Genomic DNA, 109,959 nt, shown 5'->3' on the forward strand with positions numbered 1-109,959 from the left:
GAAGGTGGCGTGAAACAGATTGCCGACTCCCTCTTCCGTCGCGTCCTGGCCTCCGGTGTCCCCGGCGCGGCCATCGCCGCCGCCCTGTGCGCGGCGAGCCCGGCGGCGGCGGAAGTGTCGATCCAGTTCCAGGACCGTGACGTGGCCCGGATGGTCTCGCTGGGCGGCTCCTGCAACCGCTGTGAGCTGTCGGGCCGCGACCTTACCGGCGCCAGCTTCACCGGCGCCAGCTTCACCAACGCCACTCTCGTGGGCGCCAATATGCGCGGCGCCGAGTTGGTCGGCTCCAACTTCGCCGGCAGCGACTTCACCCGCGCCGATCTGGCGGGCGCCGAGCTGGTCGCCGCCAACTTCACCGGCGCCAACTTCACCAGCGCCGACATGAGCGGCGTCTCGGCCATGGGGGCGACCATGGTCCGCACCCGTCTGGCCAACGCCAATGCGACCGGGGCCGAGCTGAACGGCGCCAATATGAACGGCGCCGTTCTGACGGGCTCCAACTTCACGGGCGCCGAGATCAACGGCGCGACCCTGGCCAATGTCAGCGCGCGCGGCGCCAACTTCACCGCCGCCGAGATCGGCATGTCGAACCTGACCAACGGCGACTTCCGCAGCGCCAACTTCAGCCATAGCGAGCTGAACGGCGCGCGGCTGACCGGCGGCCAGTTCGCCGGGGCCAATTTCAACGAAGCCGAGATGAACCGGGCCGATATCCGCGGCGCGGACCTGTCCGAGGCCCGCGGGCTGACGCAGGAACAGGTCGGCCGGGCCTGCGGCGACGCCAACACCCGCCTGCCGGGGCGTCTGACCGCCCGCGTCTGTCGGGGCATCTCGGGGATCCGGGTCGCGCCCGCGCCCCCTGCCCCGCCGGCGCCCCCGGCGGCTCCGACCCCGCCGCGGGTCCGCAACTTCGTCGTCGCCGGTGGCGGTCGCTGAAGCCATCCGGCTCAAATGAAAAAGGCCTCCGTCACCGGAGGCCTTCCTCGTTTCTGATCCCTCAGACCTTGATCGGCAGGGCCGTGCGGATGTGCACGTCCTTCAACTGGCGCTCCTGCGCCTCGGTCGGGGCGTTCATCAGCAGATCCTCGCCCTGCTGGTTCAGCGGGAAGGCGATGACCTCGCGGATGGCGGTTTCGCCGGCCAGCAGCATGACGATGCGGTCGATGCCCGGGGCCAGACCGCCGTGCGGCGGGGCGCCGTAGCGGAAGGCATTGAGCATGCCGCCGAACTGATCCTCCACGACCGAGCTGTCGTAGCCGGCGATGTTGAAGGCCTTGAGCATGATCTCGGCCTTGTGGTTCCGGATCGCGCCCGAGCACAGCTCATAGCCGTTGCAGACGATGTCGTACTGGTAGGCGCGGATGGTCAGCGGGTCCTGGGTCTCCAGAGCCTCCAGACCGCCCTGAGGCATCGAGAACGGGTTGTGGCTGAAGTCGACCTTCTTCTCTTCTTCCGACCACTCGAACATCGGGAAGTCGACGATCCAGCAGAATTTGAACTGGTTCTCGTCGATCAGCTTCAGTTCCGTGCCGACGCGGGTGCGGGCCAGACCGGCGAACTTGACGAAGGCCGACGGCAGACCGGCGACGAAGAAGGCGGCGTCGCCCTGGCCGAGGCCCAGCGAGGTCATCAGGGCCTCGGTCGGCTCCTGACCGAGGTTCTTGGCGATCGGGCCGCCCCAGGCGTTCTGATCGTCCGACCAGAAGATGTAGCCGAGGCCCGGCTGGCCCTCGCCCTGGGCCCAGGAGTTCATGCGGTCGCAGAAGGCGCGCGAGCCGCCGGTCGGGGCCGGGATGGCCCACACGGCGTTCTTCTCGTCGGCCGCAAGGATCTTGTTGAACAGACCGAAGCCGCCGTCGCGGAAGTGCTCCGAGACGACCTGCATCTTGATCGGGTTGCGGGTGTCCGGCTTGTCGGTGCCGTACCAGGCCATCGACTGGGCGTAGGTCAGGCGCTCGAAGCCGCCATGCTCGAACTGCTCGCCGAAGTCGTTGGTGAAGGTGTGGGTCCCGTTGATCGGCGAAACCGGCTTGCCGTCGGCGAACTCCTCGAACACGCCGTGCATGACGGGCTCGATGGCCGCGAAGACGTCTTCCTGGGTGACGAAGCTCATCTCGACGTCGAGCTGGTAGAACTCCAGCGACCGGTCGGCGCGCAGGTCCTCATCGCGGAAGCAGGGCGCGATCTGGAAATAGCGGTCGAAACCCGAGACCATGAGCAGCTGCTTGAACTGCTGCGGGGCTTGCGGGAGGGCGTAGAACTTGCCCGGGTGCATGCGGGACGGGACCAGGAAGTCGCGCGCGCCCTCCGGCGACGAGGCGGTCAGGATCGGGGTCTGGTACTCCAGGAAGCCCTGACCGACCATGCGCTGGCGGATCGAGGAGATCACCTTGGAGCGCAGGACGATGTTCTTGTGCAGACGTTCGCGACGCAGGTCGAGGAAGCGGTTGGCGAGGCGGATTTCCTCCGGATACTCCTGATCGCCGAAGACCGGCATCGGCAGTTCGGCGGCTTCGGACAGGACCTCGAGGGCCTGGACGCGCACCTCGACCTCGCCTGTCGGCAGCAGGGGGTTCACGGTGGAGGCGTCGCGCATGACCGCCTCGCCGTCGATGCGGATGACGCTTTCGGCGCGCAGGCGCTCCACGATCTCGAAACCCGGGGTCGACGGATGCAGCACCAGCTGGGTGATGCCGTAGTGGTCGCGCAGGTCGACGAACAGCAGGCCGCCGAGGTCGCGCTTGCGGTGCACCCAGCCCGACAGGCGGACATTGGCGCCGGCGTCCGAGGAACGGAGGGCGCCGCAGGTGTGGGAGCGATAGGCGTGCATGGTCGGTTCGTTCTGGATTCGGGCCCGCGAAGGGCGGAATTCGGGAGGGGCGGAAGGGCGCATTATCGCCCCCGAAAGTCAAGGTGGGAGGCGGTTCGCGGGGCCTCAAACACGAGGCTCCTCTCCCATGGCGAGAGGGTGGGGCCCGCCGACGCGGTCGGTGGGAGGGTGTGGGGCTTGGAGTGTGGGGATTGAAGCGGAGTCCGGTACGGGCGGCCGTGTAACCCCACTCCCTCCCACGCCTGACGGCGCGGGCCCCTCCCTCTCCCGACGGGAGAGGGACTGAACCCCACGATCCACAGCCCCCGCCGTTCCGTCCACGGACGAACGCCTCCGCACAGTCGCCGACGCCCGGCTTCTGCTATGGTGAAGACGATGACCGCCCGCCCCGCCCCGTCTGACCAGATGCGCCTGCCGCTTCAGAGCGACCAGCCGGAGGGGCCGTTCGTCGTGTCCGACTGCAACCGGGCGGCGGTCGAGGCGCTGGCGGACTGGCCCAGCCTGATCGGCGGCGTCATGGCCATCTGCGGCCCGGCGGGCAGCGGCAAGAGCCGGCTGGGTCAGATGTGGGCGGAGCGGGTCGGCGCCATCGCCTTCCATGGCGAGGAAGCCGCCTTTATCGATCCGATGGAGATCGAGGGCCGCCCCGTCCTGCTGGACCGGGCCGTGGACGCCGACGACGAGACCTTGTTCCACCTGATCAACCTGGCCCAGCTTCCGGGCGGCGCGATGCTGATGATCTCACGCCCCGCCCCCTCGGCCTGGGAGGTCGCCCTGCCCGACCTGCGCTCACGGCTGGACGCGGTCATCAGCGTGCCGGTCGAAGCGCCCGACGACGCCGTCCTGGCCGCCATGCTGGAGGCCCGCTTCGCCGAACGCGGCATCCGCCCGGCGAAGGACGTCATCCCCTATCTGCTGCGCCGCATCGACCGGTCCGCGGCGGCGGCGGAAGCCGTGGTGGAGCGGCTGGATGCGCTGCACAGAACGGTGACGCGGGCGCTGGCGCGGGAGGCGCTGGAGCGGGATGAGGACAGCGAAGAGTTGTTGGGCTGATACGCCTTTTGCGTGTTGACCGAAGTCGATTCCCACAGATACATCGCCCCTAGTAGTGAGGGGGCGTGATCTTGAAGCTGATCCGTGTGAGTGCGGCGGTGATCTGCGGGATCGCCGTCTCACTGGTGACCGGGTGCGCCAAGCCGTTTCCGGAACGGCTGAACTGGTACGGCAGCCATCCGGCCCTTTACACTCGGGCGTTTGACGCCGCTGCGACAGATGCGGTGGCCAAGGCGCTTACGGGCCAGAACTACTACGAACTTCTAGGCGACGCCGCTTACCAACTGCAGGCCACCGACCTGCCCTGCGACCAAGCTGGACTGGAAGCTTATTTCTTCGCAAAGACGCGCGCCTGCTTCCTCACTGGAGCCGGGCCATGGTTTCCGGATTGTCAGAACGAAGACGGCTGTGTCGGCCTGCGTTACGATCCGCAGTTGTTCAGCGATCCGCGCATCCGAGCGGCGGTGGAAGCCGCCCTGCGCGACCCCTGTAGCCATCTGACGCCACCGGATCAGGTCAAATATCCGACCGGCATGACGCGCTTCTTCCTGACTGCGCGCGATAGCTGGCGGATCATGCTGTGCGAACGGGAGACCGTCCGGGGGACCGACATCGTTTTCAATGATGAGGTCGGAGAAATTCGGATGAAGTTCGTCAGGGCAACTGACGCACGCTCCTCAACCCTCTTAACCCTGACACCGCCGTTCAGGCAGGGTTCATGGCGCGAGTCCCAGTCTGCGAACCTCAGTCGGGTCCTGCAGAAGGAGACGCAAGATGAAGATGAACGCCCCCCTGATCGCCGGTCTGGCCGGTTTGATGGCCCTGTCGGCGCCGATGGCCGCCTCCGCCCAATCGTGGCGCGGCGACCGCGACCGTGACGGGCGTTATGAGCGCTGGGAACGTCGGGAAGACCGTCGCGACTATCGCGAGGACCGCCGGGACTATCGCCGCTATGAGCGTGATCGTCGCGCGGACCAACGCCGTTGGGAACGCGACCAGCGCCGTGAGTACCGCCGCTGGCAGCGTGGCTCGGTCGTGCCGCGCGAGTATCGCCGCAGCTGGTATGTGAACGACTACCGCCGCTACGGCTACGCCCCGCCCCCGCGCGGCTACGGCTACTACCGCACGGACAGCGGCGACGTGGTTCTGGCGGCGATCGCCACCGGCGTGGTGATCTCGCTGCTGAGCCGCTAAGGCCGGCGTGAAATGAAAGAGCCCGCCCGGGTCTCCCCGGGCGGGCTTTCTTTTTGTCCTCCACGTTGCGGAGCAATGGCGAGGTGGCGCGGCGCAGATATGCGCCGTGACGGAGGGGGCGGCTCTGATGGACAGAGGGTAGCAGCGAACCGGCAAAGGTCGGCGGCGCCCCCTCCACCACCCGGGCTGAGTCGCCCGGGCGGTCCCCCCTCCCCATCGCGGACCGCAACGGGGAGGTTAAAGCCCCAGCTTGGCCTTCAGGATGTCGTTGACCGCCGCCGGATTGGCCTTGCCGCCGGTGGCCTTCATGACCTGGCCGACGAACCAGCCGATGGCTTGCGGCTTCTCGGCGACGGCGGCGGCCTTGTCCGGGTTGGCGGCGATGATCTCGTCGACGGCCTTCTCGATGGCGCCGGTGTCGGTGACCTGCTTCAGGCCGTGCTTCTCGACGACCTCGACAGGGCTGCCTTCGCCGTTCCAGACGTGGTCGAAGACTTCCTTGGCGATTTTGGACGAGATGACGTTCGTCTCGATCAGCTCAACCAACTGGGCCACGTGGGCGGCGGGCAGCGGGTTCTCGCTGAACTCCTTGCCGTCGGCGGCCAGACGGGCCGAGACCTCGTTGGTCACCCAGTTGGACACCAGCTTGGCGTCACGCCCCTTGGCGGCGGCCTCGAAATAGTCGGCCTTGGCCTGATCCGAGATCAGGACCACGGCGTCGTATTGCGACAGGCCGTACTGACTCATCAGACGGCGGCGCTTCTCGTCCGGCAGTTCGGGCAGGTTGGCGCGGATGTCGTCGATCCAGGCCTGTTCCAGCTCGAGGGGCAGCAGGTCGGGGTCCGGGAAGTAGCGATAGTCCATCGCCTCTTCCTTGGAGCGCATCGAGCGGGTCTCGCCGGCGTTCGGATCGTAGAGACGGGTCTCCTGATCGATCTTGCCGCCGTCCTCGATGATCTCGATCTGGCGGCGCGCCTCGTAGTTGATGGCCTGCGAGATGAAGCGGAACGAGTTGACGTTCTTGATCTCGCAACGGGTGCCCAGGAAGCTGAAGTCGCCGGTCTCCTTGAACTTGTCGTAGTTCCCCGCGCGGCAGACCGAGACGTTCACGTCGGCGCGCAGATTGCCCTTCTCCATGTCCCCGTCGCAGGTGCCCAGGTACATCAGGATGGTGCGGATCTTCTTGACGTAGGCGACCGCCTCTTCCGGCGAGCGGATGTCCGGACGCGAGACGATCTCCATCAGGGCGGTGCCCGCGCGATTCAGGTCGACGAAGGATTCGGTCGGCGACAGGTCGTGGATCAGCTTGCCCGCGTCCTGTTCCAAGTGGAGGCGCTCGATGCCGACGTTGAAGAAGGAGCCGTCCTCGGCCTCGACCTCGACCACGCCCTCGCCGACGATCGGGTAGAAGAGCTGGCTGATCTGATAGCCGGTGGGCAGGTCGGGGTAGAAGTAGTTCTTGCGGTCGAACTGGCTGCGCAGATTGATCTTCGCCTTCAGGCCCAGACCCGACTTCACCGCCTGTTCAACGCAGTGCTTGTTCAGCGTCGGCAGCATGCCGGGGAAGCCGGCGTCGACCAGCGACACCTGCTCGTTCGGGCCCGCGCCGAAGCCGACGGCGGCGCCGGAGAAGAGCTTGGCCTTCGAGGCCACCTGGGCATGGATTTCCAGCCCCATGACGATTTCCCAATCGCCGGTGCGGCCCTTGATGAGCTTGGTGTTCGAAACGGTGTCGGTCATGGGGTCCAGATGGCCTACAGGCCCGGCGCGGTCAAGAAATCGGCGGGCTGAAATCGCCCTGTGACGCAGCTTTCGACGGATCGACCGCCCTGCCCCGTTCATTGTCTATCGCGAACCGACCCGAGGCCGAGATGACCCGCACCGGACCGCCCTCCCGATCACTGGACGCCGCCGTGGCGCTGACGCGCTTCGGGATGGGGGCGAAGCCGGGCGAGATCGCCGCCGTGTCGGCCGACCCGCGAGGCTGGCTGGAGGCGCAGGCCGGCCCGCAGGGCGCGCCGCAGCCGCAGGGCGAGTTCGAGACCTCCGAGGCTCGGCTGGAGCAGTACCGGGACTACCAGCGCGAGACGGCGCAGGCGCGTATGGCGCGCCGCGAGGCGGAGCCGACGCCAGCCATGACGGGCGAGGCGGCGCCGCCTTCGCAGGCGGAGATGGCGCTCGACGCCCGCCGGGCCAGCCGCCGCGATCTGGTTCAGGACACGGCGCGGGAGTTCCTGGCGCGGGCGCAGCTGGGCGCGACCACCCATGCCGGCTTCGCCGAGCGCTGGACCCTGTTCTGGGCCAATGTCTTTACGGCCTCGGCGACCAAATTCCAGGCGGCCGTCTTCATGGGCCAGTATGAGCGGGAGGCGATCCGCCCGAACGTCTTCGGCCGTTTCGAGGATCTGGCGCTGGCGGCCGAAAGCCATCCGGCCATGCTGCTGTATCTGGACCAGGCCCAGTCGGTCGGGCCGAACAGCCCGGCGGGCGAGCGGCGACAGGCGGGGCTGAACGAGAACCTCGCGCGGGAAATCCTGGAACTGCACACGGTTGGCGCCGACGGCGGCTACACCCAGGCGGATGTGACCGAGTTCGCCCGCGCCCTGACCGGCTGGAGCACGGCGGGCCAAGGGCGCGGCCGGGGCGCCGGTCAGGGCGGCGGCGGGCGTGAACGTCGGGCGGCGATGCGGGCCGGTGAGCCGGGCGAGAACGGCTTCGCCTTCCGCGCGGTTGTGCACGAGCCCGGCGAACGGACAGTGCTGGGCCGCCGCTATCCCGCCGGCGGGGTCGATCAGGGTCGCGCCATACTGAAGGACCTGGCCAACCGCCGCGAGACGGCGCGGCGACTGGCGCGAAAACTTGCGGTGCATTTCGTGGCGGACGCGCCGTCGCCGGAGCTGATCAGCGCGCTGGAGCGGGCGTGGACCGGCTCGCGCGGCGATCTGGCCGTCGTGGCCAAGGCGCTGGCGACCCATCCGGACAGCTGGATGCCCGAGGCCCGCAAGGTGAAGACGCCCTATGAGTTCATCGTCTCGGCACACCGGGCCATGGGCACGTCGCCGCGCCGTGTTCCGCAGCTTCAGCAGGCGCTGGTGCAGATGGGCCAGCCGGCCTGGGCCGCGCCCTCGCCGGAGGGCTGGCCGGACACCGCCGCCGACTGGGCCGGACCCGATGCCCTGGTGAAGCGGCTGAACTGGGCCAAGACCGTGGGCGATGCGGCCCCCGCCGCTGACGCCGTCGCCATGGCCGAGGGCGCGCTGGGCGAGCGGCTCGGTGACCGCAGCCGCCAGTTCGTGGCCCGCGCCGAAAGCCGCGCCGAGGCCGTCACCCTGTTCCTGATGTCGCCGGAGTTCCAGCGCCGATGACCGATCTGATGATGAACCGCCGCCTGCTGCTGGGCGGCTCCGTGGCCGGGATCGGTCTGGCCTTCGCGGGACGGACGCGGGCGCAGACACGCGGGCCCAAGCCCAAGCTGGTCGTCATCGTGGCGCGCGGCGCCATGGACGGGCTGTCGGTCACCGTTCCAACGAGCGATCCGAACTATCGCGCCCTGCGTGGCGGACTGGCGATCAACAACGCGCTGGCGATGCGGGACGGCTTCGGCCTGCATCCGGCCCTGCCCGGCCTGAAGGCGATGTACGACGCGGGCCAGTTGAGGTTCGCCCCGGCGGCGGCGATCCCGGTGCGGGTGCGCTCCCACTTCGATGCGCAGGACGTGCTGGAGAATGGCGGCGAGGGCCTGAGGGCCCAGGACGACGGCTGGCTGAACCGGGCGCTCGCGGCAGCGGGCGGCGGATCGTTCAGGGGGCTGTCGGTCGGCGCGCAGACGCCGCTGATCCTGCGCGGCGCGGCCGAAACCTCCAGCTGGGCGCCGGGCGGCCAGGTGAAGGGCGAGGACCGGATCGCCTCGCTGCTGCAGGACCTCTACGTCGACGACCCGCTGCTGCAGGGCAATCTGGCGCGCGGGCTGGAGACGGAAGCCATGGCCATGGCGGCGGGCGACACCTCCCTGCGCCGGAACGACGTCAACGGCCTGGGACAGGCGGTGGCGCGGCTGATGACGGGCGACAACGGCGCGGACGTGGTGGCCTTGAGCATCGACGGCTGGGACACCCACGCGCGCCAGAACGGCCAGATGCAGACGCGGCTGACCGGGCTGGATCAGGTCATCGGCGGCATCCACGACGGGCTGGGCGCGCAATGGGCGAACACCATGGTCGTCGTCGCCACCGAATTCGGCCGCACCGCCCGGGCGAACGGGACGCAGGGGACCGATCACGGCACCGGCTCGTCCCTGCTGGTGGCGGGCGGCGCGCTGAAGCCCGGCGGCCTGATCGGCGACTGGCCGACGCTGGCCGACAACCGGTTGTTCGAGGGCCGCGACCTGTCCCCGACCATCGACGTGCGCTCGGTCTTCAAGGGCGTGCTGCGCGACCATCTGGGCGTGGACCGCGCCGCGCTGGACAGCCGGGTCTTCCCCGGCAGCGCGGCGGAGGCGCCGACCTTGGACGGGCTGGTCTAGCCTACCACCAACGGTCCGGACGCGCGGTGAAGCCCGCAGACTGCTCCAGCACGTCGGCGACCTGGAAGACGGTGGCTTCGTCCAGCGCCTTGCCGATGACCTGCAGGCCGAGCGGCAGGCCGCCGGAATCGACACCGGCCGGAACCGAAATGCCCGGCAGGCCGGCGAGGTTGGCGGTCACCGTGAAGACGTCGTTCAGATACATCGTCACCGGATCGATCTGCTTGTCGCCCAGGGCGAAGGCGGCCGACGGGGTAGACGGGGTCAGGATGGCGTCGACGCGGTCCCAGACATTGTCGAAGTCCTGGGCGATGCGGCGACGCACCTTCAGGGCCTTGACGTAGTAGGCGTCATAGAAACCTGCCGACAGGACGTAGGCGCCGATGGTCAGGCGGCGCTGGACTTCCTTGCCGAAGCCCTCGGCGCGCGAGGTCTCGTAGAGATCGGTCAGCGACTTCGCCTCGCCGGCGCGGTGGCCGAAGCGCATGCCGTCATAGCGCGCCAGGTTCGAGGAGGCCTCGGCCGGGGCGACGATATAGTAGGTCGGCAGGGCGTATTTGGTGTGCGGCAGGCTGATCTCGACGATCTCGGCGCCGGCGGCCTTGAGCCACTGGACGCCCTGATCCCACAGGGCCTGGATCTCGGCGGGCATGCCGTCGACGACGTATTCCCTGGGCACGCCGATGCGCAGGCCCTTCACGCCCTTGCCCAGCGACCGGGTCCAGTCCGGCGTCTCGACATCGAGGCTGGTCGAGTCCTTCGGGTCAAAGGAGCACATGGAGCGCAGCAGGATGGCGGCGTCTTCCACGGTCTTGGTGATCGGCCCGGCCTGATCCAGCGACGAGGCGAAGGCGACCATGCCGAAGCGGCTGGCGCGGCCATAGGTGGGCTTGATGCCGACGGTGCCGGTGAAGGCGGCGGGCTGGCGGATCGAGCCGCCGGTGTCCGACGCGGTGGCGGCCAGGCAGAGGTCGCCTGCGACGGCCGAGGCCGAACCGCCCGAAGACCCGCCGGGGGTCAGGTCGGCGTTGGAGCTGGATGACTTCCACGGATTGACGACCGAGCCATAGGCCGAGGTCTCGTTCGACGAGCCCATGGCGAACTCGTCCATGTTCAGCTTGCCGAGCATGACCGCGCCGTCCGCCCACAGATTGGCGGTGACGGTCGACTCATACGGGGGGACGAAGCCCTTGAGCATGTTGGAGCCGGCGGTCGTCTGGACGCCGTCGGTGCAGAACAGGTCCTTGATGCCCAGCGGCGCGCCTTCCAGCGCCCCGCCCTCGCCTTTCGCCAGACGGGCGTCCGAGGCGCGAGCCATGTCCAGCGCCTTATCGGTCGTCTGGACCACGTAGGCGTTCAGCTTGGGATTGGCGGCGTCGATGTTGGCGACGAAGGCCTTGGTGATCTCTTCCGAGGAGAAGTCGCGGGCCTTGAGGCCGTCGAGGGCGGCCTTGAGGGTCAGTTTGGTCAGGTCGGTCATGTTCTTACTCGACCACCTTGGGCACGACGAAGAAGCCGTCCGCCGACTTCGGAGCGTTGGACAGGACCGCGTCCACCTTGGCGCCGTCGGTGACGACGTCGTCACGCAGGCGCAGAGGCTGCGCCACGTTCGAGGTCATGGGCTCGACGCCGTCCACGTCGACCTCATTCAGTTGTTCGATCCACGCCAGAATGCCGTTCAGCTCCTGGGCCAGCGGCTCCAGCCGCTCTTCGGGGGTCTTGATGCGAGCGAGGTGCGCCACCTTGCGCACGGTCGCGACGTCGACGGCCATGCGGCCCTCCAAATGCGAAACCTGAGCCGGCGGGATTAGCGGTCCCGGCCCGGATTCACAAGGATTCCGACGCGGCGTGCGGCCTATTGCGCGGGAGTGACCGTGATCGCAGCGGGCGGGGCCTCGTTCGCGCCGGGCGTCCAGGCGATGATCAGACGGCGTTCGCGGCGGCCGATCTGGCCGGTCGCCTCGTCCATCACGCTTTCCTCGACCTTCAGATCGACCCGCCCCGGCGCCTCGGACAGGACGGCGTAGTCGAGGAAATCACCGACCCGGAACACAGCCCAGCCCTCGGCCGACGACCGGAAGAAGGCGATGTCGGTGTAGAGACCGTTCATGGCCGGATCGCCGCCCGCGGCGGCGAAGAGCTTGACCGTCGGCCCGCCCTGCTTGGTCAGCTGATCCAGCTTCACGACGGAGGCGGCGTACTGGATGTTCAGATCGTCGGAAGGCTGGACGGTGACCGCGGGGCCGGCGGCGACGAGAGGCGCGGTCTGCGGCGTGGCCTGCGAGGCGGGCAAGGCCGGCGTCGGCGCCTGCGCCTCAGGCACGGCGTCCTTGCGGGTCTCGGTTCCGGGATCGCAGGCGGCGAGGCCCAGGATGGCGGCGACGAACAGGAGTGGATGCTTCATCGAACTCTCCCCAATCGGCGATATGGCGGACATTGCACTTTGACTCCCCGCCCCGCCAGTCCTACCGCGACACCGTGACCGTCCTGACCCTCGAAGAACTCGCCGCCCAGACACCGCCCGGGACCCCGTGGCTGGGGCTGGACCTGGGTGAGAAGACCATCGGCGTGGCCGCCTCCGACGCTACCCGCATCATCGCCAGCCCGCTGCAGCTGATCCGCAAGACCAAGTTCACGGACGACGCCAATGCCGTGCTGAAGCTGATGGACGGACGCCGGGCTTCGGGGCTGGTGATCGGCCTGCCGCTGAACATGGACGGGACCGAGGGGCCGCGCGCCCAGTCGTGCCGCGCCTTCGCCCGCAATCTGCAGCGGCTGCGCGAGGTGCCGGTGACATTCCAGGACGAGCGGCTGTCGACCACGGCGGTCGAGCGCTTCCTGATCGACGAGCTGGACCTGACCCGCAAGCGGCGCTCGGACGTGGTGGACCGCACGGCCGCCGCCTGGATCCTGCAGGGTGCGCTGGATCGCCTGAACGGATGATCGCCCTCATCGCCGGGATCGTCCCGGTCTTCTCCCTGATCGCCATCGGCTACGGCCTGAGGAAGTCGGACTTCCTGCCCGACGCCACCTGGCGGCCGATCGAGAAGCTGTCGATCAACCTGCTCTATCCCGGCTTCCTGATCCCCGCGATCTGGGGCGCGGACCTGTCGGGCGGCGGGGCCGGAGCGGCGGCGGGCGCGGCGGTGACGGCGGTGATCATCGTCGGCGCCTTTGCGCTTCTGGCCAAGCCGTTCCTGAAGATCGAGGGCCCGGCCTACACCAGCGTCTTCCAGGGCGTGATCCGCTGGAACAGTTTCGTCTTCCTTCCGGTCATCCAGGCCACCTTCGGCGCCGAAGGGCTGGCGCTGGCGGCGGTGATGATCGCCAGCATCATTCCGGTGACCAACATCGCCTGCGTCGCCGTGCTGGCCCGCTGGGGCGCGGACCAGAGGGGCGTGTCGCCGCTGGCCCTGACCAAGGCCATGCTGGCCAATCCGATCCTGGTGGCCTGCCTGACCGGACTGGCGCTGAACGTCCTCAAGGTCCCGCCGATCCCGGGCGTGTCCGACACGCTGGAGCTGCTCGGCGCGGCGGCCCTGCCGCTGGGCCTGATCGTGGCGGGCGCGGGGCTGAGCTTCGCCGAGGTGGCCCGGCGCAAGGGGACCATCGCCGCGGTCACCTTCGTCAAGCTGGGAATCATGCCGCCGCTGATGTGGGGCCTGTGCTTCCTCTATGGCGGGGACCAGACGGCGCAGGGCGCGGCCCTGCTGTGCGGCGCGGCGCCCGGCGCGGCGGCGGCCTATCTGCTGGCCCGCCAGATGGGCGGCGACGCCCCGCTGATGGCCGGAATCGTGGCCTCGACCACGGTCGGCAGCGCCTTGACCATTCCGATCCTTCTGGCGCTGTTCCATTTGATGTGATCACCGCTTATAGCCGCGTCTCGATGACCCAGCCCGATGTCACCGACCTGATTCACGAACGGCTGGCGCCGTTTCCCCGCGATCATTTCCTGTCCGCAGGCGATCTGAACGCCGCGACCGTCCCGGTCCTGCTGGACCTCGCCGACGCCTTCGTCGACTTCAACCGTCAATCGGCCAAGTCGCTCGACATCATGCGCGGCCGCACGGTGATGAACCTGTTCTTCGAGAACTCGACGCGGACCAGCGCCTCGTTCGAGATCGCGGCCAAGCGGCTGGGGGCGGATGTGACCGCCCTGTCGCCCAAGACCTCGTCAGTGGCCAAGGGCGAGACCCTGATCGACACCGCCGCCACCTTGAACGCGATGAAGCCGGATGTGCTGGTGGTGCGCCACTCGGCCTCGGGCGCGGCGGCCCTGCTCTCGCAGAAGGTCGGCTGCGCGGTCGTGAACGCCGGCGACGGACGCCATGAGCACCCGACCCAGGCCCTGCTGGACCTGCTGAGCCTGCGCCGCGCCTTTGGCGACGTCGGCGGGCTGACGGTGGCCATTTGCGGCGACATCGCCCACAGCCGGGTGGCCCGCTCAAACGTGGCCCTGCTGTCGATGATGGGCGCCCGCGTCCGCCTGATCGGCCCGCCGACCTTGGTGCCTGGCGACGCCGACCGCTGGGGCTGCGAGGTCTTCCACGACATGAAGGACGGGCTGCAGGGCGTTGATGTCGCGATGATGCTGCGCCTGCAGCTGGAGCGGATGGAGGGCGCGCTGGTGCCCTCGACCCGCGAGTATTTCCGCTTCTGGGGTCTGGACCGCGAGAAGCTGGCCTGGGCCAAGCCGGGCGCCAAGGTCATGCACCCCGGCCCGATGAACCGGGGCGTGGAGATCGACTCGGACGTGGCCGACGACCTTTCGGTGTCGCTGATCCAGGATCAGGTCGAAATGGGGGTCGCCGCGCGCATGGCCGTGCTGGCCGCCCTGTCCGTGCGCCGCGAAGGAGGCCTCGCATGAGCGCCCTCGCCATTCTGAACGCCCGCCTTCTCGACCCGGCGAGCGACTATGACGGCCCCGGCGCCCTGCTGATCGTCGACGGGGTGATCACCGAGGTGATCCACGGCTCCCACGCCAGCGCCCCCGCCGATGTCGAGGTGATCGACGCGGGCGGCCTGTGCCTGGCGCCCGGCCTGATCGACATCCGGGTCAAGACCGGCGAGCCGGGCGACGAGCCCAAGGAAACGCTGAAGTCGGCCAGTCTGGCGGCTGCGGCGGGCGGGGTGACCACCATCGTGGTCCAGCCCGACACCGATCCTGCCATCGACGATCCGGCGATGATCGACCACATCCAGCGACGCGGCGCCGCGCTGGACCTTGTCAACGTCCGGGCTGCGGGCGCGGCGACCAAGGCGCGCGACGGCCAGCGCATGGCCGAGATTGGGCTGATGGACGAGGCCGGCGCCCTGTATTTCACCGACGGCGACAAGGTGATCGCCAACACGCGCACCCTGCAGCGGGTGATGAGCTACGCCGCCGCCTTCAACGCCCTGATCGCCTGCCGTCCGGCCGATCCGTGGCTGAGCGAGGGCGCGGTGGCGACCTCGGGCGAGTTGGCCACCCGTCTGGGCCTGTCCGGCGTGCCCGCCATCGCCGAACGCATCCAGCTGGAGCGCGACCTGGCGCTGGTCGAGCAGACCGGCGCGCGGTTCCTGGTCGACCAGATTTCGACCGAGGGCGCGCTGGAGACGCTGGCGCGGGCGCGCGGCAAGGGGCTGGAGGTCGCCGCCTCGGTGTCGATCAACCACCTCTGCTTCAACGAGCTGGACATCGGCGACTACCGCACCTTCTACCGGCTGGACCCGCCGCTGCGCGCCGAGAGCGACCGACAGGCGCTGGTCGAGGCGGTGCGCGCGGGGCTGATCGACGCCATCACCAGCGCCCACGCCCCGGCCCCGGCCGAGGACAAGCGCCGTCCGTTCGGCGAGGCCGCGCCTGGCGCCGTGGGTCTGGAGACCCTGCTGCCCGCCGCCCTGACCCTGCACCACGAGGACGGGCTGGACCTGCTGGACGTGCTGCGCCCCCTGACCTCGGGCCCGGCGGGCCTGCTGGGTCTGGAGGCGGGCGTGCTGAAGGCGGGCGCTCCGGCGGACCTGGTGCTGTTCGACCCAGGCGCGCCGGTGGTCATCGACGCGGATACGCTGAAGTCCAAGTCGAAGAACTCGCCGTTCGACGGCCGTCGTCTGCAGGGCAAGGTCATCGGGACCTTCGTCGGCGGACGTCGGGTTTACGAGACCCGCTGACGGGACGACCCCGAATCAGCGGAAACTGCGCTTCAACGCGCGCGAAGTCGTGATACACACGCATTGGCTGTATGGGGGTTGAAGTGCAGGATCTGGTCGGACCCGTTCTCGGGACGCTCGCCCTCGTGGCGGTCGGCGGCTACCTGCTGGGCTCCATCCCGTTTGGTGTGATCATCACCCGGGCCGCGGGCGCCGGTGACGTGCGTCAGATCGGTTCGGGCAATATCGGCGCGACCAATGTCCTGCGTACGGGCCGCAAGGATCTGGCCCTGGCCACCCTGCTGCTGGACGCGGGCAAGGGCGCGGCGGCGCTGCTGATCGCGCGCTACCTCTTCCCAAACGACCTCGTGCCCGCCATCGCCGGCGGCGCGGCCTTCCTGGGCCACCTCTTCCCCGTCTGGCTGAAGTTCAAGGGCGGCAAGGGGGTGGCCACCTTCTTCGGCCTGCTGCTGGCCGCCGCCTGGCCGCTGGGCCTGCTGGCGGCGGCGACCTGGATCCTGGTCGCGGTCCTGTTCCGCATCTCGTCCCTGTCGGCCCTGGTGGCCTCGGCGGCGGCGCCGCTCTTCGCCCTGTCGCCGCTGGCGGCGCTGGGCCTGCCCGCCCCGGCCGCGATCACGGCGCTGGCGGCCTTCACCGCCGTGCTGATCTGGATCCGCCACGCCGAGAACATCGGCCGCCTGCTCAAGGGGGCCGAACCCCGGATCGGCGCGAAGAAGGCGTGAGCCTGACGCGGGCCGAACGTTTCGCCCGCCTGCGGCTCGCCCGCACCGACCGCATCGGCCCCGTCGCCTTCCGCCAGTTGCTGGACCGCTTCCGCAGCGCCGAGCGCGCGGTCGAGGCCCTGCCCGACCTGATCCGCAAGGGCGGCAGCGGCCATGCCCTGCCCTCTCCCAACCGCATTGAGGACGAGATCGCCGCCGGAGACCGGATCGGCGCGCGGCTGATCGTGCTGGGCGAGGCCGACTATCCGGAGATGCTGGCCGCCGTCGATCCGCCGCCGCCGGTGCTGTGGACCCGGGGCGACGCCGCCCTGTTGACCCAGCCCTGCATCGCCATTGTCGGGGCGCGGATCGCCTCGGCGGGCGGGCAGCGGATCGCGCGGGGACTGGCGCAGCAACTGGGACAGGCCGGGCATGTGGTGGTCTCCGGGCTGGCGCGCGGCATCGACGGCGCGGCTCATACCGGCGCCCTGCCCACGGGCACGGTGGCGGTGCTGGGCGGCGGGGTCGACGACGTCTACCCGCCCGACAACGCCGCGCTCTATGAGCAGATCGTCGAACAGGGCTGCATCGTCTCCGAAAGCCCGGTCGGTCACAGGGCGCAGGCGAAAGACTTCCCCCGCCGCAACCGCATCATCTCCGGCCTGTCGCGTGGGGTGGTCGTGGTGGAGGCCGAGATCAAGTCGGGCTCGCTGATCACCGCTCGGCTGGCCGCCGAACAGGGCCGCGACGTCTTCGCCGTGCCGGGTTCTCCGCTGGACCCGCGCGCCAAAGGGCCGAACGAATTGCTGCGTCAGGGCGCCATCCTGTGCGAGGGGCTGGACGATATCGAGCGGGAATTCGGACGGGCGCGGTCGGTGCGCGAACCGGGACCGGACAATCCGTTCGAAGGCGCGCCGGATGGGGTGGACGAGGCCCTGATCGAGCGGGTGGCCGCCCTGCTCTCGCCCACCCCGACGCCACGCGACGAACTGGCGCGCGCGGCGGATGCGCCGATCAGCGCGGTCGCCGCGGCCCTGCTGGAGCTCGCCCTGTCCGGCCGCGCGACGCTTCTGCCGGGCGGAATGGCCTCTCTTTGACCCCGTTTACTCGCCTACCGATTGACAGCGAGGCTTAGGCCAACCACGTTCCCGCCCCTTCGAAAGGCGCCTCCCCTAATGAATCTCGTCGTCGTCGAAAGCCCCGCGAAGGCCAAGACCATCAATAAGTACCTCGGCTCGGACTACACGGTCCTGGCCTCCTACGGTCACGTCCGCGACCTCCCGTCCAAGGACGGATCGGTCCTGCCCGACGACGATTTCGCCATGACCTGGGAGGTCGACGCCAAGGCGTCCAAGCGGCTGAGCGAGATCGCCGAGATCGCCAAGAAGTCCGACCGCGTCATCCTCGCGACCGACCCGGATCGCGAAGGGGAAGCGATCAGCTGGCACCTGCTCGAGGTGCTGCAGAAGAAGAAGGCGCTGAAGGACACGACCGTCCAGCGCGTCACCTTCAACGCCATCACCAAGTCCGCCGTTCTGGAAGCCATGGCCGCGCCGCGCGACGTGGATATGGAGCTGGTCGAGGCCTATCTGGCCCGCCGCGCGCTGGATTATCTGGTGGGCTTCACCCTGTCGCCTGTGCTGTGGCGCAAGCTGCCGGGCGCGCGCTCGGCCGGTCGGGTGCAATCGGTCGCCCTGCGCATCGTCGTCGATCGCGAGATGGAGATCGAGAAGTTCAAGGCGCAGGAATACTGGTCCGTCGAGGCCGATCTGGCCGCCGACAGCCCGCCCTTCACCGCCCGTCTGGTCAAGCACGCCGGCAAGCGGGTGCAGCGTCTGGACATCATCTCCGAAGCCATGGCGACCGCCGCGCGCGACGCCATCAACGCCGGGGTGTTCACGATCAACTCGGTCGAGAAGAAGCCGGTGCGGCGCTCGCCCAGCCCGCCCTTCATGACCTCGACCCTGCAGCAGGAGGCCAGCCGCAAGCTGGGCTTCACCGCCCAGCGCACCATGCAGGCGGCGCAGAAACTGTATGAGGGCGTGGACGATCAGGGCGGTCTGATCACCTATATGCGGACCGACGGCCTGTACGTCAGCCCGGAGGGGATCGCCCAGGCGCGCGAGGTCATCACCCAGCGTTACGGCCCGGCCTACGTTCCGGAACAACCCAAATATTACAAGACGAAGGCCAAGAACGCTCAGGAAGCGCACGAAGCCATCCGTCCGACCAACATGGCCCGCGCGCCCGAGACCCTGCGTCTCGAGAGCGACCTGCAGCGCCTGTACGAACTGATCTGGAAGCGCACCATCGCCAGCCAGATGGAGTCCGCCAAGCTGGACCGCACCACGGTCGAGATCGAGGAACCGAGCGGCCAGACCGCCCTGCGCGCCACCGGTCAGGTGGTGACCTTCGACGGCTTCATGGCCGTCTATGAAGAGGGCCGCGACGAGAAGCAGAAGACCGGCGAGGACGACGAGGACGACACCACCCGCCTGCCCGCGCTGAAGGAAGGTTCGACCGCCAAGGTCGAGGCCATCCGCACCGAGCAGCATTTCACCGAGCCGCCCCCGCGCTATTCGGAAGCGACCCTGGTCAAGAAACTGGAAGAGCTGGGCATCGGCCGTCCCTCGACCTACGCCTCGATCCTGACGACCTTGCGCGACCGCGAATACGTCCGCGTCGATAAGAACCGCTTCTATCCCGAGGACAAGGGGCGGCTGGTCACGGCCTTCCTCGAGCAGTTCTTCCGCAAGTGGGTGGAGTACGACTTCACCGCCGCGCTGGAGACGCGTCTCGATGAGGTGTCGGCGGGCGAGCTGAACTGGAAGGTGCTGCTGCGCGACTTCTGGACCGACTTCCACGCCGCCACGAGCGCCGCGGGCGAGCTGCGCACCACGGCGATCCTGGACGCGCTGAACGAGTCGCTGGGGCCGCACATCTTCCCGATGAAGGAAGACGGATCGGATCCGCGCGAATGCCCGCTGTGCCATCAGGGCCAGCTGAGCCTGAAGACCAGCCGCTTCGGCGCCTTTGTCGGCTGCTCGCGCTACCCCGACTGCAAATACACCCGCCCGGTCGCGGCCCCTGACGCCGACGGCGGCGGAGCGGACGGCGGCGACCGCACGCTGGGCAATGACCCGGCCACAGGCCAGCCGGTCGAGCTGAAGATCGGCCGCTTCGGTCCCTATGTGGAGACCATGCCGCTGGACGCGGACAAGCCGAAGCGCTCATCCCTGCCCAAGGGCTGGAGCCCCGCGTCGCTGCAACTGGAACAGGCCCTGCGCCTGCTGGCCCTGCCGCGCGAGGTGGGCGTCCACCCCGAGGACGGCAAGATGATCACGGCGGGTCTGGGCCGCTACGGTCCCTTCGTGCTTCACGCGGGGACTTACGCGAATGTCTCTGACATCGAAGAAGTTTTCGAGGTCGGCCTGAACCGCGCCGTCGCCCTGCTGGCCGAGAAGCGCGCCGGGCGTCCGGGCCGGGGCGCGGCCACCGCGCCGCTGAAGGAACTGGGCGAACACCCCGAGGACAAGGGCCCCGTCCAGGTCATGGCCGGCCGCTTCGGCCCCTATGTGAAATGGGGCAAGGTCAACGCCACCATCCCGAAGGGCACGGCGCCGGAAGACATGACGCTGGAAGCGGCCCTGCCGCTGCTGGCCGAACGCGCGGCCAAGGCCCCGGCGGCGAAGAAGAAGGCGGCTCCCAAGAAGGCCGCCACGCCGAAGAAGGCGGCCGCGAAGAAACCCGCCGCCAAGAAGGCTCCGGCCAAGAAGAAGGCTGCGGCGGAGGAGTAATCCTCCGCCCTCTCCTACCGCTTCAGCAGGTGGTCCCGCGCGGCGTTGACCCGCGCGGCCAGACCTTCGGTGCCGCCGGTGTCCGGGTGGGCGCGGGCCATCACCTTCTTCCAGGCGGTGTTGATCTGCGCTCTGGAGGCGTCGGCCGAAACGCCGAGGATGGCCCGGGCCTCGCTGTCGGTCATGCCCTCGGCGCGGGGGGCCACGGTCCGTTGGCGCGAGGACACGATCAGCCAGAGCCCAGCCCCGATCAGCCCGCCGCCGAACAGCCACGCGCCCTTGCTGAGCGCCAGCACCCCGCCGGCGACCATGACGGCCGCGAACACGGTGGCGGTGATGCGCCAGTGGCCCCGGCCGGCCCGCTCACCCTGACGGCCCAGACGGATCAGGGTCCAAACGGCGATAGCCGCCAAGACCAGCCAGAGCGGGCTCAAGCGGCGGCGTCGAGCGGATTGTCGAGCGACCCGCCCTCAAGGCCCAGCGCCTGCATCAGATTGCGCAGCTCCTGCCGGGCGGCGACATGGGCCAGCGACACGGCCACGGGGCGCACCTCGTTGGACAGGTCGGCGACGGTCAGGCCGAAGGGGAACAGCTCGCGATAGATGACCCGGTCGCGCAGGCCCGGCCCCATGCGGAAGCCGACGCGCTTGGCCAGCTTCTGCATCCGCTCTTCCAGACGGCGGCGGTTACGGGCCTCGGCGACGGCCAGGCGGTTGGTGACCACGATCCAGTCGATGGTGGCGTTGCGCCCCTGGGTGATCGCCCGATGCTTGCGGGCCTCCCAGACGCTCTCCGAATAGATGGAGGGCTTGATCAGCTCCAGCGTCACCGGATCGACCTGCCCCAGCAGGTCGAAATCGACGAAGCTGTCGTTCATCGGGGTGACGATCTGGTCCGCCAACCCGTGGGCCATCCGCGACAGGACGGTGTCGCCGCCCGGGGTGTCGATCAGGATGACGTCGGCGGTATTCCGGGCCTCGGCGAAGGCGGCCTCGAAACGAGTCAGTTGTTCGGCCTCGTCAGCCTTGGCCAGCGCCTTGCCGTCGCCCATGTCGGGCTCGGTCGGCATCAGCAGACTGTGGCCGTTGGCCTGCATCCAGGCGGCGCGGTTGGCGAAGAAGCGGGCCATCGAGCGCTGGCGCAGGTCCAGATCGATAATGGCCACGCGCTTACCGGCGTGGAGCAGACCGGCGACGATGTGGATGGCGAGCGTGGACTTGCCCGCCCCGCCCTTTTCGTTGCCGACGACGATGACCGTGGGGTCAGTCATGGAGTTCAATCCCGAAGCGGCCGCCGACTCAGGCGGGCCCGTAGGTAGGCAGAATTGGCCTACCCGCACCGCCCGTCAACGAACGGGAAGATCAGGACTGTGGATGCGCCGGTCAGGCCGAGCGGCGGCACCAGGGATCATCCACCCCGGCGGCGGCGCACAGGGCGGCGGCTCCGGCGGCGGGGGCGCGCACCTTGAGCCGGACCAGGTCGCGGCCGTTGACCGAGACGGCCTCGAAGGTCGGGGACAGGCCTTCCAGCGCCCAGCCAGCGGCGCCGGACTTCAGCCGGGTCCAGGCGGCGCGGGCCGATTGCTCGCTGGAGAAGGCGCCCAGTTGCACGAGGCCGCGCGAAGGCTGGGCGGCGCGAGGCGCGGTAGCAGCCACAGCGATCGGGCGTTCCGGGGTGATGGCGGAGCGCAGTTCCCCGCGAGCGACGGCCTGCTGAACGCGGGTCCTGGTCTCGGTGGCGGCGGCCTCGACCACGGCGGGCGCCACGGCCTCGGCGACATCACCCATGGCGCCGTAGCGGGCGTCCCACAGCGCCATGTCCTCCATGACCTCGACCTTCAACGCCGGACGCAGGCCCGCTTCGGCGGCGCGGATCGGCTTCTCGGCGCGACCCTCAGGGCGCGGCGCGGGCTCGGAGCCGTCCAGCGGCACGGAGGCGATGCGGTTGGCGAGGGACTCGAAACGATGCGGGTCGCTGTCGACCATGCCGCAGGCGCTGAGCCCCGCGGTCAGGAACAAGGCCAGCACTGGACGGATCAGGAGGCTCGGCGTCATAAGCCACACCTACCCCGGCAGGTTTTGCCGCACGGTTCACAGACACGCCTAACGCGGAAGGTTAATACGTTCACCATGGCCGATGCCCTTCCCCTGCCCGCCGCCCGCACCATCGCCGACCTGCGCGAGATCGTAAGCGGTTGGCGGCGCCAAGGGTTCACCGTCGGCTTCGTTCCGACCATGGGGGCGTTGCACGAAGGTCACCTGTCCCTGGTGCGCGAGGCGAAGCGGCGGGCGGACAAGGTGGTGACCAGCGTCTTCGTCAACCCGACCCAGTTCGCCCCGACCGAGGATCTGGACGCCTATCCGCGTCAGGAAGGCCGCGACGCCGAACTGCTGGCCGGCGCGGGCTGCGACCTGCTGTACGCCCCGGCGGTGGTGGAGATGTATCCGGGCGGGGTGACCACAACGATCAGCGTCGGCGCCCCCGCCGAGGGGCTGGAGGGCGCCTTCCGCCCGCAGATGTTCGGCGGGGTGGCGCTGGTGGTGTCCAAGCTGCTGCATCAGGTCCAGCCCGATCTGGCCGTCTTCGGTGAGAAAGACTGGCAGCAGCTGATGGTCGTTCGTCGCATGGTGCGGGACCTGGACATGCCGGTCGAGATCGTCGGCCTTCCGACCGCCCGCGATGGCCACGGCCTGGCCCTGTCCTCGCGCAACGCCTACCTGTCCGAGGCCGAGCTGGAGACCGCCCGCAAGCTGAATGGCGTGCTGGCGGAGGCCGGGATCAGGGCACGTGACGGCTCCGTCGCCGAGGCCGAGCAATGGGCCGAAGGCGCGCTGAAGGCCGCGGGCTTCGACAGCGTGGACTACGTCGCCATCCGTAGGGCGGAAGACCTGTCGGTGTTCGACGGCGGGCTGGACGCCCCCGCCCGCATCCTCGCGGCGGCGAAGATCGGGCGGACGCGACTGATCGATAATATGGCGGTCTAGCCGACCGCGCCCACGCAGCCTTCCGCGCCGCCGACGCTCAGCTTCGCGTCGGTCAGGGACAGGGTCCAGCCGTGATGGGTGGCGAGGCCTTGGCGGCGGATCCCGCCGCCGTCGCCCGCATCACCGCCGACGTCGACGATGACGCGACGGCCGTTCGGCAGGGCGGCGGGATCGATCTTGCCGACGGCCAGGGCGGTCGGGATGTCGCCGCCGAAGCCGTCGAAGACGCTCAGGCCCGTCCACTCGCGACGCAGGCCTGTCCACCAGGCGTCCTCGGTGTTGATGGCCAGAACCGCGACGCCGTTGCCCTCGGCGGCCCATTTGAGCGCAGCCTGCGGATCACGGACGGCGCGCATGTCGGCGGCGGCGCCGAAGCGCAGGCGGGCGCCGTCGAAGGCGCGGGTCGGCTCGATGGGCGACCAGACCTGCACCTGCATCCGTCCCTGACGGGCCAGACCCCAGCCGACGATCTGGCGCCACAGGCTTTCGACCGCCTCGCGGTTGTCGGGATCAGCGTTGGCGATGAGGCGATCCAGCACCGCCTTCTCGCGGTCCGGGCGCAGCTTGACGTGCGGACCGGCCGGGGCGTCCTTGGCCTTGCCGACGCGGGCGGCGATGGCGAGGCGGCGCTCGAACAGGGCCAGCAGTTCGTCGTCCAGCAGGTCGATCTCATGACGCAGGGCGGCCAGGGCCATGTGTTCAGGCGACAGGTCCGCCGGGTTGGTCATCGGATGCGGCCAGACCTGCTGAAGGGTATTCGATTGGGACACGGGAAAGAGACTTTCGATTTCGATACGGCATGAAGCTTTTGCGAGCCGCCGCCCCTAACGGGGCGGTCGCCGGCGAGGCCGTCAGGACGCGGCGCCTGACGCCTCAGCCGGCGTATCGAAAGCCGTAGAAATACAGGTCCGCGGCCGCGGTGAAGCGGGCGAAAGAAGTCGCAGCGGTGGCTTGCGAACGGACCATGAGCCTCAAAAGCCGCAACAATCGTGCGCGGTCAAGCGATTCCGCCGCTGAGCAGGACGAAACGCGTGCGGTTGTCGCTAGAATCCTGGATGTCGTTGCGCAGAATCGACAGGTCATAGACCTCGGCCGCGCGGGCCGGAGCGACGGCCGCACGGGTCAGGTCGTCGGCCTCAGCGACGGCCCGGGCGGCGCCCGCCGTGTCGAAGGCCTCGACGGCGGCGACCCCCAGGGCGGCCAGCGATTGCGGGCACTGGCGCAGGGCGACGGGATGGCTCTCAGCGGTCTTCACCGTGCGAAGGCTGGCGCCGTGCGGGGCCATCAGGGCCAGACGGATCGGACGCCAGACCTCGGACACAACGGTCAGGCCAGACTGCTCGATCAGGGTGGCGGCGGGCTCGACCCGACCGATGGTCGAGTTCTCGACCGGGATCAGGGCCGCGCCGATCTGGCCCGCCTTCAGGGCGTCGATGACCTCGGCGAACGTCTCATAGGCCACGGCCTCGTCCCACGGACGCAGGTCGACGCAGGCCTCATGGCTGAAGGCGCCGGGCGCGCCCTGATAGCCGCAGCGACCGGGGGCGGCAGCGTTCTCGGGGCGACCGACGCCTTCCATCGGATCAGGCCGCCTTGGACCGCGACTGACGCCCGGACTTGAGGCGTTCGGCGACGAGGAAGGCCAGCTCCAGCGCCTGATCGGCGTTGAGACGCGGGTCGCAGTGAGTGTGGTAGCGGCTGGACAGGTCGTCCTCGGTCAAGGCCTGCGCCCCGCCCAGGCATTCCGTGACGTTCTGGCCGGTCATCTCGAGGTGCACGCCGCCGGGGTGGACGCCCTCGGCCTCGGCCACGTCAATGAAGGTGCGGACCTCGGTCATGATCCGGTCGAAGGGCCGGGTCTTGTAGCCGTTGTCGGCCTTTAGCGTGTTGCCGTGCATCGGGTCGATCGACCAGATGACGCGCTTGCCCGCGTCCTTGACCGCCTTCATCAGGCCCGGCAGGCGCTTGCCGACCTTGTCGTGGCCGAAGCGGCCGATCAGGGTCAGGCGGCCCGGCGTGTTGTCCGGGTTCAGGGCGTCGATCAGCGGCAGCAGGTCGTCCGGCTCCATGGTCGGGCCACACTTCACCCCGATGGGATTCTTGATCCCCTTCATGAACTCGACGTGGGCGCCGTCCAGCTGACGGGTGCGCTCGCCGATCCACAGCATGTGGGCCGAGGTGTCGAACCATTCGCCGGAGCCGCCGTCCAAGCGCGTCAGCGCGCTTTCGACGTTCAGCAGCAGGGCCTCGTGCGAGGTGAAGACCTCGACGCGGCTGAGGTCCGGATGGGTCTCGGGCGTTACGCCGACGGCCTCCATGAAAGCCAGGGCCTCGGTGATCTTGTCGGCCAGCTCGCGGTACTGGTGACCGGCGGGATTGTCGCCCGCGAAGCCCAGGGTCCAGCGGTGGATGTTGTAGAGGTCGGCGTAGCCGCCGCCGGCGAAGGCGCGCAGCAGATTCAGCGTCGAGGCCGACTGGTTGTAGGCCTTCAGCAGGCGCTGGGGATCGGGCACCCGCTCTTCCGGCGTGAAGCCCATGCCGTTGATGATGTCGCCGCGGTAGCTGGGCAGCTCGACGCCGTCGATGTTTTCGACGCCCGAGGAGCGGGGCTTGGCGAACTGGCCGGCGATGCGGCCGACCTTCACCACGGGCTTGCGGCCGGCGAAGGTCAGGACCACGGCCATCTGCAGGATCAGCCGGAAGGTGTCGCGGATATTGTCGGTCGAGAACTCCTTGAAGCTCTCGGCGCAGTCGCCGCCCTGCAGCAGGAAGGCGTTGCCCGCCTCGACCTCGGCCAGCTTGGACGTCAGACGCCGCGCCTCGCCCGCGAAAACGAGCGGGGGCATGGCCCGCAGTTCATCTTCGACACGGTGCAATGCAGCCATGTCGGGATAGTCCGTCGGCATCTGCACGACGGGTTTCTGTCTCCAGCTTTCTGGCGTCCAACGAGTACTCATGCCGCCAAGATAGGCCGATGGATCGGGCGGGACAACGCGGCGTGTTGGCTGAAATGCTCCTTGTGAACCGGAAAGCACCGGTACAAGGAGTGGCTAGTGGCGAGTGGCGAGTGGCTGGCCAACGCCCTGCGACGTTACGGTCCGCGCCGCCCTTCCGCCATCGACCGTGCGGCGGCGCTCAACTCGCCACTAGTCACTTCCTTCTAGCCCGCCGACATGTTGCCCGGGTGCTGCTTCTCGCGCAGCGTCACCAGTTCCTCGGCCATGGTCGGGTGGACGGCGCAGGTGGCGTCCCACTGGGCCTTGGTCAGGCCGGCCTTCACGGCGATGGCGGCCAACTGGATCATCTCCGGCGCCTCCGGACCGACGATGTGGACGCCGACCACCTTCTGGCTGGTGGCGTCAACGACCAGCTTCATCAGCACTCTCTCGTCCGAGCCAGTGAAGGCGTATTTCATCGGGCGGAAGCGGGTCAGGTAGACATCGACCTCGCCGGGGCAGGAGTGGCGGGCCTCGTTCTCAGTCAGCCCAACCACGCCGACCGGCGGCTGGCTGAACACGGCGGTGGCGACGGCCTCGTAGTCGAAGGCCTGCGGATTGTCCTTGAACACCGTCTGGTGGAAGGCGACCGCCTCGCGGATGGCGACCGGGGTCAGGTTCATCCGGTCGGTGACGTCGCCGATGGCCCAGATGTTGTCGATGTTGGTCCTGGAGAAGCCGTCGACCTTGATGGCCCCCTGCTCCGTCAGCTCGACGCCTGCCTTCTCGAGACCCAGCCCCTTCACATAGGGAATGCGACCGGTGGCGAACATGATGACATCGGTCTCGATGACCATGCCGTTCTCAAGACGGTTCACCAGACCGGTGTCGGTCTTCTCGATGGCTTCGTGCTGGCAGCCGAGGATGACCTTGATGCCCCGCTTCTCGATCTCCCCCGCCAGGTGGGCGCGGACGTCGTCGTCGAAACCGCGCAGGATGTTGGGGCCGCGATAGATCAGGGTCGTCTCGACGCCCAGCCCGGCGAAGATGCCGGCAAACTCCACCGCGATATAGCCGCCGCCCGCGATCAGGATGCGCTTGGGCAGTTCCGGCAGGTGGAAGGCCTGCTCCGAGGTGATGGCGTGCTCGATGCCCGGCATGTCCTCCGGCACCCACGGACGGCCGCCGGTGGCGATCAGGATCTTGTCGGCGGTGATCTCGCGATCCACCGATCCATCCTTCTTCAGGATCTGGACGGTGTGGGCGTCCTTGAACACGGCTCGACCGTGAACCAGATCGACGCCCGCCTTGCCGAGGTTGGCGGCATAGATGCCGGACAGGCGCGCGATCTCGACATCCTTGGCCTCAAGGAAGGTCGGCCAGTCGAATTCAGCGTTGTCGAAGGACCAGCCATAGCCCTCGGCGATATGCAGGCCGTGGCTGACCTCGGACGCCATGACCATGAATTTCTTGGGCACGCAGCCCTGGATCACGCAGGTGCCGCCGACGCGATACTCCTCCGCGATGGCCACCCGCTTGCCGCCCAGCGAGGTCAGCCGCGCCGCCCGCACCCCGCCCGATCCGGCGCCGATGACGAAGAGGTCGTAGTCGTAAGTGGTCATGATCGATCCGAAAGCGGCGCGGTTGAGGGTCTGGATGTAGACCGCCCTGACGGAAATCCAACCCACGGCGTGACGCCGCGCCGAGCACGCGCCACGCGTTGACCGTGCAGAACATTGGTTGGTAGCGTCCCCAGGCTGTTCATTGAAAAGGGGTTCATGATGTTCGTCGCCGCCCTCGCCGCCGCCCTTCTGACGGTCTCTCCGCAGGCCGCGCCGCAGCAGGTTCCGCCTGCTCAGGACCCCACGATCGAAGCGCCGGTCGCGCTGGAGGACGTCACGGTCACCGGTCGATCACTGGAAACACTCATCGACGACTTCGTGACCGAGGTCGCCGAGCCCAATCCGAACCGGGGCCTGGCGCGCTGGCGCGGGAATTTCTGCGTCGGCGTGGCCAATCTGAAGGGCGAGGCCGCCCAGTATCTGGTCGATCGCATCTCGACAGTCGCCGAGGATCTGGGCCTGCGCAAGGGCGCGCCGGGCTGCCGCCCGAACCTGCTGATCGTGGCGACCGACGAGGCCTCGGCTGTGGCCCAAGCCATGGTGCGAGAGCGGCGCAGCCGTTTCCGTCTGGGCGCCGGCGGGACGGACAGGGGTCTGACCGCGCTGCGCGATTTCCAGGAAACAGAGCGCCCGGTCCGCTGGTGGCAGCAAACCATGCTGATCGACAGCCAGACCGGCCAACGCGCCCAGCGCATCCCCGGCGAGTGCCGCCCCCCGTGCCAGACCATCGATCACGAGGTGCCGAGCGTGTCGATCTTCTCCGCGTCCCGCCTGAGCACTCAGTTGGTCAACGACATCCAACGCATGGTGGTGATTATCGACGCCACCAAGGTTTCGGATCTCTCGATCCTTCAGTTGGCCGACTATATCGCCATGGTGTCGCTGGCCCAGATCGATCCGGACGCCGACACTAGCCGTTACGCCTCGATCCTGAACGTCGTGGAAGACCCGGAGGCGGCTGACAGCCTGACCAACTGGGACCTGACCTATCTGCGAGGCCTCTATGAAGCCGAGCGCAATCGGGTGCGTGTGGCCTCGGATCGTCGCGCCATCGTGCGCTCCATCCGCGCTGAACACGCCCGGATGCGAGCGGACGGCGACCAGACCGACGCCAACTAGCGCCTGCCCTGGAGGTGAGATCATCAGATGATGGAATTCCTGGCCGCCGCCCTGCTGGCTACCGCCCAGGTTCCGCCATCCGCGCAAGATCCGGCCCCGACCCAGCTGGAGGACGTGGTCGTCAGCGGTCGCGAACTGGATCAGTTGATCTCCCGCTTCGTGGATCAGGTCGCCGCGCCCAACCGGGGCCGGGGCCTGGCGCGCTGGAACCAGCGCATCTGCGTCGGGGTGGCCAATCTGCGACCGGAAGTCGCCCAATATCTGGTGGATCGTATCTCCACCGTGGCTGAGGACGTGGGGCTGGAGCCGGGCGCGCCAGGCTGTCGCCCCAATATCCTGGTGGTCGCCACCGCCGATGATGAGGCCGCGGCGCGCGAGATGGTTGAGGACAGCACCCGAGTTTTCCGGATGGGCGGGACCGGCATGGACAGGGGCCGGCTCGCGCTCGCCGGCTTCCAGCAGACGAACCGGCCGGTCCGCTGGTGGCAGGTTAGCATGCCGGTCGATTCCCAGACCGGCGCCCGCGCCGTACGCCTGCCCGGCGACTGCGAAATGCCCGCCTGCGCCCAGGCCGAATTCAACTTCGCTGCTTACGCGCCGGTGATCAGCATCTCGTCCGCCTCGCGTCTGAATACCGAGATCGTCGACAACCTCATCCACACCATCGTGATCGTGGACGTCGATGAGGTCAGCGGTCTGTCAGCGCTGCAACTGGCCGACTACATCGCCATGGTGTCGCTGGCCCAGATCGACCCGGACGCGGACACCGGGACCTACGCCTCCATCCTGAATGTGTTCGAGGAGCCGGAGACCGTCGACACCCTGACCGGATGGGACCGGGCCTATCTGCAGGGACTCTATCAGTCCGAGCAGGACGACCGCATTCGTTCCTCGGCCCGCCGCCAGCTCGAGCTTTCGATCCGGCGCGCCCATGCGCGGGCGGGTCAGGCGACTGAGGAGTAGGCCCTCAGGGGTGGAGGACTTCCACCCCATCGTCCGTGCCGATGATGGCTTCGTCGGCGAGGTCCAGGAACAGGCCATGCTCGACCACGCCGGTGATCAGCTTCAGATCGTCGGCGAGACGGACGGGATCGTGGATGGCGGCGCACTTCGCGTCGTAGATCAGATTGCCGCCGTCGGTGCGCACCAGACCGCGCTCGGCGGTGCGGGCGCGGGCGGGCATTTCGATCTCGTGGTCGATCAGCACGTCGGCGATGCGGTTTCCGGTCGTCTTGTGACCGAAGGCGACGACCTCGATCGGCAGGGGGAACTGGCCCAGCACCGTCACCACCTTGGCCGTGTCGGCGATGCAAATGCAGCGGGCCGAGGCCTCCCACACCAGCTTCTCGCGCAGCAGGGCCGCGCCGCCACCCTTGATCAGGGCCAGACCGGGACCGACCTCATCGGCGCCGTCGACGGTCAGGTCGATGCGCGGCGTGTCCTCGAGCGTCGACAGGGTCAGGCCCAGCTCGCGCGCCAGTTCGGCGGTGGCTTCCGACGTCGGCACGCAACGCAGGCCTTCCAGCTTGCGCGCCGCCAGCGCCTTGACGAACCAGGCCGCCGTCGAGCCGGTGCCGAGGCCCACGACCATGCCCGGCTCCACCCGCAGGGCGGCGGCCTCGCCGGCGTTCTTCTTCTGGAGATCGGACATGGGCGGCTCGCTGGCTGGGGATTCGCGCGGACAGCGCGGGCTTTATCGGTCCGGGACCGTGCGGGAAAGCCTTGCCCCTACCCTCGCGCCTTCTTCGCGCGCATCATCTCCATGAATTTCGCCGCCCAGCCGGTCTTGGCGGTCTGCGGGGCGCGGGCGAGGCCGAGGTCGCCGGGAGCCACGTCGCTCGTGATCACCGAGCCGGAGCCCACCATGGCGCCCGCCCCGATGGTGACGGGCGCAACCAGCGCGCTGTTCGAGCCGACGAAGGCGCCCTCGCCCACCACGGTGCGGTGTTTGAAGAAGCCGTCGTAGTTACAGAAAATCGTCCCGGCGCCGATGTTGGCCTTGGCTCCCACCTCGCCGTCGCCGAGATAGGCCAGATGGTTGGCCTTGGCGCCCGCGGCCATCGAGACGTTCTTCACCTCGACGAAGTTTCCGATCTTCACACCCTCAGCCAGCCTGGCGCCCGGACGCAGGCGGGCATAGGGGCCGACCTCGGCGCCGCCGGCGACCGCCGCGCCCTCGACATGGCTGAAGCTGCGGATGCGTGCGCCGCCGGCGATTTTCGCGCCGGGGCCGAAGACGACATAGGGCTCGATCGTCGCGCCGCCGCCGACCTCGGTGTCCCACGAGAAGTGGACGGTCTCGGGGGCGGGCATGGTGACCCCGGCGGCCATGAAGGTCTCGCGCTGGACCTTCTGGAACAGGGCTTCGGCGACCGCCAGTTCGGACTGAGCGTTGACGCCCATGACCGAGTCTTCCGACGCCATGACGGCGCGGGTCGGAGCGCCGCGCCTGCGGGCCAGTTCGACGACGTCGGTCAGATAGTATTCGCCCTTGGCGTTGTCGTTCTTCACCTCGCCCAGCAGTTCGAACAACAGGCCGACCGGCGCGGCCATGACGCCGGAGTTGCAGGTGGTGATGGCCAGCACCTCGGCCGACGCCTCCTTGGCCTCGGTGATGGCGGTCAGGGTCTCGCCGTCCATGACCAGTCGGCCGTAGGCGCCGGGATCGCGTGCCTCGAAGCCGATGACCCGGACGCCTTCGCTTTCACCGAAGACCGGGTCGATGTCCGAGGCGCGCAGCAGGGGCACGTCGCCGTAGGTGATGACTACCTGGCCCTTGAAATCGCCCAGCACGGTCTCGGCGGCGCGGACAGCGTGGCCGGTGCCCAGCGGCGGGTCCTGAACGGCGATGGCGTCCTCGCCCAGCCGCTTGACCACATGCGCACGCACGTCCGGCGAGTGGGCGCCGACGACCACCACGATGCGCTCGCAGCCCAAGGCTTCCGCGGCATCGATGGCGTGGTCCAGCATGGCGCGGCCGCCGACCGGGTGCAGCACCTTGGGCAGCGGCGATTTCATCCGCGTCCCCTGCCCGGCGGCGAGGATAATGGCGGCCCTGGATTCAGGGGCTGTCGATTCGGTCTGGGTGGTCATGAATCGGTCCGGTCGATAGTCAGACCCAAGGTTTAGACCATCCGAACCGGCGACGGGAGACAGACCCATGACGACGCGCGACCTCGAGGGCTGGACCGTCGCCTTTGACCTGGACGGGACGCTGGTCGAAACCCATCGCGATCTGGTCGGGACGCTGAACCGGATGCTGGTGAAGCACGGCCTCCCCGAGGCGCCGATGGACAGTGCGGCGGCCCTGATCGGCGGCGGAGCGCGACCGATGCTGCAGCATGGTTTCGAGCGCGCGGGCGCGACCTGGGAAGAGGCGCACGCCCCGGCCGTGTTCGAGGAATTCCTGGCCGACTACGTCGCGCACATCGCTGACCATTCGCGCCCGTTCGACGGCGTGGTGGAGACGCTTGAACGGCTGGCGGTGCGCGGCGCCATCCTGTGTGTGGCGACAAACAAGCGGACGGACTTGTCTGAAATCCTTCTGGAAAAGCTGGACCTGACCCGGCATTTCGCGGCCATTGTCGGGCCGGACAAGGTCAGCGCCCGCAAACCCTCAGGCGCGCATCTGATCGAGGCAGTACGGCTGGCGGGCGGCGATCCGGCGAGGGCCGTGATGGTCGGGGACGCGGCTCCTGACACGGGCGCGGCGCGCGACCCGGGCATGCCCTGCATCGTCTGCACCTTCGGCTACAGTCCGGTCCCGCCCGCAGAACTGGGCGGCACGGTTCTGATCGACCGGTTCAGCGAAATCGAGAGTCTGGTTGCGGCGTTCGCCGCTCAGCCCGCCGCCTTGGCCGCATCGAACGCCTGACGCGCCTTGCCGATGCGGTCGAAATTGGCCTCGGCCCACATCCAGACGCCGCAGAAGGCCTCCGACAGGGTGAAGCCCATCTCCGTCAGCCGGTATTCGACGCGCGGCGGGATGACTGGATGGACCGTGCGGATGACCAGCCCGTCGCGCTCCATCTGACGCAGGGTCTGGGTCAGCATCTTCTGGCTGATGCCATTGCTCAGTTCGGCGATCCGGCTGAAGCGCTGCTCGCCGTGCTCGATCAGCACCTCCAGCACGATCATCGTCCATTTGTCCGCCACGCGGCCGATCACCTCGATGACCAGCGCCTCCACCTCGGGCGAGAGCGGCGGATGGTTCGGATGCGGATGGGCGTGAACGGCAGGCGCGGCCATGACTTTCCTGGCGGTAAGTACAGCACGTTTCGGTGCCTACTTTCTGATGGAGAGTATCAGCTATAGATGATCGCCCATCGGACTTCCAGATCACGGAGCACTCCCATGGACACCCGTAACGACACCATCCTGATCACCGGCGGCGGCTCGGGCATCGGCAAGGCCATGGCCGAGGCGATGCACGCGCGCGGCGCCAAGGTCATCATCGCCGGTCGCCGTCGTAATGCGCTGGAAGCGGTCGCCGCCGCCAACCCCGGCATGGCCGTCGAGACGCTGGACGTCGCCGACGCCGCCGATGTGAAGGCCTTCGCCGCCCGTGTCATCGCCGCCCACCCGGACCTGAACGTGGTCATCAACAACGCCGGGATCATGCAGGCCGAAGATCTGACCGCCGAACCGGTCGGGCTGGACATCGTCGAGCAGACCATCGCCATCAATCTGCTGGGTCCCATCCGCCTGACCGCCGCCCTGCTGCCGCACCTGAAATCAAAGGCGAAGGCGACCGTGGTGACGGTGTCGTCGGGTCTGGCCTTCGTGCCGCTGGCCGCCACTCCGACCTATTCGGCGACGAAGGCGGCCATTCATTCGTGGAGCCAGTCGCTGCGGACCCAGCTGAAGAACACCTCGGTCAAGGTGCTGGAATGGGCGCCGCCGGCCGTGGCCACCGACCTGATGCCGGGCCATGCGGAGAACCCCAACTCCATGCCGCTGGCCGACTTCACCGCCGAGAGCCTGTCGCTGTTCGAAGCGGGCGGTCTGGACGAAATCCTTGTCGAGCGGGTCAAATTTCTGCGCGGCGCCGAAGCCCGGGGCGACTACGCCAAGGTCTATTCCATCCTCAACGATGGAACCCACTGATCATCGACACCGCCGGATCGCAGCCGAAACGGTTGCGGTTCGGCTTCGGCGTTAACATGTAGAACGGCCCTGCCCTCCCCAAGGCCGCTCGCATGCTCCGTCGCCTCTTCTCGACCCCGCTCTGGATCCGCACCTTCGCGGGCATGGTCCTGGGCGTCATCGCCGGCCTGCTGCTGGGCCAGAATGCCGAGACCTGGCTGGGGCCGATCGGCGACGTCTATCTGAACCTGATCCGCATGGTGGTTGCGCCGCTGGTGCTGTTCACCATCGCCAGCTCCATCGCCAAGCTGGGCGAAGGCGTCGGCGCGGTGCGGCTGGCGGTGCGGACCATCGTCTGGTTCGCCATTACCTCCCTGCTGGCCGTGCTGGTCGGCTTCGCGGTGGCGCACATCATCAACCCCGGCATGGGCCTGTCCGACCTGCCGCTGGGCACGGTGCGCGAGCGGGAGATTCCCACGCCGCTGGAGGTGCTGATCGGCATCGTCCCGACCAATCCCTTCGCCGCCCTGAGCGAAGGCAAGGTGCTGCAGATCATCTTCTTCTCGGCCCTGGTCGGCGCGGCGCTGGTGGCGCTGGGCGACCGGGCGCAGGGCGTACGGCGGCTGGTCGACGAAGGCGCCGCCGTCGTCTTCCGCATTACCCGCTGGGTGATCCAGCTGACGCCCTTCGGCGTGTTCGGCCTGATCGCCTCGGTCGTCGGCGGCTACGGCTGGGAGGCGCTGCTGCCGCTCGGCAAGTTCATCATCGCCATCTATGTGGCCTGCCTGTTCCACATTCTGATCGTCTATTCCGGCCTGCTGAAGCTGCACGGGCTGAAGGTGATCAGCTTCTTCCGCGGCGCGTTCGCGGCGATGCAGACGGCCTTCGCCACCTCGTCCTCGCTGGGCACCCTGCCGGTGACCCTGCGCCAGACGGTCGAGCGCCTGGGCGTGCCGCAGGCCTATGCGGCCTTCGCCGTGCCGCTGGGCGCCAGCGTCAAGATGGACGGCTGCGGCGCCATCTATCCGGCCATCGCGGCCATTTTCATCGCCCAGTATTTCAAGATCGACCTCAGCCTGACCCAGTACGTCCTGATCGGCCTGACCGCTGTTCTGGGCTCGCTCGGCACGGCGGGAGTGCCGGGCACCAGCATCGTCATGCTGACCCTGACCCTGGCCACCGCCGGTCTGCCGCTGGAAGGAATCGGCTACATCGTCGCCATCGACCGGATCATCGACATGATGCGGACCATGACCAATGTGACCGGCCAGATGCTGGTGCCGGTGCTGGTGGCCAAGGAGGAGAAGATCCTCAACGAGGACATCTACGACGGGCGCGTGGCCTGGCTGCCGGGCGATCCGGAGGCCGAAACGCCGGATGCGGTGAAAGCTTCCGGCATCTAGGCTTGCACCATCCGGGAGGTCAGGCTATGTCCGCGCCTCCCCGGACGGCGAACGGCCTTCGGGGCCCGAAAGATGGATGTGTAGCTCAGCGGGAGAGCACCTCGTTCACACCGAGGGGGTCACAGGTTCAATCCCTGTCACATCCACCATTTCCCGATAGAGACGTATTCAGAACGCCCGAAGTTTGCCGTTGGTAAGTTCGATCGCGCCCTTCAAAGCGTCGGCTTTGAAATTCTCAAACCACAAGTTCGGGGCGCAATCGGTCACAAAGACGGGCAACTCCGCTTGAGCCTCAACGTCACCCCAAGGCGTAACGAAACTCCCGAAGATGGCCAGTTTTCCGTCATACAGGGACGTATAGAGCGGCACTGCTTCGCCAGAACCAAAAGCCAATCGCCTGTTGTGCATTTTTTCAATCGTAAAAACGCCTAGCAATCCTTCCAAGGCTACCACATCATCAAATTTATTCTCTGAGATCAGGCCATTTCGCATGAGAACGACTGCAAACTCCTTCGCAAGCCGTTTATCGGAAAATAGATAGTCAGGCACATCTTGCACAAGAGTCCGAATAACTAGCAGCTCTCGCGGCCGTAAAGATTCAGAAACCTGAAACGTCCCATTCACGAGACCAACTAATTTTTTGAGTGCCGCATTCAAAGTCTTCTGAGCGCGAACCTTGGGCATCTGAAACCGCGCCCGGCACCATTCATCGGTCTTGATCTCAAGCCCAGCAACAGTCGCCCGGCGGACATCCCCAGCCGACGCAGATGGTGCAGCCATATGACCGAGCCGCCAGAACGTCCAAGGCAAGGTCATAAGGGCATCGGACATCAGACGAGCGCCTTCGACGGTTTTTCCCTGATCACGGTCGGTAAAATGGAATGCAAAGTCGCCGACATCACGCACTAGCCTGTGCCCATGCGTTCGGAACCGAAGCCAGCTGAAAATTCGATCCAAATTCCGCGTGTCCAGCGTACCGTCCAGCAAGGCCTCCACTCGGCGCTGCATTTCTTCCTGGTTCAGATCGTCGGCCATTATTCGCTGGCCGGGAGCAGTTGCTTCTTGAAAATCCACATCACCCGCCTGACGCCTCCACCGGCAACCGAACGATCACGTCGTCGACCTGAACGCCGCCGCGGTCGATGACCAGGTTCTGGTAGTTGCGCTGGCCGTCCTGGGTTTCCGATTCGACGTCCTCGACCTCGGTGCGGAACTGGCGGCGCAGGTAGGTGGACAGTTCGCCCGCCGTGACCAGGCGGTCGCCGTCCAGGTCCGCCTCGCCCGACAGGCCCTCGCGCAGGAAGTGGGACAGATAGCCTCCGGCGCGGAACTTGTCGGCCACGGCGCTGGTCAGGTCCTCTTCGGAACTGAACAGACCCATGACGCCTGGGCGGTCGACGACGTTGCGCGCGAAGCCGCCCGAGAAGCAGGAATCGATCACCAGTAGGGCCAGCCGGGTGTCGAGGCCCGCGAAGAGTTCGCCCATCTCGACATCGCTGATCTCGCCGTCGCGCAGGACGATGGCTTCGCTCTTGCCGTCCGGCTCGACGCCGCTGACCGGGACCTCGGTCTGGTTGCCGTGACCCGAGAAGAAGAACAGGAAGACGTCATCCGGCCGGGCCTGGGCGGCGACGCGGGCGAAGGCCGAGCGGACGCCCTCCACGGTGGCCTCGGCGTTGGTCAGGACAACGCTGGCCTCATTCAGCGAGCCCTCGCGCTGCAGGGTCTCGGCCAGTTTGCGGGCGTCCTCATCGGTGAAGGACAGGTTGTTGGCCGTTCCGGCGTAGTCGGAGACCCCGACCATGACCGCATGGATGCGCGGTCCGCCCGGGGCGGTGGCCTGACGCGCCGACTCGCGGCCCGGCTCGACGGTGAAGCGGTAGGAGCCGGTCTCGCCGGGGCGGAAGGAGGTGACCTGCACCTGGTACTCGCCGTCTTCCGGCAGGATGATCTGCTGCCGGCTGTCGGTGCCGTCCTCGCCGTCGTCATTGTCGAACTGCTCGCCCGAGGGCGTGCGGACGATGGTGTAGGCGTCGAAGGCCGAGGAGGTCAGTTGGACCGCCACCCGATCCCCACGCCGACCAGTGAAGGTGTAGAGGTCGAAATATTCGCCGCTGTCGAGGGTGTCGTCGCCCGGGGTCAGGGCGCCGCCGACGGTCTGGCCGATCTGGATCGCGCCGCCGGGCGAGGCTTGTTCAGCCGGAGCGACGGCCATGGACGGCGGCTTGCCCGCCCCGGCCCCGTCCTCGACGGACAGGCGATAGGCTCCCCGCTCGCCCGACGCATAGCTGGTGGCCGAGATGACGTAGTCGCCGTCCGCCGGTAGGGTGACCAGCAGGCGGCTGTCGCGCGAGCCCTCGGCGGTCGCGTCATCGTCATTGTATTCCGAGAAGCCGTTCGGCCCGGTGACCGCGGCATAGGGATCGAAGGCGCTGGAGCTGAGACGGATGTCCAGTTGCTGTCCGCGCCGACCGGCGAAGCTGTAAGCGTCGATGAACTCGCCGCTGGCCAGGGTGTCGTCGCCCGATTCCAGCGCGCTCGATACCGACTGGCCCAGCCGGATCGAACCGGCCGGCGCCGCCGTCGCCTGGGAGGCGGCCGGAGCCGCGCCGCCGGTGGTCAGGCGCAGGGTGTAGGCGCCCGTCTCACCCGACTGATAGCTGGTCGCCGCGACCGTGGCCTCGCCGTCCGCCGGGGCGGTGAAATGGATGCGGCTGTCGCGCGAGCCGCGCGCCGCCGGATCGTCGTCGTTGTCCTCGCTCAGCCCGCCCGGGCCGCGCACGATCAGATAGGGGTCGAAGCCCGTGCCCGACAGGGTCAGTTCGTAGGTCTCGCCGCGACGCAGGGCGAAGCTGTAGTTGTCGGCGTACTCGCCCGTGCTGAGGGTCGCATCCCCGGGCTCCAGCCGTCCACGCACCGACTGGCCGGGGCGCAGAACCTCAAGCGCTTGTCTGCCCGCCTGGCCGCTGCTCTGCGCGGGAACCGTCTGCACCGGCGGGGTCGAGGCCGGGCCTCGCGCGGTCTGGCCGCCGACGGCCGGGGTGTCCGGGCGCATGGTCTGGGCCAAGACCGGCGCGGTCAGCACGGTCAGGGCGGTGGTGGCGACGAGAATGGTGCGAAGCATGGTGATCCCTCAATCGGTCCAGCTTGGCCTGCCCCGCCCCGCTTGTCAGCGACCTAGACACGTCATGTCAGGAATCAGCAGAACCGTGGTACAGGGTCGCGCTTCCGCCTTTATTGCAGCGCACATGCCCCGCCCTTCGCCCGCCGAATGGTTGGCGCGCGCCGCGTTGGCGCCCTACGGACCTGCCCATGCCCTTCCCCGCCAGCCATCCCGCGCTCGACCGAGCGCTTTCCGAACGCGGCTATGCCGAGCCCACCGCCGTCCAGGCCGCCGTGCTGGAGGCCGAAGCCGGCCGTGACCTGCTGGTCTCCGCCCAGACCGGCTCGGGCAAAACGGTCGCCTTCGGTCTCGCGCTGGCTCACACCCTGCTGGGCGACGCCGAGCGGTTCGCCGACAACGCCGCCCCGGTCGCCCTGGTCATCGCCCCGACCCGCGAACTGGCCCTGCAGGTGTCCAAGGAATTGGAGTGGCTCTACGCCAACACCGGCGCCCGCATCGCCACCTGCGTCGGCGGCATGGACCCGCGCGCAGAGCGCCGGGTGCTGGACCGCGGCGCCGCCATCGTGGTCGGCACGCCTGGCCGCCTGAAGGACCATATCGAGCGCGACGCGCTGGACCTGTCCGAGCTGAAGGCCGTCGTCCTCGATGAGGCCGACGAAATGCTGGACATGGGCTTCCAGGAAGACCTGACCTTCATCCTCGACCAGGCACCGGCCGAGCGTCGGACTCTGCTGTTCTCGGCCACCATCGCGCGCGACATCGCCGAACTGGCCAAGACCTATCAGCGCGACGCCTTCCGCATCGACACCGTGGTCAAGAACGCCTCGCACGGCGACATTGAATACAAGGCGATCCGCATCGCCCCGCACGAGATCGAGCACGGCGTCGTCAACGTCCTGCGCTATTTCGAAAGCCCGGGCGCCCTGGTGTTCGCCAACACCCGTGAGCGGGTGAAGCATCTGACCGCCAGCCTGCGTGAGCGCGGCTTCTCGGTGGTCGGCCTTTCGGGCGAGCTGACCCAGTCGCTGCGTTCGGAAGCCCTGCAGGCCCTGCGCGACGGCCACGCCCGCGTCTGCGTGGCCACAGACGTCGCCGCGCGCGGTCTGGATTTGCCGGACCTGGGCCTGGTCATCCACGCCGAGATCCCGGTCAACAAGGCCACCCTGCTGCACCGTTCGGGCCGCACCGGCCGCGCGGGCAAGAAGGGCGTCTCGGTCCTGATGGTCAGCCATACGCGCCGTCGCAAGGTCGAGATGATGTTGAACTCGGCCTCCATCAAGGCCGAGTGGTCGGGCGCCCCGTCCGCTGACGAGATCCGCGCCAAGGATCACGAGCGGATGCTGACCGATCCGATCCTGATGGCCGAGGCCGACGAAGAGTCGATCGCCATGGGCAAGGAACTGCTGGAGCGGACCTCGCCCGAGCACGTGGCAGCCGCCCTGATCCGGCTGTACCGCGAGAAGCTGCCGCCGCCCGAGGACGTGCAGGACGACGAGCGCATGAAGCGCGCCCAAGAAACCGGCCGCAACGAGCGCGGCCAGAAGGACGGCCCGCTGGTCGACTTCGCCCGCGGCGGCGACATGACCTGGTTCCGCGTCAACATCGGCCGCGAGAAGAACGCCGATCCCAAGTGGCTGCTGCCGCTGATCTGCCGTCTGGGCCACGTCACCAAGCGCGACGTCGGCTCGATCAAGATCTTCGACCGCGAGACCAAGTTCGAGATCACCGCCGACGCCGAGGCCAAGTTCCGCGCCGCCATGGCCCAGTCGAACGACGAGGGCGTGACCATCCAGGACGCCGTGGCTCCGGCCGCGGGCGAGAAGAGCCTGCGCAAGTGGGACAAGCCGCAAGGTGATCGTCCGGACCGTGGCGACAAGCCCTTCCGCAAGCCGCGCTTCGAGGGCGAAGGCTCGAAGAAGCCATGGGCCCCGCGTGAGGATCGTCAGGACGGCGACGCCCCGCGCAAGCCGTGGAAGGCCCGCGAGGACCGCGCCGAGGGCGATGCGCCGAAGAAGCCCTGGGCGCCGCGCACCGATCGCGAGGCCGCGCCGTCCGAGGACGCGGGCGCCAAGCCGAAGTGGGTGAAGCGCACCAAGGACGGCCCGACGCCGGAAGGCAAGAAGGCGTGGGTGGACAAGCCCAAGGGCGACAAGAAGCCGTGGCAACCCCGCGCTGAAGGCGGCGCCAGCGGTGACCGTCCGTGGACCGGCAAGCCCAAGCCCGGGTTCAAGAAGCCCGGCGGCAAGCCCCCTTTCAAGGGCAAGCCGCGCGGCTGATCTCAGTCGACGGTCGCGACGATCGGGGCCTTCAGCACCGCATGGAGGCCCGGGTCGCCGTCCCGATAGTCGAGATGGCCGCCAAGCTGGGTGACCAGACTGCCGATCATCATCGAGCCGAACCCCTGGCCGGCCTGATGCCCGCCCTTGCCCGCGTCCTCGACCGCGAGGCGCAGCGACTGACCATCCTCCGACAGGCGGATGCGGATCGGGCCGGGCCGACCGTCATAGGCGTATTTCTGGGCGTTGATGATCAGCTCGGTCAGGATCAGGCCGAGGGTCACCGCCCTGCCCGCCTCGACCTGGACCGGGGTCAGGTCATGCTCCAGCTGGGCGCTCCAGTCGGCGCCGACCGAAGCCCCGAGATCCTCGATCAGTTCGACGAAATAGCGCGCCAGATCAACCGTTGAGCTGGCCTCGGCCCGATAGAGGCGGCTGTGCACCATCGACACCGCGCGGACGCGGCGACGGGCCTCGAGCAGTTGTGCCTGAGATTCCGGATCGGCCTGACGGGCCTGCAGGCCGAGGAAGGACGAGACCAGGGTCAGGCTGTTCTGGACGCGGTGATTGACCTCGCGGATCAGGAATTCCTGTTGCTCCAGCCGCAGGTCGCGCTCGCTGAGCGAGGCCTGAAGCGAGCGGTTCAGATTGCGCAGCTGGCTGACGGCGGCGAAGTCGGTCAGGGCGTCACGCAGGCGAATGACGGATTCGACCTGCGCCGGGGTCCAGCGGCGCGAACGGCCGCGCACGGTCTCGGACCAGGCCTCGAAAGAGTTGCGCGGCGTCAACACGCCGTTGTCGCCGACCTTCTTCGCGGTTGAAGGATCGCCCGCCCAGCGGACGGTCTCGACGATCTCGGCGCGGAACCACAGGATCGTCAGCGGCCGCTCGCCCTGCAGATGGACGCCCAGCAGGCCGCTGCCCTGTTCGGTCCAGTTCGCCGCCTCGGGACGGCGTTGGGACAGGGCGTGGGTCGCCAGCGGGCGCAGGCCCGGCTGGTCCGCCACCCACTGGGCCAGGGCCGTGATCGCGGCCTCGGGCGGGGTGACGCCGAAACGGTATTGGCCGCCCGCCCCGATGACCGCCACGCCGTCGGCGTCGGTCAGATCAGCCAGATCGCGTCCATTGGCGGCCAGGGACTCCTCCAGCGCCCGATCCGTCGGCAGATGGCCGATCAGTTCGTCCTCCAGCTGACGCAGGCGGGTGCGCTCGCGATACAGCTCGGCGTCGCCCTTGGCCTTGATCTGACGGGCCAGGCCGCGCGCCAATGTCGTGGCCGCCATGCGCAGCTCGAACGGCAGCAGTTGCGGCCGGGCGCTGTGGCAGGCCACCAGCCCCCACAGCTCGCCGTCAATGATGATGGAGACCGAGGCCGAGGCCCGGACGCCCATATTGCTTAGGTATTGCAGATGGACCGGAGAGACGCTGCGCAGACCGCAGTCGCTCATGTCCAGCGGCTTGCCGGGCGCGGCGGGACGCAGGGGCTCGGGCTGGTAGCGGGAGTCCGGAATCACCCGCACCGGATTGCGGACATAGAGGGCGCGGGCCTGACGTGGGATGTCGGTGGCCGGGAAGTGGTGGTTCTGGAAGGATTCGACCTCGGACGAGCGCGCCTCGGCCACGACCTGCCCGGCCTCGTCCTCGAGGAAGCGGTAGATCATGACCCGGTCGAAGCCGGTCAGGGCGCGGAAGGCCTCGGCGGCCCGCTCGCAGACCGCCCGAACGCTTGTGGCCCGCTCCAGCGCCGCGCCGGCGCCGTCGAGACGACTGATCAGTTCGATGCCCGGCTGGGCGCCCTGGGAGCTTTGCTCGACCTCGATGATCAGTCCGGTGTCATGGGTTCGGGCGATGACGTCGTAGTCCAGCCCGTCGACGCCGCGCCACCGTCCGGCGAACCCGTCCTGACCGATTCCGGCGGCGCCGCGCAGTCGGGTGGTGACCCGATCGCCCAGCAGGTCCTCGACCGACCGGCCGATCCAGCTCTCCGTGCCGGTGAGGCGGGTCATGCGGCCCGCTTCGCGGCGGACCCTCAGGTCCTGCGGATCAAGAACGAGCAGCAGACCGTGGGGCTGGATCGCTTCCGGAATGTGGATCGGCTCACGGTCGCAGCCGTTCAGGTCCAGTCGCTCTTCGGTCGCCACGGCGTCTGTCATGCACACGAACTTCACCGGGCGGGTGGAACCAGCAGTCGGAAGGCCAGATCGAACGCGTCACGCCCGCCCTTCAAAACGTCCTCCGGCGTCGCCCGCCCCGAGGCGCACGCAGAGTGCATCACGCGCATGAACGCATGCCAACGCGATCCGGTTTCATCGCCCCACGGATCAAGAAACTCAAGGCCCGTCAGAGGGATGCCGTCGCGGACCATCGCCTTCTGCATGACGCGGCCGCCCAGCATCGAGCCCTCCGCGACGTAGACCCAGCCGATGGCTTCACCATAGGTCGGCAGGCCGACAACCGGCTCGCCCGGCGGCGTCGGGACGCCCAAGGCCTCCAGCCCGGCGAGGATCAGCAGGGAGCGGCGGTCGGGATCATAGCCGCCGGCCTCGAAATGCTTTCGCCACGGCGCCACCGCCGCCTCGACGGCGCTGTGCAGCACATGAAAGCGGGCCACCAGGGCGGGCCGTTCGTCCAGATCGCGCAGGCGACGTTCAACGTCAGCCTCGGTCTCGATGGCGGTGTGGATTTCGGCCGTGGCCGTACGAAGGGTCTGAAGCACGGGTGAGACTGACATTCATTATCTGTAACAGCATCCGCGACAGTGTCACCCTGCCTGCGACCATTGATCCGGCGCTGTAACCGTTTACGCTGTCCGGCGAAGAGCTCAGACGGCGGGCAACGCCGCGAGCGGATCAACTCGTTGTGGGCAGGAAATATGGCGGACGTCCGGCTGACCGGCGTGACCAAGCGGTTCGGGACGACCGAGGTGCTGAAGGGAATCGATCTGGAGATCCAGGACGGCGAATTCGTCGTCTTCGTCGGGCCTTCAGGCTGCGGAAAATCGACCCTGCTGCGCACCATCGCGGGTCTGGAGGAGGCCTCCGGTGGCGAGATCGCCATCGGCGGACGCAAGGTCAACGACCTGTCGCCGTCGGACCGGGGCATCGCCATGGTGTTCCAGTCCTATGCGCTCTATCCGCATATGAGCGTCTATGAAAACATGGCCTTCGGGCTGGAACTTGCGAAGGCGGACAAGGCGGAGATCGACCGCCGGGTGCGCGCCGCCGCCGAGACGCTGAACATCACCGACTATCTGGACCGCAAGCCCAAGGCTCTGTCTGGCGGCCAGCGCCAGCGCGTCGCCATCGGCCGGGCCATCGTGCGCGAACCCGAGGTCTTCCTGTTCGACGAGCCCCTATCGAACCTGGACGCCGCCCTACGCGTGCGCATGCGCTACGAGTTCGCCAGCCTGCATGAGCGGCTGAAGACGACGATGATCTATGTCACCCACGACCAGGTCGAAGCGATGACGCTGGCGGACCGGATCGTGGTGCTGAACGGCGGGGTGATCGAGCAGGTCGGCGCGCCGATGGAGTTGTACGAACATCCGCGCAACCTGTTCGTGGCCGAATTCATCGGAAGCCCGAAGATGAACCTGATCCCCGGCGAGATCGTCACGGCAACGGAAAAGGGCGCGACCGTGAAGACGGCGCAGGGCGACACGCTGAAGGTCGCGGTGGACGCGTCCAGCGCCCGGGCCGGAGACGCTGTCACGCTGGGCATCCGGCCTGAACATCTGGCGACTGGCGGCAAGACCGGCACGATCAGGGCCGTCGTCACCTTCGCTGAGACCCTGGGCCACGCCACCTTCGCCTATGCCGCCTATGGCGACGCGGCGCTGACGATCCAACTTCCCGGCGAAGTGCGGCCCAAGGCCGGCGAGAGCCTGAGCCTGACCGTCCCGGCGGATCAGGCGCATCTGTTCGACGCCGAAGGCCTCGCTTTCGATCGTCTCTGAGCGGAACGCTTGTTGCGTCGCACAAGGCGGCGCCCCTAGATGGCGGCCATGCCCTCCCCGGCCACGCTGACCATCGACCTGAACGCGCTCGCCGCGAACTTCCACACCCTCCAGGCCGTGGGCGGCGCGCCCGTGCATCCGGTGGTGAAGGCCGACAGCTATGGTCTCGGCGCAGCCGCCTGCGGGACGCGGCTGATGGCGGAGGGCGCGCGCACCTTCTTCGTGGCCCGCACTGCCGAGGGCGAGGCCCTGCGTCAGGCCTTGGGCGCCGAGCCAGCCATCTATGTGCTGGACGGCTGCCTGACCGGCCACGCCGGGCGGCTGAAGGCGGCGAGCCTGCGGCCCGTGCTGAACACGCCCGCCCAACTGGCCGAGTGGCGCGAGGCGAACGGCGGCGGGGCGGGCCTGCAGATCGACACCGGCATGAACCGGCTGGGCTTCCGCCTCGAGGACGCGCCCGAGCCGTTCGACGGGCTGGAACTGGTGCTGAGCCACCTCGCCTGCTCGGACGATCCCGGCGAAGCCATGAACGCCCGCCAGCGCGACGCCTTCGCGGCGGCGGCGGCGCGCTATCCGGGGGCCGTGCGGTCGTTCGCCAACTCGGGCGGGGTCTTCCTGGGTCCCGACTACGCCTTCGACGCCCTGCGCCCCGGCATCTGCCTGTACGGCGGCGGGCCGGAGGGGCGTCCCGATCCCCGCATCAGGGCGGTCGCGACGCTGGAGGCCGAGGTGCTGCAGGTGCGCGAGGTGCCAGCGGGTGAAACGGTCGGCTATTCGCGCGGCTTCCTGGCTGAAGGCCCCACCCGGATCGCCACCTGCGCGGCGGGCTATGCCGACGGCCTGCTGCGCGCCTACAGCCCCAATGGGGCGGTCTTCGTGGCCGGAGAAATCCGGCCCATTCGCGGGCGGGTGTCCATGGACGTCTGCGCGGTGGAGGTGACCGGGCTGGACGTGTCCGTCGGCGACAGGGTCGAGCTGTACGGCGCCCACCGGATGATCGATGACGCGGCGGCGGCGGCGGGCACGATCAGCTATGAGCTGCTGACATCGATCACTGCCCGGGTTCCGAGGCTCTACGTCGGCTGAACCGCATGCGTCATTTTTGGACGTACGCCCTTCCCGCCCCTCTGCCCGAACGGCTCCGCCTGCGCTAAGCCAGCGTCATGGCCAGAGATAATGCAATCTACGTCTGTCAGTCCTGCGGGGCGGTGCACGGCAAATGGTCCGGGCAGTGCAGCGCCTGCGGGCAGTGGAACTCCATCGTCGAGGAAAGCCGCTCGGCCCCGCCGGGCGCGCTGAAGCCTGCCGCGACCAGCCGAACGCGCGGCCTGCAGTTCGAGACCCTGCAGTCCGACACGCCCGAGCCGCCGCGCATCATCACCGGCGTGGCCGAATTCGACCGGGTCTGCGGCGGCGGCGTGGTTCCGGGCTCGGCCCTGCTGCTGAGCGGCGATCCCGGCGTCGGCAAGTCGACCCTGCTTCTGGAGGTCGCCGCCAAGGCCGCCCTCGCCGGTCGCCGCGTCGCCTATATCTCGGGCGAAGAGGCGGTGGAGCAGATCCGCTCGCGGGCCCGCCGGATGGGGTTCGAGAAGGCGCCCGTCGAGCTGGCCTCGGCCACGGCCCTGCGGGAGATCCTCGGCACGCTGAAGCGCGAGAAGTTCGACATCGTCATCGTCGACTCGATCCAGACCCTGTGGTCCGACGCCCATGAGGCCGGGCCGGGCTCGGTGACCCAGGTCCGCGCCTGCGCCAGCGAGATGGTGCGGCTGGCCAAGTCGGGCGGCCCGGCGGTCGTGCTGGTGGGCCACGTCACCAAGGATGGTCAGGTCGCCGGACCGCGCGTGGTCGAGCATATGGTCGATGCCGTGCTGAGCTTCGAGGGCGAGCGCGGCTATCCATTCCGCATCCTGCGCGCGGGCAAGAACCGCTTCGGCGCGACCGACGAGATCGGCGTGTTCGAGATGGGCGACAGCGGCCTGCGCGAGGTCAGCAATCCCTCGGCCCTGTTCCTCGGCGAGGGCAAGGATCGGGCGCCCGGCGCGGCGGTGTTCGCGGGCATTGAGGGCTCGCGCCCCGTGCTGGTCGAGATGCAGGCTCTGGTGTCCAAGTCGGCCTATGGCACGCCCCGCCGCGCGGTCGTGGGTTGGGACACGGGACGGCTGGCCATGGTGCTGGCGGTGCTGGAGGCGCGCTGCGGCATCGGCTTCGGCGATCAGGACGTCTATCTGAACGTGGCGGGCGGGCTGAGGATCAATGAGCCCGCGGCAGACCTCGCGGCGGCGGCGGCCCTGATCAGCTCGGCGATGGACATGCCCCTGCCGCAGGGCTGCGTGGTCTTCGGCGAGATCAGCCTGTCCGGCGAACTGCGCGCCGTGGGCCGGGCCGAGGCGCGGCTGCGCGAGGCCCAGAAACTGGGCTTCGACCAGGCCCTGTCCCCGGTCCTGACGGTCAAGGACAAGGGGGTGAAGATCACCGGCATCAGCCGGCTCAGCGAAGCCGTCGAACGAATCTCGCAAAACCGCTATTGAGGACCGAACGTCCGGGTCTTGAGCGCGCATGAACGGTTTTGACGTCGTCGCCATTCTGGTTCTGTTGGCCTCCGGCGCCGCCGGCTGGGTGCGCGGCGGCACGCGCGAGATCATCACCCTGCTCAGCTTCGTGCTGGCGGCTTTCATCGCCCTGATCGCCCTGCCGGTGACGGCCCCCATCGGGCGGATGCTGGTCGACGTCGATTGGATCGGCACCATCTTCGCTGCCATCCTGTCCTTCCTGATCATCTATTTCGGCATCCGGATCTTCGGCTCGATCCTGTCGAAGCGCGCGCAGGCGCATCCGCAGCTGGGCGGCGTGGACCGGGTCGTCGGCGTCTTCGTGGGCGCGGCGCGCGGCCTTGTGCTGCTGGGCGCAATCCATCTGGTCATCGTCGCGGCCCTGCCGGGCGAAAAGACCCCGCGCTGGCTGAGCGAGGCCGCCGTCCGGCCGCTCACCGCGGGCGCCGCCCGGGCCATCCAGATCATCCTGCCTGGCATCGGCAAGGGCGCGGACGCCCTGACCCCGATCGTCTCTTCGTCCGTGAGCAAAGGATTTTCGGACGAAGAAGCCTTGCCCTCGCCCCAAACAGACAATACTTCGCCGCCGTCCACCCGACGCTAGAGTCCTTACCGCTTCATCGGAGCCCCACGATGAGCCGCCTCGACCATTCCATCGCCGCCCCGGTCGTTCACCGGGAGCATCACCGTGACGCCGACGACGACCGTCCGCGCCTGGAATGCGGGGTCTGCGGCGTCTGGGGCGCGGACGAGGACGAAGCCTCCTCCATCGTCGCTCTGGGTCTGCACGCCCTGCAGCACCGCGGTCAGGAAGCCTGCGGCATTGCCAGCGTCCACGACGCCCGCTTCTACACCGAGCGCCACATGGGTCTGGTCGGCGAAGCCTTTGGCGGCGCCAATCTGGCCGAGCGCATGCCGGGTTCAGCGGCCGTGGGCCACACCCGCTACTCCACCGCCGGCGGGAGCTTCCTGCGCAACATCCAGCCGATGTTCGCCGATCTGGACCAGGGCGGCATCGCCATCGCCCACAACGGCAACCTGACCAACTTCAAATACCTGCATAGCCAGCTGGTCTCGGAAGGCGCCATCTTCCAGTCGACCTCGGACTCCGAGGTGATCCTCCACCTGATCGCCCGCAGCCGGAAGGCCAAGATCGTCGATCGCTTCATCGACGCCATCGGCCGCATCGAGGGCGGCTACGCCCTGGTCTGCCAGACCCGTTCGAAGATGATCGGCGCCCGCGACCCGCTGGGCATCCGTCCGCTGGTGCTGGGCCGTCTGGGCGACGCCTGGGTGCTGGCGTCCGAGACCTGTGCGCTGGACACCATCGGCGCCACCTTCGTGCGAGACGTCGAGAACGGCGAGGTCATCGTGATCGACCACGACGGCCTGCGCTCGGTGAAGCCCTTCCCCGAGAAGGCCGCCCGCCCCTGCCTGTTCGAGTATGTCTACTTCGCCCGTCCCGACAGCGTCGTGAACGGCAAGTCGGTCTATGAGGTCCGCAAGCGCATGGGCCGCGGCCTGGCCCGCGAGTATCCGATCGAGGCCGATGTGGTCGTGCCGGTACCGGACTCCGGCGTGCCCGCCGCCCTCGGCTATGCGCAGGAAAGCGGCATCCCCTACGAGATGGGGATCATCCGCAGCCACTATCTGGGCCGCACCTTCATCCAGCCCAGCCAGGGCGCCCGCCAGAAGGGCGTGCGAATGAAGCACAGCCCGAACCGCGAGGTTCTGGCCGGCAAGCGTGTGGTGCTGATCGACGACTCCATCGTGCGCGGCACCACCTCGGTGAAGCTGGTGCGCGCCGTCCGCGCGGCGGGGGCCAAGGAGGTCCACCTGCGCTCGGCCTCGCCGCCGATCCTGTACCCGGACTTCTACGGCATCGACATGCCGGAGCGGGACCAGCTGATCGCCGCCAACAAGACGCTGGAAGAGATGCGCGCCTATCTGGAAGTCGACTCGCTGGGCTTCCTGTCGGTCGACGGCCTGTACGGCGCCATGGAGGCCGGCCCGCGTGACCCGCGCGCTCCCCAGTTCACGGACCACTATTTCACGGGAGACTATCCGACCCGTCTGCTGGACCGTGAAATCGAGGAAGGCGGTCGCGAGGACAACACCCGGCAACTTTCCCTGCTGGTGAGCGCTTAGGACCGCATGGTCCAGCTCGGCTACTTCACCGTCGACACCCTCGATATCGGGAAGGCCAAGGTCTTCTACGGCGCCCTGTTCGGCTGGCGGTTCGATGAGGCCGCCTCCGGCCCGACCTATGCCCATGTGGCGGACAGCGATCCGGCCTTCGGCTTCACCAAGGTCGAGCGGGCCAAGGACTTCAGCCACCTTTACTTTCGCGTCGAGGACGTGGACGCCCTGTGCGCCCGCGTGGTCGAGCTGGGCGGCAAGGCGGCCATCCCGTCCGACAGCCCCTCGGGCCGTTCGGTCGTGGTCTGCGACGATCAGGGTATCAGCTTCAGCCTGTGGTCGCCCGCCGCGGGGTACTGATCGCCGGTTTCGCTTCCGGTCCTGCCGACGCCGCGCTATCAGCGCGGCATGACTTCCGACCTTCCCCTGAAAGACCGTATCGCTCTCGTCGTCGGGGCTTCACGCGGCATCGGTTATGAAAGCGCCCTCGCCCTGGCCAAGGCGGGCGCCCATGTGATCGCCACCGGCCGCACCCAGGGCGGTCTGGAAGAGCTTGACGACGCCGTCTTCGCCGCCACCGGCCAGCACGCCACCCTGATCCCGTTCGATCTGGTCGACGGCGGCGCCATCGATCGGATGGGCGGCGCCCTGTACGAACGCTTCGGCAAGCTGGACATCTGGGTCCACGCCGCCGCCACCATGGGCGCCGAGGGCCTGACGCCGGTGTCGAACGCTGACCCGCGCGGCTTCGCCAAGATCGAGAAGACCAATTTCACCGCCGTCTATCGCCTGATCCGCTCGCTGGAGCCGCTGCTGAAGTCGTCGGACGCCGCTCGCGTGATCCACCTGACCACCAGCGTGGCCACGGTCCCGCGAGCCTTCTGGGGCGCCTATGCGGCGACCAAGGCGGGCGCCGAGGCCCTGATGAAATGCTGGGCCGACGAGATCGAATCCATGCCGATCCGCGTCGCCATCCTCGATCCGGGCCGGATGCGCACCCAGATGCGCGCCCAAGCCTATCCGGGCGAGGATCCGCAGCAGAACATCCATCCTTCGGCCATCGGCCCGCTGATCGTCGAACTGGCCCGCCCGGACCTGGAGCCGCCGCTGACGGTCAGCTTCAAGGAATGGAACGCGGGCCCGCAGCCGTCGGCGCTGGTCTGACATTCGTCCCGCAGGGCCGCATCCCGTCCCGGCGACGTTGAATGAGGACGGGCTGGCAGCCGTGATGACGGCATGTCCATCTATCCCACCGTCCTCGCCCTTCACATCGCCACCGGCCTCGGCGCCGTCCTGATCGGGATCGCCCCGGTCCTGACCCGCAAGGGCGGGCGCGCCCATCGCCTGACCGGGCGGATCTTCGCCGCCTGCATGGCGATGCTGCTGGCCTGCGCCTGGGTGATGACGGCGTTGAAGATGAATACCTATCTGCTGGCGCTGTCGGCCTCGGCGAGCCTGACCCTGTTCTCGGGCCTGCGGGTACTGGGGCGCAAGCGGCCGGACCTGAGACGCGCGGATCGGGCCAAGGCGCTGGACTGGCTGGTCACGCTCGGGATCGCGGCGGTCGGCCTGCTGGTGCTGTGGCAGGTGCTGACAGGGCGCAGCGTCGGTCCGGCGGCGGTGTCGATGGCGCTGGTCTATGGGCTGATGAGCATGAGCCTGTGGGACATCTGGCGCTTCCTGCGCCCGACCGACTGGCCCTTTAGTCCCGAGTTGTGGCGGTATGAGCATCTGTGGAAGATGATCGGCGCCTACTCAGCGGTGCTGAGCGCCTTCTCCGGCAACTTCCTTCGTTTCGTCCCCGCCCCATGGAGCGCCCTCTGGCCGACGCTGCTGTTCCAGACCCTGACCGTGATCTGGATCGCCGTGCTGGTGATCCGGAACCGGCGGGGCCTCCGCCCGGTCGCGGCCTGATGCGGAGCGTTCCGTTCAGTCTCGGGCTGGGTCTGTTCGCGGCCTACAGCTATGGAGCCACCACCCTGTCGGCGGCGTGGTTCCTGCGCCGGGACCATGACTCCGCCTTCGGGACCTCCCTGCTGTGGGCCGCCCTGCTCTATTCGCCGACCGTGGTCAGCGGGCTGCTGGTCTGGGGTGTATTGCGCCGGTTCGGGGCGGAGTGGCGGGGGATCGGGGTGCTGACCGCGCTGGCCCCGCTCGCCATCGGCCTGTCCGCCTGGGCCGCGACCGCCGTGGACGGCGCCTTCAGGGGTGCGTACTGGACCTGGGTCGAGATCGCGGCCCGTGTCATCGACCGCCTGCCGGTGGCCCTGTTGCTCTACACCGCCCTGTGCGCGGCGGGGCTGGCGGCGGCCCACTGGCGCCGCGTCCTCCGCCAGAAAGCCGAGATGGACGCGCTCTCCGCCGCCCTCGCCGAGACCCGCCGGACGCAGCCCCCGTCTAGCGAGCGGCTGATGGTCACCTTGGGCCAGGGCCGGGTCCCGGTCGATGTCGCCGATGTCGAGTGGATCGCGTCGGCGGCCAATTACGTCGTCATCCACTGGCGCGACCGCGAGGGTTTGTTGCGCGAGACGTTGCAGACGCTGGAGACCCGCCTGGCGCCTCACGGCTTCGCGCGCAGCCACCGCTCGACACTGGTGAACCTCGCCCGGGTCCGGGAGCTAAAGCCGCTCTCGGACGGCGCGTGGCGCCTGACGCTGGACAGTGGCGCCGAGTTGGTGGTCAGCCGGTCGTATCGGGACGAGTTGCTGGCGCGGCTGAAGCGGGGTTGACGCCCCTACTTCTTCGCCCCGCCCTTTTGCCCGGTGCGGATACGGCCCGAGCGCGACACCTGACGGGCCCCGCCCCGCGCGCCCTTCTGGACGGCGATGGAGGAGCCGGCCTTCTTGGACGAACTGGCCTTCACGCCCGAGACGATCTTGGGCTGGTGCTTGCGGGTCTTCTTCTGCTCCAGCGCCTTGCCGGGCAGGTTGGACAGCCGCTCCTCGGCCTCCTTGGCCTTCTTCACGCGGCGCGGCGCGGTCTTGGCGTCGCCCTTGTAGCGTTCCGGTCCCGACTTGGCGCCGCCCTCGGCATAGGGGTTCACGCCGCTCGACTTGACCGTCAGGCGGATGGGGGTGCCCGGCAGGTCGAAGCTCTCGCGGATGGAATTGACCAGATAGCGCTTGTAGTGGTCCGGCATCGCCTCGGCGCGGTTGGCCATGAGCACGAAGGTCGGCGGACGGGCCTTGGTCTGGGCGATGTATTTGGGCTTGATACGCTTGCCGTCGACGGCGGGCGGCGGATGTCGCTGGGTCGCCATGGACAGCCAGGTGTTCAGGTCCTTGGTCTTCACCTTGACCGACCAGGTGTCATAGGCCTTCAGCACGGCGGGCATCAGGCGCTCGACGCCCCGGCCCGAATGCGACGACAGGGCCACGAAGGGCGTGCCCTTCAGCTGGGGCAGCTTGTCCTCAGCCATGGTCTTGAGTTTGGCCATGCGGGACTGGGGCTCTTCCTCCAGGTCCCACTTGGACGCGACATAGATCAGCGCGCGCCCTTCCCGCTCGACCAGATCGGCCAGTTGCAGGTCCTGGATGTCGAAGGCGTTGTCCTTGTCCATCATCAGGATGACCACCTCGGCGAAGGTGATCGCGCGGATGGTGTCGGCGACGGACAGCTTTTCCAGCTTCTCCTGAACCCGCGCCTTGCGGCGCATGCCGGCGGTGTCGACGAAGCGGATCGGACGGCCTTCGTATTCCCAGTCGACCGAGATGGAGTCGCGGGTGATCCCGGCTTCCGGCCCCACCAGCAGGCGGTCCTCGCCCAGCAGATAGTTGACAAGCGTCGACTTACCCGCATTCGGACGGCCGATGACGGCGATGCGGATCGGCTTGTCGGCCTCCTCGACCTCTTCGATGAAGATGTCGGCCGAGGCCGCGAGGATGGCCTGGTACAGGTCCGCCATGCCCTCGCCGTGCTCGGCGGAGATGGCCACCGGCTCGCCGAAGCCCAGCGCGTGGGCCTCGCCGACGCCGCCGCCGCTCTCGCGGCTCTCGGACTTGTTGGCCAGCAGGATGATCGGCTTGTGCACCTTGCGCAGCCGGTCGGCGAAGATGCGGTCCAGCGCGGTCACACCCTCGCGCGCGTCCATCATGAACATGATGACTTCGGCGTCCTCGATGGCCGCCTCGGTCTGCTCACGCATCCGGGCCTCGAGACTCTCGTCGGTGACGTCCTCGTAACCCGCCGTGTCGATCAGCGTCAGATCCATGTCGCCGATGTTGCCGTCGGCGTAGCGCCGGTCGCGGGTCACGCCGGGCCGATCATCGACCAGCGCGAGGCGCTTGCCGACGAGGCGGTTGAATAGTGTCGACTTGCCCACATTGGGGCGGCCGACGATGGCGACTTTGAGAGCCATGTCGGCCTTCTAACGCAGTTCGAGGGATTCCGTCAGCGAATGCTGATCAGATCGCCCTTGTCGGTGAGCACATAGACCGAGCCGTTGTAGGCGGCCGGAGCGATGAAGGACGCAGCGCCCAGTTTCAGGGTTGCGGTCTGGGCGCCGGTCTTCGGATCCAGGGCGACCAGTTCGCCCATGGAGTTGACCAGCAGCAGTCGGTTCGAGGCCAGCAGCGGACCCGACCATTCCGGAACCACGGTGCGATCCCAGAAGCCGAGGAATCCACCTTCCTGGTGCACGCGGCCTTCGTTCAGGTCGCGGGTCCAGTAGACCTGACCGCTCTCGCGGTTGATGACGGTCAGTTCGCCATCCTTGGACACGACATAGACCACGTCGCCGACCGGCAGGGGCGCGTTCACGCCGGCGATCGGCAGTTGCCACTTGGGCTGGCCCGAGCGGATGTCCATGGCCGACAGAACGCCCGAGTGGGCGACGGCGTAGACGATGCCGCGGCTGACCACGGGGCGACCGGCGATGTCACGGATTTCCGACAGGGCGCTGGTGCGGCTGGTGCGCGACAGGGTCTGGGTCCACAGCGACTGGCCGGTCGAGGCGCGCAGCGCGGTCACTTCACCCGACGAGAACGGCGCGATGACCGTGTCGCCGACAACCGCCGGGCTGGACGCGCGCATGATGCGGGCGGGCTCGGGGATGCCGCGATACGACCAGGTCTGGGCGCCGGTCGCCACGTCGAAGGCGAATATCTGGTTTTCAACATCGACCACGAAGACGCGGCCGCCCGCCACCGTCGGGGCGCCGTGGATCGGCACGTCCACCGGGGTGGTCCACAGGACGGCGCCGGTGTTCTGGTCCAGGGCGGTCACGGTGCGATAGCCCGAGGACACGAAGACCTTGCCGCCGCCCACGGCGACGCCGCCGCCGAAACCGCCGCCGGTCGAGGAGCCGCCGATGCCGAAGAAACCGCGACGGCCTTCGCGCTCGTCAGGCTTGATGTTGGTCTTCCAACTGATTGACCCGCTGGAGGCGTCGACCGCCGAGACGGTGGCTTCGCCGTCCAGGACGAAGACGCGGCCGCTGTCGGCCACGATGGGCGCCATCACCTGGCGCGTGCGCGACGAGCCGGCGCCGATGCTCCGACGCCAGCCGATCTGGAAGTCCACCGCGCCGATCACGTGCTCGATGGCGTTGTCGGCGTTGCCGCCCGGCTGGGTCCAGGCCACGGCGGCCTGCGGACCCGGGACGAAGAAGTCACGACCGGAAAGGGCGGCCGACGGGGCCAGTTGCTGTTCGAACTCCAGCACCGAGATACGCTGGCCTTCGGTGGCGGTGGCGCCCGGGGCGTCCCGACCGCCGAGGCCGAACGGCAGCGAGCGACGCACGGTGCCGCACGAGGCGACGGTCAGGGCGAGCCCGCACAGCAGGGCGACTTTAAGCACACGGTTCATGGCGAACGTCCTGGGAGCCGGAATCACGGGCGGGCCGGAGCGGCGGGCTGTTGGGGTGCGGCTTGCGGCGCGGACGGAGCTTGCGCCTGACCTTGGGCCGGGGCGGGAGCCGCGGCGGCGGCGGCCGCGGCGGTCGCCATCTGGCGGGTGATCGCCTGGATATTGGCGGCGCCGCCCGAATCGATGGCGTCGATCGCCAGCTCGGCGCGACGGCTGACGGCCTGCGGGGTGTCCAGGTCGTTCTTCAGGATCGCCAGCATGTCCTTGGCCTCGGCCACCTTGCCGTGTTGTAGCAGGGCCAGAGCCTCTGCTTCACGGGCGAAGGCCGCGAACGGACGCTTGTCGCCGGTCAGGGCCTTGGCGCGGGCCTGAACCTGCTCCAGCGACTCCATGTCCATGGCCAGCAGCAGAGCCTTGAAGGCGGCGGCGTCGGCGATCAGCGGATCACGCGAAGCCTTGGCGGCCTCGTCGTGGAAGGCCAGGGCCTCGGCGTCGCGACCGGCGTCCAGGGCGATGCCCGCGCGTTGCTGCAGGGCCATGGCCTTGTAGGCGCCGTTGCCTTCCTTGACGGCCTGGGCGAAGGCGGCGTCCGCACCGACCGGGTTGTTCGACTGCAGGGCTTCCAGACCACGCTCATAGGCGATCGAAGCCTTGTCGGCCTTCGAGGTTTCCATCGACTGCCAGCCCCACCACGCCAGGGCGGCGATCAGGGCGACCAGCAGAACACCGCCCACGACGGGCAGCCAGGTGCGGGCCAGACGCTTGTAGCGCTCGGAGCGAAGCTCCTCCTCGACCTGCTCGAAGACATCAGACACGGACAATCGCCCCCAGAGAACGGCGACTAGAGCCGTTGAATTTCAATCCGGCGGGACCCTAATCGGTCAGCCACGCCCCCGCAACGCAGGCTTTACTGCGCGACCGGCTTTTTCGAGAAGTAGGTCTCGACTTCGGCAGGAAAACGGCGGCTCCGGACGTCCGCGGCATAGCCGGCGACGGCCTTGTCGATCTCGCCGCGCAGATCCGCGTAGCGGCGCACGAATTTCGGGGTCCAGTCGAACAGGCCCAGCATGTCCGACACCACCAGAATCTGCCCGTCGCAGGCCGCCGAGGCGCCGATGCCGACGGTGGGTTTGTCGATGGCCTCGGTGATGTCGCGGGCCAGCCCCTCGGCCACACCCTCGATGACCACACAGAAGGCGCCGGCGTCCGCGGTGGCCTCGGCCTCTGCGATGACGCGCAGCCGCTCTTCCTCGGTGCGGCCCTTGGCCTTGAAGGCGCCGTCGGTCAGCACCGCCTGCGGACGCAGGCCGACATGGCCCATGACCGGAATGCCTCGCTGGACCAGATAGGCGATGGTCTCGGCGACGGTCGGGCCGCTTTCCAGCTTCACCGCCTGGGCGCCGGTTTCCTTCATCACCCGCGCGCAGTTCTCGTAGGCGACTTCCTTGGCGCCTTCGTAGCTGCCGAACGGCATGTCGATGACCACCATGGCCCGCTTCGAGCCGCGCATGACGGCCTGACCGTGGAGAATCATCATCTCGAGGGTGACGCCGACGGTGTTGGGCATGCCGTGCACCGCCATGCCGACGCTGTCCCCGACCAGCAACAGGTCGCAATGGGCATCGAGGATTTCAGCGGTGGGCGCGTCGTAGGCGGTCAGGCAGACGAGAGGCTCCCCGCCCTTGCGGGCCCGGATGTCCGGCGCGGCGAGGCGGCGGACGGTTTCCTGCTTCTGGCTGGACATCGGTGAGGCTCCGGTTCGGGGAAGACCCTAGATAGGCCCCCGGCGCCTCACCGTCACGTCACACTTCCTGGGACAGCCGCACAACCCCCGCGGCGGCCACGGCGATCAGCGCCCCTGCGGCGATCCAGAACATCTGCATCCCGTTCATGGAGCCGAAGGCGATGTTGCCCAGGCCGACCTGATCAAGACCCGACTGGATGGCGGCCTGGGCGTTGAAGGACACCGCCTCCAGCCCCTGCCCCATCGCCGCCGTCGGCACGGACCCGCCTTCGGTGCTGAAGTTGATGGTCAGCATCTCGCGCGCCGCGACCACGCCGCCGACCACGCCCGCCACGCCGAGCACGAAGACCCGGACGCGCGAGCCCTTCTGCAGCCGCCGCTCCACCGTGGCGGTGAACAGGGCCGCGTCCGGCAAGGCGGGAGAACGGGCGAACAGCCGCTCGATGGCGGGATCGAACTCATCAGCCGACATGCTGTGTTCTCCCCAGGGTTTGAGCGGGTTGGAGCCGCGCGCGGAGTTTATCCAGACCACGTTTGACATGAGACTTCACCGTACCGAGTGGCAAATTCAGGGCCGTCGCGATCTCCGGATGGGCCATCCCGGCGCCGTGGCACAGGGAGACGCACAGCCGCTCCGGCTCGCTCAAGGTTTTCAGGGCTTCGTCGAGATCCATCAGCCCGCCCGGATCGGGGGCGGAGACGGTCTCTTCCGTTTCGACTTCCGCGACATAGCGGGCTTCCTTGGCGGCCCGCTTGATGTACAGCCGCGCCGCGATCCGCTTCACCCAGGCGGCGAAGGTGCCTTCGCCCCGGAACTCCGCGCAGCGCTCAAAGGCCTGAATAAAGGCGTCCTGCGCGATATCGTCCGCCAGCGAGGGCTGGGCCCCCATCCGGCGCAGCAGGCCGCGGACGGCGGAGCCGTGCCGACGAACCAGTTCGCCGAACTCCCGACGTCCGCCCGCCGCCGCCTGGGCGGCGAGCTCGACATCGTGCCGGTCAACCAGGGCCTGGGCCATGTGTTTCCCCCTGTCCCGAGCCGACTCAGTCCTTGTTCGGGTTGAAGAAGCTCAGGGCGATGAAGGCCAGACCGATGGTGGTCGGGATCGCCGAAATGCCCAGCAGGCCGGCGTCAATGTGGTTGCCGTCCCAGTCATTGCCGAAGCTGCTGCCGGTGATCAGGCCGAAGGCGGCGAGACCGATGCCGACCGCCAGCCAGATGATGCCGGTGCGGATGTCCTTGGTGCGCGACGGCAGCCGACGCGAGACGTCCTTGGTCAGGGCGTCGATGACTTCCGCCGGCAGTTCCTGACCCTTGTCGATGGCGTGGCGCAGGGTTTCCTGCATTTCCCGCTTCTCGCGGAATTTCAGGTAGATGGGGCCAAAGACAATGGCCGTGAGCGTGCCGAAGATGATCCCGACGATGAGGATGGGCGTCATATCCATGAGGAGTCCCCTTTGATCCTGGTGACCGAAGCGTGACGTTTCGGCCTTCTGACGACAAGAGGCGGTCACACGGCGCTATGGATGCGGGCTATCGCGTGAAACTTTCGTAAGGCGGGCGAAGCGGGCTAAAGCGTCGGGAAACCGGGAGGGATCGCCATGCTGGACCGCCGTAGCCTGATCGCCGGCCTCGCCTCCGGATTGGCCGTCGCGCCCTTGGCCGGATGCGCCACCCTGCCGACCGGCGGCGCCCGCCAACTGAAGCTGGCCACCTTCAACATCTGGCACAACATGGGCGACTGGGCCGCCCGGCAGTCGCTGCTGATCGAGGCCGTGCGCGCCGCCGACGCCGACGTCATCGCCCTGCAGGAGGTGCTGGAGGACGCCAATGTCGGCCTGCCCAATCAGGCCCGCACGCTGGCCGACGCGCTCGGCGGCTATCAGATGCGGTTCGTCTCGACCGACGCGGAAGGCGCGCCGCGCCGGTATGGCAATGCGATCCTGACCCGCTTGCCGATTCTGGCCGATGGATCACGCAAGCTGGAGCCGCTGGAGGACTACCGCACGGCCCTGCGCCTGCGGGTCGATGTAGCCGGAACGCCGGTGGATGTCGTGAACACCCATCTGGCCTGGCAGGAGGACGCCCAGACCGTGCGGGCGCGGCAGATCGCGGATTTGATGGGCTGGCTGCCGAACGACGGAACGCCGCTGGTGGTCATGGGCGACTTCAATGCGGTGCAGGCGGACGCCGGGCTGAACACCCTGACCGGCGAGCGATTCTTCAGCGCCCTGCCCCGCGACGCGGTCCCGACCACGCTCAATCCCGCCAAGGGCCATCCGAACCGGGTGATCGACCATGTCTTCGTCGAAGCGGCGCATTTCGCGCCGGGCTCATGGTCGCTGCTGGGCAATACGCCAGTGAACGGGGAGTACCCGTCCGATCACTTCGGCGTTGCGGCGACCGTCACGCTGCGCTGAAGCGCGCTGGTCAGCCACAGGCCCACGCCCGCCGCGACCACGGCTCCGCCCAGAACGAACGCCACCGGCTGGATCATCGGCGCCAGCTCGCCCGACATCCGCTCCAGCACCGGGTGCAGGGCCCACAGGACTATGCCCGAGACCACCAGCCACGGCAGCAGGGCCGCGACGGTCAGCCAGGCGCGGCGCTTTGCGATCCGCTCGGCCACGGCGATCTGGAACGCATAATCGCGCCGGGGCGGAGCCTCGGCGGCGAACAGGGCGGCCAGTTTCTGTTCAGGCGTCATCGGAACCTCCGAGCGCTTTCAGCAGTCGCGCCCGACCCCGGGCAACATGGGACTTCACCGTGCCCAGAGGCAAGCCCAGCGTCTCCGAGGCCTCGCCGTGCGACCAGCCGTCGCCCAGGCACAGGGCCACGCAGGCCCGCACATCCGTCGGCAGTTCGGCCATGGCCGCCTGCAGGGCCAGCTTCTCCTCCGGCGAGACGCCCGCCGGGACCTCGATTGTCTCCAGCCAGCCTGAATCCCGCGCCGCGCCGCGCCGGGCGCCGCGAACTCGATCCTGCGCCTTGCGCCAGGCGATGCCGCACAGCCACGAGCGGACGCCAGCCGGGTCCTTCAGCGTACGCAGCGACGACCAGGCGGCGACGAAGGCGTCCTGCGCCACATCGTCCGCCTCGGCCCAGCCGCTGCCCAGAAAGCGGCGCACGAAGGCGCGCACCGCCGCCTGATGCCGCTCGACCAGCCGCGAGAAGGCCGCGTCCGAACCGGCAAGCGCGCGGCGCACCAGCTCGGCGTCGGTCGGCGCCCCCTGCACGATTCAGCCTCCCCCCGGCCCTCGCGCTCACCGATCCCGGCGGCAGGTCAGGGCGCTGATCAGGGCCCAGATGGCCACCGCGCCCATGACGAAGGCCACCACCATGAAGGCGTCCGTATCGCCGTCCATGCTCGTCAGTTGACTGGCGCCGAGGAAGCCAAGGCTCAGCGCGGTGAACAGGCCGAACAGGGACCAGTAGTTGGTCGGCTGGCGTTTGCCTGGCGACTTGCCATCCCAGCCGTCCTCATCCAGGGGGCGCTGGAGGACTTCCAGCAGGGCCGCCGGCGGCTCCTGTCCCTTTTCCGCATAGGTCTTCAGCAGGTTCAAGGCGTCGCGCTGGCGGCGATAGCCCAGGAAACTGTTGTAGGCGCCCAGCAGGCCGAAGCCAATCGGGAAGATCAACCACCAGAACTGAAAGAACAGGGTTTCCATCGTCGTCGTCCAAAGGGCGGGGCCGAACCCCGCGTTTTCAATCCATAGTCGGCGCCGGTCCGCGATCTGGATGCGACCGCTCAAAAATTACTTCACCGGAGCCCGAGAGGCTCGACAGTTCCGCCCGGACGGTCAAGCTAGGCGCCTCACGCGCGGTGACGTACGGTCCCGCAACCGCATCGGGATGGCCGCGTTGGCTGTCGCGACGCCCCATCCCTCCCAAACCCCGGAGCCCCCATGGTCCAGATCACCTATCGCATCGTCGAACACGACGGAGGCTGGGCCTACAAGCTCGGGGAGACCTATTCCGAGACCTTCCCCAACCATGACGCCGCCCGCGCCGCCGCCGTGGCCGCCTCGCGTGAGCAGAAGGTGTCGGACGAGGACGCCTTCATCGAGTGGGAAGACACCAACGGCCAGTGGATCACCGAGCGCGCCGACGGCCACGACCGCCCCGAGACGAGCGTCGAGGGCTGATCGGTCGCAACCGCTTGTGATCTTTTCGGGGTAGGCGCGGCCCGGCATGGCCGTTAGTCCTGCCGCGAAAGTTCATGGAACCGGTTACATGCATCACCGACTCGGCTCAGCACCGTCCCGTCGATGGCTTCTCGCCGGAGGCGCAATAATGGCTGGAATGATGATGGCTCCTCGTATCGCTGCCGCTAAGGCGCAGGAAAACCTTACCCGCGTCGACGCCCTGATCGCTCGCATGACGATCGAGGAGAAGGCCGGCCAGCTGAACCTGATGAACGATCCGTTCCGCTGGCGGCCCGAGGGCGTGAACCCCGGCGACGCCCTGGACACGGACCAGACCCAGACCGCCGCCGACATCAAGGCGGGCCGGATCGGCGCCCTGTTTAACGGCGTCGGCGCCGCCACGACCCGCTTCGTGCAGGACATGGCCGTGCGTGAAAGCCGTCTGGGCATTCCGCTGCTGTTCGCCGCCGACATCGTACACGGCCTGAAGACAACCTTCCCCGTCCCACTCGGCGAAGCCGCCAGCTGGGATCTGGACCTGGCCGAGCGCACCGCGCGCGCCGCCGCTGTCGAAGGCGGCGCCGCGGGCGTGCACCAGACATACGCCCCCATGGTCGACGTCGCGCGCGACCAGCGCTGGGGCCGCGTGGTCGAGGGCGCCGGCGAGGACGTCCTGCTGAACAATCTGTTCGCCGTGGCCCGCACCAAGGGCTTTCAGGGCGACGACCTGACCCACTGGTCATCTCTGGTGGCCACGCCCAAGCATTTCGCGGCCTACGGCGCCGCCGAGTCGGGCATGGACTACAACTCCACCGACATGAGCGAGCTGGCGCTGCGCTCGATCTATCTGCCGCCCTTCAAGGCCGCGCTGGACGCGGGCGCCCTGTCGGTGATGAGCGCCTTCAATGACCTGAACGGCGTCCCGACCAGCGGGAACAGATGGCTGCTGACCGACGTCCTGCACGGCGAGTGGGGCTTCGCCGGCTTCGTGGTCTCGGACTACACCTCCGAGCAGGAACTGGTCGCCCACGGCTATGCCGCCGACGGTCGCGACGCGGCCCGTCTGGCCCTGATGGCCGGCGTCGACATGTCGATGAAGAGCGGCCTTTATCTGAAACACATCCCCGAGCTGGTGCAGTCGGGCGACGTGCCGATCGAGCGCGTGGACCAGGCCGTGCGCCGGGTGCTGATGACCAAGGCCGCCCTGGGCCTGTTCGACAATCCGTACCGGGGCGCCGATGTGCGCACCGAGCGCCGCGTCACCGGCAGCCGCGAACATCTGGATCTGGCCCGCGAGGCCGGCCGCAAGTCCATCGTGATGCTGAAGAACGAGGGTGGCCTGCTGCCCCTGCCCAAGACCGGCAAGCGCATCGCCCTGATCGGCCCGTTCGGCGCCGACAAGGCCGACGTCTTCGGCCCCTGGTCGGTGTTCAAGGACACCGCGCTGGCGGTGTCGCTGGAGGACGGCCTGCGCAACGCCCTGGGCGAGGACGCGCACCTGACCGTGGTCAAGGGCTCCGAGGTCGAGGCCGTCATCCCGGGCGGCGTCGAGGCGGCGGTCCTGGCCGCTGCGGACGCCGATGTGGTCCTGCTGGCCATCGGCGAATCCAGCGAGATGTCGGCGGAATCCAAATCCCGCACCGAAATCACCATCCCGGACCCGCAGCTGGCCTTGGCCGAGGCGGTCGCCGCCACCGGCAAGCCGGTCGTCGTCCTGCTGCGCAACGGTCGCGGCATGGAGCTGGCCGATCCGGTCAACGCCGCCGACGCCATTCTGGTCACCTGGTTCCTGGGCTCGGAGAGCGGCAACGCCATCGCCGACATCCTGTTCGGCGACCACGCCCCTTCGGGCCGTCTGCCGGTCAGCTTCCCCTACCGCTCGGGCCAGTCGCCCTTCTACTACGCGCACAAATCGACGGGTCGCCCGTCGCGCCCGACCGATCGCGAGTTCACCACCAAATTCCGCGGCGTGCCGAACGAGGCCCTCTATCCGTTCGGCCACGGCCTGACCTACGGGACCATCGCTTATTCGCCGGTCAGCCTGTCGGCGACCACGGTGGCGCGGGATGCATCGGTCACCGCTTCGGTCACCCTGACCAACAGCGGCGAGCACGAAGCCAGTGAAGTGGTGCAGCTCTACATCCGCGACCGCGTCGCCTCGATCACCCAGCCGGTGCGCCTGCTCAAGGCCTTCCGCCGCGTGACGGTCCCGGCGGGCGGCAGCGTCGAGGTGTCGATCCCCCTGCCCGCCTCGGACCTGTCCTTCCTCGGCCAGACCCTGCAGCCGACGCTGGAGGCCGGTCTGTTCGACATCTGGCTGGCGCCGAACGCCCAGTCGGGCGAACCGGCCCAACTCACCTTGGTCTGATCAGGCGAAGACGGCCGCATAGATCTCGGGCTTGAACCCCACGGTCGTGCGGCCGTCAACGTCCAGCACCGGACGTTTGATCATCGAAGGATTGGCCAGCATCAGGCCGATGGCCTTGTCCGCCGTCAGGTCCGCCTTGTCCTCGGGCGCCAGGGCCTTGAATGTCGTGCCGGCGCGGTTCAGCACGATCTCCCAGCCGTGCGTCGTCACCCAGCCCGCCAGCGTCTCGCGATCAATCCCGCCCTTCTTGTAGTCGTGGAAGGCGCAGGCCTGTCCGTTCTGCTCCAGCCAGACGCGCGCCTTCTTGACGGTGTCGCAGTTGGGAATGCCGTAGAGGGTGATGGTCATGCTCAAGGCCTCGATAGGTTTCGCGCCCGTCTGCCGCAGCCCGCCACGCCCCGCAAGGAACCACTCGGCCCGGACCTTCATTTAACCCACGAGTTTAATATCCCGACACCAAAATAGGAGAACCGCCATGGCCGTCCCGCGTCAGAAGATCATCCCCTGCCTCTGGTTCGATAAACAGGCCGAGGAGGCAGCGAACTTCTACGTTTCCCTGCTGCCGGACTCGCGCATCGACGATGTGCAGACCGCGCCCGGCGACTATCCCAGCGGCAAGGCAGGGGATGTCCTGCTGGTCGAGTTCACCCTGGCGGGCAGCCGCTATACCGCGCTGAACGGCGGACCGTACTTCACCTTCAACGAGGCGATCTCGCTGCAGATCGAGTGCGAGGACCAGGCGGAGGTGGATCGCCTGTGGGACGCCCTGTCGGCGGTCCCGGAGTCCGAGCAGTGCGGCTGGGTGAAGGATCGCTATGGCCTGTCCTGGCAGATCGTCCCACGCGTCCTGACCGAACTGCTGGCCGACGGCGCGCCCGAGGTGAAGCTGCGCGTCTTCAACGCCATGATGCAGATGAAGAAGCTGGACGTGGCGGCGCTTGAGGCCGCGGCGAAGGGCTAGGCTGCCATCTCGTCCGCCTGCAGGGCGGCGGCGACGGCGCGGATCAGGGCTTCGGCCCCGACCGGCTTGGACACCGCGCCGCAGAAGCCCTCGCGGATCAGGTCGTCCTCAAGACCTTCGCCCGCGTCGGCGGTATAGGCCAGGATCGGCGTCTGTCGGTTCGGCCCCTGCCCTTCGCGGATCGTGCGCAGGGCCTCACGGCCGTCCATGCCCGGCATCCGCATGTCCATCAGGATGACGTCGTAGCGCTTGCGCCCGGCGGCCTCGACGGCGGACGTCCCATCCACCGCGTCCTCGACCTCGACCCCCATGCCCGACAGGAAGGCGCGGGCCAGTTCGCGGTTGGCCGGGTGGTCATCGGCGACCAGCACGCACAAGCCGCCGACCTCAACCGCCGCCATCGGCGTGGTCGCCGGCTGGGCGGCCTGCTCGGCTATCGGCGCCGGGATTTCGAACCAGAAGACGCTGCCCTGTCCCTCGACGCTGTCGGCGTCGATGATCCCGTTCATGGCCTCGACCAGCCCCTTGCAGATCGCCAGACCCAGACCGGTGCCGCCGACCGAGCGGTTCTGCGCCCCATCGACCTGCGAGAAGCGACGGAACAGCCGTCCCAGCTTATCCGCCGGAATGCCGCCGCCCGTGTCGTGGACGGCGACGCGCAGCTGTTCGTCGGTCGGGCTCCAGACGATCTCCAGACGCACCTCGCCCTCGGCAGTGAACTTCACCGCATTGCTGACGAGGTTCAGCATGACCTGACGCAGGCGGTCAGGGTCGGCCACAATCACGGCCTGACCGGTCTTCGCCTCCAGGGTCAGATGCAGGTCCTTGGCTCCCGCCTGCGGGGTGAACAGCTCCAGCGTCGCCTCGGCCAGGGCGTCGATATCCACCGGCAGCGGGCGAATGGCGACCTGACCGGCCTCCAGCTTGGAGAAGTCGAGGATGTCGTTAACGGTGCACAACAGGGCGCGCCCGGCATTGTCCACCCGTCCGATGAAGTCGCGCGCGATATCCGGCAGGTCCTGCCCCATGGCCAGGCCGGTGAAGCCGATGATGCTGGTCAGCGGGGTCCGCAACTCATGGCTCATATTGGCGAGGAAGTCGGCCTTCACCGATGCGGCGGCCTCGGCCTGGGCGCGGGCCTGCTCCAGCTGGACCTCCAGCGCCTTGCGGCGGGAGATGTCGCGGATGACCACCACGGCCTCGGTCGGGCGGCCCGTCCCGTCCCGCACGAGCCGCATCCGGGTCTCCCCCCAGATCACCTGCCCGTCGCGATGCAGCAGGCGGTGCTCCAGCGTCGCCGAATCCCGTCCACGCGCCATCTCCATGAAAGTCGCCAGCAGACGCTCGCGATCTTCCGGATGGACGAAAGAGTCGGCGGACTTCCCGGCCATCTCGACCGGGGTCCAGCCCAGCAGGCGCTCGATGGCGGGCGAAATATAGTTGGACGAGCCGTCCAGTTGGACCCGCGCGATGACGTCGGCGGCGTTGTCGGCCAGCAGCTTGTAGCGGCTGCGCCCGCGCTCCAGCACGGCCATGGCCTCGCGCTGGTCGGTGACGTCCTGGAAGACGCCGAACAGGGCCGGCGGATCGCCGTCGAACGACAGCTCGGCGGCGCCCTTGGCCACCACCCGGCGCTTCACGCCGTCGGCGCGATTGATGCACAGCTCGACCGAGAACGGCCCCTCGCCCGCGATGGTGCGGCCCCAGTGCGCCGCCAGGAGTTCGCGATCTTCCTCCGGATAGAAATTGACGGCGTCATCGAAGGTCGGGGTGAAAGTCTCCGGCGTAACGCCGTGGATTTCATAGACCTTGTCGGACCAGACGACCTTGTCATCGACCATGTCGACGCGCCAGTGGCCGACGCCGGACAGGCCCTCGACCATGGACAACATATGCTGGTTCTCGCGGCGCAGGCGGTCGGCGCGGGCGCGCTCCAGTTCACCCACCACCAGCCGGGCCAGATCACGCAACCGGTCCAGTAGCGCGTCGTCCGGGCGCGGACGCGGCTGGGTGTCGATCACGCACAGGGTGCCCAGATTGGCGCCGTCCGAAGCGGTCAGCAGGGCGCCCGCGTAGAAGCGGACGTTCATCCCGCCTGTGACATTGGGATTTTCGACGAAGCGCGGGTCGAGGGTGGCGTCCTCGACCACCATCACCCCGTGGGCGGGCAGGCCCAGCGCATGGGTGCAAAAGGATTCTTCGCGGGTGGTCGAACAGGCGTCCACGCCGATGGTGGCGTTGAACCACTGGACCTCGTCCTCGATCAGGGTGACCAAAGCCATCGGCGTGTCGAACAGATGCGCCGCCAGCCGGACCGCGCCCGCGACCGCCGGAGACGGCGGCGCGCCGATCGCGCGCAACGATCGCACGGCGGCAAGGCGTTCAGCTTCGTCCATCGGGTAATCTCTCAGGCACTCCGACTTTCTTAGCCTCCTAATGTTGAGGGTTTGGTTATCGTGCGGGCGCCTCCGAAGGTGCTTCCGGCGTGGCGGGCGCCAGAGGCGGCTCGGCGGTCAGTTCCGCGGCGGGCGTGACCCAGGCCTGTCCGGCCGCGGCGCGGGCACGGCCAATCTCAAAGGTCCGCGTCATCGCCTCCTTGTCGAAGTCCAGCGCCGAGGCCTCGATATCCGTAGGGATGGAGGCGACACGGAAAGCAATGCCGTTGCGCGCCGCGAAGGCCGCGTTCGCCGCCAGGAAGGTCCGGGTGGTCGACTTGCTCATGCTCTCATAGGTGCGGGTCAGAATGGCCGGCAGGCTGCCGCGCACGACCTGCGGCGTCCGCCCGGTCTGGCCGTTGATCAGCACATACAGCGACGCCCGGTTTGATCCCGGGACGCGCTCCGACTGCGCCAGCATGTTCTCCGGCACCGCCAGGAAGGGCATGTTGATGCCGCCGTCGGCGTGCATCTCCTCGACGATCTGGTCCCCCTGCAGCCCGGCGATCATGACCGGCGGGAAGACGCCGGGGATGCTGGCCGAGGCGATCAGCACCTCGCGGAACAGCACCAGCGCCTGCTCATCGCCCTGGGTCGCCAGCTGTCCCATGTCCCAGATGATGGATTCCTGGGTGTCCAGATTGGTGGTGACGACCAGCAGCCGCCGCCCCTTGGCATGTTCGGCGGCGATGGCGCGCAGCAGTTCCGGGGTGACGTTCTGGTCCACCAGCCGCCGCAGGGGCGCCGCGCTGAACAGGCTGGGGCCCATCAGCCCCGCCAGGGCGCGCGGGCTCAGCAGCCCCGCGGCTCCACCGCCCGTATAGGCCTCGCGCAGTTCGTCGTCCCAGTCCTTGCCGAGGAAGGCGAAGGGCGCCGACAGGGCGCCGGTGCTGATGCCGGTGACGATATCGAATTCGGGCCGGGTCCCCGTCTCGCTCCAGCCGACCAGCACGCCCGCGCCGAAGGCCCCGTTAGCCCCGCCGCCGGACAGGGCCAGAACCGCCCCGCTCGCCTGCGGCGAGGCCAGCCGGTGCGCCAGCAGAGCCACGGCCTCATTTGCCCGCACCTGATCGCCGGGGCGAATCCGGGGATCGGTCGTGCGCAGCACCTCCGCGTCCACCGCCCGAAGCGGCAGGGGCTCGTAGCGCGAGATTGTCCCGCAGCCCGACACCAGAAGACCCAGAACCACCGCCGCCGCGCCGACCACACGGGACCAGCGGGGTTTCACACGATCGCGGCTCATGGCCTTCTCCAGCTTGACCGGCTTCTTCGGCGTCGCCGAAGAAAATCCGCAACCGCTGCAGTTGTTGCGTGACCCGGCCAAAGAGTCACCTTGGGACTTCCGGACCGACGCGGTCGTCCGACGGCCTCAGCGCAGGTTGGGCCGCAGCCAGCGCTCAACCTCGGCCTCCGGCAGGGCCCGGCGGCGGGCGTAGTCTGTCACCTGCTCGGGCGAGATCTGGGCGACGCCGAAATACTCGCACTCCGGATGGCCGAAGTAGAAGCCCGACACCGCCGCCGTCGGCAGCATGGCCATGCTCTCGGTCAGGGTGATGCCCGCGACGTCCCCGGCCTCATCCCCCAGCATGGCGAACAGCTGGGGCTTCTGGGTGTGATCCGGACAGGCCGGATAGCCGGGCGCCGGGCGAATGCCGCGATACTGTTCCTTGATCAGGGCTTCGTTGGTCAGTTGCTCATCGGGTGCATAGCCCCACAGCGCGCGCCGCACATGCTGGTGCAGCCGCTCGGCGAAGCTCTCGGCCATACGGTCGGCCAGGGCCTTCAGCAGGATGTCGTTGTAGTCGTCGTGGGCCGCGCGGAACCGCTCCAGATGCGCGTCGATGCCGTGGATCGCGACGGCGAACCCGCCCATCCAGTCGCCCGCCGGATCAATGAAGTCGGCCAGGCACATGTTGGCCCGCCCTTCCCGCTTGGCCACCTGCTGGCGCAGGAAGCTGACCCGCTCCTCCGGCGCATCCGCCCGCGCCTGAACCAGCACGTCGTCGCCGTCGCGCCGACAGGGCCACAGGCCCGCCACGCCGCGCGCGGTCAGCCATTTCTCGGCGATCAGCTGGTCCAGCATCTCCTGCGCGTCGGCCCACAGGGCGCGGGCGCTCTCCCCGACCACCGCGTCGTCCAGAATGCGCGGGAAGACCCCGGCCAGCTCCCACGAGCGGAAGAAGGGCGTCCAGTCGATGGTCTCGCGCAGGTCCTCAAGGCTCCAGTCGTCGAACCGGTGCAGGCCCGGCTGCAGCGGCGCGGACGGCTTCAGCGCCATGTCCGGCTTGAAGCTGTTGGCCCGCGCCTGATCGAGGCTGACCAGCGTCGAACCGCCGGAGCGCGCCCGCTGCTGGCGCACCTCCTCGTATTCCGTCTTGGTCTTGCTCACGAAGTCGGTCGACTGGGTGTCGGACACCAGGGAGGTGCAGACCCCCACCGCCCGGCTGGCGTCCAGCACATGGACCACCGCCCCCGCATAGGCCGGATCGATCCTCAGCGCCGTATGCACCCGGCTGGTGGTCGCCCCGCCGATCAGCAGGGGCATGGTCATCCCTGCCCGCGCCATCTCCTCGGCCACGGTGACCATCTCGTCCAGGCTGGGGGTGATCAGGCCGGATAAACCGATCATGTCGGCGTCATGCTCGACCGCGGCGGCGAGGATCTTCTGCCACGGGACCATGACGCCCAGATCGACGATCTCGAAGCCGTTACACTGCAGCACCACGCCGACGATGTTCTTGCCGATGTCGTGGACGTCGCCCTTCACGGTGGCCAGCACGATCCGGCCCTTGCCCTTGGCGCCCTCTTCCTTCTCGGCCTCGATGAAGGGCAGCAGGTGGGCCACGGCCTTCTTCATCACCCGCGCCGACTTCACCACCTGCGGCAGGAACATCTGGCCCGAGCCGAACAGGTCGCCGACGACGTTCATCCCGTCCATCAGCGGCCCCTCGATCACCTCGATGGGACGGGCGGCCAGTTGGCGGGCCTCCTCGGTGTCCTCGACCACGAACTGGTCGATGCCCCGGACCAGGGCGTGCTCCAGCCGCTTGGCGACGAGCCAGCCGCGCCACTCCAGCGCCGTCTTGTCCTCGACCACCCCGCCCTTGGCGCCCTTGAACCGCTCGGCGATGGCGATCAGCCGCTCGGTCGGCGTCTCGTCCACGCTGCGGGCGGGCCGGTTCAGGATCACATCCTCGCAGGCCTCGCGCAGCTCCGGATCGATCCGGTCGTAGATATCCAGCTGGCCGGCGTTGACGATGGCCATGTCCAGCCCGGCCGGAATGGCGTGGTGCAGGAAGACCGAGTGCATCGCGCGGCGCACCGGCTCATTGCCGCGGAAGCTGAAGGACAGGTTCGACAGCCCGCCCGAGAAATGCACATGCGGACAAGAGGCGCGCAGCCGTCGGACCGCATTGATGAAGTCGACGCCGTAGTTGTTGTGCTCCTCGATCCCGGTCGCCACGGCGAAGACGTTGGGATCGAAGATAATGTCCTCGGGCGGGAAGCCGATGCCGGTCAGCAGGCCATAGGCGCGCTGACAGATCTCGACCTTGCGATCCTCGGTGTCCGCCTGCCCTGTCTCGTCGAAGGCCATGACCACCACGGCGGCGCCGTAGGCCATGCATTTGCGGGCCTCGGTCAGGAATTTATCCTCGCCCTCCTTCATCGAGATGGAGTTGACGATGGGCTTGCCCGAGACACACTTCAGCCCCGCCTCGATCACCTCCCATTTGGAGCTGTCGACCATCACCGGCACGCGGGCGATGTCCGGCTCGGCGGCGATCCGCTTCAGGAAGGTGGTCATCGCCTCGACCGAGTCGAGCAGACCCTCGTCCATGTTGACGTCGATGATCTGGGCGCCGTTCTCGACCTGATTGAGCGCCACCGTGACGGCGGCCTCATAATCGCCGGCCATGATCAGCTTCTTGAACGCCGCGGAGCCCGTGACGTTGGTGCGCTCGCCGATGTTGACGAACTGGGTGTTGGGCACCTGCAATTAATTAGCCTTTGAGGATGCCAAACGACGGGCGAAGAAATCTAGAAAACGAACCTCGTTTTCAAATTTGCTCCCGTAGACATCTGTATATTCGACAGAAATTTCGAGTTGGGAAAGCGACGCCCGGCACAGATCCCTAAAAGCAGCCTGCGCAGATTGCGCGTGATCAAGTTTCAGCTCGACCAAGATGAGCTCTGACCCGACAGGTATGCTGCGCACATAGCCGCTCGAAAAATTTGACCATGCCATGCCCGAAGGCAACTCAGGCATATAGGAGACGAGATCATTGAATTCCGGCTCGCACCCAGGTTTGCGGGCTGAAATGCCTCTAACAATCATCGGCCCCGTACCGTCGTTTCGGACCTTCACACGGATTAGGTCTTCGTAATCAGCACAGGCCACGAACGGAATAGGCTTAACCGTCAGGCGATTGTGTCGACGCTGATCAGACAATCCCTTGTTTGTATACCAAAGAGATAGCCCTGCTACGGCTACCGCTAGGATAGACACGATGATCTCGACCAAGTTGTTAGGCACCTAAACCGCCATAGTGAAGGATTCGAGCCCGGCCAGACGGGTCTGGACCGGCACGTTCGGCACGGCGCGCGGCGGCAGGCCCGCAACGGCCTCGACGATGGCGCGGATGTGGGCCGGGGTCGAGCCGCAGCAGCCGCCCAGCACATTGACCTGACCCTGCTGCGCCCACTCGCCGACCAGCCCCGCCGTCGTCAGCGGCGCCTCGTCATAGGCGCCCAGTTCATTGGGCAGGCCCGCGTTCGGATAGACCATGATCAGGGTGTCGCTGATCTCGCTCAGCGTCTTCACATGCGGCCGCAACTGTTCGGCGCCGAATGAGCAGTTCAGCCCGATGGTCACCGGCTTGGCGTGACGCACCGCATGCCAGAAGGCTTCCACCGTGTGGCCCGACAGGTTGCGTCCCGACAGGTCGGTCAGGGTCATCGACAGCATGATCGGTACGTCTCGCCCAAAGGCCTCCGCCGCCTCCTGCGCCGCCATCACCCCGGCCTTGGCGTTCAGGGTGTCGAACACCGTCTCGATCAGGATGAAGTCGACGCCGCCCTCGATCAGGGCGTCGGTCTGCTCGCGATAGACGGCCTTCAGATGATCGAAGTCGATCTCGCGATAGCCGGGGTCGTTCACATCCGGCGACAGTGACAGGGTCTTGTTGGTCGGGCCGATGGCGCCCGCGACGAAACGGCGGCGACCGTCGCGCGCGGCGAACTCATCGGCCACGCGGCGCGCCATGGCGGCGCTCTGCAGATTGATCTCCCGCACCAGATGCTCGGCGCCGTAGTCCGCCTGGCTGATCCGGTTGGCCGAGAAGGTGTTGGTCTCGGCGATATCGGCCCCGGCCTCGAAATAGGCGCGGTGGATGCTCTCGGGCACCTCGGGCTTGGTCAGAGCCAGGATGTCGTTGTTGCCCTTCTGGTCGTGGCTCAGCCCCAGATCGCCCGCGTACTCCGCTTCGGACAGCTTCCAGTTCTGGATTTCGGTGCCGAAGGCGCCGTCCGTGATCAGGATGCGGTCACGCGCCGCGGAGAGCAGCGCTTCACGCGCGCCGGGCGGGGCAAATGTAGGAGCAGCGGCCATTCCGAATTGATATAAGGATATCCTTATATATTCAAGCGGGACACCGGAACGATCGCCGGACAGCCTCCCGTCGAAACAATGGCCACCTCGACCCCGTAGGCGGCGGCCAGATTGGCCTCGGTCAGCACCGTTTCCGCCGGGCCGAAGGCCAGCACCTGTCCCTGCTTCAGGATCAGTACGTCATCGGCGACCCGCGCCGCCTGGGTCAGGTCATGCAGGACCGTGATCACCCCCGGCCCGCGCTGCGCCGCCGCACGTAGCTGCGACAGGGTCTCCAGCTGATGCAGTGGATCCAGACTGGCCAGAGGCTCGTCGGCCAGCAGCCAGCGCGGCTCGCCCGCCAGCACCCGCGCCAGCAGCACCCGCGCCCGCTCGCCGCCTGAAAGGGTCCGCACTGGCCGGTCGGCCAGGGCGACCGTGTCCGTGGCCTCCAGCGCCGCCGCCATGGCCGCCTCGCGCATGTCGCCGTGCGCCAACCGCCCCAGCGCCACCAGATCGCGCACCTTCAGGTTCCAGTGCACCACCCCGTCCTGCGGCAGATAGCCAATGGCCCGCGCCCGCTCGCGCGCCGGCATCGTCATCACCGCCTGGCCGTCCAGCAGGGCCTGCCCACCGAACACCGGCGTCAGGGCCGTCAGGGCGCGCAGCAGGGTCGACTTGCCCGCCCCATTGGCGCCCAGCACCACGGTCACCCGACCGGGCGCGAAGGCGACGGAGACGTCCTCCAGCACGCTGCGACCGTCCAGGCGAACCGACAGGCTCTCGACACTCAGGCCCATGACCGCCCCCGATCCCGCACCAGAAGCCAGAGGAAGAAGGGCGCGCCGATGAGGGCCATGGCCACGCCAAGCCGGACTTCGCCCGGTCCGGGCGCCAGTCGGCACAGGGCGTCCGCCGCCAGCACCAGCGCCGCGCCGCCCAAGGCGCTCGGAACCAGCAGGGCCGAGGGCTTCCCGCCCGCCAGCGGCCTCAGCACGTGCGGCGCCACCAGCCCGACGAAGCCGACCACGCCGGTCACCGCCACCCCGGCGCCCACCGACAGTCCAACCCCGGCCACCACCAGCGCCTGCAGCCGGGTCAGGTTCACGCCCAGCGACCGAGCCGCCTCCGGCCCCAATGTCAGGGCGTCCAGCGCCCGTCCGGTCAGGAGCAGCAGGCCCGCGCCCGCGATCATGAAGGGCGCGCCGTGGATCAGGTCATCCGGCCCGCGATCCGTCAGCGCCCCCATCAGCCAGTCGATGGCCGCGGCCACGACATAGGGATTGGGCGCGATGGAGATCAGGAAGGCGGTGAGGGCCGCCGCCAGACTGGCCAATACGCTGCCCGCCAACACGAAGGTCGCCGGGTTCTCGCTGCGCCACGCCAGCAGGGACAGCAAGGCCAGCCCACCGCCGGCGGCGGCCATGGCGCAGGCGAAGATCAGCCACTGGCTCCCGGCCCCGAGAATGATCGCGGCCACCGCCCCCAGCGCCGCCACGGACGACACGCCCAGCACGCCCGGCTCAGCCAGCGGATTGCGGAGCCAGCCCTGCATCACCGCCCCGGACAGCCCCAGCACACCGCCCAGCAGCAGGGCCAGCACAGCGCGCGGCAGTCTCAGCTCGGCGATGATGGCCCAGCGCGGATCACCGTCCCACAGGGCGCTCAGCGGCGCCCAGGCCTTGCCCACCGACAGGGACAGCGCGAACAGAACCGCCACGAGCAAGCCGAGGGCGAAGTTGAGTCTCAGACCGGTCATTCCCCCACCTCCCGGCGCACCTGCGCCAGCCGGTCCAGCGCCGCGGGCACGGTTGGCCCGCCGCAGTTGATCAGGGCGCTGGAGAACGGCGCCTCGCGCGTCCGCGCCCCCGTGGCGGCCAGCAGTCGCCGCCGGATCTTCGCCGTGCGCCCGCCCCCGTCCGGCGACAGGATCACCTCGGGCGGACGCCGCAGCAGGCTCTCCACCGGCAGGGTCCCCGTATGGGCCACCCCCAGATCGCCCGCCGCGTTCTGGAAGCCCGCCACGCCCATCATCTCATCCAGCATTGTGCCCGAGCCGTTGGCGAGGTCGCCGGTCAGGTACAGCAGCGCCGGGACGGGCGCGCCGTCCCACCGGTTCCGCGCCACCGCCGCGTCCATCTCCGCCACCAGCGCCCTGCCCCGCGCCTCGGCCTTCACCGTCCGCGCCACCTCCATCACCTGCGCCCGGCTGGCCTCCAGGGTCGTCGGCGAGTCCAGATACAGGGTCTTCAGCCCCGCCCGGCGGAAGGCTTCGCGCGACGCCGCCGGAGTGAAGCTGGTGGCGATCACCAGGTTCGGATTGAGGGCGATGACCTCCTCCGCCGTCCCCGCCGTCGCGCGGAACCGACGCGCTACATCCGTCGAAATCGAGCTCGAGGCCGGATCGCGGGAATAGTGGCTGATGGCGGCGATCTCCCCCGGCGGAGCCAGCGCGATCAGCAGCTGGTCCGCGCAGGGGTTCAGCGACACGATCCCGCCCGCCGTCGCTCCGCCCTCCGGCGCGCAGCCGGCGAGCAGAAGCAGCAGGGGCAGGATCGCGCGCATGGATCAGTTCAACCGGAAACGGACGCCCACCGCCGCCGTCCGGCCGATGGAGCCGTAGTTGGAGACCGTTTCGTAATCCGTGTCGAACAGGTTCTCGACCCGGCCATAGACCGACACCGTGTCATTGACCGGCATCTCGGCGCGCAGCCCGACCAGGGTGTAACCCTCCAGCCGGACCGAGTTGGCCGCGTTGTCGAAGCTGTCATCGACCGCCAGCACCGTCCCGCCGACCGACAGGTCATTGCCGAAGCGATAGTCGACCGAGACGCTGGCGGACTGTTCGGGCCGCCGGGCCAGGGCCTTGCCGACGAAGCCCGCGCTGCGGTTCTCGGTGTCGATGTAGCTGTAGGCCGCGTTCACCGTCAGCCCGTCCAGCGGGCGCGCGATCAGCGCCAGTTCGACACCCTCGGCCCGGGTGCGGGCGATGTTGGCGTAGGTGTAGGTCGAGTTGTCGAAGTCGATCTGATTGACCGTGTCGCGCTTGAACAGGGTCACGCTGGCCGCCAGCCGGTCGTCGAGCCACGACTGCTCCAGGCCCACGTCCCAGCTCTCGGCGGTCTCCGGCTTCAGCGTCGCCGTGCCGTAGAAGGGCGCATACAGCTGGTACAGGGTCGGCGCCTTGAAGCCCTCGGCGTAGCTGGCCCGCAGGGTGGCGCCGGTTCCCAGCCGATAGGCCGCGTTGGCGGCGTAGGTCGTGGCCCCGCCGAAGGCGTCGTCATCGTCATGGCGCACCCCCGCCGTCAGGCTGAGGTTCTGCACCGGCGTCACGATGGCCTCGCCCCACACGCTCGACACGCCCCGGCTGAAGCCGACCGAGCCGTCCGAGAAGCTCAGGTCCTCCTGCTCGGCGCCGGCCACCAGACGCACGGTGGCCGTCGCGCGCAGATCGCCCTTGTAGGCGTAGCGCTCGCTGCGCCCGCGCGAGAAGAACAGGGCTCCGGCGCCGGCGTCGCGGTCATAGTTGTCGCGATCGATGTCTGCGTACTGGAACGACAGGGTGTTCTTCAGCCGTCCGTCAGCCACATCGGCGTGTAGGCCCGCATAGGCGTACAGTTCCTTGGCCGTCGAATATTCGCGCGTGTCGCCGAAGGCGTAGGTGGGCGGCGGGAAGCCGTCGAGATCGTTCTCGCTGTCCGCCCAGTAGCCGCGGAGGTCCAGCCGCACGCCGGGGGTGAAGGCCACCTCCACCCGGCTGCTGGCGCCGTACTGGCGATAGCCGTCATCCTCGGCGCCGCGCGCATAGGCCGACACCCCGTCCGTCTTCAGATAGCCGGCGGTCAGCGAGCCGGAGACGATGCCCCGCGCGCCGGACACGCCGACGTTGGTGAAGACCGTGTCCAGGCCGCCGTACTCGACCACGCCCCGCGCGGCGAAGTCTTCGGTCGGGCTCTGGGTGACCACATTGACCACGCCACCAATGGCCTGGCTGCCCCACGGCACGGAGTTCGGGCCGCGCAGGATTTCGACGCGCTCGATCGAGCCGGTCAGCAGGTGGGCGAAGTCAAAGCCGCCGCCGGGCGACGACGGGTCGTTCACCCGCACCCCATCGATCAGGGTCAGGGTCTGGTCGCCCTCGGCGCCGCGAATGCGCACCGAGGTGACGGTGCCCATGCCGCCGTTGCGCGACACCGTCACGCCCGGGGTGGTGGCCAACAGGTCGCTGAGCGCCAGGGTCTGGCGTTGTTCAATGGTCGCGCGGTCGATCACGGTGACCGCCTGACCGGTCGTTTCGACGTCCTGTTCGACGCCGCTGGCGGTGACGATCACCTCGCCCAGCGAGACAGGCTCCTGGGCGGCCGCGGGCGCGGCCAGGGCGGCGGCGCAGGCCGCGAGCAGATAGGCGGATTTCTTCATCGGGACAGACCCTCGCGCAGGGGCCGACGCGCCGATCGTATCGGTCGTCCTCCGGCCCTCGTTCGTGTCGCTCGTTGCGAGGGTTTCGGCCTCGTCCGCCCGGCACACCCCGTCCGCGCGAAAGATCGACGTCGCGACCGGCAGGTCTCCTGGCTCACGGGTCATCGCGCCGCCCGGCCTTCCCGAGGTCTGGACCTCAGTGGCGGGATTGGACGGCGCTCGCCGGTCACAGTTGCGGGGGCAGCGTCGGCTCGGGGAAATGCACCCCTCCGACTTCCCTTTTCATCCCTGTCTCCAGGGAACCGTTCACGCGCCGCCTCTAGGCGGCGTCGCCGGTGCGGTCAATGGCGACGGGCGATCAGCGCCAAGCCCGGACGTGTCCAAAGCGTGGCTGGCAAGTCGTTATTTGCACATGACAACCACTCGCATTGGGACTGCTCTCCCATGACGAACCGACTCTTCCCCTGCGCCTCGCCCTGACCGCCGCGGTCTTCTGCCTCGCCAGCCCAGCGCTCGCCCAGGTGGCCGCGCCCGCCGACTCGGCGGTGAACATCGGCGAGATCGTCACCGCCTCCACCCGCCAGCAGTCGGTCGCCCAGAGCGAGACCCTCCGAAAGGCTTCGAAGGGTCTCGTCAGAATTCCCCTTTTAGTCGGTGGCTTAGCTGCCATTTCGGAAGCGGTATCGAAAGCTCCGAAAGCCCCGGACTATTCCCACTCGATCCTTCAAGAGACCAGAAGGCGCTGATTTATCAGCGCCTTTTCTCTCATCCACGCACCATACCGCGCGAGCTACCGTCAGTTGAACAGTGCTGTTGAATTCATTGGTGAAATTCGACGTAATAAAATTCTAGTGATGTCGCCATCTATCGGCAGGCAACTCTGCTTCAAGCCCAACCAGCACCGCTATGACAGGCGACTAGGCAATAGGACTATACCGTATCATCGTACCGACAACAGACGCCACCGAAGCCGGTTGATACCGTCAGTCTCGCTTGGTCGAGTTGTTCAAAGACTCCGACGCCTGCTCCGGAATTGTCACCTCGACACGAAGACCGCCTCCTGGTGAGCGCAAGAACTGCACCTGTCCCCCATGGGCCTTCACAGTGGCGAGGACGATAGAGAGGCCCAGACCGCTCCCTCCGGAAGGGGCATTCGACGCGCGGAAAAAACGCCCTCCCAAACGATGCAGATCCGAGAAGGCCACGCCCGGTCCGTCGTCCTCGACGATCAAGCGTCCGGAAGTCGGGTCGTAGCTGATCAGGATTGAAGACTCTGCGTGCGCCTGTGCGTTGGCAAGGAGATTGGCGGCCGCTGCCCCGAAGCGATCCGGATCCACATTCAGCAGGGCGTCACCTTCGACGATCGACACCCGGGAATCGCCTTCCGCTCCCGCAAACAGTGATCGGAGCGTCACCCAGCGGCGATCTTCGTCGCTAACCGGCATCTCGTCCTCGCGCGCCAGGGCGAGAAGCCCCGTGACGAGGCGGGCGGTGCGATCGACAGAGGTCTGAATCTGCTCCAGCGCGCGGCTTCGAACGGCAGGATCCGAAGACGACGCCGCAATCTGCGCCTGGACACGCAGCCCTGCCAGAGGCGTGCGCAACTCGTGCGCGGCGGCGGCCGTGAACTCGGCCTCGCGACGCCGCGCTGCGCCAAGGCGTGACATCAGGTCGTTCAGCGCCAGGGCGAAGGGACGGAGTTCGCGGGCGTCCGGCGATACGTCCAACGCCGTCAGATCTTCCGCATCCCGTACCGCAAGGCTGCGGGTCATTTGTCGAATAGGGGCCAGCCCCCGCCCAACCGACCACCAGATCAGCACGCCCAGCGCCAGCAGGCCGAGGACCGCCGGACCGATCAAGGCGGTGACGACATTGCCGACCAGGTGTTCGCGAACGGCCAGATTGTCCCCGACCATGACCCGGAAACCGGCGTCACGATCATGCACCGTATAGACCCGCCAGCGCTCGCCCCGGATCGTGCGCTCAGAAAATCCGTCGCCCCCTTCCGACAATCGCTCCGCAGGCGCGCTTTGGGACCGACCAATCAGATCGCCTTCCAGCGACCAGATCTGGCAGGAGAGCTGACGGTCATAGACATCCGCGGCCCCGGTGTCCGGAGCCTGGATCGCCGGGCGCACGCTGCCGGCCTGCATCAGGGACGAAACCATGCGGGCCGACTCCATCAGGCGCCGGTCCAGCACCCGTTGCACTTCGGCTCGGGTTTGGATTTCAACCCAGACGACCGCGCCGCCCCAGACCAGGGCGGTCACGAGCGCGAGAGTGACGAACAGACGCAAGCGGATCGAGCTCATTGCAGGGTGTATCCCACGCCGCGGACGGTGCGGATGAAGCCGGCTCCCAACTTGGCCCGCAGATAGTGGATGTGCACTTCCACGGCGTTGGAGCCGATCTCCTCCTGCCAGCCGTACAGGCGTTCTTCCAGCTGACTGCGCGAGAGGACCTGTGCGGGCCGTTCCATCAGGGCCTCCAGGATAGCGAACTCACGTCTCGAAAGGGGCAGGTCCCCCTCTTCACGCCAAGCCAGACGCGACTTGGGATCGATGGTCACCCCGCCGTGGCGCAAGGCGGGGGTCGAACGTCCGAGCAGGCGACGCCGCACCGCGCGCAATCGCGCGGCCAGCTCGTCGAGATCGAACGGTTTGCCGACATAATCGTCCGCGCCGGCGTCCAGACCCACTATGCGGTCCCGACTGTCATCGCGCGCCGACAAGACCACCACGCCGACATCCATGTCGCGCTCTCGAACGAAACGCAGCACCGAAAGGCCGTCGCCGTCAGGAAGACCCAGGTCCAGCACGACCGCATCGAACGCCGAGCTTTCCAGCGCCGCGAGGGCGTCCTCGACCCGCCCGACGACCTCGACCGTCCAGCCACAGGCGCTGAGCCCGACCTGGAGGCCGTCAGCGAGAACGGGATCGTCTTCTATGGCGAGCAATCTCATGCGTTGTGACGTGCAAGCTCCGGCTTAAGCCTGACTTAAGCTCGCTTGCCCACGAGATGGCCATGAGGTTTTTCCGCCGACTGCTGCCCGCCGCTCTCGCTCTTCTGTCCTTCGCCCTGCCGGGTTCGGCCTTGGGTCAGGCTCCGCTTTCGCCTGACAAGGCCTTCGCCCTGACGGTGACGCGTGAGGCTGACGGCAACCTAGCCTTTGCCTGGGATATTGCGCCTGGCCATTATCTCTATCGTGACCACACCGTCGCCAGCACGCCGGGCGGGAAGGAGTCTCTGCCGCTGGAACTGGCTGCCGGCGAAACCAAAGACGATCCGGGCTTCGGCGTCGTCGACGTCTGGCATGACGCGGGTCGCGCGACCCTGTCGGCGCAGACGTTGACGCAGGCGGGCGAGCCGACGTCGGTCAACATCACCTATCAGGGCTGCCTCGAAGACTCGATCTGCTACCCGCCGATGACGCGCACCATCGACGTGCCGACCCGGCCGCAGTCCGACGTGGCCGCGCGGGAGGCCGATGCGCAGACCGCACAGGCCGCGGCTATGCTGGCGATCCAGGCGCCGGGCGCTGCACCCGCGCCCGAGAACGACGAGGGAGCGGCGGCGCCTTCGCCGGTCGCGTCATCGCCGGCGGTCACTCTGGACGCCAATCCGGGCTTCGTCGATCGCCTGGCGCTGCAGGGCGGGGCGACCTGGGTCCTGCTCGCCTTCTTCGGTTTCGGCGTGCTGCTGGCCTTCACGCCCTGCGTCTTTCCCATGTACCCGATCCTGGCCGGCGTCATCGGACGCGGCGTGGACGGGCGCGGCACGCGCCGAGGCCTGACGCTCTCCGTCGCCTATGTGCTGGGCCTTTCCATCGCCTTCGCCCTCCTGGGGGTCGCGGCCGCCTGGTCTGGACAGAACCTGCAGATGGCGCTCCAGTCGGTTTGGGCCGTGGGCGCGCTGGCTGTCGTCTTCGTCATCCTCGCCGCGTCCATGTTCGGCGGCTTCGAGCTGCAGCTGCCCTCGGCCTGGACCAGCCGCCTCTCCCGCGACGGCGGCGATGGGCGGCGCTCCCTGCCCTCAGCCGCAGGTCTGGGCTTCGTCTCGGCCCTCATCGTGGGGCCTTGCGTCACCGCGCCCCTGGCGGGCGCCCTGCTCTACATCGCCCAGACCGGCGACGTTGGGCTGGGCGCGGCGGCCCTGTTCTTCCTGGGCCTGGGCAAGGGGGTGCCCTTGATCGTGTTCGGCACGGTCGGCGCGCGCTTCCTGCCCAAGGCCGGGCCGTGGATGGACCGGGTGAAGATGCTGTTCGGCTTCATCTTCCTGGGCATGGCCTGGTGGCTGGCCAGCCGCATCCTGCCGCCGAACGCGACGCTGGCTCTCGGCGCGGCGCTGGCGCTCGGTCTGGCGGCGGCCCTCGGCCTGTTCCAGCCGCTGAGCCCGAACCTGAGAAACGGCGTCGCCCGCGTCGCCGGCCTGGCGGCCGCGACCTGGGGCCTGTTGCTGCTCGTCGGACTTAGTCTCGGGGCGGACGACCCGTGGCGCCCGCTCGAACCCCTGGCGCGTCCCGCCGGAGTCACAGCCGACGCGCCGGTGGAGACCGCGGCGGTCGTGCTCGATCAGGCCGCGCTGGACCGCGCCGTCGCCGATGCCGGCGCCCGCGAACGTCCCGCCCTGGTCTATTTCACCGCCGACTGGTGCGTCAGCTGCAAGGTGATCGAGCGGACGGTGTTCGAGGACCCCGCCGTGATCGCCGGCCTTTCGAACACCGACCTGATCAAGGTCGACGTCACGCGCAGCACCCCCGAGGCGCGCGCGCTTCTTGAGCGGCACGGGGTGGTCGGGCCGCCGACGATGATTTTCCTGTCGCCTTCGGCGACTGAAGCGCCGGGTAGCCGGTTGATCGGAGAGATGTCGGCCGAAGACGTCGCCTCCGCCCTGCAGAGCGCCGGAGCCGCCGCATGAACGCCATCACCCTGGGTCCGCTCGTCCTGTCGGGCGAACGGTTCGCCATCATCGCAGGCATATTCGTCTTCATGATCGGCGCCGGACTGCTGGCCAGCCGTGTCAGCCCGCGCTTCAACCTGTGGAGCACCGTCCTAGTCTTCGGCGGTCTGGCAGCCGCCCGCCTCGGTCACGTGGCGACGCATTGGGAGTATTTCGGCGCCGACCCGTGGCGGGCGTTCGCGGTCTGGCAGGGCGGGTTCAGCTGGATCTGGGTCGCGCCGGTCGTGATCCTGGCCACCTTCCTGCTGCTGCGCACCCCGCGCGAACGCGCTTGGGCCATTGCGCCTGTGCTGGCCAGCGCCCTGGTTTGGACCACCGCCCATCAGTTGGCCTCGGCGACGCAGCACATGGCGCCGCCCGCCCTGACGCTGGCCGCGATGGACGCCCCGCCCATCAACCTCTCCGCTCCGGGCGACCGGCCCACGGTGATCAATCTCTGGGCCACCTGGTGCCCGCCTTGCCGGCGCGAGATGCCGGCTTTGGCCCAGGCCGAAAAAGCCCATCCGAATGTGCGCTTCCTCTTCGTCAACCAGGGCGAGGGCGAAGCCGGCGTTCGCGCCTTTCTGCAGAGCCAGGGGCTGGCCCTCGACCATGTCCTGTTTGACGAGGCCATGGCGGTGCCGCGCCACTACGGCACGGCCGGCATTCCGGTGACCCTGTTCCTCCACGCCGACGGCCGCCTGGCCAAGGCCCACATGGGGGAAATCGCCCCCGAACAGATCGCGACCGAAATCGCGCGTCTGCATTGACCCCTCGCCTCACGGAGCTTCCATGAACCGCACCTTCGCCCCTGCCCTCGCCGCCGTCCTCGCGCTCGCCGCCTGCGGCCCCGCCGACGCCGACAACGGCGCGGCGCCCGCCAGCCCTCCCGCAGCGGCTGGACAGGACATGCCCGCCATCGCCCAGGTGGGTTTCAACGACCTGCTTCGGGATCCGGCCGCGCCCTTCATCGGCGCCGAGAACGCCGATGTGACCATTATCGGCTTCGTCGATTACAACTGCCCCTACTGCAAGAAGATGCAGCCGGAGATCGACGGCCTGCTGAAGGCGGACCCCAAGGTGCGCGTCCTGTACAAGGACTGGCCGATCTTCGGCGACGTCTCGGAGACCGCCGCCCGGACCGCCCTCGCCGCCAGTTACCAAGGCAAGTACGAGGCCGTCCATAACGCCTTCATGCTGTCGCCGTCGCGCATCGGCGACCAGGCGGACATCACGCGTCTGGTCCAGTCGGCCGGCGTGGACATGGCGCGCCTGAATCAGGACCTGGCCGATCACCGCGCAGACATCGACGCGGTGCTCGACCGAAACGGCCGAGAAGCGGCGGCCCTGGCCCTGCAGGGCACGCCCGCCTTTATCATCAACGGCAATCTGATCCCCGGCGGCATGCCCCAGGCGCAACTCGAAGCGGTGATCGGTCGTATCCGCTCCGGACAACCGCTGCGCTGAGACCGGCCATGACCACCTTGACCCTGCTCCAGCTGAACGACCTGCACGGCTATCTCGAGCCGCATCCCGAACTGGTGCGCACCGAAGGCGGCTGGCGGTTCGAACGGCTGGGCGGGGTCGCCCGCATCGCCCGCATCTTTGAAGAGGCGCGCGCCGAAGGTCCGTGCCTGACCCTGGACAATGGCGACACCTTCCATGGCACGCGGGTCGCCGTCGCCAGCCGGGGCGAGGCCTTGGTCCCGATCATGAACGCCCTGAAGATCGACGCCATGACGGCGCACTGGGAGTTCGCCTATGGCCCCGCGGGGTTCAAGGCGTTGGCGGCGCGACTGGATTATCCCGTCCTGGCCGCCAATGTCTTTCGCAAGGATGACGGCGCGCCGGTGTTCGACGGGCGATGGGTGTTCGAGCGCGGCGGTCTGAGGATCGGCGTGATGGGCCTGGCCTGCCCCATCGTCGACAAGACCATGCCCCCCGCCTTCTCCGAAGGCGTGCGGTTTGAAATGGGTGTGGCCGAAGCCCGCGAGCAACTGCACCAGCTCCGCGAGGAGAAGGTCGATCTGGTCGTCCTGCTGTCGCACCTCGGCTTTCCGCAGGATCTGAAGTTGGCCGCGGAAACACCGGGCATCGACGTGATCCTGAGCGGCCATACCCATAACCGCCTGCACGAGCCGGCCCGCGTCGGCGACACCCTGATCATCCAGTCCGGCTGCCACGGCGCCTATATCGGCCGGCTGGACCTCGAGATTGCAGAGGGCCGCGTGTCCCTGCGCCGCCATCGGCTCATAGCCGTGGACGCTGGCCCCCAAGACGATCAAGTCGCCGGCTTGGTGGAGACGGCCCTGGCGCCCGAGCGGGAGCGTCTGGCGCGCGTCGTCGGCCGCACGGCCATTCCCCTTCACCGCTACGCCATGGCGAGCGCGCCGATGGACGACGTCCTGCTGGCGGCGGCGGCGCAGGCAGCGGGCGTGGACATCGCCTTCTCGAACGGCTGGCGGTATGGCGCGCCCGTCGCGCCGGGTCCGGTCACTCTGGGCGACCTCTACAATATCGCGCCGATGAACCCGCCCATCTCGCGCACGACGCTGACCGGAGCCGAGTTGAAGGCGATGCTGGAAGAGAATCTTGAGCGCACCTTCGCCGCCGACCCGTATGAGCAGATGGGCGGCTACATCAAACGCTGCCGGGGCCTCACGGCCTTTGTGAAGCTGGAGAATCCCAAGGGGCAGCGCCTTGATCGCCTGCTGGTCGGGGACCGACCTTTCGAGCCGGAGGCGGACTATCCGGTGGCCTTCGTCACCGCCCAGGGCGTGCCCGAACATTACGGGCGGGACCGCCGGACGCTCGACATCGACACTGTGGGCGCGCTTGAATCCTGGTTCGCCGACCATACGCCCGGCGAGACCGATCTGCCCGCCAGCGTCCTCATCATATGAAGGAACACCTTATGGACTCCGTCGCCGCCCGCGACTTCTGGAATAGCCGCTATGACCGCCAGGACTATCTGTTCGGCAAGACGCCCAACGCCTTCCTGGCCGCTCAGATCGCGCGGCTCCAGCCCGGCATGACCGCTCTGGCGGTCGCCGACGGCGAGGGACGAAACGGCGTTTGGCTCGCCGAACAGGGCCTGACCGTCACGACCACGGACATCGCCCCGCGCGCGATCGAGAAGGCCCTCGCCCTGGCCGAGCGACGCAGGGTCACACTGGACGCCCAGGTGGCGGACCTCGAGACCTGGGCCTGGCCGCAGGATGCGTTCGACGTCGTGGTCGCCGTCTTCATTCAGTTCGCCCCGCCTCCCCTGCGCGACCGACTTTTCGAGCGTATGAAGGCGGCCGTGAAGCCTGGCGGCCTGTTCCTGCTGCAGGGCTATCGGCCGGAACAGATCGCCTATGGAACGGGCGGTCCGGGCCAGGTCGAGAACCTCTACACCGAGGCGCTGCTCCGCGACGCCTTCGCCGACTTCGACATCCTGCATCTGAAAAGCCACGACAGCGACGTCTCCGAAGGCGCCGGCCACAGCGGCCGGTCCGCCCTGATCGATCTCGTCGCCCGCCGTCCCTGACCCCCAGCGCCCGCACACCGGAACCGGCCATGAAAACCCTCCTCCTCGCCCTGTCCCTGGCCGCCTCCCTGGCGGCCTCCCCGAGCTTCGCTCAAGCTGTTTCAGGCTTCGGCGGCTTCAAGCCCCTGCCCGAGGCCGGCGAACAGCCGGATCCGTCGCGCGTCTATCGGGTCATCTTCGACGTGTCCCAGGGCGGTCCGGACGACAGGCCGCTGAAGGGACTGGATCGCGTTGCGCGGCTGGCGAATATGCTGGCGGCGGGCGGCGTGGACGCCGACCATCGTCAGATCGTCGTTGTGCTACACGGCGCCGCCACCCCTGCGGTCCTCTCCGACGCCGCCTGGGCCGCGCGCGGCAAGGGCGACGCCAACCCCAACAGCGCCCTGATCCGCAGCCTCATCGCCGCCGGCGTCCAGGTTCGGCTGTGCGGCCAGGCCATGGCCGGGAACGGCATCGCGCAAGCCGACCTCGAACCGGGCGTGAGCGTTGATCTCGCCGCCCTGATGACGGTCATCCACCTTCAACAGGCCGGATATGCCCTGGTTGTGAACTGACGTCTCGGCATAGGCGGAACCTTCACTGGCCATAAGAACTATTAGTTTGGGTAAGTGTGTATGTAAGTGTTCAATGGGGCGTCTGAAGGAGACATCGACATGACCGGACTGCCCCGCCTCAACGAACCCGCCCCCGACTTTCACGCCCGCACCACGCACGGGGATCGCAGCCTGGCCGATTACCGCGGCAATTGGCTGATCCTCTTCTCCCACCCGTCGGACTTCACCCCGGTATGCACGACCGAGTTCATCGGCTTCGCCAAGCACGCGGATGAGTTCGCCGCTATGAACTGCGAGCTCCTGGGGCTCTCGATCGACAGCATCTTCTCGCACCTGGCCTGGACCCGGAACATCAAGGAGAAGTTCGGCGTCGAAATCCCCCTCCCCATCATCGAGGATCTGAAGATGGAGGTGGCCCAGGCCTACGGGATGATCCACCCCGGGGCGGCCGACACCTCGGCTGTCCGCGCCACCTTCCTGATCGATCCGGAAGGCAAGCTGCGCGCCATGGTCTACTATCCCATGAGCAATGGCCGCAGCATCGAAGAGTTCGTTCGGCTGCTCACCGCGCTCCAGGCGTCCGACGCCAACGGGGTCGCGACGCCTGAGAACTGGCGCCCTGGCCAACCGGCTATCGTCCCTCCGCCCAAGACCGCCGAGGCGGCCGAGGCTCGCGCTTCCGAGGGTTACGTCTACACCGACTGGTATTTCTCGACGCGCGACCTCCCCGACGCCCCGAAAGCCGCCTGATCGGACGCTGGCCGGACCGCGCAAGCGGTCCGGCCCTGTTCTTCGCAAACCAAACGGAGCCTTCATGCAGATCATCGACCACGGCGGAGCCCGCATCGCGGCGCTCCACGACAAGAAGACCGGCAGTTGGCAATATGTCGTCTCCGACCCGGTCAGCCGCAAATGCGCGATCATCGATCCGGTCTGGGATTTCGACGAGAAGGCGGCGGCGACCTCGACCCGCAACGCCGACGCCATCCTGGACTACGTGAAGGCTGAAGGCCTAACCGTCGAATGGCTGCTGGACACCCATCCCCACGCCGACCACTTCTCCGCCGCGCCCTACCTCAAAGAGAGACTGGGTGCGCCGACCGCCATCGGCGAGAAGGTCATCGGCGTCCAGAGGCTGTGGAAGGACATCTACGGCCTGGACGACGACTTCCCGACCGACGGTCGCCAGTGGGACCGTCTCTTCCAGGCCGGAGATACGTTTGCTGTCGGCGACCTGCAGGGGCGGGTCATCTTCTCCCCAGGCCACACCCTGGCGTCCATCACCTATGTGATCGGCGGCAACGCCTTCGTCCACGACACCTTGATGATGCCCTATGCCGGCACCTCGCGCGCCGACTTTCCGGGCGGCGATTCCAAGGCCCTCTACCGAAGCATCCAGGACATCCTGGCCCTGCCCGATGAGACCGGCATCTTCGTCGGCCACGACTACGGTCCCGATGGCCGCGAGCCCGCCTGCTTCAGCACCGTGAGAGAGCAGAAGGCGGACAACATCCATGTCGGCGGCGGACGCGGAGAGGCGGATTTCGTGCGGCTTCGCGACGGCCGGGATGCCACCCTTCCCCTGCCGAACCTGATGCTCTACGCGCTTCAGGTGAACATCCGCGGCGGGGTGCTGCCGCCACCCGCCGAGGACGGCCGCATCTATTTCAAGATCCCCGCCAATCACTTCGCCCCGCCCCAGGAGAACTCTTGATGCGTCCTTCCACCCTGGCCCTGGCCGCCCTTTTGAGCACGACGGCCCTGGCCGCCCACGCCCAGACGCCCGCCGATCCTCTTCATGTCTACGGTCCGGGCGGCCCCGCCCCCGCCATGCGCGAAGCGGCGAAGGCCTATGAAGCGCGCACCGGTCGCGCCGTGGCCGTCGTCGCCGGACCCACGCCCCAATGGCTGGACCAGGCCAAGGCGGACGGCGACCTGATCTTCTCCGGCTCCGAGACGATGATGACCGACTTCGTCAGCGCTCTGGAGGGCCGCATCCGCGCCGAGGCGGTCGAGCCGCTCTATCTGCGCACCGCCTCCATTCTCGTTCGCCCGGGAAATCCGAACGGCATCGGCGGCCTGGAAGATCTCTTCCAGCCGGGTCGCCGAGTCCTGGTCGTCAACGGCGCGGGCCAGAACGGCCTGTGGGAAGATATGGCCGGTCGCACCGGCGACATCGCCAAGGTGCGCGCCCTGCGTCGCAACATCGTCGTCTACGCCCGCAACAGCGCCGAGGCCCGACAAGCCTGGATCGACGGCCCGACGCTCGACGCCTGGATCATCTGGGGCATCTGGCAGGTCGCCAATCCGGACCTCGCTGATGTGGTCGAGGTCGAAGAGCCCTATCGCATCTACCGCGACGCCGGCGCCGTTGTGACCGAGACCGGCCGCCAGGACGCCGACGCCCAGCCGTTCCTTGAATTTTTGAAGTCCGACGAGGGAGCCGCCATCTTCGCGCGCTGGGGCTGGCGGACCGGCCAACCTTAAGCCTGCCTTAAGGTGAACCCCGCGGTGTCGGCGGCATGGCCAACCGTCGCTCCTTCACCCTGAACCGCCGACACCTGCTCGCGGCGGCCGCGGCGCCGCTCTGGCTCTCGACAACCGCGCGAGCCGCATCGGCGCCCGCCGCCTTGAACATCAGCGCCCTGACCGCAGCCTTCTACGCCGCCCGCGGCGGACGCCCGGCCTGGGCGGGGCCAGCGCGCCGGCAAGCCATGGACGCCCTGGCCCTGGCGGACCGCCACGGTCTATCAGCGCCCGACGGTCTGGCCCTAAGTGAAGCCGAACTGACCCAGGCCGTCCTGACCCTGGCCGAGGCGCTCGCCCATGGCCGGGTCGACCCGGCATCCGTCGAGACCCTTTGGGAGATGGGTCGCAACCAGGTCGATACGCCGCCGCTGCTGGCGACGGCGGTCGACGACGGAACGTTGGCCGAGACGATGGCGGGCCTCGCTCCCCAGGACCGCGGCTATCAGGGCTTGTGCGACGGCTTCCTTCGCTATCGCGCCATCGCCGACCGCGGCGGTTGGCCGCCCTTTGCCCTGGGCGCGACGATCGAACCGTTTGCGTCCGACCCCCGCCTTCCCGCCCTCCTGCCGCGCCTTCGGGTGGAAGGCGATCTCACCGACGCCGCCGCCGCGATGGTCGGCCCGTCTGGCGGTGACTACGGGTCGGTGCTGCAAGAGGCCGTTCGGGTGTTCCAGGTGCGCCACGGTCTGGAGGCGGACGCCCGCATCGGCCCGGCGACCCAGCGGGCGCTGTCGATTTCGGCCGAGGCCCGTGCTCGCCAGATCGCGCTCAATCTGGAACGCCGCCGTTGGCTAAAGAGAGACGTCGCCCCGGAGCGGATCGAGGTGAACACCGCCGCCTCCATCATGGTCTACTGGAAGGATGGTCGGCCCGTGCATTCGATGCGGGTCGTGACAGGTGACGCCGACAATGCGACGCCCAGCCTCGAACGGCCCTTCGCCTCGGTCGTCGCCAATCCGCCCTGGACGGTCCCGACCTCCATCGCCCAGCGCGAGATCCTGCCGCGCGGCGCCGCCTATATGCGGGCGAACAACATGACGATCCAGAACGGCATGGTGGTTCAGCGCGCCGGCCCGAACGCCGCCCTGGGCCAGGTCAAGTTCGAACTTCAGGACAGCTACGCCATCTTCCTGCACGACACCCCGTCGCGGGGTGCGTTCGACCAGAGCTTCCGCCATCTCAGTCACGGCTGCGTGCGGGTGCAGGACGCCGTCGGCTTCGCCCGCCTTCTGCTGGCGCCCGACCCCGAGAGGCTCGCCCGCTTCGATGCCGCGCTGGACAGCGGCCAGACCGTCCGTGTGGCGACCGGTCGGCCGATCGACGTACGTCTGCTGTATTGGACCGCCTTCCTGGACGGCCAGGGCCGCGTCGCCTTTCGCGATGACATCTATCGTCGCGACACCCGTCTGGCGGAGGCGTTGGGTATCGCCCTGCACCTGCCGCGGCCCGACGACCGGCGCGCCGATGCTGACGACGTCGGCCCCTGACGGTTATTCGGTCGTGCGGCCGTCGAAATGCTCGTGGTCGGCGGAGGCCTCTTCCACCGTGGCGTGAACCGTCCCGTCGAGATGCTCCGGCGGGCCATAGAGGGTGTAGAGCCGAAGCGGCTCGGACCCCGTGCTGACCACATTGTGCCGGGCGCCCTGAGGGACGATGACCCCGTCGTCCGCCTTCACGGCGTGACGAACGCCGTCGATCCAGATTTCGCCCTCGCCCGCCTCGATGCGGAAGAACTGGTCGCGGTCGTCGTGGACCTCTTCGCCGATCTCCTGACCGGGCGGAATGGCCATGAGGACGAGCTGCAGATTGTGGCCGGTGTAGAGAACGCGGCGAAAGTCTGTGTTCTCTTCCGTCAGACGTTCGATATTGTCGATGAAGCCCTTCACGAGAGTCTCCTGTGCGGGTTGGCCGTCAGCGACGTGCGACGGCGGTGATGCGCGCGAACTGAGCCGTGTCGCCGCGAGCCGGCGTCGATGGACGGGGCGCCGGGGCGGCGACGCGCGCGCCGACCGCCTTCGCATCGCCGCAGAAGATTTCGTACAGCATGCCCATCACCGCCTGGGCCCGTTCGTCGGCGATCGAGTAGAAGATCGAGCGCGACTGCCGACGCGTCTTGACCAGACCGTACTGGCGCAGCTCAGCCAGCTGCTGGGACAGCGCAGGCTGTTTGATGCCCAGGTCCGCCTCGAGCTGGCCCACCGACCGTTCCTCCTCGGCGATGTGGCACAGGATCAGCAGCCGGTTGGCGTTGGCCAGCTGGCGCAACAGCTCTGCGGCCTCCGGCGCCTTTTCCTTCAACCGCTCCATGGCGGCCGCTTGATCGTCGGTCATGCGCGGCGCTCGCGATAGTACCAGGGCGCATCGCCGTCACCGTCGGCGATGGCGGCGTCCAGGGTGGTGGCGGCCGGCTCCAGGAGAGCGTCGCCGGGCGTCCAGCCCGCCGGCGTGGAGGCCGCCTCGCGGTCCGAGGTCTGCAGGGCGGTCACGAGACGCAGCAGTTCATCAACCGAGCGGCCGATGTTCATCGGGTACCAGCTGATGGCGCGCACCACGCCTTCGGGATCGATCACGAAGGTGGCGCGCACCGTCGCGCTGTCGCTCGAGCCGGCGTCCACCATGCCGAAGGCGTGGCCGATGGCCATGGAGGGATCCTCGATGATCGGGAACGGCACCTTCACGCCGAAGCGGCGGTAAATGTCCTTCAGCCAGGCCAGGTGAGAATACAGACTGTCCACCGACAGGGCCATCAGATCGCAGTCGATCGCCGCGAAGACGTCGGCCTGCCGGGCCAGGGCCACGAACTCGCTAGTGCAGACCGGCGTGAAGTCCGCCGGATGCGAGAACAGCACCAGCCAGCGTCCACGGTAGTCGCTGAGGCGCTTTTCGCCCTGCGTCGTGCGCGCGCTGAAGTCCGGCGCCGTATCGTTGATGCGCAGGGCGCGCATTGCGGGGGGATAGACGGCTGGCCCGGTGTCGATCGTTTCCATAGCCGCAAGCTAAGCGCTTCCCACCGTTTCCGCTACATTAAAATACATACTTGCACGAACTATGAATGGGTATATGTGTTGAGTCACCGAAACGGAGACACGCCATGTCCTCGCCCATCCCCGATCCCGCCCGCGACCACGCCGCCGACATCGTGCGCGCCGCGCTGGGCGATCCTCGCCAGCGCCCTGTCGTCAGGTCATTCTTCGACGAGGCCACCTTCACCGTCAGCCATGTCGTGCGCGATCCCGGCTCCGACGTCTGCGCCATCATCGACAGCGTGCTCGACTACGATCCGGCGTCCGGCCGCACCGCCCACGCCTCGGCGGACGCCCTCATTGATTACGTGAAATCCGAAGGTCTCACGGTCCAGTGGCTGTTGGAGACCCACGCCCACGCCGATCACCTGTCGGCGGCGCCCTATCTCCAAGAAAAGCTCGGCGGTCAGCTGGCCATCGGCCATGAGATCCTCACCGTCCAGGCGGTCTTCGGCAAGATATTCAACGAAGGGACCGACTTCCGCCGCGACGGCAGCCAGTTCGACCATCTGTTCAACGACGGCGACCGGTTCGAGATCGGCGGGCTGAAGGCCACGGTGCTGCATGTGCCCGGCCACACCCCGGCCTGTCTGGCCTATGTCATCGGCGACGCTGTCTTTCCCGGCGACACCATGTTCATGCCCGACTACGGCACGGCGCGCTGCGACTTCCCCGGCGGCGACGCCGGGACCCTGTATCGCTCGATCCATCGCCTGACCTCCCTGCCGGACGAGGCGCGGGTCTTCCTGTGCCACGACTACAAGGCGCCTCCGGGCCGGACCGAGTTCGCCTGGGAGACCACCATCGGCGCCCAGCGCACCGGCAACATCCATATCCGCGACGGCGTCAGCGAGGACGAGTTCGTGGCCATGCGCACCCAGCGCGACGCCACCCTGCCCATGCCCAGGCTGATCCTGCCGTCAGTCCAGGTGAACATGAACGGCGGCCGCCCGCCCGAGCCCGAGGACAATGGGGTGCGCTACCTCAAGGTCCCGCTGAACGCGCTGTGAGGCGAGCCCCCCATGCCTGAACCCATTTCCTTCGTCTGGCCGCTGGCCGGCGGCCTGCTGGTCGGCCTGTCCGCCGGCCTTTATCTGCTGCTGAATGGGCGCGTGGCCGGGATCTCCGGCCTGACCGCCGCGGCGACCGGCCTGTCGAAAGGCGCGCCGCGCACCCTGGACCTGCTTTTCATCGCCGGCCTGCTGGGCGGCGCGGCCCTGGCCTCAGCGCTGATCCGCAGGCCCGAGGTGCAGATCACCTCGGACATCTGGCTGCTGGTGCTCGGCGGCCTGATCGTCGGTTTCGGCACCCGCTGGGGCTCGGGCTGCACCAGCGGCCACGGCGTCTGCGGCCTGGCCCGCCTGTCGCCCCGCTCCATCGTCGCCACCGGCGTCTTCATGGCCGTCGCGGCCCTGACCGTCTTCGTCACCCGCCACCTGTTGGGAGGCCTGGCATGAACCGGCTGATCGTCGCCGTCCTGTGCGGCCTGCTGTTCGGCGCCGGCATGGTGGTGTCCGACATGATCAACCCGGCCCGCGTCCTGGCCTTCCTGGATGTGACGGGCGCCTGGGACCCCTCGCTGGCCTTCGTCATGGGCGGGGCGCTGATCCCCTCCGCCATCGCCTATCTGATCCGCCGGCGCATGGAGACGCCGGTCGCGGCCGAGACCTTCCATGTGCCTGAGAGCCGCACCATCGACACCCCTCTGGTCGGCGGGGCCGTCCTGTTCGGCCTGGGGTGGGGGCTGGTCGGTCTGTGCCCCGGCCCGGCGCTGGCGGCCCTGACGACCGGCGCCTGGCAGGCCTTCGTCTTCGTCGGCGCCCTCGTGGCCGGCATGGCGCTGTTCCGCCTGACGCTCGACCGAAACGCCTGAACCAGAAAAGACCCTAGGGAGACAAAGCCATGGATATCCGCCCCCTGGACGAGGCCCTATCCGCCTCGCCCCAGATCGCCCCGGAAGACCTGCCCGCCATCGCGGCCCAGGGTTTCCGGTCGGTGATCTCCAGCCGACCCGACGGCGAGGAGCCCGGCCAGCCCAGCGCCGAGGCTCTGCGCCAGGCCGCCAAGGCCGCCGGCCTCGCCTTCGCCCACGTTCCCGTGGTCGGCGGCGCCATCTCCGACCAGGACGTGGCGGACTTCCGCGAGGCTCTGGCTGACCTGCCCCAGCCCGTGTTCGGTTTCTGCCGCACCGGCACGCGCACGACCACCCTGTGGGCGCTCACGAACGCCGGCTCGGAGAGCCCCGATCATCTGATCGCCCGCGCCAAGAGCGCCGGCTACGACCTCGGCGCCCTGCGTCCCCGTCTTGAAGGAGCCGCGTCATGAGCGCCCAATACGCCCTCCTGGATTCCTGCGATGTCCTGATCGTCGGCGGCGGATCCGCCGGCATCGCCACGGCCGCCAGCCTCCTGCGCCGCCGCCCAGGCCTCGATGTTCGCATCGTGGAGCCGTCCGAACATCACTACTATCAGCCCGGCTGGACCATGGTCGGCGCCGGCGTCTTCACGCCCGAGCGGACCCAGCGCCGCACCGAGGACCTGATCCCCCAAGGCGCCCAGTGGGTGCGTGGCGCGGTCGCGGCCTTCGACCCCATCCATGATCGCGTCGAACTGACCGACGGCCGCTGGATCGGCTATCGGATGCTGGTCGCGGCGCCGGGGCTGAAGCTGGACTGGGCGGCCATCCCTGGCCTGGCCGAAACCCTGGGACGCAACAACGTCACCTCCAACTACGGCTACGAGACTGCGCCCTACACCTGGAAGCTGGTGCAGGCGATGCGCAGCGGCCGGGCGATCTTCACCCAGCCGCCCATGCCGATCAAATGCGCCGGCGCCCCGCAAAAGGCCATGTATCTGTCAGCCGACCACTGGCGCGACAACGGCCGCAACGACATCGAGATCGAATTCCACAACGCCGGCCCGGTGTTGTTCGGGGTCAAGGACTACGTCCCGGCGCTGATGGAATATGTCCGCAAATACCGCATCGACCTGAACTTCGGGTCGAAACTCGTCGCGGTGGACGGCCCGGCGCGGATCGCGACCTTCGCCGTGACGGGTGCGGACGGCGAAGTGCGCCAGGCGCGGCGCGAGTTCGACTTCCTGCACGTCTGCCCGCCGCAGACCGCGCCGGACTTCATTCGCGAAAGCCCGCTGGCCGCCGAAAGCGGCTGGATCGAGGTGGACGACGCCACCTTGCGCCACAAGCGGTTCGAAAACGTCTTCGGCCTGGGCGACGCCTGCTCGGCGCCCAACGCCAAGACCGCTGCGGCCGCCCGCAAACAGGCGCCCGTCGTGGCCGAGAACATCCTGTCGCTGCTGGACGGCCAGCCGATGCGGGCGGTCTATGACGGCTATGGCTCATGCCCGCTCACGGTCGAGCGCGGCAAGATCGTCCTGGCCGAGTTCGGCTATGGCGGCAAACTTCTGCCAAGCTTCCCGAAATGGATGCTCGACGGCACGAAGCCGACCCGTCTGGCTTGGCACCTGAAGGCTCAGGCCCTGCCCGAGATTTATTGGCTGGGCATGCTGAAGGGCCGCGAATGGCTGGCCAGTCCCGAGCACGTCGAGCCCGCGATCCAACCTCGTCCCGCCGTCGCCTGAGCCGGATCATGGACCTGTCCCCGCTGCAGTACGGCCTCGGCGCCGGCGCCGGCTCGCTGGTCGGCTTCACCCTCGGCCTGGTCGGCGGTGGCGGGTCCATCCTGGCCGTGCCGCTGATCGTCTATCTTGTGGGGGTCAAGGATCCGCATCTGGCGATCGGCACCAGCGCCTTCGCCGTCGCGGCCAACGCCTTCGCCAATCTGCTCAACCACGCGCGCCACGGCACGGTGAAATGGAAGATCGCCGGCCTGTTCGCCTTGGCCGGCGTCTTCGGCGCCTTTCTCGGCTCCAGCCTGGGCAAGGCGGTTGACGGTCAGAAGCTGCTGGCTCTGTTCGCCGCGCTGATGCTGGTGGTCGGGGTGCTGATGCTGAGAGGCCGCTCGGCCTCGGGGGACCCCGACGTGGTGCTAACGCCGGGCAATGCGCCGAAGCTCGTGGGAGCCGGCGCCCTGACAGGGATCATGTCCGGCTTCTTCGGCATCGGCGGCGGCTTCCTGATCGTCCCTGGCCTGATGGTCTCGACCCGCATGCCCATCTACTATGCGGTCGGCTCGTCGCTGGTCGGCGTGACGGCCTTCGGCCTGACGACGGCCTTCAACTACGCCCTGGACGGCTGGGTCGACTGGCCACTGGCGGCCGTCTTCATCGGCGGCGGGGTGTTGGGCGGTCTGGTCGGCGCACGGCTGGCCAAGGCCCTGTCAGGACAAAAAGGCCTATTGAACACAGTGTTCGCCGGGCTGATCTTCGTCGTCGCCTTCTATATGCTTTACCGCAGCGCCGGCGCGCTCGGCCTGATCGGGTGAGACCACACCATGGAACTTGACGCCCTGATCCTGGCGCGGATGCAGTTCGCCTTCACCGTCGCCTTCCATATCGTCTTCCCCGCCTTCTCCATTGGCCTCGCCAGCTATCTGGCCGTGCTGGAGGCCCTGTGGCTGAAGACGGGGCGAGACCTCTATCTGAACCTGTTCAAATACTGGCTGAAGATCTTCGCCGTGGCCTTCGGCATGGGCGTCGTTTCGGGTTTGGTCATGTCCTACCAGTTCGGCACCAACTGGTCGGTCTTCTCCGACAAGGCCGGACCGGTCATCGGCCCCTTGATGGCCTATGAGGTGCTCAGCGCCTTCTTCCTGGAGGCGGGTTTCCTGGGCGTCATGCTGTTCGGCCTGAACCGCGTCGGCAAGAAGCTGCACTTCCTGGCCACCCTGATGGTCGCGATCGGCACCTTCGCCTCGGCCTTCTGGATCCTGTCGGTCAACAGCTGGATGCAGACCCCGCAAGGCTACGCCATCAACGAGGTCGGCCAGTTCGTACCGGCCGACTGGTTCAAGATCGTCTTCAATCCCTCCTTCCCCTATCGCCTCGCCCACATGCTGCTGGCGGCCTATCTGACCACCGGCCTGGTGGTCGGCGCGGTCGGGGCCTGGCACCTGATGAAGGAGCGGACGAACAAGGGGGCGCGCAAGATGTTCGCCATGGCCATGGGCATGATCCTGGTCGCCGCCCCGGTCCAGATCTTCATCGGCGACATGCACGGGTTGAACACCCTGGAGCATCAGCCCGCCAAGGTCATGGCGATGGAAGGCCATTTCGAAAGCCACCCGGACGGGGCGCCGCTGATCCTGTTCGGCATTCCTGACCGCGAGGCGGCCACCGTCCACGGCGCGGTCGAGATCCCCAAGCTGTCGTCCCTGATCCTGAAGCACGATCCGAACGCGCCCCTGGCCGGTCTGGACACCATCGCCCGCGCCGACTGGCCGCCGGTCGAGATCGTCTTCTGGTCCTTCCGCGTCATGGTCGGCCTGGGCATGGCCATGCTGCTGCTGGGGCTCTGGGGGCTTTATGCTCGCCTGCGCAAACGCCTCTACGATGCGCCCTGGCTGCACCGCTTCGCCCTGATCATGGGGCCGATGGGCTTCGTCGCCGTGCTGGCGGGCTGGATCACCACCGAGGTCGGCCGTCAGCCCTGGACCGTCTATGGGCTGCTCCGCACCGCCGACAGCGCGGCGCCCCTGGCGGCGCCCGCCGTCGCAACCTCCCTGGCCGCCTTCGCTGTGGTCTATTTCACCGTCTTTGGCGCCGGGGTCTTCTACATCCTGCGTCTGATGAGCCATGCGCCGCACCGGGACGAGCCGGGCGTGGCGGAAACCCCGATCCGCACGGCGGGCATCACCCCCGCCCCCGCCATCGACCCGGACCGCCCCATCCCGACCGGCGAGGAGACCGATCATGAGCGTTGATCTGACCCTGGTCTGGGCCGGCCTGCTGGCCTTCGCCGTCTTCGCCTATATCGTCATGGACGGGTTCGACCTGGGCGTCGGCATCCTGTTCCCGACGCTGAAGGCCGGGGACCAGCGCGACAAGGCGATGAACTCGATCGCCCCGGTGTGGGACGGCAATGAGACCTGGCTGATCCTGGGCGGCGGCGGCCTGTTCGCCGCCTTTCCCCTCGCCTACGCCGTGTTGATGCCGGCGGTCTATACGCCGATCATCGCCATGTTGCTGGGCCTGGTCTTCCGGGGCGTGGCGTTCGAATACCGCTGGCGCACGGTGCGGGCCAAGCCCGTCTGGGACGTCGCCTTCTTCGGCGGCTCCCTGCTGGCCGCCTTCTCCCAGGGCGTCACCCTGGGGGCCATCCTGCAGGGGGTCGAGGTGTCGGGCCGCGCCTATGGCGGCGGCTGGTGGGACTGGCTCAGCCCCTTCAGCCTGCTGACCGGCGCCGCCGTCGTCGTCGGCTACGCCCTTCTGGGGGCCACCTGGCTGAACATGAAGACGGAAGGCGCGCTCCAGACCCACGCCCGCGCGCAAGCCTGGAAACTGGGTCCGGCGACCCTGCTGATGATCGGCGCGGTCAGCCTGGCCACCCCCTTCCTCGACGGCGAATACGCCCGGCGCTGGTTCGACTGGCCCGGCGTGCTTCTGACGGCCCAGGTGCCGTTGCTCGTTCTGATCGTCGCGGCCGCCTTCTTCTGGACCATGCGTCAGAAGCGCGAAGTCTGGCCCTTCCTGCTGTCGCTAGGCCTGTTCGCCGTCACCTTCGCGGGTCTGGGCGTCAGCGTCTTCCCCTACGCCGTGCCCGACGAGATCACCCTCTGGCAGGCCGCCGCCCCGGCCTCCAGCCAGCTGTTCATGCTGGTCGGCGCCCTGATCCTGATCCCGATCATCCTGGCCTACACCGCCTATGCCTACTGGGTGTTCCGGGGCAAGGTCGGCGACGACGGTTACCACTGATGCGTCGCGACTCCAGAAACGGGCTCCGGCAGGGCCTTTGGTTCGTCGCCCTCTGGGTGCTGGGCGTGGGTGTCCTGGGCGTGATCGCCTATCTGCTGCGCGGCGTTCTCAAGCTGGCCGGCGGGTGACGCCGCAGGCGCCGAACCGCTGGCCCTGGCCGCCGCTCATCACGGGCGGCGCCGTCCTTGTCGCGCTCATCACGGCGCGTCTATGGACTCCGCCCGCCCTCTTCCCCGGCGCCTTCGCCGCCGGCGGCCTCCTGGTCGGGCTCGCCCTTGGTCTGGACCTCTGGGCCATGCTGGAGATGCGGCGGCGGCGCGCCAACATCTTGCCGCACCGGGCGGCGACCGCTCTGGTCACGACCGGTCCGTTCGCCTGGAGCCGCAACCCGATCTATCTCGCGAACGGGCTGCTTCTGCTCGGCCTCGGGGGCCTGTTCGACAACGCCTGGTTCTTCGTGGCCGCCCCCGTCGCCGCCTTCGCCACCGACCGTCTCGCCATCCGGCGCGAGGAACGACACCTGGCGGCCCTCTTCGGCGCGGCGTGGTCCGTGTACGTGGGCCGGGTGCGCCGCTGGCTGGGCCGGCGGATGACGTCGTGATCCCCTTTCGCCCGGCCCACAGACGCCTCCCTATCCCGTCGCTTCGTCACTACCGTGAGGTTACGGGGCGCGGCATGTGAACCAAGCAGCTATGCTCCGCTCATTACTCCGCAATCATCTCGTCAGGGGGCGCCTTATGACTGCCCCTCACTCCCACTCGATTACACAAATTACCCCAAGCCGCTGATCGGCTTGGGGTTTTTTCTCGCATATCGGTCGCCGGACCGATTGAATAACCGACAAACGGGAAGTATTCTGAAAACATTCAGAAAATTCTAAGCAATAACATTTGCGTGAATTCGTCATCTTTTGCGGTCTATCGGACTTTCTGAGCACCGAGATGCAATGCAACGAGTTCGATTCGCCTTGCCACTTTGCACCATCACTCGGACGTACACTGTATCTCATGCGCATGTTCGTCGTCGAGCTTACCGGCTCGATCGTATGGCGATAGCGACAAGCGTCGTCGATGCCTGTCATGCCGCGCTCGACGACCGGAATGCAAACGCCGCACTGGCTTTGCGGCCGACGGCGTCCTGATTTTCGACGACGGCGGGACTGGCCGATCGGTCTTTCGCCACGAGGACGACAGATGGCGGATTACGCACATCCGTTGGTCCTCGGACGCGGTGCCCTGATCTCGCGATCAGGCGGCGGGAGTCGCTGACGCTCCCTTCTGGGCGAGCCAGGCGTCGATCAGGGTGATTTCGCGCTCCTGAGCCGAGATCACCGCCTGGGCCAGGTTCCGCGCTTGGGCGTCCTTGCCTTGCGCGAGCTCCACACGGGCCATCGAGACGGCTGCGACGTGGTGACCTCGCATCTGCGTCATGAAGTCGATGTCCGCGTCCCCGGTGAAGGGAGGCATCGCCTCCATCATCGTGTTCATCGATGCCTTGTAGCCTTGGGTGGCGACGGAGTCGCCGGGCGCAGGCGCAGCCATGCCGCCCTCCATTCCGCCATGGGCGTCCGCCGCTGCGGCGGCCTCAGGCGCGGCTACGGCGGGCTCTTCGGCTTGCGGGGAACAGGCCGTAGCCAAGGCGCAGGCGGCGAGGACGAGGCTGATGCGTTTCATGACGGCTCCTTGGGATCCGACGTTAGCGACCAGGAGGGCCCATTCGTTCCGCCAACTCTACCGTCCGGCCCGCGCCAAGAGCTCGATCAGCTCGCCGGCCTTGGCCTTGCGATCCTCGGGATCGTCGCCGGTCATGGCGCCCATGACGCAGTGGTCGAGGTGATCCCGTAGCACTTCGGTCTCCACGCGATGGAGCGCGGCTCGAACGGCCTGAAGTTGGGTCAGCAAGTCGACGCAATACCGGTCATCTTCAACCATGCGGGAGATTCCCCGCACCTGGCCTTCGATCCGGCTGAGCCTGTTGAGGACTTTGGGTTTCGTGTCGGTTTGCATGCGGCCTGTCCTCCTGAGCGCCCCCATATACCCCAGACGGGTATCTTGCGATATACCCCCCATGGGTATATGTGAGCCCTTCGGTCAGCCGGAGAGAGCGACATGTCCACGCATCCTCACAATCATGCCTCGGGTCACGCCTGCTGCGGGGCGAAGGCCTTGGATGGCGCGGCTACGGTCAAGGATCCCGTCTGCGGCAAGTCGGTCGATCTCACGACTACCGCTCACCGAGCCAGTCATGGCGGTCAGGACTATTTCTTCTGCTCGGCGGGGTGCCGGACCAAATTCATCGGCGATCCGATGCGTTACCTGAACCCTCGCGTGGAGGCCGAGCCGGCCGTTCCCGGCGCCATCTACACCTGCCCGATGCACCCCGAGATCCGGCAGGAAGGCCCAGGCTCCTGCCCGATCTGCGGCATGGCGCTTGAGCCGGAGACGGTCACGGCGGAAGCCCCGCCCAACCACGAGCTGATCGACTTCACCAGACGCTTTTGGGTTGGTCTGGTCCTGACCCTGCCGGTCTTCGCCCTGGAAATGGGCGGACACCTGGCCAATCTCCACATGTTCATCCCGGGCCAGATGTCGAACTGGATCCAGTTCGCTTTGGCGACCCCCGTGGTTCTCTGGTGCGGCTGGCCCTTCTTCGAGCGCGGCTGGACATCGCTGCGCACCCGGCGGCTGAATATGTTCACCCTGATCGCCATGGGGGTCGGCGTGGCATGGCTTTACAGCGTCGTGGCCGTCGTCGCGCCAACCCTGTTCCCGCCCGCCTTCCTGAAGGCCGACGGAAGCGCGCCGGTGTATTTCGAGGCGGCGGCGGTCATCACCGTGCTGGTCCTCGTCGGGCAGATTCTGGAACTGCGCGCCCGCGAACAGACGTCGGGCGCGATCCGAGCCCTGCTGGACCTCACGCCCAAGACCGCGCGCCGAATCCGGGCGGACGGCGTCGATGAAGATGTCTCGCTTGACCAGATCGCCGTCGGCGACCGCCTGCGGGTAAGGCCCGGAGAGAAGATCCCGGTCGATGGCGAACTCCTGGAGGGTCGGGTCGCTGTCGACGAATCCATGGTGACCGGCGAGTCCATGCCGGTGACCAAGGATGTCGGCGACCGCGTCGTGGCCGGCGCGCTCAACAAGACCGGATCCTTCATCATGCGCGCCGACAAGGTGGGCGCCGACACCCTGCTGTCGCAGATCGTCCAGATGGTGGCCCAGGCCCAGCGCAGTCGCGCCCCGATCCAGCGGCTGGCCGATACGGTCTCCGGATGGTTCGTTCCCACGGTGATCGCGATCGCCCTGCTCGCCGCCGTCGTCTGGGGCCTGGTCGGTCCCGAGCCCCGTTTGTCCTACGCCCTGGTCGCCGCCGTTTCGGTGCTCATCATCGCCTGTCCCTGTGCGTTGGGTCTGGCGACGCCGATCTCGATCATGGTCGGGGTGGGACGTGGCGCCCACGCCGGCGTCCTGATCAAAAACGCCGAGGCGCTCGAACGCTTCGAGAAGGTCGACACTCTCGTTCTGGACAAGACCGGCACCCTGACGGAGGGCCGTCCGTCGGTAACGGCGATCCTGCCCGCCCTCGGCTTCGTTGAAGCCGACATCTTGCGTCTTTCGGCCAGCCTCGAGCGGGGCAGCGAACATCCGTTGGCCGACGCGATTGTCCGGGCAGCCAAGGACCGGGACATCCCCCTTACCGAGGCCGTGGACTTCGACAGCCCGGTCGGTCGCGGCGTTCGCGGGACGATTGAGGGCCGCCAGGTCGCCCTGGGCAACACCCGTTTTCTCGGCGAGCTTTCGATCGACGTCTCCGCGCTGGAGCCGAAGGCGGAGGCCCTTCGCCACGACGGCGCCACCGCCATATTCGTGGCGATCGACGGAAAGGCGGCCGGGGTCATCGGCATCGCCGATCCCATCAAGGCCACCACGCCGGCTGCGATCCTCGCGCTGAAAGCGGCCGGTCTGCGGCTGGTGATGATGACCGGGGACAACCGGACGACGGCCGAAGCGGTCGCGCGTCGCCTCGGCATCGACGAAGTCCAGGCGGAGGTTCTGCCGCAGGACAAGGCGTCTGTCGTTCAACAGCTTCGTTCGCAGGGTCGGATCGTCGCCATGGCGGGGGATGGCGTCAACGATGCCCCTGCCCTCGCCGCAGCCGATGTCGGCGTCGCCATGGGGGCGGGTTCGGACGTCGCCATCGAGAGCGCCGGCGTCACGCTGCTGGGCGGTGATCTGCAAGGCATCGTGCGCGCACGGCATCTGTCCCGTGCGGTGATGGGCAACATCCGCCAGAACCTCGTTTTCGCCTTCGGCTACAACGCCCTTGGCATCCCCGTGGCGGCTGGCCTGCTTTATCCCGTCTTCGGCTGGCTTCTCTCGCCTGCCCTTGCGGCGCTCGCAATGGCGCTCTCCTCGGTCAGCGTCATCGGCAATGCGCTGAGACTGCGCGCGGTGAGGCTTTAGCCAAGATAGGCAATCAACAGTCCGCCCACCCACCTAAGGGAGGAACCGGCTGTGACGGGCCGGATTGATTTAGACGCTGACCGCAGTCTCCAAGCATTCGCAGCGGCAGGCGATGACGAACTGAAATTTCTGAAGAGGATACGGACGATGTCTCATCAACAGATGGACCACGGCGGTCAAGGCAACGCTCGTGGACTTGGCCCTTACCGAAGCCTGTACCTGGAGTTGGCGCTCGACTTCGTCATCATGTACCTGGTCATGTACACGATGATCGCCACGCTCGGTCACTTCTATCTCAACCTGAACAACGTCTACATGACCCTGATGATGGTCGCGCCGATGGCGGTCCTCATGCTCGTCTTCATGCGGTCCATGTACCCGTCGCGCAAAACAAACCTGGCCATTGGCGCGGTCGCGGCCGTGATCTTCGTCGGCAGCTTCATCGGCATGCGCACCCAGGCGTTCGTTGGCGACGACGAATTCCTGCGATCGATGATCCCGCACCATTCCGGGGCCGTGTTGATGTGCGAGCAAGCCTCCCTGACAGATCCGGAGATCATCGCTTTGTGCGACGGCATCGTGCGTGGTCAACAGGCGGAGATCGCCCAGATGCAGGCGCTCCTCGAGAAGCGTCGCCGCTGACCCCGGCGTGCGGGGGAAGGCCTCAGCCGCCGCCCGCTTCCTCTTCATGAGGGACGCGGTCGTGTGGCGCGTAGAGAAGCAGAAGGCCGGGACCGGCCAAACGTCTGGAGACTGAGTATGCGTTACTTCCACCCCGCGCCCTTCATCGCCGTCGCGGCGGTCGTGGCCTTCGCCGCCGGACCGGCGGCGGCCCACGCTCGCCTGGTCAGCGCCACCCCGGCGCCCGACTCCACCGTGGCCGCGACCCGGACGCTGACCCTGACCTTCAGCGAACGCAGCGTTCCCGCCTTTTCCGGCTTCGACGTCGTCAATGCGGCGGGGGAGAAGATCGCGATCCGCACCTCGGTGGCCGAGGACGGCAGGACCCTCACGGGCGCGCTGGCTCGCCCGCTGGCCGCCGGCGCCTACCGTGTCGACTGGCGTATCGCGTCGAGCGACGGCCACCGCATGACGGGATCCTACGCCTTCACGGTGCGCTGACGCCGTGCTGGAAGTCGCGGTCATCGCGCTTCGCTGGCTTCAATACGGCGGCGGCGTCGTCCTTCTCGGCGCGCCGCTGTTCCTTCTCTACAGCTTCAAAGACGCCGACGCGCCGAACCTGGAATGGTCGCGACCGACATTGCGCCTCGCCGCGATCATCGTCGCGCTCGGCTCGCTCGCCGCCCTGGTGGCACAGACGGCCGTCATGGCGGGGTCGCTGGGCGAAGCCGTCAAACCCGCGTCCCTGTCCTTCATGGTCACCGGCACGGCCCTGGGCATGGCGATGGTCGTGCGGGCCGCCGCCGCCTTGCTTGGGCTCGTCGCCTTGGTCGCCCTGAAACCCGGTCGCGCGCTCTGGAGCGTGACGGCCGCCTTGGGTCTGATGGTGGCCGCCAGCTTCGCGTGGACGGGTCACGGCGCGGCCACCGAGGGCCCTGGCGGGCCCCTCCATCTTGTCGCCAACATCATTCACGCGGTGGCAGCGGCCTTGTGGCTGGGCGCCCTGGCGGCGTTGACGGCCCTGCTTCTGCGCCGAGCCGGTCCGGACGACCTTGCAATCCATCGCGCCCTGCATGGCTTCGCCGGCCTTGGAACGCTCGCGGTCCTGTTGCTGGTGCTGACCGGTCTCGTGAACAGCTGGTTCCTGATCGGTCCCGAGCGCGTGGCGTCGATCGCGGGCAACCTCTACGGCCAGCTTCTGGTCGCCAAGCTCGTCCTCTTCGGTTTGATGCTTGCGCTGGCGGCGAGCAACCGGTTCCGGCTGACGCCGACACTGGGCTCTGCGCTGGAGACGGGCCAACCCTCCGTCGCCGCCATGAGCGCGCTCCGGCGCAGCCTGTTGATCGAAACGGGTCTGGGACTCGCCCTGATCGGCGTCGTGGCGGTCATGGGAACCCTGCCGCCCCCGGCGTCTCTGTAGGCTCGATTGCAATGATCAAAATGAGATCGTCGCTCCGCCGACCGTTGAAGTATGATCAGACAATGCCGTTCCTGCGTCATGACCTCGTCCGACTGACGACCGCGCTGCTCGCGGCGTTTGCCATGCTGTTCGTGTCCACCGCTTCGATCGCCTGCGAAGCTCCGGTCGATCCGGATATGGCGTCCATGTCGATGAGCGGCGACGGCGTCCCGTGCGAGCCGAAGACCGTCAGGATCTCATGCCATAAGGCGTGTCTGGCCATCTGCCAGGGCCTTGTCCCCCAGGGCGGTGAATCCACCCCCGCACGGGTCTATGCGTCTGTCCTCTATCCATCCCTTGATGCGCGGCATGCCGATTTCACCGTGGAGGCGGACGACCCGCCCCCACGACGCTGATCCTGTTGAAGATGACCGAACTCATTCAATCAAACAGAGATCAAAACCATGAAACGCACTCTCACCCTCGCAGCCCTGGTGCTGCTGGCTTCCGGTTCAGCCGCCTTCGCGGCCGCGCCGGACGCCGTGGCGCAGGCCGTATGCGCTTGCTGCGACGCTATCGCAGCCTGCGCGGAAGCCTGCACCTGCTGCTGATCGTATGATCGGGGACGCCCGCCCGCGAGGGCGGGCGTCTTCTCGATGTTCCTCACCGACGTCGCAGGGCCGGCGACCCGCTGGCGCGGGCCTGAGCGTCAGCCGGGCGCGCGCGACGACCAGTGAATGTGGTGGATGCGCCAGCCGTCGGCATGGCGTTTGAGGACCATGGTTTCGGTCGTCAGGCGGTCCACGGCACGGCCGTTGAATTGGCCCGTGGTGCGGCCTTCGCTGGCGATCCAGGCGATGTCCCCATCGGCCCATCCCGATCTGCGCGTCACCGTCGCTTCAGAGGCGGCGGCGAAGGCGGCGTCCGAGCCCAGGTGATGGGACGCATACTCGTCGCGCGATCGCTCCGCGCCACCCTCCTCGAAGATCATCACATCCGGCGCCATAATTGCCAGGGCGACGGCCGTGTCGCCGGCCTTCAGGGCGACGTGAAAGGCGTCGACGGCCGCCGCCGCGTCCGCAGCTTCCGCGGCGACCGAGCCGGCGGCTTGGGCATGCCCGTGGGCGTGGTCCTGGGCGAAGGCGGGTGTCGCCGAAAGAACGGCGAGCGACAGGACGAGGGCGAGAGAGGTGCGGGACATGGCGAACTCCGGATTGTGGGTGATCTGAACGGGCTGAGCGCGATCTGCGTCAGGCCGGCGGGTTGTGGCGGGCGAACACGCGGGTCGCGCCCGAGCGAAGCACCAGCAGGGTGTCGTAGGGCTCCTTGCGCCCCTGCGGCGTCTCCATGCCGGGCGAACCGAGCGGCATGCCCGGGACCGCGACGCCCACCGCCGCCGGTCTCTCGGTCAGCAGTCGAATGACGTCCGGGGCCGGCACATGACCCTCGACCAGATAGCCATCGATCAGACCGGTATGACAGGAGGCGAGCGCGTCCGGCATGCCCCGGCTGCTCCGGACCGATTGAAGGCTTGGAAGGACGGTGATGGTGGTGGTGAAGCCCGCCTGGCGCATGTGCGCGATCCAAGCATCGCAGCAGGCGCAGGTGGGCGTCTTGAAGACCGTGAGGTTTCTGGACGGACGGGTCTGGGCGCAGGCGGACCCGCCCATGCCGATGAAGACGGCCGCGCCCATGAGTAGACGACGGTTCAGATTGGCGGGATTCAAAAGGGTTCTCCCTGATCGCTGTGGACGGATCGCTGCGCCTCGACAGGGTCGGCGCGCTGCGGCGCCAGCCGCGCCCGCAACCACCGTCGGCCAGGCTGCTCGACGAAGACATGGATGGCGGCCGCGGCGGCGAGCGTCAACACAAGCATGGCGGCCAGTTCGACCAGGCCCATTCGATAGTCCGCACCCCAGCCGGAGAACGCCTGCGCCGCATTGCGCCACACCATCAGGATGGGGATGTGGACGAGATAGAGGGCGAACGACGCTTCGCCGGCGAACAGAAGGACGGGGTGAGACAGGAAGGTCCGGACCGGAGCCTTGGCCAACAGGGCGAGCGACAGGATGAAGGGACCGGCCGCCGCCACGATGACCCGGTCGTCGGCGCCGATCTGCATGAGCGTCAGCAGCAGGGTCGTGGCGACCAGGGCGCCCATGAGGGACATTCGCGGCGAAGGCGTCCAGCGCTGACCGAGATAGTAGAGGCCAATGCCGTAGAGGAATTCGGGAATGATGCGCAGGATCCCGAGGCTGTCCTCAGCCCGAGGCAACATCCGGCCGAACCAGGCGCGGTAGAAGGCGTCAAGGGCAACGAACAACAGCATGGCGAGGGCGATCAGGACCCACGGCCTGGCCCGCAGCCGGAGCGCGAGGGCGGCATAGGCGGGGAAGGCCAGATAGGCGAACCACTCCGCCGACAGCGACCAGGCCGGTCCGTTCCAGAGCGCCATGCTCTCTCGCGGGAACCACGCCTGGACGAGCAGAAGGGTGCCCGCGAAGTCGACGGGATTGAACCGGCCAGGCTCCAGCCCGACACCGAACACAGGCGCGATCAGCACCAGCCCAAGCATGGCCAGGAGGATGAACAGGTGAGCCGGATATATCCGGGCGAGGCGCGCCGCCAGGAATCGACCGTAGTTCGGGGCCCGGTCTCCCTGCAGGTAGACGTGGGTCAGGATGAAGCCCGACAGGATGAAGAAGACATCCACGCCCAGGCGCGCGCGGTTCAGCAAGCCCGCGCTCTCCGCCGGGAGCGTCCAGTAGAGCTGGAAGTGAAACAGCACGACGCCGAGGGCGAGAAAGAACCTCACGCCCGTGAGTTGATCGAGCACGTCGGGGAATGGAACCCGCGTGGGCCCTGATCTGTCGCTCACGTCTTTTCCCCGGACGACAGGGCGCGTCCCGGTCGTTCTCTGGTATCTACGCGGGCGACGGCTCGTCCCCTCGTGAGGGGACCGGAAGGCTGGCGCGTATGGCAGATGGGGCGTGACGCAGGTGCGCAATGACTGACGACATGAATGAACTGATCGCAGCGGTCGGGCCGGGCGACGCCGGCCGGCTGGTCGGCATGGAAGACGCGGTCTGGGTGCGGATCGGCGAACGCAGGGAGCGCGCCCGCATGGGTCAGGTCCGGGTCGCCGCCGTTGCGCTCGCTCTGGTGATCGGCGTCGCGAACGGAGGGCTGATGCTCATGGCTCCACGGCCGGAGCCGTCCGAGATGCGGATTTTCACCGTCTCGGCGGGCTTGTCGCCTCTCTCCGGCCTGGACGTTCGGGGATGAGAGCCTCCTGGAAGTCGATCGTCATCACGGCCATCCTGGCCGCGCTGGCCAGCGGCGCGGCGACCTGGGCGAGCGCGACCTGGGTCATGCGGGAGCGGCAGCCGCCAAGCCTGCACAGCGTCGTCCATGAGAAACTCGACCTGAGCCCTGAGCAGGATCGACGGCTCGACGTGGTCGAAGCCCGGTTCGCCGCTCTGCGGCCGGCGCTCGAAGCGGAAGTGCGCGCGGCCAATCGCGAACTGGCGGCCGCCATCGCCGCCAGTGACGGCGACACGCCCCAGGTCCAGGCCGCGGTCGATCATTTCCACGCCGCCATGGGCGATCTGCAGAAGGCGACAATCACCCATGTGTTCGAGATGCGATCCGTCCTGACCCCGGCGCAGGCCGAGGTGTTCGACGCCGCGGTCGTCGAGGCCCTGCACGACGACGCCGGCTAAGCGGCGCGCGTGTGTGCTGAGCAGAGCATCGAGGCCCGTGCGGCGACCGGAGACCGGGCCGCCTTCACCGCCTTGATGGCCGCCACAAAGGCCGATCTCTACCGGTTCGTGCGCCGCTATGTCGGCGACGAGTCCGAAGCGCATGACGTGCTTCAGGAAAGCTATGCGTCCGCCTGGCTCGCCCTGCGGCGGTATGATCCGGCGCGGCCGTTCGACGTCTGGCTTCGCTCCATCGCCCTCAACAAATGTCGAGACTGGGGCCGGCGGCGCGCGGTCCGCCGGGTTGTGCGCGGCGTCATGGGCCTGGAGGCGCCCGAGGCGGCGGCGGTGGGCGACGATGCGCCGTCACCCGAGACACGGCTGGACGATCAGCGCAGGGCCGAAGCTCTGCAACGCGCCTTGCGGGACCTTCCCGACGCCCTGAAGGGGCCGCTTCTGCTCGCCACGCTCGAGGGACGGTCTCACGCCGAGATCGCCTCGATCCTCGGTATTACGCCCAAGGCGGTCGAGACCCGCGTCGCCCGCGCCCGCAAGACCTTGACGGCGGCTTTGGCCCAAGCTTCCGGCGGAAACGCTTGACCTTGCCCTGATGGGAAGATGCACAAGCTGCAATCCCGACGTCTGCGGCATCCTGACGCGAGGGATACGCCGCCCGGCCGCGTATCTGAACGAACGGCTGAATAGCCCGACCAAGGAATTTCTCGCCTATGTCCACGCCCCGCCTCGATCGCCGAACGCTTCTCCGTGGCGCAGCCGCCGGCGGCGGGCTGCTGGGCCTGCAGGGTCTGCTCCCCGCCTGGGCGCAAACCGGATCGGCGGGACTGCGGGCGGATCTTCCGACGCTGACGGGACCGAACATCGACCTGACCGTCGGACACACGCCCTTCACCGTGGGCGGCCGCACCGGCCATGCGGTGACCATCAACGGCGTTCTGCCGGCGCCGCTGCTACGCCTTAGAGAAGGCCAGAACGTCCGGCTAGCGGTGACCAATACGCTGGACGAGGACACCTCAATCCACTGGCACGGCCTGCTCGTCCCGTTCCAGATGGATGGTGTTCCTGGCATCAGCTTCCCCGGCATCAAGGCCCGTGAGACCTTCGTCTACGAGTTCCCGATCAAGCAGTCGGGCACCTTCTGGTATCACAGTCACTCTGGCCTACAGGAGGCGATGGGTCACTACGGCCCAATCGTGATCGACCCGGCGGGCGCCGATCCGGTCGCCTACGACCGCGAGCATGTGCTGGTCCTGTCGGACTGGAGTTTCATGCATCCGCACGAAATCCTGGCCAAGCTGAAGAAGAGCCCGGGTTACTTCAACCAGCAGCGCACCACGCTGGCGGGGCTCATGGACGGCAGCGACCGCATGAGCCTGGAGGAACGGCGCATGTGGGGCCAGATGCGGATGGACCCGCGCGACATCCTCGACGTCAGCGGGTCGACCTACAC

At 68.1% G+C, this 109,959-nt stretch carries 113 protein-coding genes, 1 tRNA gene and 1 riboswitch (1 of these 115 cut by a window edge); of the genes, 65 read left to right on the forward strand and 49 right to left on the reverse strand.

From position 1 onward, the window contains the following. Positions 1–9: 9 nt before the first annotated feature. Complete coding sequence (locus ACTIEF_RS05525; RefSeq protein WP_439471187.1) at positions 10–936, forward strand: pentapeptide repeat-containing protein; 927 nt, start codon at positions 10–12, stop codon at positions 934–936. A gap of 61 nt (positions 937–997) precedes the next feature. On the opposite strand, the gene aspS is transcribed toward ACTIEF_RS05525, so the two are convergent. Beyond that, on the reverse strand, positions 998–2,830 hold the full coding sequence (aspS, locus tag ACTIEF_RS05530) for an aspartate--tRNA ligase (RefSeq protein ID WP_439471188.1): 1,833 nt from the start codon (positions 2,828–2,830) through the stop codon (positions 998–1,000). Positions 2,831–3,205: 375 nt separating this feature from the next. Here aspS and ACTIEF_RS05535 point away from each other — a divergent pair, with 375 nt between their 5' ends. From ACTIEF_RS05535 to ACTIEF_RS05545, 3 genes are all read left to right on the forward strand, one after another. Beyond that, the gene (locus tag ACTIEF_RS05535) at positions 3,206–3,883 is read left to right on the forward strand and encodes a chromosomal replication initiator DnaA (protein ID WP_439471189.1); all 678 of its coding nucleotides are present in this window, start codon (positions 3,206–3,208) and stop codon (positions 3,881–3,883) included. Positions 3,884–3,954: 71 nt separating this feature from the next. After that, complete coding sequence (locus tag ACTIEF_RS05540; protein WP_439471190.1) at positions 3,955–4,761, forward strand: hypothetical protein; 807 nt, start codon at positions 3,955–3,957, stop codon at positions 4,759–4,761. Then, a complete protein-coding gene (locus tag ACTIEF_RS05545; protein ID WP_439471191.1) occupies positions 4,658–5,077 on the forward strand; it encodes an RcnB family protein in 420 nt (139 codons plus the stop codon). Before ACTIEF_RS05540 ends, ACTIEF_RS05545 begins: the two co-directional genes overlap by 104 nt. Before the next feature lie 237 nt (positions 5,078–5,314). On the opposite strand, the gene gatB is transcribed toward ACTIEF_RS05545, so the two are convergent. Then, positions 5,315–6,817 carry an Asp-tRNA(Asn)/Glu-tRNA(Gln) amidotransferase subunit GatB gene (gatB, locus tag ACTIEF_RS05550; RefSeq protein WP_439471192.1) on the reverse strand — a complete coding sequence of 501 codons (1,503 nt, stop codon included), beginning with the start codon at positions 6,815–6,817 and terminating at the stop codon, positions 5,315–5,317. A 131-nt stretch (positions 6,818–6,948) separates the two neighbouring features. Here gatB and ACTIEF_RS05555 point away from each other — a divergent pair, with 131 nt between their 5' ends. Both ACTIEF_RS05555 and ACTIEF_RS05560 read left to right on the forward strand, forming a co-directional pair. Further along, positions 6,949–8,442 carry a DUF1800 domain-containing protein gene (locus ACTIEF_RS05555; protein WP_439471193.1) on the forward strand — a complete coding sequence of 498 codons (1,494 nt, stop codon included), beginning with the start codon at positions 6,949–6,951 and terminating at the stop codon, positions 8,440–8,442. Continuing rightward, on the forward strand, positions 8,439–9,599 hold the full coding sequence (locus ACTIEF_RS05560) for a DUF1501 domain-containing protein (RefSeq protein ID WP_439471194.1): 1,161 nt from the start codon (positions 8,439–8,441) through the stop codon (positions 9,597–9,599). Before ACTIEF_RS05555 ends, ACTIEF_RS05560 begins: the two co-directional genes overlap by 4 nt. A gap of 1 nt (position 9,600) precedes the next feature. On the opposite strand, the gene gatA is transcribed toward ACTIEF_RS05560, so the two are convergent. The 3 genes from gatA to ACTIEF_RS05575 form a co-directional block, all read right to left on the reverse strand. Further along, positions 9,601–11,079, reverse strand: a complete 1,479-nt coding sequence (gene gatA, locus ACTIEF_RS05565) for an Asp-tRNA(Asn)/Glu-tRNA(Gln) amidotransferase subunit GatA (protein ID WP_439471195.1) — start codon at positions 11,077–11,079, stop codon at positions 9,601–9,603. Between the two features lie 4 nt (positions 11,080–11,083). Then, positions 11,084–11,371: an Asp-tRNA(Asn)/Glu-tRNA(Gln) amidotransferase subunit GatC gene (gatC, locus tag ACTIEF_RS05570; RefSeq protein ID WP_141626729.1), complete on the reverse strand. Its 288-nt coding sequence runs from the start codon at positions 11,369–11,371 to the stop codon at positions 11,084–11,086. Between the two features lie 83 nt (positions 11,372–11,454). Further along, the gene (locus ACTIEF_RS05575) at positions 11,455–12,003 is read right to left on the reverse strand and encodes a hypothetical protein (RefSeq protein WP_439471196.1); all 549 of its coding nucleotides are present in this window, start codon (positions 12,001–12,003) and stop codon (positions 11,455–11,457) included. Positions 12,004–12,077: 74 nt separating this feature from the next. Between ACTIEF_RS05575 and ruvX the strand changes: the two genes are divergently transcribed. The 7 genes from ruvX (at position 12,078) to topA (ending at position 20,247) form a co-directional block, all read left to right on the forward strand. Then, positions 12,078–12,542: a Holliday junction resolvase RuvX gene (ruvX, locus tag ACTIEF_RS05580; RefSeq protein WP_439471502.1), complete on the forward strand. Its 465-nt coding sequence runs from the start codon at positions 12,078–12,080 to the stop codon at positions 12,540–12,542. Further along, a complete protein-coding gene (locus tag ACTIEF_RS05585; protein ID WP_439471197.1) occupies positions 12,539–13,462 on the forward strand; it encodes an AEC family transporter in 924 nt (307 codons plus the stop codon). Before ruvX ends, ACTIEF_RS05585 begins: the two co-directional genes overlap by 4 nt. 23 nt (positions 13,463–13,485) lie before the next feature. Then, a complete protein-coding gene (locus tag ACTIEF_RS05590) occupies positions 13,486–14,466 on the forward strand; it encodes an aspartate carbamoyltransferase catalytic subunit (protein ID WP_439471198.1) in 981 nt (326 codons plus the stop codon). Beyond that, complete coding sequence (gene pyrC, locus ACTIEF_RS05595) at positions 14,463–15,749, forward strand: dihydroorotase (RefSeq protein WP_439471199.1); 1,287 nt, start codon at positions 14,463–14,465, stop codon at positions 15,747–15,749. The genes ACTIEF_RS05590 and pyrC overlap by 4 nt, the downstream gene beginning before the upstream one ends. Before the next feature lie 83 nt (positions 15,750–15,832). Further along, positions 15,833–16,471, forward strand: coding sequence for a glycerol-3-phosphate 1-O-acyltransferase PlsY (gene plsY, locus ACTIEF_RS05600; RefSeq protein ID WP_439471200.1), 639 nt, complete (start codon positions 15,833–15,835; stop codon positions 16,469–16,471). Beyond that, on the forward strand, positions 16,468–17,547 hold the full coding sequence (gene dprA / locus ACTIEF_RS05605; RefSeq protein ID WP_439471201.1) for a DNA-processing protein DprA: 1,080 nt from the start codon (positions 16,468–16,470) through the stop codon (positions 17,545–17,547). Before plsY ends, dprA begins: the two co-directional genes overlap by 4 nt. A gap of 78 nt (positions 17,548–17,625) precedes the next feature. Then, positions 17,626–20,247 carry a type I DNA topoisomerase gene (topA, locus tag ACTIEF_RS05610; RefSeq protein WP_439471202.1) on the forward strand — a complete coding sequence of 874 codons (2,622 nt, stop codon included), beginning with the start codon at positions 17,626–17,628 and terminating at the stop codon, positions 20,245–20,247. Between the two features lie 14 nt (positions 20,248–20,261). Here topA and ACTIEF_RS05615 read toward each other — a convergent pair whose 3' ends face one another. The 3 genes from ACTIEF_RS05615 to ACTIEF_RS05625 all read right to left on the reverse strand — a co-directional run bounded on the left by ACTIEF_RS05615 (position 20,262) and on the right by ACTIEF_RS05625 (position 22,301). Beyond that, positions 20,262–20,681, reverse strand: a complete 420-nt coding sequence (locus tag ACTIEF_RS05615; protein ID WP_439471203.1) for a molecular chaperone DnaJ — start codon at positions 20,679–20,681, stop codon at positions 20,262–20,264. Further along, complete coding sequence (locus ACTIEF_RS05620; RefSeq protein WP_439471204.1) at positions 20,678–21,517, reverse strand: division plane positioning ATPase MipZ; 840 nt, start codon at positions 21,515–21,517, stop codon at positions 20,678–20,680. The genes ACTIEF_RS05615 and ACTIEF_RS05620 overlap by 4 nt, the downstream gene beginning before the upstream one ends. Before the next feature lie 112 nt (positions 21,518–21,629). After that, positions 21,630–22,301, reverse strand: coding sequence for an SPOR domain-containing protein (locus tag ACTIEF_RS05625; RefSeq protein ID WP_439471205.1), 672 nt, complete (start codon positions 22,299–22,301; stop codon positions 21,630–21,632). A 75-nt stretch (positions 22,302–22,376) separates the two neighbouring features. Between ACTIEF_RS05625 and panC the strand changes: the two genes are divergently transcribed. Then, a complete protein-coding gene (gene panC / locus ACTIEF_RS05630; protein WP_439471206.1) occupies positions 22,377–23,231 on the forward strand; it encodes a pantoate--beta-alanine ligase in 855 nt (284 codons plus the stop codon). Here panC and ACTIEF_RS05635 read toward each other — a convergent pair. From ACTIEF_RS05635 to gor, 4 genes are all read right to left on the reverse strand, one after another. After that, positions 23,228–24,001 (reverse strand): chorismate mutase, encoded by a 774-nt coding sequence (locus ACTIEF_RS05635; RefSeq protein ID WP_439471207.1) that lies wholly within the window; start codon positions 23,999–24,001, stop codon positions 23,228–23,230. The genes panC and ACTIEF_RS05635 overlap by 4 nt on opposite strands. Positions 24,002–24,228: 227 nt before the next feature. Beyond that, complete coding sequence (locus tag ACTIEF_RS05640; protein ID WP_439471208.1) at positions 24,229–24,810, reverse strand: prephenate dehydratase domain-containing protein; 582 nt, start codon at positions 24,808–24,810, stop codon at positions 24,229–24,231. A gap of 4 nt (positions 24,811–24,814) precedes the next feature. After that, positions 24,815–26,188 (reverse strand): class II 3-deoxy-7-phosphoheptulonate synthase, encoded by a 1,374-nt coding sequence (locus ACTIEF_RS05645; protein ID WP_439471209.1) that lies wholly within the window; start codon positions 26,186–26,188, stop codon positions 24,815–24,817. Positions 26,189–26,391: 203 nt separating this feature from the next. Then, entirely contained in the window at positions 26,392–27,789 is a 1,398-nt protein-coding gene (gene gor / locus ACTIEF_RS05650; RefSeq protein ID WP_439471210.1) for a glutathione-disulfide reductase, read from the reverse strand. Between the two features lie 156 nt (positions 27,790–27,945). Here gor and ACTIEF_RS05655 point away from each other — a divergent pair, with 156 nt between their 5' ends. After that, on the forward strand, positions 27,946–28,908 hold the full coding sequence (locus ACTIEF_RS05655) for a hypothetical protein (protein WP_439471211.1): 963 nt from the start codon (positions 27,946–27,948) through the stop codon (positions 28,906–28,908). A 27-nt stretch (positions 28,909–28,935) separates the two neighbouring features. Beyond that, positions 28,936–29,871 (forward strand): hypothetical protein, encoded by a 936-nt coding sequence (locus tag ACTIEF_RS05660; RefSeq protein WP_439471212.1) that lies wholly within the window; start codon positions 28,936–28,938, stop codon positions 29,869–29,871. A gap of 4 nt (positions 29,872–29,875) precedes the next feature. On the opposite strand, the gene rpiA is transcribed toward ACTIEF_RS05660, so the two are convergent. After that, positions 29,876–30,559, reverse strand: a complete 684-nt coding sequence (gene rpiA, locus ACTIEF_RS05665) for a ribose-5-phosphate isomerase RpiA (protein ID WP_439471213.1) — start codon at positions 30,557–30,559, stop codon at positions 29,876–29,878. A gap of 77 nt (positions 30,560–30,636) precedes the next feature. Further along, the gene (gene glmU, locus ACTIEF_RS05670; protein ID WP_439471214.1) at positions 30,637–32,001 is read right to left on the reverse strand and encodes a bifunctional UDP-N-acetylglucosamine diphosphorylase/glucosamine-1-phosphate N-acetyltransferase GlmU; all 1,365 of its coding nucleotides are present in this window, start codon (positions 31,999–32,001) and stop codon (positions 30,637–30,639) included. A gap of 67 nt (positions 32,002–32,068) precedes the next feature. Between glmU and ACTIEF_RS05675 the strand changes: the two genes are divergently transcribed. Then, positions 32,069–32,782 (forward strand): HAD hydrolase-like protein, encoded by a 714-nt coding sequence (locus ACTIEF_RS05675; RefSeq protein ID WP_439471215.1) that lies wholly within the window; start codon positions 32,069–32,071, stop codon positions 32,780–32,782. On the opposite strand, the gene ACTIEF_RS05680 is transcribed toward ACTIEF_RS05675, so the two are convergent. After that, entirely contained in the window at positions 32,749–33,156 is a 408-nt protein-coding gene (locus ACTIEF_RS05680; protein ID WP_439471216.1) for a winged helix-turn-helix transcriptional regulator, read from the reverse strand. The genes ACTIEF_RS05675 and ACTIEF_RS05680 overlap by 34 nt on opposite strands. Before the next feature lie 105 nt (positions 33,157–33,261). Between ACTIEF_RS05680 and ACTIEF_RS05685 the strand changes: the two genes are divergently transcribed. From ACTIEF_RS05685 to ACTIEF_RS05695, 3 genes are all read left to right on the forward strand, one after another. After that, the gene (locus ACTIEF_RS05685; RefSeq protein WP_439471217.1) at positions 33,262–34,014 is read left to right on the forward strand and encodes an SDR family oxidoreductase; all 753 of its coding nucleotides are present in this window, start codon (positions 33,262–33,264) and stop codon (positions 34,012–34,014) included. Between the two features lie 92 nt (positions 34,015–34,106). After that, positions 34,107–35,396: a dicarboxylate/amino acid:cation symporter gene (locus ACTIEF_RS05690; RefSeq protein WP_439471218.1), complete on the forward strand. Its 1,290-nt coding sequence runs from the start codon at positions 34,107–34,109 to the stop codon at positions 35,394–35,396. Between the two features lie 74 nt (positions 35,397–35,470). Beyond that, positions 35,471–35,545, forward strand: a tRNA-Val gene (locus tag ACTIEF_RS05695). Between the two features lie 19 nt (positions 35,546–35,564). Here the strand turns inward: ACTIEF_RS05695 and ACTIEF_RS05700 are convergent. Both ACTIEF_RS05700 and ACTIEF_RS05705 read right to left on the reverse strand, forming a co-directional pair. Continuing rightward, positions 35,565–36,431 carry a hypothetical protein gene (locus tag ACTIEF_RS05700; protein ID WP_439471219.1) on the reverse strand — a complete coding sequence of 289 codons (867 nt, stop codon included), beginning with the start codon at positions 36,429–36,431 and terminating at the stop codon, positions 35,565–35,567. A gap of 40 nt (positions 36,432–36,471) precedes the next feature. Next, entirely contained in the window at positions 36,472–38,520 is a 2,049-nt protein-coding gene (locus ACTIEF_RS05705) for a pre-peptidase C-terminal domain-containing protein (RefSeq protein WP_439471220.1), read from the reverse strand. 188 nt (positions 38,521–38,708) lie between these two features. On the opposite strand from ACTIEF_RS05705, the gene ACTIEF_RS05710 reads away from it, so the two are divergent. Beyond that, entirely contained in the window at positions 38,709–40,796 is a 2,088-nt protein-coding gene (locus ACTIEF_RS05710) for a DEAD/DEAH box helicase (protein WP_439471221.1), read from the forward strand. A gap of 2 nt (positions 40,797–40,798) precedes the next feature. Here the strand turns inward: ACTIEF_RS05710 and ACTIEF_RS05715 are convergent, their stop codons facing one another. Both ACTIEF_RS05715 and ACTIEF_RS05720 read right to left on the reverse strand, forming a co-directional pair. Next, complete coding sequence (locus tag ACTIEF_RS05715) at positions 40,799–42,949, reverse strand: histidine kinase dimerization/phosphoacceptor domain -containing protein (RefSeq protein WP_439471222.1); 2,151 nt, start codon at positions 42,947–42,949, stop codon at positions 40,799–40,801. An 11-nt stretch (positions 42,950–42,960) separates the two neighbouring features. Next, a complete protein-coding gene (locus tag ACTIEF_RS05720; protein WP_439471223.1) occupies positions 42,961–43,527 on the reverse strand; it encodes a biliverdin-producing heme oxygenase in 567 nt (188 codons plus the stop codon). A gap of 141 nt (positions 43,528–43,668) precedes the next feature. Between ACTIEF_RS05720 and ACTIEF_RS05725 the strand changes: the two genes are divergently transcribed. The 9 genes from ACTIEF_RS05725 to ACTIEF_RS05765 all read left to right on the forward strand — a co-directional run bounded on the left by ACTIEF_RS05725 (position 43,669) and on the right by ACTIEF_RS05765 (position 52,168). Next, on the forward strand, positions 43,669–44,751 hold the full coding sequence (locus tag ACTIEF_RS05725; protein WP_439471224.1) for an ABC transporter ATP-binding protein: 1,083 nt from the start codon (positions 43,669–43,671) through the stop codon (positions 44,749–44,751). A gap of 48 nt (positions 44,752–44,799) precedes the next feature. After that, a complete protein-coding gene (gene alr, locus ACTIEF_RS05730; RefSeq protein WP_439471225.1) occupies positions 44,800–45,837 on the forward strand; it encodes an alanine racemase in 1,038 nt (345 codons plus the stop codon). Positions 45,838–45,914: 77 nt separating this feature from the next. Next, a complete protein-coding gene (radA, locus tag ACTIEF_RS05735; protein ID WP_439471226.1) occupies positions 45,915–47,279 on the forward strand; it encodes a DNA repair protein RadA in 1,365 nt (454 codons plus the stop codon). Between the two features lie 28 nt (positions 47,280–47,307). Further along, positions 47,308–47,904: a CvpA family protein gene (locus ACTIEF_RS05740; protein WP_439471227.1), complete on the forward strand. Its 597-nt coding sequence runs from the start codon at positions 47,308–47,310 to the stop codon at positions 47,902–47,904. 29 nt (positions 47,905–47,933) lie between these two features. Further along, complete coding sequence (gene purF / locus ACTIEF_RS05745; RefSeq protein WP_439471228.1) at positions 47,934–49,448, forward strand: amidophosphoribosyltransferase; 1,515 nt, start codon at positions 47,934–47,936, stop codon at positions 49,446–49,448. Between the two features lie 6 nt (positions 49,449–49,454). Continuing rightward, positions 49,455–49,799 (forward strand): VOC family protein, encoded by a 345-nt coding sequence (locus ACTIEF_RS05750; RefSeq protein ID WP_439471229.1) that lies wholly within the window; start codon positions 49,455–49,457, stop codon positions 49,797–49,799. Positions 49,800–49,847: 48 nt separating this feature from the next. Continuing rightward, the gene (locus ACTIEF_RS05755) at positions 49,848–50,603 is read left to right on the forward strand and encodes an SDR family NAD(P)-dependent oxidoreductase (protein WP_439471230.1); all 756 of its coding nucleotides are present in this window, start codon (positions 49,848–49,850) and stop codon (positions 50,601–50,603) included. A gap of 72 nt (positions 50,604–50,675) precedes the next feature. Continuing rightward, on the forward strand, positions 50,676–51,353 hold the full coding sequence (locus ACTIEF_RS05760; RefSeq protein WP_439471231.1) for a hypothetical protein: 678 nt from the start codon (positions 50,676–50,678) through the stop codon (positions 51,351–51,353). Next, on the forward strand, positions 51,353–52,168 hold the full coding sequence (locus ACTIEF_RS05765) for a LytTR family DNA-binding domain-containing protein (RefSeq protein WP_439471232.1): 816 nt from the start codon (positions 51,353–51,355) through the stop codon (positions 52,166–52,168). Before ACTIEF_RS05760 ends, ACTIEF_RS05765 begins: the two co-directional genes overlap by 1 nt. A 5-nt stretch (positions 52,169–52,173) precedes the next feature. Here ACTIEF_RS05765 and der read toward each other — a convergent pair whose 3' ends face one another. The 7 genes from der to ACTIEF_RS05800 all read right to left on the reverse strand — a co-directional run bounded on the left by der (position 52,174) and on the right by ACTIEF_RS05800 (position 58,431). Continuing rightward, entirely contained in the window at positions 52,174–53,796 is a 1,623-nt protein-coding gene (gene der / locus ACTIEF_RS05770; RefSeq protein ID WP_439471233.1) for a ribosome biogenesis GTPase Der, read from the reverse strand. 32 nt (positions 53,797–53,828) lie between these two features. Continuing rightward, entirely contained in the window at positions 53,829–55,244 is a 1,416-nt protein-coding gene (locus ACTIEF_RS05775) for an outer membrane protein assembly factor BamB family protein (protein WP_439471234.1), read from the reverse strand. A 23-nt stretch (positions 55,245–55,267) separates the two neighbouring features. Further along, entirely contained in the window at positions 55,268–56,059 is a 792-nt protein-coding gene (locus ACTIEF_RS05780; RefSeq protein WP_439471235.1) for a tetratricopeptide repeat protein, read from the reverse strand. Positions 56,060–56,151: 92 nt separating this feature from the next. Beyond that, the gene (panB, locus tag ACTIEF_RS05785; protein ID WP_439471236.1) at positions 56,152–56,988 is read right to left on the reverse strand and encodes a 3-methyl-2-oxobutanoate hydroxymethyltransferase; all 837 of its coding nucleotides are present in this window, start codon (positions 56,986–56,988) and stop codon (positions 56,152–56,154) included. A gap of 58 nt (positions 56,989–57,046) precedes the next feature. Beyond that, a complete protein-coding gene (locus ACTIEF_RS05790; protein ID WP_439471237.1) occupies positions 57,047–57,460 on the reverse strand; it encodes a hypothetical protein in 414 nt (137 codons plus the stop codon). After that, the gene (locus ACTIEF_RS05795) at positions 57,450–58,004 is read right to left on the reverse strand and encodes an RNA polymerase sigma factor (RefSeq protein ID WP_439471238.1); all 555 of its coding nucleotides are present in this window, start codon (positions 58,002–58,004) and stop codon (positions 57,450–57,452) included. Before ACTIEF_RS05795 ends, ACTIEF_RS05790 begins: the two co-directional genes overlap by 11 nt. A gap of 25 nt (positions 58,005–58,029) precedes the next feature. Continuing rightward, positions 58,030–58,431: a DUF6249 domain-containing protein gene (locus ACTIEF_RS05800; protein ID WP_439471239.1), complete on the reverse strand. Its 402-nt coding sequence runs from the start codon at positions 58,429–58,431 to the stop codon at positions 58,030–58,032. Positions 58,432–58,587: 156 nt separating this feature from the next. On the opposite strand from ACTIEF_RS05800, the gene ACTIEF_RS05805 reads away from it, so the two are divergent. Continuing rightward, the gene (locus ACTIEF_RS05805) at positions 58,588–59,406 is read left to right on the forward strand and encodes an endonuclease/exonuclease/phosphatase family protein (protein ID WP_439471240.1); all 819 of its coding nucleotides are present in this window, start codon (positions 58,588–58,590) and stop codon (positions 59,404–59,406) included. Here the strand turns inward: ACTIEF_RS05805 and ACTIEF_RS05810 are convergent. The 3 genes from ACTIEF_RS05810 to ACTIEF_RS05820 are packed head-to-tail and all read right to left on the reverse strand — an operon-like array spanning position 59,370 to position 60,654. Beyond that, positions 59,370–59,693, reverse strand: coding sequence for a hypothetical protein (locus tag ACTIEF_RS05810; protein ID WP_439471241.1), 324 nt, complete (start codon positions 59,691–59,693; stop codon positions 59,370–59,372). The two genes, ACTIEF_RS05805 and ACTIEF_RS05810, sit on opposite strands and share 37 nt — an antisense overlap. After that, positions 59,683–60,222 (reverse strand): RNA polymerase sigma factor, encoded by a 540-nt coding sequence (locus ACTIEF_RS05815; RefSeq protein WP_439471242.1) that lies wholly within the window; start codon positions 60,220–60,222, stop codon positions 59,683–59,685. The genes ACTIEF_RS05810 and ACTIEF_RS05815 overlap by 11 nt, the downstream gene beginning before the upstream one ends. Positions 60,223–60,249: 27 nt before the next feature. Continuing rightward, positions 60,250–60,654: a hypothetical protein gene (locus ACTIEF_RS05820; RefSeq protein ID WP_439471243.1), complete on the reverse strand. Its 405-nt coding sequence runs from the start codon at positions 60,652–60,654 to the stop codon at positions 60,250–60,252. Positions 60,655–60,891: 237 nt separating this feature from the next. Here ACTIEF_RS05820 and ACTIEF_RS05825 point away from each other — a divergent pair, with 237 nt between their 5' ends. After that, positions 60,892–61,131, forward strand: coding sequence for a DUF2188 domain-containing protein (locus tag ACTIEF_RS05825; RefSeq protein WP_439471244.1), 240 nt, complete (start codon positions 60,892–60,894; stop codon positions 61,129–61,131). Positions 61,132–61,279: 148 nt separating this feature from the next. Continuing rightward, complete coding sequence (locus ACTIEF_RS05830; protein ID WP_439471245.1) at positions 61,280–63,499, forward strand: glycoside hydrolase family 3 N-terminal domain-containing protein; 2,220 nt, start codon at positions 61,280–61,282, stop codon at positions 63,497–63,499. Here the strand turns inward: ACTIEF_RS05830 and ACTIEF_RS05835 are convergent, their stop codons facing one another. Further along, positions 63,500–63,847, reverse strand: coding sequence for an arsenate reductase (locus ACTIEF_RS05835; RefSeq protein WP_439471246.1), 348 nt, complete (start codon positions 63,845–63,847; stop codon positions 63,500–63,502). A gap of 127 nt (positions 63,848–63,974) precedes the next feature. On the opposite strand from ACTIEF_RS05835, the gene ACTIEF_RS05840 reads away from it, so the two are divergent. Further along, entirely contained in the window at positions 63,975–64,460 is a 486-nt protein-coding gene (locus ACTIEF_RS05840) for a VOC family protein (protein ID WP_439471247.1), read from the forward strand. On the opposite strand, the gene ACTIEF_RS05845 is transcribed toward ACTIEF_RS05840, so the two are convergent. From ACTIEF_RS05845 to ACTIEF_RS05885, 9 genes are all read right to left on the reverse strand, one after another. After that, positions 64,457–66,856, reverse strand: coding sequence for an ATP-binding protein (locus ACTIEF_RS05845; RefSeq protein WP_439471248.1), 2,400 nt, complete (start codon positions 66,854–66,856; stop codon positions 64,457–64,459). The genes ACTIEF_RS05840 and ACTIEF_RS05845 overlap by 4 nt on opposite strands. A 55-nt stretch (positions 66,857–66,911) precedes the next feature. Beyond that, positions 66,912–68,138 (reverse strand): patatin-like phospholipase family protein, encoded by a 1,227-nt coding sequence (locus ACTIEF_RS05850; protein ID WP_439471249.1) that lies wholly within the window; start codon positions 68,136–68,138, stop codon positions 66,912–66,914. Between the two features lie 126 nt (positions 68,139–68,264). Beyond that, a complete protein-coding gene (metH, locus tag ACTIEF_RS05855) occupies positions 68,265–70,886 on the reverse strand; it encodes a methionine synthase (RefSeq protein WP_439471503.1) in 2,622 nt (873 codons plus the stop codon). 6 nt (positions 70,887–70,892) lie between these two features. Beyond that, positions 70,893–71,417 (reverse strand): hypothetical protein, encoded by a 525-nt coding sequence (locus ACTIEF_RS05860; protein WP_439471250.1) that lies wholly within the window; start codon positions 71,415–71,417, stop codon positions 70,893–70,895. Between the two features lie 12 nt (positions 71,418–71,429). Next, positions 71,430–72,503 carry a homocysteine S-methyltransferase family protein gene (locus ACTIEF_RS05865; RefSeq protein WP_439471251.1) on the reverse strand — a complete coding sequence of 358 codons (1,074 nt, stop codon included), beginning with the start codon at positions 72,501–72,503 and terminating at the stop codon, positions 71,430–71,432. Positions 72,504–72,526: 23 nt separating this feature from the next. Beyond that, positions 72,527–73,282 (reverse strand): ABC transporter ATP-binding protein, encoded by a 756-nt coding sequence (locus tag ACTIEF_RS05870; RefSeq protein ID WP_439471252.1) that lies wholly within the window; start codon positions 73,280–73,282, stop codon positions 72,527–72,529. Next, a complete protein-coding gene (locus tag ACTIEF_RS05875) occupies positions 73,273–74,241 on the reverse strand; it encodes a FecCD family ABC transporter permease (protein ID WP_439471253.1) in 969 nt (322 codons plus the stop codon). The genes ACTIEF_RS05870 and ACTIEF_RS05875 overlap by 10 nt, the downstream gene beginning before the upstream one ends. Beyond that, complete coding sequence (locus ACTIEF_RS05880) at positions 74,238–75,047, reverse strand: ABC transporter substrate-binding protein (RefSeq protein WP_439471254.1); 810 nt, start codon at positions 75,045–75,047, stop codon at positions 74,238–74,240. Before ACTIEF_RS05880 ends, ACTIEF_RS05875 begins: the two co-directional genes overlap by 4 nt. Positions 75,048–75,050: 3 nt before the next feature. Then, positions 75,051–76,901 (reverse strand): TonB-dependent receptor plug domain-containing protein, encoded by a 1,851-nt coding sequence (locus tag ACTIEF_RS05885; protein ID WP_439471255.1) that lies wholly within the window; start codon positions 76,899–76,901, stop codon positions 75,051–75,053. 122 nt (positions 76,902–77,023) lie between these two features. Continuing rightward, a riboswitch (cobalamin riboswitch) is annotated at positions 77,024–77,223 on the reverse strand. Between the two features lie 106 nt (positions 77,224–77,329). On the opposite strand from ACTIEF_RS05885, the gene ACTIEF_RS05890 reads away from it, so the two are divergent. Continuing rightward, entirely contained in the window at positions 77,330–77,647 is a 318-nt protein-coding gene (locus ACTIEF_RS05890; protein ID WP_439471256.1) for a hypothetical protein, read from the forward strand. A 237-nt stretch (positions 77,648–77,884) separates the two neighbouring features. Here ACTIEF_RS05890 and ACTIEF_RS05895 read toward each other — a convergent pair whose 3' ends face one another. Together ACTIEF_RS05895 and ACTIEF_RS05900 are read right to left on the reverse strand one after the other, a co-directional pair. After that, the gene (locus ACTIEF_RS05895; RefSeq protein ID WP_372694313.1) at positions 77,885–79,213 is read right to left on the reverse strand and encodes an ATP-binding protein; all 1,329 of its coding nucleotides are present in this window, start codon (positions 79,211–79,213) and stop codon (positions 77,885–77,887) included. Further along, positions 79,210–79,863 carry a response regulator gene (locus ACTIEF_RS05900; RefSeq protein ID WP_008264155.1) on the reverse strand — a complete coding sequence of 218 codons (654 nt, stop codon included), beginning with the start codon at positions 79,861–79,863 and terminating at the stop codon, positions 79,210–79,212. The genes ACTIEF_RS05895 and ACTIEF_RS05900 overlap by 4 nt, the downstream gene beginning before the upstream one ends. Positions 79,864–79,925: 62 nt before the next feature. Between ACTIEF_RS05900 and dsbD the strand changes: the two genes are divergently transcribed. The 10 genes from dsbD (at position 79,926) to ACTIEF_RS05950 (ending at position 89,941) form a co-directional block, all read left to right on the forward strand. After that, entirely contained in the window at positions 79,926–81,818 is a 1,893-nt protein-coding gene (dsbD, locus tag ACTIEF_RS05905; protein WP_372694311.1) for a protein-disulfide reductase DsbD, read from the forward strand. After that, entirely contained in the window at positions 81,815–82,609 is a 795-nt protein-coding gene (locus ACTIEF_RS05910) for a prolipoprotein diacylglyceryl transferase family protein (RefSeq protein WP_372694309.1), read from the forward strand. Before dsbD ends, ACTIEF_RS05910 begins: the two co-directional genes overlap by 4 nt. Before the next feature lie 22 nt (positions 82,610–82,631). Next, positions 82,632–83,306 (forward strand): DsbA family protein, encoded by a 675-nt coding sequence (locus ACTIEF_RS05915; protein WP_421731890.1) that lies wholly within the window; start codon positions 82,632–82,634, stop codon positions 83,304–83,306. A gap of 8 nt (positions 83,307–83,314) precedes the next feature. After that, a complete protein-coding gene (locus ACTIEF_RS05920; RefSeq protein ID WP_372695197.1) occupies positions 83,315–84,742 on the forward strand; it encodes a bifunctional metallophosphatase/5'-nucleotidase in 1,428 nt (475 codons plus the stop codon). Positions 84,743–84,753: 11 nt separating this feature from the next. Next, positions 84,754–85,371, forward strand: a complete 618-nt coding sequence (locus tag ACTIEF_RS05925) for a class I SAM-dependent methyltransferase (protein ID WP_244999703.1) — start codon at positions 84,754–84,756, stop codon at positions 85,369–85,371. A 29-nt stretch (positions 85,372–85,400) separates the two neighbouring features. Continuing rightward, complete coding sequence (locus ACTIEF_RS05930; protein ID WP_219354421.1) at positions 85,401–85,925, forward strand: DsrE family protein; 525 nt, start codon at positions 85,401–85,403, stop codon at positions 85,923–85,925. 99 nt (positions 85,926–86,024) lie between these two features. After that, the gene (locus ACTIEF_RS05935) at positions 86,025–86,675 is read left to right on the forward strand and encodes a peroxiredoxin (protein ID WP_439471257.1); all 651 of its coding nucleotides are present in this window, start codon (positions 86,025–86,027) and stop codon (positions 86,673–86,675) included. A gap of 64 nt (positions 86,676–86,739) precedes the next feature. After that, positions 86,740–87,639: an MBL fold metallo-hydrolase gene (locus tag ACTIEF_RS05940; protein ID WP_219354423.1), complete on the forward strand. Its 900-nt coding sequence runs from the start codon at positions 86,740–86,742 to the stop codon at positions 87,637–87,639. Further along, a complete protein-coding gene (locus tag ACTIEF_RS05945) occupies positions 87,639–88,412 on the forward strand; it encodes a substrate-binding domain-containing protein (protein ID WP_219354424.1) in 774 nt (257 codons plus the stop codon). The genes ACTIEF_RS05940 and ACTIEF_RS05945 overlap by 1 nt, the downstream gene beginning before the upstream one ends. A gap of 35 nt (positions 88,413–88,447) precedes the next feature. Then, the gene (locus ACTIEF_RS05950) at positions 88,448–89,941 is read left to right on the forward strand and encodes a L,D-transpeptidase family protein (RefSeq protein ID WP_219354425.1); all 1,494 of its coding nucleotides are present in this window, start codon (positions 88,448–88,450) and stop codon (positions 89,939–89,941) included. A 3-nt stretch (positions 89,942–89,944) separates the two neighbouring features. Here ACTIEF_RS05950 and ACTIEF_RS05955 read toward each other — a convergent pair whose 3' ends face one another. Genes ACTIEF_RS05955 through ACTIEF_RS05965 form a run of 3 tightly spaced genes read right to left on the reverse strand, consistent with a single transcriptional unit; the run spans position 89,945 to position 91,441 of the window. Continuing rightward, entirely contained in the window at positions 89,945–90,340 is a 396-nt protein-coding gene (locus ACTIEF_RS05955; protein WP_219354426.1) for a cupin domain-containing protein, read from the reverse strand. Positions 90,341–90,365: 25 nt separating this feature from the next. Beyond that, a complete protein-coding gene (locus ACTIEF_RS05960; RefSeq protein WP_008259045.1) occupies positions 90,366–90,785 on the reverse strand; it encodes an ArsR/SmtB family transcription factor in 420 nt (139 codons plus the stop codon). After that, positions 90,782–91,441 carry a peroxiredoxin gene (locus ACTIEF_RS05965; RefSeq protein ID WP_244999704.1) on the reverse strand — a complete coding sequence of 220 codons (660 nt, stop codon included), beginning with the start codon at positions 91,439–91,441 and terminating at the stop codon, positions 90,782–90,784. The genes ACTIEF_RS05960 and ACTIEF_RS05965 overlap by 4 nt, the downstream gene beginning before the upstream one ends. Before the next feature lie 104 nt (positions 91,442–91,545). On the opposite strand from ACTIEF_RS05965, the gene ACTIEF_RS05970 reads away from it, so the two are divergent. Genes ACTIEF_RS05970 through ACTIEF_RS06015 form a run of 10 tightly spaced genes read left to right on the forward strand, consistent with a single transcriptional unit; the run spans position 91,546 to position 98,908 of the window. Further along, positions 91,546–92,487 (forward strand): MBL fold metallo-hydrolase, encoded by a 942-nt coding sequence (locus ACTIEF_RS05970; protein ID WP_219354427.1) that lies wholly within the window; start codon positions 91,546–91,548, stop codon positions 92,485–92,487. A 12-nt stretch (positions 92,488–92,499) separates the two neighbouring features. Next, positions 92,500–92,934, forward strand: coding sequence for a YeeE/YedE family protein (locus tag ACTIEF_RS05975; RefSeq protein WP_008259836.1), 435 nt, complete (start codon positions 92,500–92,502; stop codon positions 92,932–92,934). After that, entirely contained in the window at positions 92,931–93,350 is a 420-nt protein-coding gene (locus tag ACTIEF_RS05980; protein ID WP_008259144.1) for a DUF6691 family protein, read from the forward strand. Before ACTIEF_RS05975 ends, ACTIEF_RS05980 begins: the two co-directional genes overlap by 4 nt. 29 nt (positions 93,351–93,379) lie before the next feature. Then, positions 93,380–93,802 (forward strand): TIGR01244 family sulfur transferase, encoded by a 423-nt coding sequence (locus tag ACTIEF_RS05985; RefSeq protein ID WP_008260019.1) that lies wholly within the window; start codon positions 93,380–93,382, stop codon positions 93,800–93,802. After that, positions 93,799–95,076, forward strand: coding sequence for an NAD(P)/FAD-dependent oxidoreductase (locus ACTIEF_RS05990; RefSeq protein WP_008260866.1), 1,278 nt, complete (start codon positions 93,799–93,801; stop codon positions 95,074–95,076). The genes ACTIEF_RS05985 and ACTIEF_RS05990 overlap by 4 nt, the downstream gene beginning before the upstream one ends. Before the next feature lie 8 nt (positions 95,077–95,084). After that, a complete protein-coding gene (locus ACTIEF_RS05995; protein WP_008264059.1) occupies positions 95,085–95,879 on the forward strand; it encodes a sulfite exporter TauE/SafE family protein in 795 nt (264 codons plus the stop codon). A 9-nt stretch (positions 95,880–95,888) separates the two neighbouring features. Next, positions 95,889–97,316, forward strand: a complete 1,428-nt coding sequence (locus tag ACTIEF_RS06000) for a cytochrome ubiquinol oxidase subunit I (RefSeq protein ID WP_008263196.1) — start codon at positions 95,889–95,891, stop codon at positions 97,314–97,316. Beyond that, on the forward strand, positions 97,306–98,307 hold the full coding sequence (gene cydB, locus ACTIEF_RS06005; RefSeq protein ID WP_008259839.1) for a cytochrome d ubiquinol oxidase subunit II: 1,002 nt from the start codon (positions 97,306–97,308) through the stop codon (positions 98,305–98,307). The genes ACTIEF_RS06000 and cydB overlap by 11 nt, the downstream gene beginning before the upstream one ends. Beyond that, a complete protein-coding gene (locus ACTIEF_RS06010; protein ID WP_194943540.1) occupies positions 98,307–98,435 on the forward strand; it encodes a DUF2474 domain-containing protein in 129 nt (42 codons plus the stop codon). Before cydB ends, ACTIEF_RS06010 begins: the two co-directional genes overlap by 1 nt. Further along, positions 98,432–98,908 carry a methyltransferase family protein gene (locus tag ACTIEF_RS06015; RefSeq protein ID WP_008259823.1) on the forward strand — a complete coding sequence of 159 codons (477 nt, stop codon included), beginning with the start codon at positions 98,432–98,434 and terminating at the stop codon, positions 98,906–98,908. The genes ACTIEF_RS06010 and ACTIEF_RS06015 overlap by 4 nt, the downstream gene beginning before the upstream one ends. Before the next feature lie 646 nt (positions 98,909–99,554). On the opposite strand, the gene ACTIEF_RS06020 is transcribed toward ACTIEF_RS06015, so the two are convergent. After that, a complete protein-coding gene (locus tag ACTIEF_RS06020) occupies positions 99,555–99,980 on the reverse strand; it encodes a DUF305 domain-containing protein (RefSeq protein ID WP_008259726.1) in 426 nt (141 codons plus the stop codon). Positions 99,981–100,037: 57 nt separating this feature from the next. Next, positions 100,038–100,313: a metal-sensitive transcriptional regulator gene (locus tag ACTIEF_RS06025; RefSeq protein ID WP_040349360.1), complete on the reverse strand. Its 276-nt coding sequence runs from the start codon at positions 100,311–100,313 to the stop codon at positions 100,038–100,040. A gap of 102 nt (positions 100,314–100,415) precedes the next feature. On the opposite strand from ACTIEF_RS06025, the gene ACTIEF_RS06030 reads away from it, so the two are divergent. From ACTIEF_RS06030 to ACTIEF_RS06055, 6 genes are all read left to right on the forward strand, one after another. Next, entirely contained in the window at positions 100,416–102,770 is a 2,355-nt protein-coding gene (locus ACTIEF_RS06030; protein WP_040349359.1) for a heavy metal translocating P-type ATPase, read from the forward strand. Between the two features lie 147 nt (positions 102,771–102,917). Then, positions 102,918–103,412, forward strand: a complete 495-nt coding sequence (locus ACTIEF_RS06035; RefSeq protein ID WP_228763639.1) for a DUF305 domain-containing protein — start codon at positions 102,918–102,920, stop codon at positions 103,410–103,412. Positions 103,413–103,529: 117 nt separating this feature from the next. Continuing rightward, entirely contained in the window at positions 103,530–103,892 is a 363-nt protein-coding gene (copC, locus tag ACTIEF_RS06040) for a copper homeostasis periplasmic binding protein CopC (protein WP_008260662.1), read from the forward strand. Between the two features lie 4 nt (positions 103,893–103,896). Next, entirely contained in the window at positions 103,897–104,811 is a 915-nt protein-coding gene (gene copD, locus ACTIEF_RS06045; RefSeq protein WP_008260446.1) for a copper homeostasis membrane protein CopD, read from the forward strand. A 62-nt stretch (positions 104,812–104,873) separates the two neighbouring features. Continuing rightward, positions 104,874–105,206 carry a hypothetical protein gene (locus ACTIEF_RS06050; RefSeq protein WP_040349358.1) on the forward strand — a complete coding sequence of 111 codons (333 nt, stop codon included), beginning with the start codon at positions 104,874–104,876 and terminating at the stop codon, positions 105,204–105,206. A gap of 48 nt (positions 105,207–105,254) precedes the next feature. Then, positions 105,255–105,401, forward strand: a complete 147-nt coding sequence (locus tag ACTIEF_RS06055; RefSeq protein ID WP_164952583.1) for a hypothetical protein — start codon at positions 105,255–105,257, stop codon at positions 105,399–105,401. 98 nt (positions 105,402–105,499) lie between these two features. Here the strand turns inward: ACTIEF_RS06055 and ACTIEF_RS06060 are convergent, their stop codons facing one another. The 3 genes from ACTIEF_RS06060 to ACTIEF_RS06070 are packed head-to-tail and all read right to left on the reverse strand — an operon-like array spanning position 105,500 to position 107,605. Next, on the reverse strand, positions 105,500–105,991 hold the full coding sequence (locus ACTIEF_RS06060) for a YybH family protein (protein WP_419756318.1): 492 nt from the start codon (positions 105,989–105,991) through the stop codon (positions 105,500–105,502). Positions 105,992–106,040: 49 nt separating this feature from the next. Further along, a complete protein-coding gene (locus tag ACTIEF_RS06065; protein WP_084375403.1) occupies positions 106,041–106,517 on the reverse strand; it encodes a DUF411 domain-containing protein in 477 nt (158 codons plus the stop codon). Continuing rightward, a complete protein-coding gene (locus ACTIEF_RS06070) occupies positions 106,514–107,605 on the reverse strand; it encodes an acyltransferase family protein (protein ID WP_439471258.1) in 1,092 nt (363 codons plus the stop codon). Before ACTIEF_RS06070 ends, ACTIEF_RS06065 begins: the two co-directional genes overlap by 4 nt. A gap of 203 nt (positions 107,606–107,808) precedes the next feature. Between ACTIEF_RS06070 and ACTIEF_RS06075 the strand changes: the two genes are divergently transcribed. From ACTIEF_RS06075 to ACTIEF_RS06090, 4 genes are all read left to right on the forward strand, one after another. Further along, positions 107,809–108,075 (forward strand): hypothetical protein, encoded by a 267-nt coding sequence (locus ACTIEF_RS06075; protein ID WP_205911595.1) that lies wholly within the window; start codon positions 107,809–107,811, stop codon positions 108,073–108,075. Further along, positions 108,072–108,512 (forward strand): Spy/CpxP family protein refolding chaperone, encoded by a 441-nt coding sequence (locus ACTIEF_RS06080; RefSeq protein ID WP_008264166.1) that lies wholly within the window; start codon positions 108,072–108,074, stop codon positions 108,510–108,512. The genes ACTIEF_RS06075 and ACTIEF_RS06080 overlap by 4 nt, the downstream gene beginning before the upstream one ends. Positions 108,513–108,521: 9 nt before the next feature. After that, positions 108,522–109,091 (forward strand): RNA polymerase sigma factor, encoded by a 570-nt coding sequence (locus ACTIEF_RS06085; protein ID WP_008260971.1) that lies wholly within the window; start codon positions 108,522–108,524, stop codon positions 109,089–109,091. A 128-nt stretch (positions 109,092–109,219) separates the two neighbouring features. Further along, positions 109,220–109,959 carry the 5' end (the start) of a copper resistance system multicopper oxidase gene (locus tag ACTIEF_RS06090; protein ID WP_008264371.1) on the forward strand. The gene runs 1,072 nt beyond the window's last position, so only the first 740 of its 1,812 coding nucleotides appear in the window; the start codon lies at positions 109,220–109,222; its stop codon lies off the right edge, out of view.

Source organism: Brevundimonas sp. (genome assembly GCF_051858995.1).
Lineage (GTDB): Bacteria > Pseudomonadota > Alphaproteobacteria > Caulobacterales > Caulobacteraceae > Brevundimonas.

Coding starts and splice junctions, on each gene's coding strand:
- copC (WP_008260662.1), top strand. CDS start 103,530: ATGCGTTACTTCCACCCCGCGCCCTTCATCGCCGTCGCGGCGGTCGTG.
- rpiA (WP_439471213.1), bottom strand. CDS start 30,559: ATGTCCGATCTCCAGAAGAAGAACGCCGGCGAGGCCGCCGCCCTGCGG.
- ACTIEF_RS05930 (WP_219354421.1), top strand. CDS start 85,401: ATGAAAACCCTCCTCCTCGCCCTGTCCCTGGCCGCCTCCCTGGCGGCC.
- ACTIEF_RS06010 (WP_194943540.1), top strand. CDS start 98,307: ATGCGTCGCGACTCCAGAAACGGGCTCCGGCAGGGCCTTTGGTTCGTC.
- aspS (WP_439471188.1), bottom strand. CDS start 2,830: ATGCACGCCTATCGCTCCCACACCTGCGGCGCCCTCCGTTCCTCGGAC.
- ACTIEF_RS06050 (WP_040349358.1), top strand. CDS start 104,874: ATGCCGTTCCTGCGTCATGACCTCGTCCGACTGACGACCGCGCTGCTC.
- ACTIEF_RS05645 (WP_439471209.1), bottom strand. CDS start 26,188: ATGAGTACTCGTTGGACGCCAGAAAGCTGGAGACAGAAACCCGTCGTG.
- topA (WP_439471202.1), top strand. CDS start 17,626: ATGAATCTCGTCGTCGTCGAAAGCCCCGCGAAGGCCAAGACCATCAAT.
- ACTIEF_RS05675 (WP_439471215.1), top strand. CDS start 32,069: ATGACGACGCGCGACCTCGAGGGCTGGACCGTCGCCTTTGACCTGGAC.
- ACTIEF_RS05710 (WP_439471221.1), top strand. CDS start 38,709: ATGCCCTTCCCCGCCAGCCATCCCGCGCTCGACCGAGCGCTTTCCGAA.
- gatB (WP_439471192.1), bottom strand. CDS start 6,817: ATGACCGACACCGTTTCGAACACCAAGCTCATCAAGGGCCGCACCGGC.
- ACTIEF_RS05555 (WP_439471193.1), top strand. CDS start 6,949: ATGACCCGCACCGGACCGCCCTCCCGATCACTGGACGCCGCCGTGGCG.
- ACTIEF_RS05680 (WP_439471216.1), bottom strand. CDS start 33,156: ATGGCCGCGCCTGCCGTTCACGCCCATCCGCATCCGAACCATCCGCCG.
- ACTIEF_RS05845 (WP_439471248.1), bottom strand. CDS start 66,856: ATGGACGAAGCTGAACGCCTTGCCGCCGTGCGATCGTTGCGCGCGATC.
- ACTIEF_RS06080 (WP_008264166.1), top strand. CDS start 108,072: ATGAGAGCCTCCTGGAAGTCGATCGTCATCACGGCCATCCTGGCCGCG.
- ACTIEF_RS05850 (WP_439471249.1), bottom strand. CDS start 68,138: ATGAGCCGCGATCGTGTGAAACCCCGCTGGTCCCGTGTGGTCGGCGCG.
- ACTIEF_RS05940 (WP_219354423.1), top strand. CDS start 86,740: ATGCAGATCATCGACCACGGCGGAGCCCGCATCGCGGCGCTCCACGAC.
- ACTIEF_RS06060 (WP_419756318.1), bottom strand. CDS start 105,991: ATGTCCCGCACCTCTCTCGCCCTCGTCCTGTCGCTCGCCGTTCTTTCG.
- ACTIEF_RS05975 (WP_008259836.1), top strand. CDS start 92,500: ATGCCTGAACCCATTTCCTTCGTCTGGCCGCTGGCCGGCGGCCTGCTG.
- ACTIEF_RS05995 (WP_008264059.1), top strand. CDS start 95,085: ATGGACCTGTCCCCGCTGCAGTACGGCCTCGGCGCCGGCGCCGGCTCG.
- ACTIEF_RS05920 (WP_372695197.1), top strand. CDS start 83,315: ATGACCACCTTGACCCTGCTCCAGCTGAACGACCTGCACGGCTATCTC.
- ACTIEF_RS05945 (WP_219354424.1), top strand. CDS start 87,639: ATGCGTCCTTCCACCCTGGCCCTGGCCGCCCTTTTGAGCACGACGGCC.
- ACTIEF_RS05895 (WP_372694313.1), bottom strand. CDS start 79,213: ATGAGCTCGATCCGCTTGCGTCTGTTCGTCACTCTCGCGCTCGTGACC.
- gatA (WP_439471195.1), bottom strand. CDS start 11,079: ATGACCGACCTGACCAAACTGACCCTCAAGGCCGCCCTCGACGGCCTC.
- ACTIEF_RS06000 (WP_008263196.1), top strand. CDS start 95,889: ATGGAACTTGACGCCCTGATCCTGGCGCGGATGCAGTTCGCCTTCACC.
- ACTIEF_RS05560 (WP_439471194.1), top strand. CDS start 8,439: ATGACCGATCTGATGATGAACCGCCGCCTGCTGCTGGGCGGCTCCGTG.
- ACTIEF_RS05750 (WP_439471229.1), top strand. CDS start 49,455: ATGGTCCAGCTCGGCTACTTCACCGTCGACACCCTCGATATCGGGAAG.
- ACTIEF_RS05715 (WP_439471222.1), bottom strand. CDS start 42,949: ATGACAGACGCCGTGGCGACCGAAGAGCGACTGGACCTGAACGGCTGC.
- ACTIEF_RS05925 (WP_244999703.1), top strand. CDS start 84,754: ATGGACTCCGTCGCCGCCCGCGACTTCTGGAATAGCCGCTATGACCGC.
- ACTIEF_RS05640 (WP_439471208.1), bottom strand. CDS start 24,810: ATGGAAGGCGTCGGTCGCCCCGAGAACGCTGCCGCCCCCGGTCGCTGC.
- ACTIEF_RS05820 (WP_439471243.1), bottom strand. CDS start 60,654: ATGGAAACCCTGTTCTTTCAGTTCTGGTGGTTGATCTTCCCGATTGGC.
- ACTIEF_RS05775 (WP_439471234.1), bottom strand. CDS start 55,244: ATGAACCGTGTGCTTAAAGTCGCCCTGCTGTGCGGGCTCGCCCTGACC.
- ACTIEF_RS05575 (WP_439471196.1), bottom strand. CDS start 12,003: ATGAAGCATCCACTCCTGTTCGTCGCCGCCATCCTGGGCCTCGCCGCC.
- purF (WP_439471228.1), top strand. CDS start 47,934: ATGAGCCGCCTCGACCATTCCATCGCCGCCCCGGTCGTTCACCGGGAG.
- ACTIEF_RS05795 (WP_439471238.1), bottom strand. CDS start 58,004: ATGGCCCAGGCCCTGGTTGACCGGCACGATGTCGAGCTCGCCGCCCAG.
- gatC (WP_141626729.1), bottom strand. CDS start 11,371: ATGGCCGTCGACGTCGCGACCGTGCGCAAGGTGGCGCACCTCGCTCGC.
- ACTIEF_RS05545 (WP_439471191.1), top strand. CDS start 4,658: ATGAAGATGAACGCCCCCCTGATCGCCGGTCTGGCCGGTTTGATGGCC.
- ACTIEF_RS05585 (WP_439471197.1), top strand. CDS start 12,539: ATGATCGCCCTCATCGCCGGGATCGTCCCGGTCTTCTCCCTGATCGCC.
- ACTIEF_RS05810 (WP_439471241.1), bottom strand. CDS start 59,693: ATGACGCCTGAACAGAAACTGGCCGCCCTGTTCGCCGCCGAGGCTCCG.
- ACTIEF_RS05725 (WP_439471224.1), top strand. CDS start 43,669: ATGGCGGACGTCCGGCTGACCGGCGTGACCAAGCGGTTCGGGACGACC.
- ACTIEF_RS05885 (WP_439471255.1), bottom strand. CDS start 76,901: ATGAAGAAATCCGCCTATCTGCTCGCGGCCTGCGCCGCCGCCCTGGCC.
- ACTIEF_RS06075 (WP_205911595.1), top strand. CDS start 107,809: ATGAATGAACTGATCGCAGCGGTCGGGCCGGGCGACGCCGGCCGGCTG.
- ACTIEF_RS05760 (WP_439471231.1), top strand. CDS start 50,676: ATGTCCATCTATCCCACCGTCCTCGCCCTTCACATCGCCACCGGCCTC.
- ACTIEF_RS06055 (WP_164952583.1), top strand. CDS start 105,255: ATGAAACGCACTCTCACCCTCGCAGCCCTGGTGCTGCTGGCTTCCGGT.
- ACTIEF_RS05620 (WP_439471204.1), bottom strand. CDS start 21,517: ATGACTGACCCCACGGTCATCGTCGTCGGCAACGAAAAGGGCGGGGCG.
- dsbD (WP_372694311.1), top strand. CDS start 79,926: ATGAGGTTTTTCCGCCGACTGCTGCCCGCCGCTCTCGCTCTTCTGTCC.
- ACTIEF_RS05985 (WP_008260019.1), top strand. CDS start 93,380: ATGGATATCCGCCCCCTGGACGAGGCCCTATCCGCCTCGCCCCAGATC.
- ACTIEF_RS05625 (WP_439471205.1), bottom strand. CDS start 22,301: ATGACGCCGAGCCTCCTGATCCGTCCAGTGCTGGCCTTGTTCCTGACC.
- ACTIEF_RS05805 (WP_439471240.1), top strand. CDS start 58,588: ATGCTGGACCGCCGTAGCCTGATCGCCGGCCTCGCCTCCGGATTGGCC.
- ACTIEF_RS05870 (WP_439471252.1), bottom strand. CDS start 73,282: ATGGGCCTGAGTGTCGAGAGCCTGTCGGTTCGCCTGGACGGTCGCAGC.
- ACTIEF_RS05765 (WP_439471232.1), top strand. CDS start 51,353: ATGCGGAGCGTTCCGTTCAGTCTCGGGCTGGGTCTGTTCGCGGCCTAC.
- ACTIEF_RS05875 (WP_439471253.1), bottom strand. CDS start 74,241: ATGACCGGTCTGAGACTCAACTTCGCCCTCGGCTTGCTCGTGGCGGTT.
- ACTIEF_RS05800 (WP_439471239.1), bottom strand. CDS start 58,431: ATGGATATGACGCCCATCCTCATCGTCGGGATCATCTTCGGCACGCTC.
- ACTIEF_RS05915 (WP_421731890.1), top strand. CDS start 82,632: ATGAACCGCACCTTCGCCCCTGCCCTCGCCGCCGTCCTCGCGCTCGCC.
- ACTIEF_RS05910 (WP_372694309.1), top strand. CDS start 81,815: ATGAACGCCATCACCCTGGGTCCGCTCGTCCTGTCGGGCGAACGGTTC.
- ACTIEF_RS05960 (WP_008259045.1), bottom strand. CDS start 90,785: ATGACCGACGATCAAGCGGCCGCCATGGAGCGGTTGAAGGAAAAGGCG.
- ACTIEF_RS05825 (WP_439471244.1), top strand. CDS start 60,892: ATGGTCCAGATCACCTATCGCATCGTCGAACACGACGGAGGCTGGGCC.
- ACTIEF_RS05830 (WP_439471245.1), top strand. CDS start 61,280: ATGGCTGGAATGATGATGGCTCCTCGTATCGCTGCCGCTAAGGCGCAG.
- ACTIEF_RS05840 (WP_439471247.1), top strand. CDS start 63,975: ATGGCCGTCCCGCGTCAGAAGATCATCCCCTGCCTCTGGTTCGATAAA.
- ACTIEF_RS05935 (WP_439471257.1), top strand. CDS start 86,025: ATGACCGGACTGCCCCGCCTCAACGAACCCGCCCCCGACTTTCACGCC.
- ACTIEF_RS05900 (WP_008264155.1), bottom strand. CDS start 79,863: ATGAGATTGCTCGCCATAGAAGACGATCCCGTTCTCGCTGACGGCCTC.
- ACTIEF_RS06030 (WP_040349359.1), top strand. CDS start 100,416: ATGTCCACGCATCCTCACAATCATGCCTCGGGTCACGCCTGCTGCGGG.
- ACTIEF_RS05700 (WP_439471219.1), bottom strand. CDS start 36,431: ATGGCCGACGATCTGAACCAGGAAGAAATGCAGCGCCGAGTGGAGGCC.
- ACTIEF_RS05535 (WP_439471189.1), top strand. CDS start 3,206: ATGACCGCCCGCCCCGCCCCGTCTGACCAGATGCGCCTGCCGCTTCAG.
- gor (WP_439471210.1), bottom strand. CDS start 27,789: ATGACCACTTACGACTACGACCTCTTCGTCATCGGCGCCGGATCGGGC.
- ACTIEF_RS05965 (WP_244999704.1), bottom strand. CDS start 91,441: ATGGAAACGATCGACACCGGGCCAGCCGTCTATCCCCCCGCAATGCGC.
- ACTIEF_RS05685 (WP_439471217.1), top strand. CDS start 33,262: ATGGACACCCGTAACGACACCATCCTGATCACCGGCGGCGGCTCGGGC.
- glmU (WP_439471214.1), bottom strand. CDS start 32,001: ATGACCACCCAGACCGAATCGACAGCCCCTGAATCCAGGGCCGCCATT.
- der (WP_439471233.1), bottom strand. CDS start 53,796: ATGGCTCTCAAAGTCGCCATCGTCGGCCGCCCCAATGTGGGCAAGTCG.
- ACTIEF_RS05705 (WP_439471220.1), bottom strand. CDS start 38,520: ATGCTTCGCACCATTCTCGTCGCCACCACCGCCCTGACCGTGCTGACC.
- ACTIEF_RS05660 (WP_439471212.1), top strand. CDS start 28,936: ATGATGGAATTCCTGGCCGCCGCCCTGCTGGCTACCGCCCAGGTTCCG.
- cydB (WP_008259839.1), top strand. CDS start 97,306: ATGAGCGTTGATCTGACCCTGGTCTGGGCCGGCCTGCTGGCCTTCGCC.
- ACTIEF_RS05970 (WP_219354427.1), top strand. CDS start 91,546: ATGTCCTCGCCCATCCCCGATCCCGCCCGCGACCACGCCGCCGACATC.
- pyrC (WP_439471199.1), top strand. CDS start 14,463: ATGAGCGCCCTCGCCATTCTGAACGCCCGCCTTCTCGACCCGGCGAGC.
- ACTIEF_RS05990 (WP_008260866.1), top strand. CDS start 93,799: ATGAGCGCCCAATACGCCCTCCTGGATTCCTGCGATGTCCTGATCGTC.
- ACTIEF_RS05880 (WP_439471254.1), bottom strand. CDS start 75,047: ATGCGCGCGATCCTGCCCCTGCTGCTTCTGCTCGCCGGCTGCGCGCCG.
- ACTIEF_RS05690 (WP_439471218.1), top strand. CDS start 34,107: ATGCTCCGTCGCCTCTTCTCGACCCCGCTCTGGATCCGCACCTTCGCG.
- ACTIEF_RS06035 (WP_228763639.1), top strand. CDS start 102,918: ATGTCTCATCAACAGATGGACCACGGCGGTCAAGGCAACGCTCGTGGA.
- ACTIEF_RS05835 (WP_439471246.1), bottom strand. CDS start 63,847: ATGACCATCACCCTCTACGGCATTCCCAACTGCGACACCGTCAAGAAG.
- ACTIEF_RS06025 (WP_040349360.1), bottom strand. CDS start 100,313: ATGCAAACCGACACGAAACCCAAAGTCCTCAACAGGCTCAGCCGGATC.
- ACTIEF_RS05755 (WP_439471230.1), top strand. CDS start 49,848: ATGACTTCCGACCTTCCCCTGAAAGACCGTATCGCTCTCGTCGTCGGG.
- ACTIEF_RS05950 (WP_219354425.1), top strand. CDS start 88,448: ATGGCCAACCGTCGCTCCTTCACCCTGAACCGCCGACACCTGCTCGCG.
- ACTIEF_RS05790 (WP_439471237.1), bottom strand. CDS start 57,460: ATGTCGGCTGATGAGTTCGATCCCGCCATCGAGCGGCTGTTCGCCCGT.
- alr (WP_439471225.1), top strand. CDS start 44,800: ATGCCCTCCCCGGCCACGCTGACCATCGACCTGAACGCGCTCGCCGCG.
- ACTIEF_RS05740 (WP_439471227.1), top strand. CDS start 47,308: ATGAACGGTTTTGACGTCGTCGCCATTCTGGTTCTGTTGGCCTCCGGC.
- ACTIEF_RS05590 (WP_439471198.1), top strand. CDS start 13,486: ATGACCCAGCCCGATGTCACCGACCTGATTCACGAACGGCTGGCGCCG.
- panC (WP_439471206.1), top strand. CDS start 22,377: ATGGCCGATGCCCTTCCCCTGCCCGCCGCCCGCACCATCGCCGACCTG.
- ACTIEF_RS05865 (WP_439471251.1), bottom strand. CDS start 72,503: ATGGCCGCTGCTCCTACATTTGCCCCGCCCGGCGCGCGTGAAGCGCTG.
- ACTIEF_RS05655 (WP_439471211.1), top strand. CDS start 27,946: ATGATGTTCGTCGCCGCCCTCGCCGCCGCCCTTCTGACGGTCTCTCCG.
- ACTIEF_RS06020 (WP_008259726.1), bottom strand. CDS start 99,980: ATGAAACGCATCAGCCTCGTCCTCGCCGCCTGCGCCTTGGCTACGGCC.
- radA (WP_439471226.1), top strand. CDS start 45,915: ATGGCCAGAGATAATGCAATCTACGTCTGTCAGTCCTGCGGGGCGGTG.
- ACTIEF_RS05980 (WP_008259144.1), top strand. CDS start 92,931: ATGAACCGGCTGATCGTCGCCGTCCTGTGCGGCCTGCTGTTCGGCGCC.
- ACTIEF_RS05720 (WP_439471223.1), bottom strand. CDS start 43,527: ATGTCAGTCTCACCCGTGCTTCAGACCCTTCGTACGGCCACGGCCGAA.
- panB (WP_439471236.1), bottom strand. CDS start 56,988: ATGTCCAGCCAGAAGCAGGAAACCGTCCGCCGCCTCGCCGCGCCGGAC.